Origin of the sequence: Paenibacillus antri (assembly GCF_005765165.1) — a bacterium.
In the GTDB taxonomy this organism is placed as follows: Bacteria; Bacillota; Bacilli; order Paenibacillales; family YIM-B00363; genus Paenibacillus_AE; species Paenibacillus_AE antri.
This window is the reverse complement of the sequence record NZ_VCIW01000011.1, coordinates 1-115,343: the sequence shown is the minus strand read 5'-3', so window position 1 is coordinate 115,343 and position 115,343 is coordinate 1. Positions and strand designations below refer to the sequence as shown.

Sequence of the window (115,343 nt, the reverse complement as noted above, 5' to 3'; positions counted from 1 at the left end):
GTTTTTCCCGTTCCGGCGGAAGCGGGCGAAGTACCCTTTGCCAGGGGCGTACGTAATTCGGTATATTCCCTTGCCGAGACTGCCTCCGGTCGGCTTCAAATAGATAAATTTATGGCGTTGAAGCATCTCCTTCAGCCGTTCGGGCGTCGGGTTGATCGTCGACTCCGGCACGTGCTTGTAAGCGTCGGGTTCGTCTTCGAGCATGCGGTAGACGTCCCACTTGTTATAGAAGCTCCAGTTGAACACGGGAATGTTGCGGCGCAGAAATCGCTGCTTCAGCTGCTCCATGCTGTAGGAGACGTCCGCGGCCCGGCTCGCGAGCCGGTTATAGACGACGTCCGGCAGCGGTACGGTCTTGCGCGACCAGGTTCCGTTCGCATTCAAGAAATAACCGAGCACGGTATTCTGGTCCCAGTTGACGTCCCGCGGCGTGAACGCGAAGAAATACGCCTTTTCGCCGCCCGCCCGCAGGAATTCCTTGATCATATAGGTTCGAGTGCCGAACGGCCGATCGATCGATCCGCCGCCGCTCGTTAGTATGCCGATTAGCGGACCGAGCCGGACCGTCGTGCCGCCCTCGCTCGTCGCCAGGTAGATGCTGCCCGTCTTGGGCGCCCGCAGCGACTCGCGGAGGAGGTAGGGCAAATACATATGTTTGCCCTTGCGCCGCAGCGGACGGACCTCGGCCGACACGGTCTTGCCCCCCAGGCGGACGTCCACCGTGCGCCCGCCGCGCAGCCGAAGCTGCTTCGCGAGCGCCGAGGTGACGTAAACCGCTCTATCCGTTTTTTTCGTGAAATGGATCTTGCTTAACGTCAAACTCATTTGTTCTGTCCTCCCAGTTGCCGGTCCAGGACGTACCGCGCATAGCGAATCGGACTTGTCACGGCCGCGATTCCGACGTGGTCGTCGTCAAGACGCGTGAATGACGTTCTTCCAGGTTTCGAGTTGACTTCAAGCACCCAAACCCGCCCCCCGGCGTCGACGCCGAAGTCGATGCCGAGCTCGAGCAGCGGTCCGTGACTGCGCTCCAGTACGGGCGGGATGGCCGACGCGGCGCGTTCGATGCGGCGCAGGGCGCGTTCCGCCTTCGCGGCGCCGAAGCGCTCCCGCAGCACGTCGGCCGCCGGGCGGGACGTTCCGCCCCCGTGCAGATTCGACGTCAATCCGCCGATCGCGCCGATGCGCGCGGCGGCGCCGGTGAACGTCCACCGCCCTTCGCCGTTCTTCTGCACGAGCGCCCGGACGTCGAACGGCGCGCCTTCGCGCGTGGTCAGCTCGAGATACGGCTGGAGGAGGAACGGTCGACCGTCGATGAGCCGCGCGTCCGCCCACCGGAGCAGCGAGTCGAGGCTCGCGAACCGGAGCGCGAGACTCCCGTTCGAGGCGGTGCGCCCGCGCGCCTCGTATGCGCCTAAGGTCGTCTTCCGCAGCCGGAACACGCCTTTGCCGTGCGTCCCGCCTTGCGGCTTGACGACGACGTCCCCGCGCTCCCGCAGCCATCGGGCGAGCGAGGCGGGGCCGGCGTACGGCTCCGTCGACGGCAGCAAGCCCTCGAGCTTCGGCTCCGCCCTGAGCAGCCGATACACGTCGAGCTTGCCGCCGAGGCCGCGGCCGAGCACCGAGACGCCCGGCTGCGCCGCGAGACGCGCGACGCCGGCGCGAAGGCGCATCAGCTGCTCCTTCGTGCGCGGGAACGCGCGGTCGTAGACGAGCCGCGGCAGCGGGAACGCGCCGGGCGTCCAACGGGCGCCGGCGTCGTCGAAGGCGTACCCGCGGACGAGGCGGCGGCGCCAATCGACCCACTCGAGCGCGAAGACGTACACCGCGAGACCGAGCGACCGACCGGCCGTCGCGAGCCGCCGGTAGAACGCGCGGGACCCGAACGGGAGGGGGCCCGCCTTCGGGCAAACCAAGATACCGAGGTACGCCGGTTCCGGCGCGATCGCATCGCGATCGTTCATGTCGGTGTCGCCTCCTTCGCGCGCGGCGGTTACAGCTTCGCCAAATATCTTGCGTATTGCACGAGCGTCTTCACGGAAGGCCGGATCTTGCCTTCGGTCAGCTGCGTATTGTCGTTCTTCGACGGCTTCGAATTGACCTCGAGCAGCCAGACGCGGCCGCTCTTGTCGACGGCGAGATCGACCCCGAGCTCGCCGAAATGCGCGTCGATCGTCTTGTCGACGGCCTTCGCGATGTCCACCGCCGCTTTGCGAAGCGAGGCCATCGCCGCCCCCCGGCGGCCGACGGGGAGGTCGGAGCTCTGAAGCGCGTCCTTCATGCTCGCGATCGTGCCGCCCTTCGCCAGGTTCGAGACGAAATGGTTCGGCCCCGCGATCCGTCCGACGATCGACGTGACGCCCCATTGGCCGGTGGCCCCCTTCTGCGCCAAGGCGCGGAAGTCGATCGGCCGGCCGCCGACCGACGCCAGCTGCAGCCCTTGCTGGATTTGGAACCTCTGCCGCTTCAGCCGGGGCGACACCGCCGCGTACACCTTGGCCAGCGACGGATAATTGACCCGCCGGGTGCCGTTCGTCTCGCTGTACTGGCAGGCGTAGACGCCGGTCTCGGTCCGCGCGACGCGGATGATGCCCTTGCCCAACGAGCCGCGGATCGGCTTCAAAAACAGGATGCGGTGCTTCGCCGCCATCGCCTTAAGCACGTCGTAGCCGGTGAAGGCGTGCGACTCCGGAAGATGCTTCTGCACGGACGCTTCCTGCTTCAAGGCGGAGAATACTTCGGTTTTATCCAAATATTTTTCATTGAACACTTGCGTGCCGTGGCGCGTCTTGGCTTCATGGAACAGCTGCTGGACGCTCTCCAGGTTTTCATACTTCCGGGAGGTCAAGCGATTGTGCAGCACGTCCGGCATCGGGAACGTCCCTCGCTTCCATCCCTTGTCGTACGTCCAACCGGAGATCGTGCCGTGGCTGCTGCCGATGTCCGAGGGCGTGAAGAAGTAGACGAAGCAGCCTTCCTTCTTCGCCGCGGCGACCAGCTCCCGGCAAAACGTCGTCGTATCCCCGAACGGACGATTCGTGTCCTGCGGAGACGCGCGCGACATGATGACGCCGATGACCGGCCCGACCGAGATCGTCTGCGACGACGTCCGGAACGACGCCCGAAGCAAGGCGCCGCGGCCGAGACCCATACCCGACGCGAGGCTGCCGCTGACGCGGACGAGGCCGGGGGTTTTCAACGGCATAATCTTGACGTAGCTGCGGAATGCGCCGAACCGAAGGTTGACGGATTGCCGCGGAGCGATGCCCCACTTGCGCAGCAGCTTCGAGCTCACCCATAGCGTGTGGGCGGCCTCAGGCGCTTCCGTCTGGATCGACAGCACCTTGACTTTGGTTTTTGACATACGGGCTCTCCTTCCGACTGCGAGGAGTGTGGCGACATAGACTAAGAACATCATATGAGGGCGTCTGTACGATGGTGAATCGCGGAGAAATTTGGGCTCGCCCGGGCGGAAGCGGACCCGTGGTCTATTCGGGCGGCCTGTCTCATACACTTAGGGTAAGGTTTTGGAAAAGGAAGGGGAGCGACCGTGATGAACAAGACGACGAAGCACATCTTGTATATGAGCGCCGCGCTCGGCATGTTGATTTACGCCGTGCCGCGGCTGTCGATCGGGGAAGGCTGGACGCTGCCGACGATATTCAGCGCCCTGTGGCTGCTGTTCGCGCTCGCGATCGTGGCGTCGCATCTGCACGCGATATTGCGCGTAGACGAAGAGATGGACGCGCAGCTGGACCGCGTGAAGAAGCATCGCCGCCGCCAGCTGGCGCAGCTGATCGAGCGCCGGCTCGTCCGCCGCGGCCAGTAAGGCGCGCCGGCCGCGACGGGAACGCCCTTCGGGGCGTTTTTTTGCGTCTGGATAGCCAATAACTGCAGAAATACAGCGATTTCGCTCGCAGCATCCCTTCCATGAAGGAATAGCTGCGAAACTGCAGTTATGTGGCTCAGGTGCGCCGGTTCGTGGCGGTAAGCGGCTACACCTGACACGCCTTCCGGTACGCCGAGGGCGAGGTCGAGACGACTTGCTTGAAGACGCGGCTAAGATAGAAGGCGTTCTCGTATCCGCAGCGGGGGGCGATCTCTTCGAGCGTCAAGTTCGTGTCCGCCAGCAGCTCCTTGGCAAGCTTGATGCGGCATTCCGTCAAGTAGCGGACGGGCGTCGTGCGGAAGGCGGCTTGGAATTTGCGGGAAAATTGGACGGGCGTAAGGCCCGCGGCCTCCGCGGCTTGGCGGATGCCGAACGCCTTCTCGCCGGCCCGGTCGCGAATGAGCGCGGCCGCGCTCGTCATCCGCGCATCCTCCGAGGATTTATCGGCTTCCCGGCCGCGGTCCTGGAAGCAGAAGGAGATTATATCCTCCAGCAGATGGCGCTTCAACCGTTCCGCTTCCGGCGACGGATCCTCCGCGAAGCGCCGCAGCAAAACCAGATCGGAAGCGAGTCTCGAACGGTTCGCGACGCGGACTTTGCCCTCCGAGAGGTAAGCGGGAGACGGGTCGTCCAGCTCGAGACGAAGGAAGTGGAAGGTGACGGGGGACAGCGCATGGCGATGGAACAGCGTCCCCGGCGGACAGGCGACGACGTCGCCCGCCTCGGCGACGCCCGCGGCGCTCCCGACGCGGAAGCGGAAGGCGCCGTCCTCGACGGCGAACAGCACCCAAGCCGCGTTCGTGTCCGCCTCCAGCAGAAATTGCCGCTTGCCCCGCCAAAACACGTATTGGAAAGACGCCAGCACGACGATCCCCTCCGAGCGAATGTAGTGTAAGGTTTGATTTACCGGCGATTATATCATGGAATGCCTCCTGCGAAAGCAAAAATTGATAAACGTTGTACAACCGAGGCTAAATTCATTCCGCGGCATCGGCGGTATAATCGAAGGGAAATCAGAACCCGATCGGAGGTTGCGTTCAGTATGCCGGGACCATTGGCGAATATCATGCAATTGCAAAATAAGGTGAAGACGAAGCGAATATCGAGTTACGATCGGACGGGCGGCAACAAGGACTTTATCCGCTTGGCGCCGGGCGAGACGGTCGAGCTGGCGTCGATCGAGGGAGCCGGCATCGTCAAGCATATATGGATGACGCTGAACACGCAGGACAAGTTCATCCGCCGAAACGCGGTTCTCCGCATGTATTGGGACGGCGAAGAAGAGCCGAGCGTCCTGTCGCCGTTAGGCGACTTTTTCGGACAAGGCTGGGGGGAAGAATACAACTTCGCTTCGCTGCCGCTCGCCGCGGCGCCGCATCAGGGCAGGGCGTTGAACTGTTACTTCCCGATGCCGTTCGGCGCCGGCGCGCGCATTACGTTGGAGAACGATTCGGAATCGGAGCTTGCGAGCTTGTATTATTACATCGATTACGAGCGGCACGAGAGCATTCCCGATTCGCTCGGCCGATTCCACGCATGGTGGAACCGGGAGCTGACCGAGGTGCGCCCGGAGGAAGGCGAGACGGAGTGGGGCGTAGTGGCGCCGCAAGGGAATAACGCAACGGACAGGCATAATTACGTCTTCGCGGACATCGAAGGGAAGGGGCATTTCGTCGGCTTGAACTATTACGTCGACAGCCCGGGCCCGATGTGGTACGGGGAAGGAGACGACATGTGGCTGATCGACGGCGAGGACTGGCCGGGCTCGTTGCACGGCACCGGGACGGAGGATTTCTTCAACAGCTCGTGGTGCCCGAACGAGGTGTATTCGCACCCGTATTTCGGCTACGCGCGCGTCCCCGACAAGCTCGGGTGGATGGGGCGGACGCATTGTTACCGGTTCCTGCTCGAAGACCCCGTTTACTTCGACAAGTCGCTGCGCGCGAGCATCGAGCACGGACACGACAACAGCCTGACGTTGGACCTCGCGACGGTCGCGTATTGGTACCAAGCGGAGCCGCACAAGCCGTTCCCGGCGATCGCGAACCGCGAAGGGCGGGCGAACATGAAGCCGATCGGCTTCATGGACGTTCACCGGTGGCGCCACGCTTGGAGGCAGTCGATGGGCGGCGGCGCGACGTTATGGGGCGACGAAACGAAGACGGAGAAGAAGGAATAGGCGAAGCCGAATCGGAAAAAAAGGACGGAGGCTTTCCCGCATGGCGCGGGAAGGCCTCTTTGCCGTTCCGCTGACGGAGAGAATCGATTAATGATATGTAAATTTGGGCCCAAAGTTTAACAATTTACGCAAAATTCAATTGACGGTGTCGTGAACGCGCTGATATTATTTGCTTGGCAACTTTGGCCCAAAATTTGGGTAATTGCGCAAAAAGGGGGTCGGTCGCTTGCCGACTTTGAAAGACATCGCCCTCCAAGTGGGGGTGTCCATCTCTACCGTATCCCGTGTATTGAATAACGACTCTAGCAGACATATCAGCCAAGAGACGAAGGTGAGGGTCATCAAGACCGCTAAGGCGCTGGGCTACCTCGCCGGCGAGGCGCCTGCGGCCGCGCCGGTCGAGCCTTATAAGCGAACGCCGCGCGCCGCCGCGTTCCGGCAGGTCGGCTGCATCGTGTCCGTCCCGCAAAACAAATACAACCATCCGTATTTCTCGCCGATCTTGGCGGGCGTCGAGAAGAAGCTGACGGAGCTGAATTGCGTACTCTCATACGTCATCCCGATCGAAGAGCTTCGGGGGGAGACGGTGCTGCGGAAGCTTGTGCAAGACGCGAAGCTGGACGGCATCATCTTGATCGAGCGGATTCCCGAGGAGGCGTACGAAGCGGTCAAAAGCATCGTCCCCGTCGTCGTCGGCATCGACGTCTCCGATCCGACGATTCCGGTCGTCATGTACGATCGGGTCGGCGCGGCGGGCGCGGCCGTGCAGCACTTGATCGACCGGGGCCACCGTCGGATCGCGTTCATCGGAGGCGCGGGGCTGACCGGCGACATGGAGCGGGAGAAGCGGTACCGCGGCTACCGGTTCGCCATGCAGGAGGCGGGTCTCGACATCGATCCCCGTTGGATCGCGAATACGGAATGGGACGTCAACGTCAGCTTCGAGCGAATGTCGGACATGATGCGCCTTCCGCCCGACGAGAGGCCGACGGCCGTATTCGCCGCGAGCGACATGATGGGCATCTCCGCCATGCGGGCCGCGGCCGAGATGGGCCTTCGGATTCCCGAGGACGTCGCCTTCGTCGGGCTCGACAACATCGAGATTTCCCAGTACACATCTCCTCCGCTCTCGACGGTTCACATCCCGAAGACCGAGATGGGCGAGATGGCGGCCAAGGTGCTGGTCGATCAGATGAACGGGGATCACCCGCTGCCGTTCAAGCTGCTGATGCCGCACCGGCTGATCGTCAGACAATCGTCCGACGCGACCCGGATACGCTAGAGGAGGAGAGACCAACATGGAACAGCTTCGCATCGGGGTGATCGGTCTCGGCTGGAGATCGGGGTTCGCCAAGTATTGGCATCGACCGGACGGAAGATCGGCGGTCGTGGCGGGCGCGGACATCGACCCGAGCCGGTTGGAGAAATTCCGCGACCGGATCAACCCGGAAGCCTTCGTGACAAGCGATTATCGCGAGCTGCTCGCAAGGCCGGATATCGACGCGATCGTCGTCGCCTCTCCGGACGATCTTCACGAGGAGCATGCCGCGGCCGCGCTCATGGCTGGGAAGCACGTCTATTGCGAGAAGCCGCTCGGGATTACGGTCGAGGGCTGCGACCGCATCCTGGAGGCCTGGCGCCGCTCCGGCAAGCACTTCATGATCGGCTTCAACATGCGGTATATGAACATGTACCGGACGATGAAGGAGATCATCGCGGCCGGGGAAATCGGGGACGTGAAGGCGGTATGGGTAAGGCATTTCGTAGGCCTCGGCAGCGATTATTACTATCATAGCTGGCACGGCAGCTCGAAGCGCACGACATCGCTGCTGCTGCAGAAAGCTTCTCACGACATCGACATCATCCATTGGCTGACCGGACGGTACGCCGTTAAGGTGAGCGCCTTCGGGGGATTGGACTACTTCGGCGGAGACAAGCCCAACGGGCTCACCTGCCCCGACTGCGCCGAGAAGCACCGCTGCCCCGAAGCCCGGACCGGCGCCTTGGTGCAATGCGCGTTCCGGGAAGAGGTGGACGTCGAAGACAACAGTATGGTGCTGATGGAGCTGGAGGGCGGCATTAAAGCGTCTTACTCGCAATGTTTGTTCACCCCGGATTATCAGCGGAACTACACCGTCATCGGCACGCACGGACGGATCGAAAACAACGAAGAAGAGCAGAAGGTCTACTTGCGGACGCGCAAGTCGAACACGTGGAAGGACTTGTCGGACCGAGTGTACGACATCAAGAAGGCCGAAGGCTCGCACAACGGGGCGGATCCGAAAATTTGCGAGGATTTCGTCGACATGATCCTGGAGGGCAAGCCGCCCGTCGCCCCGCCGATCGCGGGACGCATGAGCATCGCGGTCGGCTGCGCCGCCACCGAATCGATTCGGCAGGGGGGCGGCGTCGTCCGGGTGAAGCCTCCCGAAGCATGGATGCTCGACGCATAGCGGGCGGCTTCCGCATCGCCTGCGAACAAGGGGGGATGGTCATTGAAACTAGCGGTGCTCCGCAGGTCGCTGCGGAAAAATTGGGATTTATACGTCATGATCGCTCCGGTGATCGCGTACTTCGTCATTTTCGACTACGTCCCGATGTACGGGGTTCAGATCGCGTTCAAGCATTTCGTCGCGGCTAAGGGCATATGGGGGAGCGTATGGACGGGCTTCGACCACTTCGAACGGTTCTTCAACAGTTACTATTTTTGGAGATTGATCAAGAACACGATCGGCATCAACTTATACGAGCTGGCCGTCGGGTTTCCGGTTCCGCTCCTTCTTGCGCTGCTGATCAACGAAGTCCGAAGCACGTTCTTCAAGCGGCTCGTCCAAACCGTCACCTACGCGCCGCACTTTTTGTCGACCGTCGTGATGGTGGGCCTGGTCTTCATTTTCTTGAATCCGCAATACGGCGTCGTCAACCACGTCATTCGCGCGTTCGGCGGCGAGACGATCTCCTTCTTGACCGAGCCCGAGTGGTTCAAGACGATCTTCGTCTTCTCCGGCGTCTGGCAAGGGATGGGATGGAGCTCGATCATCTACCTCGCGGCGCTCGCGGGCATCGACCCGACGCTGCACGAGGCGGCGAGGGTCGACGGCGCCAGCCGGCTGCGCCGCATCTGGCACATCAATCTGCCGGGCATTCTGCCCACCGTCGTCATCCTGCTCATCTTGAACGTGGGCAGCATCATGGGGATCGGCTTCGAGAAAATCTACTTGATGCAGAATTCTCTGAACTTGGAAAGCTCCGACGTCATCTCCACCTACGTGTACCAGCGGGGCATCATCGGAGCGGAGTACAGTTTCTCCGCGGCCGTCGGCCTGTTCAACTCCGTCATTAATTGCATCCTGCTCGTCCTCGTGAATCAGGCGGCGCGCAAAGTGAACGAAACGAGTCTTTGGTAAGGGGGGGACGCCGATGCGCGACACGTTATCCGATAGAATCGTAGGAATCATCATTTATGCCGTCTTGTCCGTCATTCTCCTCGTCGTCTTGTATCCGCTCGTCTTCGTCGCCAGCGCCTCGATCAGCAACCCGCTTACGGTGCTGCGCGGGGAGATGTGGCTGTTCCCGAAGGAGCTGTCGTTCGTCGGGTATGAACGCATCTTCGCCAATCGGGAAATTTTGACCGGGTACGGCAATACGATCCTTTACACGGCGCTGGGCACCTCGCTCAACTTGATCATGACCGTCTTGGCGTCCTATCCGCTGTCGCGCAAGGATTTCGCGGGGCGCCACGCGATTACCGCCTTCATCGTCTTTACGATGTTTTTCAGCGGAGGCTTGATCCCTACATACTTGCTCGTTAAGAATCTCGGCCTCGTCAACACGATGTGGGCGCTGATCGTCCCGGGAGCCGTCTCGGTCTGGAACATCATCATCATGCGAACCTTCTTCCAGACCAGCATTCCGAACGAAATTCAAGAGTCCGCGGCGATCGACGGCTGCTCCAACTTCCAGACGCTCTGGCGGATCGTGCTTCCGCTGTCGATGCCGATTATTGCGGTGATGATATTGTTTTACGGCGTCGGCCACTGGAATTCTTACTTCAACGCGTTGATTTATCTGAACGACCGCGAGCTGTACCCGTTGCAGCTGTTCCTGAGAGAAATCTTGATCAAGTCCGAGGTCGACCAGATGGCCGGCAGCATGAACGCGTCGACCCAGACGTACCTGATGGAGGCGGAAGCGATCAAATACGCGATCGTGCTCGTGGCGAACGTACCGGTGCTTCTGCTGTACCCGTTCCTGCAGAAATATTTCGTGAAAGGCATGATGATCGGCGCACTCAAGGGCTAATCCTAGGCAAGCCTTTGTTCGCACATAGCATGTTCAATCTAGATTAGGGAGGGTTAGGAATGTTGAAAACGAAACGTTGGACTCGCGCCATGTTCGCGAGCGTCATGACGGCAAGCATGCTGGCCGCATGCTCGAACGACGCGGGCACGCCGCCGCCGGGAGAAGCCGCGCCGTCCGGCGAGCAAGCGACCGAAGGGCAAGCGACCGAAGGGCAAGGCGGCTCCGCCGTCAGCGAAAGCGGGTTCCCGATCGTGCAGGAGCCGATCAAGCTGACGTTCTTCGCCGGGAAGGCGGCGTCCGCGCCGGCGGATTGGAACGCGCTGCCCGTCTGGCAGCAGTACGCGAAGATGACGAACGTCGAGGTGGATTTCCAGTTGACGCCGGCGGAGAGCTTGGCGGAGAAGCGGAACCTGGTGCTGGCGGGCGGCGATTATCCGGACGCCTTCCACACGGCCCGATTGTCGACGGCGGACCTGATGAATTACGGGCAGCAAGGCATCTTTATCCCGCTGAACGATCTCATCGACAAGTACGCCCCGAACTTCAAGAAGATGCTGGAGCAGTATCCGGAGGTGAAGCGCGGGCTGACGATGCCGGACGGCAACATCTACGGCTTCCCGACGTTCTATGCTCCCGACTTCACCTCCGTGCTGATCGGTTCGAAGCTATGGTACAACCAAGCGTTCCTCGACGCGCTCGGTCTGAAGGAACCGGAGACGACCGAAGAGTACTACCAATACTTGAAGGCCGTCAAGTCGACGGACATCAACGGCAACGGTCAAGCCGACGAAATTCCGTACGCGGCGAGCGGCTACGGCTCCTTGCTCGACGAATTGAAAGGAGCCTGGGGGCTCGGCAACCGCGGGAACGTTCACAACCGGGTCGATATCGACCCGCAGACGAACGCGCTGCGGTACATTCCGACGGATCCGCGGTACAAGGAGCTGTTGGAATACATGCACAATCTGTACGCGGAAGGGCTGCTTGTCGAAAATTTGCTGACGATCAAAGGTCCGGAGGTCAACGCCCTGATGGACGAGGGGCTCGTCGGCTCGTCCGTTACCAACAGCCCGCACGCGATCGGCGGCGTGACGATCGAGCACTTCGTCGGCGCTCCCGCCTTGAGCGGCCCGCACGGCGACCGCATCTTCTCGCGGGCGCGCTCCCCGCTCATCGACCCGGGCGCCTTCGTCATTACGGATAAGAACGAACATCCCGAAGCGACGGTGCGGTGGATCGATTATTTCTACAGCGAGGAGGGCAGCAAGCTGTTCTTCATGGGCATCAAGGATTTGAGCTACACCGAACAGCCGGACGGGACGCTCGAGTATACCGAGGAATACTTGAAGGACTCCTCCAAGTTCGTGTCGTGGGCCGGCGGATGGTATCCGGCGATGCTGACCGCCAAGACGTTCAAGGGCGGAGAAGCTTCGCCGGAGAGCATGGCCGCGGCCGAGAAAGTGAAGCCGTACTGGCCGGAAGAGGTGTGGCCGCAATTCCTGTATACGGCGGAAGAGCTGACGCGCTTCACCCCGCTGCACACGGACATCGACAAGTACGTCAGCGAGAGCACGGACAAGTTCATTACCGGCGATCTTCCGTTCAGCGAATGGGACAACTACGTCGCTACGATCGAGCGGATGGGCTTGAAGGATTACTTAGAGCTCTATACGGCGGCCTACGAGCGCTACAAGCAATAATTCATACGCTTCTTCATCATCTAAGAACGACTCCCCGGATCCCGACCTGCGGTTCGGGGAGTTCGTTCATAATCCCAAGTTTATACGATGCGAGGAGGATGACATAATGAAACGTTTCGCCATGCGAGCCGCCGCGCCTGCGCTCCTGCTGATGCTCGCGCTATTGACGCTGACCGGCTTCTCCGAAGCGGAAGCCCCCGATCTCCAGGTTTGGGCGCCCACGAATACGGAGAAGGTGATGCGAGATCAGCCGTTCCCCGGAGGCGAGGCTGCCGCGGCCCTGAAGCTCGAGGCCGCCCGCAACGAATACGAGAGCGGACAAGTGATCGTCAAGGCGGGGACGGACGGTCTGCGCAAGCTGCAGGTGTCCATCGGCGATTTGAAGCGGACGGACGGCCCGGAGAAAATCGGCGCGGAGCATATCGAGCTGTTCCGGCAGCACTATATCGAGGTAAAGACGTCGACGACCGCGGCGTACCCGAAGGGGTGGTATCCGGACGCGCTCATCCCGCTGAACGGGATGCTGACCGTGGAGGCGGGACAAAACCAAGGCATATGGGTGAAGGTGTTCGTGCCCAAGGGTCAGCCGGCGGGAGTCTATACGGGGGAGCTGTTCCTGCATGAAACAGGGACGCCCGTCCGCGTTCCCGTGGAGCTGACGGTGTGGGATTTCGAGCTGACCGACGAGAGCCATGCCAAGACGAACTTCGGCGTCTGGGGCGGACCGATTCAAGAAGCGCACGGGAACGTCGTGGGCGAAGAGGCGTGGGCATATATCGAAAAGTATTATTGGGCATCCGTGGAGCATCGGCTGACGCCGGGCTACCTGCCGATCCCCGATGCGGACATCGAATATTACGTTACCCATGGGCCTAAGTATATTAACGATCCTCGGGTTTCCGCGTATCGGCTGCCGTATTACCGCACGGCGGACGGCGAACCGGATACGGCCAAGATCAAGGCGCTCGTCGATCGATTGCGGGCGGAAGGCTTGCTCGAGAAGGCGTACTTTTACGTCAGCGAAATCGACGAGCCGACCGCCGCGAAGTACGGCCGCGTACGTCACATTACCGCCGCGCTTGCGCAAGCCGCGCCGGACGTGCCGCATCTCGTGACGATCCAGCCGGTCGACGAGCTGGTCGGCGACCTTGACATCTGGGTGCCGTCCATCGACAAGTTCGACCCCGACTTCGCTAAGGAACGGCAGGCGGCCGGGGATCATGTGTGGTGGTACACGTATGTGAAGCCGACGCATCCGTTCCCGTCGTACCATCTGGACGACGACTTGGTCGGCACGCGTCTGCTGGCTTGGATGCAGCACGATTACGGCGTGGAGGGTACCCTGTATTGGGCGACGACGCAGTTCCAGAAGTACGCGTCCGTGAACGGAACGTATCAGTACGTAAGCCGGGACGTGTGGACGGATCCGCTTGCGTTCCCGGGGGCGAACGGCGACGGGTACTTGTTCTATCCGGGCACCGAGGTCGGCGTCGACGGGCCGATCGGCACGATTCGGCTCGAGGCGCTGCGCGAGAGCATGGAGGATTACGAATACCTCTGGTTGTACGAGCGGCGCCTGCGCGAGACGGGCGAACGGCTCGGCCTCGGCGAGGCGTTCCCGTACCGGGACGCGATTCGTCCGTTCTACGACCGGCTGTACGACGATATTAAGGCGTACGACGAGGGCGATCCGGCGCTCGTGGGCGAGGTGCGCGCGGCGCTGGCGCGAGAGATCGTCGCCGAGCCGCTCGAGCTGCCGGCGATCGTCGCGATTCGAGCCCCGGCCGACGGCACCCGGGAGGTGACCGTCTACGCCGAGCCGGGCGCGAGCGCGACGTTGAACGGCTCGCCGCTCGCCCTTGCGGCGCAGGCGGCCGGGCACGACAAGTTAACGGCGACGCTCGCGCTGTCTCCCGGGGAGCACGACGTCCGCATCGTCGTGACGAAGGACGGGCGCGTTCGCGAGATCGAGCGCACGCTGGCCGTGTACGAGACCGCCGCGCCGCATGCGATCGCGTTGAACGAAGCGGAGACGGCGGAGGACGTGAGCCGGTTCGCGACGTCGACGGTGAACGTCAGCGCGTCGAACGACTACGCGACGCAAGGCGAAGCTTCGATGAAAGCGGAGTTCCGGGCGAACGCGAATTTCCCGAACCTTCGCTTGTGGCATGCGGGCACGGGGTTCCGGAGCGCGGATTGGTCGGGTTTCGAGACGGTGGAATTCGACGTATATAATCCCGGCGAGACGGTTCAATTTTATGTAAAATTCAGTCAAACCGACGGGAAATCCGACGACTCGTTCATGCAGTACGTGCGCGCCGGAAGCGCCGAGACGATCCGAATCCCGCTGCGTCAGGTCGGTTTGGATTTGACGCGGATGCGCGGCATCGAGCTGTGGATGTGGCGGCAGGGCGCGCCGGTAACGCTGTATTTCGATCATTTCCGCTTTACCTCCGCCGAGCCCGGGGAGCCGATGACCCCATAACGCACCTCCGACACGAAGGAAAGGATGATCAAGGATGAAGCTGACCTTCCTTGGAACCGGGGCCGCCGAAGGCGTCCCCTCCCCGTTCTGCGATTGCGAGACGTGCGCCTACGCCCGCTCGCGCGGAGGCAAGAACGTACGAAGACGGCAAAGCGCGCTGGTCAACGACGATCTATTGATCGATATGGGGCCGGACCTGTTCGCCTCGTGCGCGGCGCTCGGACTGTCCCTTACGAAGGTCCCTTACGCGCTCGTCACGCACAGCCATATGGACCATTTCGATCCCGGGAACCTCTCTTTGCGAGGCAAGGCGTTCCGTCTCGCGACCGAACTGCCCGAGCTGACGATGGTCGCCGGGCCGTCGGTCTGGACGAAGTGGGACGCCGGCGGCAGCGACCGCGCCGCGGAAATCCGTCGCGTGCCGGTCTTGCCCGGCCGCACCGTCGAACTGGGGCCGTACACGGTACGCGCGATCGAGGCGGCGCATCACCTGAAGGTCGGCGACGCGATGAACTATATCGTCAGCGACGGCGCTTCCTCGCTTCTGTACGCGTCCGACAGCGGCTACTACGCCGATGCGGCATGGGAAGAGCTCGAGGGCCGCGCGTTGGACGCCGTCGTCCTGGAAGGCACGATCTGGCGGCATCCGGCGGGCAAGGAGCATCTGAACGAAGGCGATTTCCGCAGGATGCTGGAGAAGCTGCGGAGCGTCGGCGCCGTCACCGAGCGGACGCGCATCGTCGCGACCCACTTCTCGCATCAAGGCGCCTATCCGCATGACGAGCTCGAAGGCAAGGTCGCGGCGCTCGGCGCGTTGTGCGCTTACGACGGTCTCGTCGTCGAATGGTAATGGAGCGGCCGAATCGGGGAAACCGGTTCGGCCGCTTTTCGCAGTAGCGTCGCGAGAAGCGTCGTGCTACACTCACGGCAAGAGGCTCGGGCCGAGGTCGGGAGGCCGGGCGAATCGGAAACGGGAGGGCGTGGGACGATGCGCCTTAAGATCACTTACGAGCATCCGGAAGTGCCGGTGAACGCCTTCCTGTGGACGCCGAAGGCGAGACTCGAGCCGCTGCACGTGCATACGAGTCTGGAGATCGGGCTTTGCGTGTCCGGGGGAGGCTGGTTTTATTTCGGCGAGAAGCGGTATCGCGCCGAACCCGGCGACATCTTCGTCGTGAACAATCAGGAGCTGCATATCGCCCAATCGGACGAAGCCGAGCCGAGCACGTACATTTTCCTGAATTTCGACCCGAACTATTTGCTGGCGGAGGACGTGAGGCTGCTGCTTCCGTTCGCGTACTCCCCCGGCCGGTTTCGAAATCATATCCCGGGCGACGATCCTTTGGCGGGAAGGCTCGCTCCGCTCATCCGCACCGTATGGGAGGAGCTTCGGGATCGGCGGGAGGGCTGCGGGAGCATGGTCAAGAGCGCGCTGCTGCAGCTGTCCGTGCTGCTGCTGCGCCGCGAATCGGAGCCCGTCGCCCAGGAGCACTGGCGGCGGCTCGTCCGAGACTTCGCCAAGATTCGGCCGGTGCTCGCGTTCCTGGAGGAACGGTTCCGGGATCCGCTCGACTTAAGGAGCGTCGCCGAACGGCTCGAGCTCGGCGTGAGCGCCTCGAGGCTGAGCCATGCGTTCAAGGACGCGACGGGGAAGACGTTCAAGGACTACTTGCAGCGGCTGCGATTGAACGAAGCGAAGCGGCTGCTGATGACGACGGACCAGGATGTTCTCGACGTCTGCTTCGCGAGCGGCTTCCAGAGCGCGGCGACGTTCTATCGCGCGTTCCAAGCCGAAGCCGGCATGTCGCCGTCCGCCTTCCGGGAGCGGCATCGGGTTTCCGCAATTTTTGAGAATTCGGGGCCGTGATTTGGGAAGATTCCGCCCGTTCGTCCCTCTATACTGATGATATATCCGAATGGGACGAAGGAGTGTGGAGCATGGCGCGAGTTCCGATGTTGGCGGCGCTCTTGAAGGACGAGTTGATCCAGCGGAGGCAGGAAGGCTGCGACGTAGAAGGCTTCTCGGCGCGCATCGAAGCGGCCGGGGAAGACGACCGGGAATTAATGGACGTCTACGAAGCGCTGACGGCGCTGCCGATCCAGGAAGGGTTCGAGTTCCGCGAGCCGAACGATCTGGAGGCGATCCGCGCCGAGCGGCCGGACGGCCCCCGCCTGCTGCCCCGGTCGATGACCGAGGCGCAATGGCGCGACAAATTTCTCGGCGCGTGGCTCGGGCGCTGCGCGGGCTGCGCCCTCGGCAAGCCGCTCGAGCGGGGACCGTTCATGGGCGGCGGCGGCGGCCGGCCGGGGTGGGAAAACGTCCGCTTATGGTTCGAGGGCGCGGACGCTTGGCCGATCCGGGGGTACACGCCGAGCGACTCCGACGCGAGGGTGCGGTACGGCCTAGAGGTGAATCCGGACAGCAAGAGCTTACGGGAAGTCATCCGGTTCATGGAGTCGGACGACGATATACGGTACACGGTGCTGGGATTATTGCTGTTGGAGCGCAAGGGATCGTCGTTCGGCTCGCGGGACGTCGGCGAGCTGTGGCTGGAGATGCTTCCGCTCGGGCAAGTGTATACGGCGGAGACGCAGGCGTATGTTAACTTCGCTTCGATCTGGTATCGCGAATCGCGGGAGCCGGCCTATTGGGAGGAGAAGCGGGAGTGGGTGCGTACGCACTTGAACCCGTACCGGGAGTGGATCGGCGCGCAAATCCGCGCCGACGGGTTCGCGTACGGCGCCGCCGGCCATCCGGAACTGGCCGCCGAGTTCGCGTGGCGCGACGCGTCGTTCTCCCACGTGAAGAACGGCATCTACGGCGAGATGTTCGCCGCCGCCATGATCGCGGCCGCCTTCGTCGAGTCGGATATGGAGAGAGTCGTCGAGATCGGCCTCAGCGAAATTCCGCGCGACAGCCGGCTGGCGCGCGACGTCCTGCAGGCGGTCGACATCGCCCGCTCGTCCGCCACGCAGCTCGAGCTCGTCGAACGGGTATGGGCCGCGTTCGAACATTACCATCCCGTGCATACGAATAATAACGCGGCGCTGGTCGCGGCGTCGCTCGTGTTCGCCAAGGGGGACTACGAGACGGCGATCGCGACCGCGGTGTTGGGCGGCTGGGATACGGATTGCAACGGCGCCACGGTCGGCTCGATCATGGGCGCTTCGCTCGGCGCCGGCCGGCTGCCGAGCGCATGGATCGAGCCGCTGAACGATACGTTGTACTCCGAGGTGAAAGACTTCCACCCGATCGCGATTTCGGCGTGCGCCGATCGCAGCTTCTCGGTGTTCCGCGCGCTGAATCCGAGCGCTGCCATTCTGTAAACGAGGCCCGGGGCCGCGTCTTGCGACGCGTTCCCGGGTTTCTTCTTGTCCGGCGGCTTCCGCAAGCGTTATAATACAGAGTAATACAGTTCGCGGAAGTCGAGGTGCAACAGTCCATGGAATTGACGCCGCAAGAAACGATTACGAAGCACGAACAGATTTTACGATATATCGGGGCGCTCGCGGTGGGCAGCAAAATCTCGGTTCGGAAAATCGCGAAGGACGTCGGCGTCAGCGAAGGCACCGCGTACCGGGCGATCAAGGACGCCGAGGCGTCGGGCCTCGTCGCGACGAAGGAGCGGATCGGCACCGTCCGGATCGAACCGAAGGCGCGCAACAACATCGACAAGCTGACGTTCGCGGAGGTCGTGAACATCGTGGACGGCGCGGTGCTCGGCGGAGCGGAGGGGCTCGACAAGACGCTCGGCAAGTTCGTCATCGGCGCGATGCAGCTCGAAGCGATGGTGAAATACATCGACGCGGGCAGCCTGCTCATCGTCGGCAACCGGGAGCGGGCGCATGCGACGGCGCTGGAGCTCGGCGCGGGCGTGCTCATCACCGGCGGCTTCGGCGCGAGCCCCGCGGTGCGCAAGCAAGCGGACGAGCTGGCGCTGCCGATCATCTCGAGCTCGTACGACACATTCACGGTCGCGTCGCTCATCAACCGGGCGATTTACGATCGCCTCATTAAGAAGAAAATTTTGCTCGTCGAGGACATCATGACGCCGAGCGGCGAGACCGATATGCTGAAAGGCAACATGACCGTGTCGGATTGGAACGCCACCGTGGAGCGGACCGGACATAGCCGGTTTCCCGTCGTGGACGAGTACCATCGCTTGATCGGCATGGTTACGTCGAAGGACGTCGTCGGAGCGGCTCCCGAGGAGCGGATCGACAAGGTCATGACCAAAAATCCGATCACGGTCGGCGCGCGCACGTCGGTGGCGTCGGCCGCGCACATGATGGTGTGGGAAGGCATCGAGCAGCTGCCGGTGACGGACAGCGCCCGGAAGCTGCTGGGCATCATCTCGAGGCAGGACGTGCTGAAGGGAATGCAGTTCATTCAGAAGCAGCCGCAAATCGGCGAGACGATCGAGGATTTGATTCTGGCGTCGTTCGAGGAGGAGCGGGAAGCGGACGGCAGGATCGCCTTCCGGGGGACGATTACGCCGCAGATGACGTCGTCGTTCGGCACGGTGTCCGAAGGGGTGTTGACGACGCTCATGTCGCAGGCGTCGTTCCGCGCGATCAAGCTGGTGAAGAAGGGCGACCTCGTGCTCGACAGCATGTCGACGTTCTTCCTGAAGCCGCTTCAGATCGACAACGAGATCGTCATTCGTCCGCAGCTGATCGAGCTGAGCCGGAAGTTCGGCAAGGTCGACGTCGAGGTGCACCACGGCGCGTCGCTCGTCGCGAAGGCGATTCTGACGGCGCAATTGATCGACCAGATGTAGTCCTGAATCTACTGCATCCGGGAGAATCGGCCGTAATTGCGGAAGCCCGCGAACAGATTGAACAGGCCGACGAGCAGGAACATCGCGCCGACGATAATGCGGACCGTATCCGGCTCGAACAGGACGACTTGAACGAGCGAAGCGAGGATGAGCAGCGCGCCCATCGATAGGTTCATAAGCGCCGCGTTCAAGCCGCGGGACTTCGGATCGGTCGATCGGCGGGAGCGGAAGCTGAACACGACGGACAGCACGCAAGCGGCCGCGATCGCCGCGTAGAATACGTATAACATTATCCAAAAACACCTGACTTTCCGGGAAAATAGGGTTGCGAGACCAATGTACCCTTTTTCCCCGGCAAAATCAATTGCTCCGGTCCGGCACGAACGACTCCGCCCGCACGTACACGACGAATTCGGAGCCGACGACGGACAGCACCGTGATGCGGATACGATAGTCCGCCCCGTTGACGTTGTAGTACACCTTGCCGTCGATAAGACCTCGATAGAGATCGTACATGTCCGGCTGCACCTGCTTGCCGACGATCCTCAGCAGATCGGCGGCGATCAGACTTTCGAGTTCGCCGAGCGTCGCCTTGCCGAGATCTTTCTGCTCGGCGTCCCAGCGGACGGCGGTGCGGTCGACGACGTTGCGGCGGTTTTTCCCTTTTTCGAACGCGGCGACTTGGTCGGAGAGCACCCGATTCGACGCTTCTAAATCTTGAATCTCGTAATGCAGCTCCTGCACGGTGCGCTGGGATACGGCCGTCATGATCGCGCTGCCGATGACGACGCCGCCGAGGCAGAGGCCGAGCCCTTGCATGAACGAAGGGATGCGCTGCAAATCCGGTACGCGCATGCCCGGCTACCTCGGCGCGACGATCCAGCGAATGAGCTCGGTGCCGGAATGGGCGCCGAGGAACGCGCACAGGATCAATAAAATTTGTTTCGCCGCCGGGGAGAAGTACCCCGCGGACACCGAATGTTCGATGAATCGGATCGGATCGATCGAGCCGCCGATGGCGACGACGACCGCCCAGATCTTTAAATTTTCGGATAGCTGGCGCATCGTCTCCGCCGGGCCGGGGGGCTGCATCGTGACGATGGAGCTCATGCCGGCGAGCAGCGACGCGCCGAACACGACCCCGAACGCCACGAAGAAATCTTGAATCGCCTTCGACAAAAATTCGGATACCGCCATCGGGTCCGGCCTCCCTTTTTTCGCATCTCTCTTATATGTATGGGACAAGACGCGCGCGATATGATACAATATTTTTGACGATCAGAACGTATATTCCCATTGAATGTAACGCCTGAGTCGTCTTCGGCGAACGGAGAAACGTCCGGAGCGGGCGACGAAGCCGTTTAACCTGAGGTGATGCGAACATGAATTCCGCGAATTCCTTCGTGCATTTGCACGTTCATAGCGAATACAGCTTGCTCGACGGCGCCGCCCGGATTTCCGATCTGGCGAAGCGGGCCGCCGACTTCGGCATGCCCGCGTTGGCGCTTACGGATCACGGCGTCATGTACGGGGCGGTGCCGTTCTATAAGGCGTGCCGGGAAGCGGGCGTCAAGCCGATTCTCGGCTGCGAGTTTTACGTAGCGGCGGTGTCCATGCGCGACAAGAGCGCGCGGGAGGACAATCCGACGTACCATCTGACCGTGCTGGCGAAGGACCTGGAAGGGTACCGCAATTTGCTCCGGCTTTGTTCGGCCGCGCATCTGGAAGGCTTCCACTATCGCCCGCGGATCGACTTCGCGCTGCTATCGAAGCATGCGAAGGGCTTGATCGTGCTGAGCGGCTGTCTGAAGGGCGAGGTGGCGCAGAAGCTGTTGGCCGGCAAGGTCGACGAAGCGAAGGCGACGGCTGAGCGTTACAAGTCGGTTTTCGGCGAGGATTACTTCATTGAGTTGCAGGATCACGGGCTGTTGGAGCAGCGGAAATTGCTGTCGCAGCTTGTCGATATTTCCCGGGAAAAGCAAATCCCGCTCGTCGCGACGAACGACGTCCACTATGCCGTTCGCGAAGACGCGGCCGTGCAGGACGTGCTCATGTGCATCGGCATGGGCAAGACGGTGGACGACCCGCAGCGGTTTAAGTATACGACGGATCAGCTGTATTTGAAGAGCGCGGACGAGATGTCGGCGCTGTTCGCGTACGCGCCGGAGGCGGTCGCCAACGCGGCCGCGATCGCGGAGCGCTGCAACGTGGAGCTCGAGCTCGGGCGCACCGCCCTGCCGGCGTTCGCCCCGCTGCCCGACGGCATGGACGGCCCGGAATATTTGAAGTCGCTGTGCGTGGAAGGGCTTCGCCGCCGGTACGCGGACCGATGGGAGGACGAGGCGTTCAAGGACGTGTTGCGCAAGCGGCTGCGATTCGAGCTCGATACGATTCAGCGGATGGGGTATTCGGATTATTTCCTCATCACATGGGATTTCATCCGATACGCGCATGAGCGCGGCATTATGACGGGACCGGGGCGGGGGTCGTCGGCGGGCAGCCTCGTCGCGTATGCGCTCGGCATTACGGACGTCGATCCGATCAAGTACGGCTTGCTGTTCGAGCGGTTCCTCAACCCCGCGCGCGTGACGATGCCCGATATCGATATCGACTTCAACGACGAGCGGCGGGACGAGGTCATCGATTACGTCGTTCGGAAGTACGGCCCCGACCGCGTGGCGCAGATCATCACCTTCGGAACGATGGCGGCGCGGGCCGCGGTGCGGGACGTCGGTCGGGCGATGAACGTGCCGTTCGGCGACGTCGATCGGGTGGCGAAGCTCATTCCGAATCAACTCGGCATGACGATCGCGGAAGCGCTGCGCCTCGTGCCGGAGCTGAAGGAGTGGAGCGAGCGGGACGCACGCGTCGGCGCGTTGGTCGGCATGGCGCTCAAGGTGGAGGGTTTCCCCCGGCACGCGTCGACGCATGCCGCCGGCGTCGTCATTTCGCGGGAGCCGCTCACCGACGTGGTCGCGCTGCAGGAGGGCACGTCGCAAGCGGCGCTGACGCAGTATTCGATGGAGCATCTCGAAGCGCTCGGCTTGCTTAAGATGGATTTCCTCGGGCTCCGCACGTTGTCCATCATCGAGCGGACGCTCGGGTGGCTGCGCGAGTCACGCGGCGTCGTCGTCGATTGGCGCGAAGTGTCGGACGAAGACGCTTTGACGTATGAGACGCTCGGACGCGGCGAGACGACCGGCATGTTCCAGCTCGAGTCGACGGGCATGCGTCGCGTGCTTCGCGAGCTGAAGCCGACGCGCTTCGAAGACGTGATCTCGGTCTTGGCGCTGTACCGCCCGGGTCCGATGGAGTTTATTCCGAAATATATCGCCGGCAAGCACGGCAAGGTGCAGATCGAGTACCCGCATCCTTCGCTGGAGCCGATGCTGCGCGACACGTACGGCATTATCGTCTATCAGGAGCAGATCATGCAGATCGCTTCGACGATGGCGGGTTTTACGCTCGGCGAAGCGGATTTGCTGCGGCGCGCGGTATCGAAGAAGAAGCGCGAGGTGCTCGACGAGCAGCGCGCGGCGTTCGTAGCGGGCAGCCTGCGACTCGGCTATACCGAGGCGGACGCGAACGCGGTGTACGACATGATCGTGCGCTTCGCCGATTACGGCTTCCCGCGCGCGCACGCTACGGCGTATGCGGTGCTGGCGTTTCAGACCGCCTATTTGAAGGCGCACTACCCGGTGGAGTTTATGGCGTCGATGCTGACGGCGAACATGGGCAACCACCGGAAGGTGGCCGAATACGTGGACGAGTGCCGGCGCATGGGCATTCCGGTGCTGGCGACGGACGTGAACGAGAGCGGCGTGCTGTTTACGCCGACGTCGGGGGGCGCGATCCGGTTCGGGCTCGCCGCGGTCAAGAACGTCGGCACGCAGGCGATCGAGTCGATTCTGGCCGCTCGCGCTTCGGGCGGCCCGTTCCGCGACTTCGTCGACCTGTGCCGACGCGTCGACCTGAGGGTATGCAACAAGCGGGTGCTCGAGTCGCTCGTATCGGCAGGCGCCTGCGACGAGCTGCCCGGCCATCGGGCGCAGCTGCTCGCGGTGCTGGACGAAGCGGTCGAAGCAGCGTCGAAGTGGAAGAAGGAACGCGAAGACTTGCAAATTCAGCTGTTCGGCCTGTCGGAGAGCACGAACTGGACGATCGAGATGCCGGACATCCGGCCGATGCCTCGGATGGAGATGCTCGAGCAGGAGCGGGAGCTGCTGGGGCTGTACGTCACGGGGCACCCGCTCGATCAGTACGCCGATTGGTACGACGCGTACGACATGGTGCCGATCCACCGGCTGCAGGAGCTGGAGGAGGGGACGGAGGTCGTCGTCTTCGGGATGGTGCTGTCCGTGAAGCAGATCGTGACGCGCAAAGGTCAGCAGATGGCGTTCCTCGAGGTGGAGGACCGCGTCCATAAGGTCGAGGTCGTGTTGTTCCCCGAGACGTGGAAAGCGAACCATTCGCTCGCGGGGAAGGGGATCGTCTGCGCGCTGCTCGCGAAGGTGCAGCACGGCGACGAAGACGTGAAGCTGATCGCGTCGCAGCTGTTCGCGATGGACGACGAGGCGCTGCTGGCTCGGCTCCGAAGCGGCGGCGCGGTGCGGCGGCTGCCGGCCAGCGGCGGTCGGCCGCGGTACGAAAGCCGCGGTGGATCCACGCGCGGCGGTGCGGCGGGCCCGGCCGCGAGTGCGGGTGCTGGGGCCAGGGCTGCCCCCCCGCGCTCCGCCGGAGGGGGCGCCTCGAAGCCGGCGCCGCCGCCGACGCGTACGGTGGATGAGGGCACGTTGTTTCTGAAGATCGCGCCCGACAAGGAGACGCCGAGCATCCTGCATCGACTGCAGTCGACGCTGAAGAAGCATCCGGGGCGCTCGAGCGTGGCGCTGTTCTACGAACGGGGCGCTCGATTGCTGGAGCTGAACGTCGACTACCGCGTCGAGGTGACGACCGTGCTGACGAAGCAGCTGGAGCGGCTTCTCGGCGAAGGCGCGGTGAAGCGGAAGTAAGCGCACATTCTTTTCATATTTTCCTTCGTTGGCGCATATATTGGTATTCCCACCGGAATCGAGCTTGTCCGCGTACGCGAGTCGCGCGTTTCAGGTCGGGGCTCGAACGGCGGAATTGCCGCGTGCGACGAAGGAGGAGATCGGATGCCGCCGGAATGGATCTTGAACGCGCTTGCCTCCCGTGGAATCGCCTTGGAGCGAGTCGCCGACATCGTGCTTCAGATGCAAAGACCGTACAACCCCAAACTCGTGCTGCAAGATTGCTTAGAGAGCGTGTTGGCGGTGTTGGAGAAGCGCGAGGTGCAATACGTGTTCATCACGGGCATCGCGCTCGATATGCTGGCGGAGCAGGGACAACTGCCCGAACCGCTTCAAAGCTTGATGGAAAACGACGAATCGCTGTACGGCGTCGACGAGACGCTCGCGATGGGCATTACGAACGTGTACGGCATGATCGGACTCACGAGCTTCGGTTATCTGGATAAAGTAAAACCCGGCATTATCGGCGAACTGAACGATCGATCGCAAGGCATCCATGTGTTTTTAGACGACCTCGTATCCGGGCTCGCGGCCGCGGCTTCGGCGCGCATCGCGCACCAGGATCCGAACGCGAAGGAGTATGGGACGGGGTAACGATTCGAACAATCGCATAGTTAGGAGAGACACGCTGACGGCGGAAGCCGGGGCGTGTCTTTTTTTTAGAACAAAATACAGGATCCTAGGGTAAAGTCCTCGGAGAGTGGGTTCCCTATTCCATCTCCTTCTCCTCGACTTCCTTTCGCTCAGCTTGCGACTCCCCCTCTACTATTCGCGAGATCAAATCGCGATCGCGGTGCAGGCGAATCGTTCCCATGAGACAAATAAGACGCGACGGAAGAACCTTAACAGTAAAAAACTGTAATTCCATATTTTTAAACGCGCGAAATGATAGTGAAGAACCGATGAATCAAATATAAAATACTTGTCGAAATAGGTCGAAATATCGAGCGTGATGGGGGAATGGATGACAACGATAGGAATGTTCAGTATTTGTTCAGTCTGAATTACTACAATAAATGATAAACCACGTTAGTAGTTATAGGTCTTAAGTAATGATTCTGAGTTGGATAGGCTGAAAGCAGTATACCGTTACGGCGATCAGCGGTACAGCGTTACTTTGCGGATAACGGGCGCTCCGGTACAATCGCTAGCGGTAAAAAGGGCCATGTTAGGACGTTATACCGAATTTTCTACCTAAGGGATTCCGTTCAGGATATAGCGTTCGAAGTTTTGCACGAGATTCATCTCGTATACATATAGCTATGCCAAGAAACTGTCGGATTGTGTCAGATTCTGTTTAAGGGCGCTTGCGTTGTAAGCGTCCAGTCATCTACCAGAAAGAGAAGGTGTTGTTATGCTAGGCAGCCGATTGATGAAAAGGGTTTGGATTTCGCTTCTTGCCGTGTGCTTACTCGTCGCGATGGCGCCGGTCGGCGGAATTCCCCAAGCCGAAGCTTCGGGCGGTGATGTAGAGATTCGCTTGGGGGGCGCTCTCATCGGAAACTTGTCGCATCAGGCCGAGAATGCGTTGATCAACTTCCAAATCGGAACGCAAGGTTTCGAATATGGGAAGAACGGCAACTTCACCGTCGACTTCGCCGGCGGAGAGACGATCATGTGGCGGGGCGACGAGGTGTCCATGACGATCCGCGTTCAGGACAACCCGCTGTTGTCGGAGTTGGCCGGCAGTGGCCATGCCGAGGTGGACGTCGGTTGGAGCGGTTTGAAGTGGGCCGAGGAATGCGAGACGGAGATTCTAGGAATTTGCGTCGATAAGGATTACCAGGGAACTAACGCACAGATCAGGGTGTATGACACCGTAAACAACTCCACGGATCTCACAGTCGCGGATGAAGCCTGGCACGGCGGAGTCGGCGCCAGCAGAGGCTCGGTTCGATTGAAGAAAACGAGCGCCATTCACATCGTGATTAAGGGGGTTCGCGATCGTACGGGAGATCCGACAGGCGTCCGCGGTCTCTATGTGAAGTTTAAGGACACCCAGCGACCTACGATGACCGGGTACCAGTTCGACGGAGACGGCGCCGAACGCCAGAACGAGAAGATTAATCAGCGCGAGCTGTATGCGAAACGAAATGAAGACATCACGTTAACGTATAAATTCGACGAGCCGATCTATCCGTATGAGCTGTCTTTGGCGCCGGCGATCAGCGATCCGTTCCTGAAGCATCCGCTGTTCACGAATACGGCGGGAACGGGGCTGCCTGCGGCCGGACAAGCGCAATATCTAGAAAACACAACGTATAAAGATAAGAATTTCAAAAAAATGACCGATCACCTCACGTACAACTACACCGGCGTGAAGTATCACAACAGCGGGAATCTCCCGCTGAAGCCTTACATCACTGGCACTACGCCTTCCGGGGCGCCGGTGGAAGAGAAGACGCTTCAAGACAAGTTCAAAGACGCGGTGCTCATCGACGCCGCGGGGAACGTCGCCGAGCTTCCGTTCCCGGGCAAAGCGTTGCCCGGCAGCGAAATTTACCTCTTAGGAAAGACGGTGAATCCGTTCGACTTCGAGAACGGCGGCTTCCGCGTCATCGTGGACGCGGTGGCGCCGAAATATTCGAAGGTCGGCAACGGCATACAGCCGGAGATTTTAACCGGCGTTACCTTGAATAAAGACGACACGATCGACTTCTCCGTTCAGTTCACGGAAGAGATGATCGTCAACCGGGAGCCGGGCTGGGAGACCAAAGACACCTACCTATTGTTCAATAATGGCATGAAGGCCTATTACAAGTCCGGCAGCGGATCGGACAAGTGGACGTTCACGATGACGATCCCGGACGGGAAGAGCGTCGAGGTTCCGCTGCTGAAGGCGATCGCGCTTACGCACAACAACAAGTTGACCGACAAGGCCGTCATTCACGACTATGCCGGCAACATGCTCGTGCAGCCGGCGAATTTCGAAGGCGAGAATCGCGACGACGAAGGCAACGATCCGTCGCTCGTCAATTCGAAGATCGATTGGGCGAGATTGCAGGTCGACAATACGAAGCCGGACATCCGCTACATTTTCGAGAACGGCGGCGCCAGCGATACCCAGTTCCAGAAAAACGGCAAGGTGACGATCGATGCGAACGATCCGGATCTTATCGTCCCGTCGCTCGAGCCGATCGGAGACGACCGCGGCAAGCCGCGCCCGAGTCGAGGCGTATATCGTCCGTCGAACATGAGCGGAGCGTCCTCTGTCGGTCTAGTCTACTATTACTGGAGCCAAAGTCCGACCGATCCGTTCGCCGGTAAGGAAGCGGACAACTTCGCGGCGGTCAAGCGATTCTCGATAAGCGCGAAGCAGCCTCGGGAAGACTTGTACTCGGGCGACGAGGCGCTTGCGAAGGTGAACCTCACGGTCGCCAACAACAAGACGAACATGATCCCGCCGCCGGCGGAAGCGCTGCTTGAAGAGAAGAGCGGCGATTGGTACCTCCATACGTGGACGGCGGACATGACGTGGGACACGGCGCGCGAGCTCATGCAATACGAGAAGGCGAAGACGTATCTCGACGCGCACCCGGCCGAGCGCGACGCATGGCTGGCGGAAGCCCCCGGCGCGTCCGATGCGGATAAATTGGTATACGCGCGCAACAAGGCGATCGAGAAGGTCGGTCAATACGGCGACGTCTCGATCTGGACGCTCGAGGATTTCAAGCACGCGGATTCCAACTGGACATACAACAAGACGGTGTTCAAGCTCGACAACAAGGCGCCGACGATCGTCTCGCATAATATGGACAATAACAAGCCGATCGTCACGGCCGATGTGCATCTCAGCGACGCGAATCTCAGCGGCATCGCTTCTGTGTTTTACCAATGGGTCGCCGATGGAAGCGAACCGGCGGATGTCGACTGGAAGTCGAAGGCGTTAAGCGGGGAAGCCTTGAGCGTGACGACGCAAGGCGAAATATACGAGGACGGAAAGTACTGGCTCTATGTGAAAATGAAAGACAATGCCGGCAACGAGCGCGTCGTCCGCGTCGAGGAGGCTGCGATCGTCGATTCGACGTCCCGAGTATCCGCTTCGTTCGAGCCGACACCGTCGATCGGCTATGTTCAGAGTCATGACGTCGTGTTCACGGTAAGCGGCTTCGACGTCCCGGATGTAACCGGAGCGGTATATGGCAACGCAGGGATGACCGTTACGGAAGCGACGTACGCAAGCGTCGGATTCGCGGTCGCGGCGAGTCCCGCGCCTCCGTCGGACGACGGGGCGTACGCGTCGATCGCGCCGTTCGCATCCGATGCCGCGGGGAAGAGCGCAAGCTATCGGATCCCGGCGAATACGGCATGGTCGGGAGCGCAAACCGTTCATGTGAAAGTGACGGAACCGGACGGAAGAAAGCACTATTTTTCGAAAACGTACCTGTTCGACAACGCTGCGCCGACAGTTCTCTTCAGTAAAGACGGAGTTTCGTATCCGCTGAAGGAGCAGTCGGTCGCGGTCGGGATTTCGAAGCGGGAGCAAGAAACGATTGTTTCGAAATACAAGTGGGTTCGAGCCGAAGCGCCCGCCCCGACGGCAGAGGACGCGGGTTGGATCGATTTGCCGGAGGGCGGCACGGTCGTTATCGATGCCAGGACGTTAGCAGCCGGCGAAATCGCCGACTTCCGGTTGTACGTCTTCGTGGAAGACGAATCCGGCAACCGCGGCATCGTCACCCCGAAGGGGCCGTTCAAAGTGTCGAACGCGGGAGCGAGTACGACGCCGCCGGCGCAGGCGAAGACGGACCTCGTTTACTTGTACGGCGACGAGGAAGACGGGTATACCGCCATCGTGAAGCTGGATTTGGCGACGGAGGACAAGACCGGGTACGACGTATCCGTATCCCCGGACGGCGGCACGAGCTGGATCAAGTGGCGCCCGTATACGAACTTCGTCTCGGTGAAGGTGCCGACGAACGTGCCGGGGCAGCTCCGCATTCAAGTGAAATTCCGTACGCCGGGCGGCGCGGTGAGCGAGCCGTATTCGCTCGACATCTCGGCGTTCTCCGCGGAGCAGCCGGTGTATGCGCTCGCGACGTTGAACACGACGCGTCCGGTCAGCCCGGCGACCGGCGTCGATATCCAGATTACGCCGCCTCTAGGCATTCGAGTGAACGCGTCCGACGTCAATCCGGCGACGCCGAGCCGCAAGGGCAATACGTTCCACGTCAACCAGAACGGTTACTATTCGTTCGATCTTACGGATCTCGCCGATCCGACGCGCACGGACACGCTCTACGTCGTCGTGTATAACGTCGACGGCACGGCGCCGATCGGCAGCGTCGAATACGTCGCGGAAGGCGGCGCGACTCCGGCGAAGACGAACGGCAACGTCTCCGTTCGACTGTCGACGTCGGAGCCGGTGAAGGTCATCAATAACGGCGGCAGAAGCGTCTACACGTTCACCGAAAACGGCACGTTTACGTTCATGTTCCAAGACGAAGCGGGCAACGAAGGCACGGCGACGGCGACCGTCGACGTGATCGACAAGGAAGCGCCGCAGGTCAGATTCGTTCGTTCTTATATGTACGGAACGAACTTTTCGCAGCAGTTCGGCACGGTGCGGGACGAGCAGAACAACGTCCTCTTCTCTTCCGGGGTCACGCTGACGCTCGAGAAGGCCGACCCGAACGGGAAAAACTTCGACTTTCTGGAGACATCCAATTTCGTTACGCTGACGGAGAACGGTACGGCGTCCTTCCGGATCGGGGACGAGTACGGCAATGTCACGATCGTGAAGGAAACGGTGGACAACATCGTCTCCGCGCCGCCTCAGCCGGCATCCGTCGCGTACAAATACGTCGACGACGCGGGCAACCCGCTCGCGGCGGACAAGATCGTAACGATCGACGGCAAGACGTACGCCAAAGGTAAGGTGCAGGTGACGGTGAGCGGACAGACCGATCCGAGAAATCCGGTATTCGCGGGCGCGTCGGCCATTCCGGGAGAAGGCGGCGTCGGCTACGCCAACAAAATCAGCGGCGAAGACGGAACATTCGCTTACAGCAAAGTATTTTCCGCCGAAGGCAAGACGACGATCGGTCTTGCGGATCTCGTCGGCAACGTCAACCGGATCCCGATCCAGGTCGCCGGACTCGACAACAAGGCGCCGGAGCTGACGCTGAACCGGCCGGTCGTCGCGATCGCCCAAAACAAAGCCGGCTTCGACTTCAAGAAAGACCTCGGCGGCTACGCGGCGTCGGACAACGTCTCCAAGCCGGAGAATATCGAGGTGACGATCGGCGGACTCGATCTCGCCCAGCTTGGCCGTCAGCGGGTGACATACACGGCTAAGGACCAAGTCGGCAACGTGACGACCGCGACGCAGGACGTCGTCGTCGTGGCGACGGACGGGATGCTCATTCTGGCGAATGACGTCTTGATCTCCGGCGCCAGCGCCGAAACCGCGTTGTTCGACACGAACAAGCTGTCTTTCGAGATTTCCCGTTACAACCTTGTGGATGTCAAAGGACAGGAACGCGTCAACGAATGGGGCACGTACGACATCTATTATCAACCGGGCTTGTATCGCGAAGGGCAGATGAAGCTGCTGGCGAAGCAAGTGAGCCTGAAAGAGCTCCAGAGCCTGAAGTTCCAATATACGTTCCCGGACGTCGGTTGGTACACGATCATCGTGCGCAACCAGGAGCGCGAACGCGACTTCGCGATGTTCTTCGTCTCGGGCAAGGAATAAGCGGTGTTGATCATGCTAGGAGGAACCCCATTGAAGCTGTTTCGGAAAACGATGCTCTTATGGCTCGTCGCCGCGGTGCTGCTGAGCACGGTGACCGGCGCGACGTCCGCCCTCGCGGCGGTCGCGTCGACCCCGGACGCGACGACTTTACAAAACGACTTCATTAAAATCACGGTCGACAACCATACCGGACGCTTCGGCGTTCGGACCGTGGAAGGCCAACCGATCCGGAAGAACGACCAGTCGGTCGATCTCATGTTCCGAGGGGACGACCCGGAGTCGTCGTTCACGACGTTCAAGATTAACGGGACGGATTATATTTTCGGCAATCCGTACAAGTTCGCGCCGGACTTCTTCTCGGAAATTACGAAGCCGCGCATCGTGAACAACCCGAACGGGACGTCGCAGATCGAGACGGTATGGACGATCGAGGGGGTCAGCATCAAGCAAATCTTGATGCTGTACCGCGACCCGTCGGACAAGCTGAACGCGGGCAACGTCAATGTCCGGTACGAAGTGTACAACCCGACGAACAAGCCGGTCGAAGTCGGCTCGCGGATATTGCTCGACACGATGGTGGGCGGCAACGACGGGCCGGAGTTCCAGATCGGCACGATTACGGAGCAGCCGCTGCTCGTCGAACGCAAGCTCGTGCACGAGCCGGATAAAGTATACAATCTGGACCCGAATGGCGACGATTATGCCTTTTATAAGCTTCCAGCTTACTGGGTCATGAAGGACGCGCTGGACCCGACGAACCCGCTGGCGACGAATGTTATCGCTTACGGCTTCAACAACTTCGCGGAAGCGAACATCTACCTCGTCGACGAGATGATCGTCGGCCACTGGAACGGCCTCGCGAACACGAAGTGGGATTACGTCCCGAACGGCAATCTCGACTTCACGCGCGATACGAACGACTACGGCACGGCCGACTCCGCCGTCGCCTTCTATTGGCAGCCGGAAACCGTGCCGAGCCGACAGGTACAGACGTACGAAACCGTATACGGCCTCGGCGAAATCGTCGAGAAGGACAAAGTATTTTCCATTCGTTATCTCGACACCCCGCAGCAGCTGGCCACGCTCGCGGACGGCAGCGATTATGCGAACGAAGGCGTCTTCGACATTATCGCCGAAGTCGAAAACCTGCCGATGTACAATATGGAGCATGAGAAAATCGATGTGAAGCTCACGCTCGAGAGCGGATTGTCGTTCGTGCAGGTGGATGAGTTAGGGAACATTGTCCGGAAGGACGGCAAGGTTCAAACCGAGCCGGTCCGCTCTAAGACGGTGGAAAGAAAGAAGCCGGCGACGCCGGAAGAGGCGGAAAACGGCATCGAGCCGAAATACAAGCCTGGCGACACGGTCACCGTCTCGTTCAAGGTGAAGGCGACCGGCCGACCTTGGCCGACGAACAAGGAATATTTGCTCACGGCGAGCAGCCCGCAGACGCGGGAGAAGCTCGAGGGCGTGCAGGACGAGAGCGTCCTTGCGCAGTATGAATCGACGAAGGCGAACTTCATCCTGCTGCCGGCCGTCGGCGAAGCGGTGCCGACGTACGCGTACGGTTTGTCGCCGAACGAGCTGTTCAGCGCCGACCAGAAGCTGATCACGGTCAATCTGACGAATCTCGACGCGTACAACACGGGAAACGAGCTGGTCGAGCCGAACTTCGATCTGTTTTTGAAGGAAAAGGCGACCGGCCGACGCTACAAGGTGCCGGTCAAGGAAGCCGTCATGCTGCAGCCGACGGACGACGGCTTCTCCGGCGACATGCGCATCTCGTACCGAGGCGGCGCCGAAGTCGATAAGAACGGCACGGTCATCCGGCCGAATCTCGGGCCGGAGCTGCCGCTCGGCGAATATCAAGTGGAAATCGACTTCAAGGGCGACACCGGCGGAGACGAAGAGATCGCCGCCATGTACGACATCGCGACGTCGCAGACGTTCAAAGTGACGGACGACGAGAAAAACCGGATCCGCCAAGCGAATATTATTGCCATTTATAAAAATTATGTGGATGTATTCGACATCGCGAACGGATCCGGCGTTTCGGCCGACGACTTGAAGGAACTGAATGAAGAGTATACCTGGAAGCCGTTCCCGAATACGTCCGCGGTCAACCGCGGCGTACAAGCGTTCATGGAAGCGCGGAACAAGATCGGACGGATGAATCGGACGATCGATCCGTCCTTCGACTTGACCAAATACCTTGCCGTCGACGCGACGAAGAAGGTTCCGGTTTACCAATACAAGCTGTTCGATTCGGAGAAGAAGCTCGAAGACTTTTTCAATATTAATTTGAACGGGGACCTGAATCCCGATAACGAGCGGCTGGTCGTCATTCGCGGGATGATCAAGCAAGTCGGTTCCGGGGCGGACGAGCAGGTTATCGTCGAGGCGACGACCGAACCGGCGATCATTAACGACGCCGTTGCCTACAAGGGCAAAGATATAGTACTCGTGCGCGGCCAGCTGGACGTGTTCGATTTGGATCAGATCAACGGCTACGAAGCGATGCCGTTCCTGGATACGTTGGCGGTGAAGGGCGAAGGCTCGCTCAGCGTCGCGAACAGCGGCTTCACGTTCTATAAGGGCGAGTGGACGTTAGATTTCTTCGGCGGCTTCGAGAAGAAGCTTGGGATGAGCTATGTGATCCCGAACGAAGTGTTCCCGGACAGCGAGGACAACCCGGAGGATACGTCGCTCAACGGATCGCTTGGCTGGGCGGTCGGCTCGTTGTTCGACCGGGTGAACCCGCTTCGTCAAATTATGATCGAGAACGTGTACTTCAACCGGCATAGCTTGTTTCAGGTGCCGACCTTTTCGGTTCAAGGGTTCCAATTCGAGTTCAATGACTACATCCTCCGCCCGGGGGGCGTCAGCTTCGGCGGTTCGGTCTCGATGAAGATTCTCGAGGCGGAGATGCGGAACATCATCTTTAATAAGAAGGGATTCGTCGGCGTGGACGCCGCGCTCAAGTTCAATCTGGCGTCCGACATCGGCTTGATCGGCAAGCCCGGAGGCGACGACAAGAAGAGCGCCAAGGGCGAAATCTTCGTGACGCACATGGTGCAGCCGGTGGAGAACGTGTCGAACCGGTACGGCATCAAGTTCGAAGCCGAGCTGAAGAAGCTGTCGGGCATCAAGGCGGAGCTCGCTTTCAAGCAAGTGGCCGACGGCCGCGTTCTTCCGGACGTTATCGCGTTCGGCATGGACTTGCCGAAGCCGGTGCCGATCTCGGCGGCGACGTACCTGAAGAGCGTGCGCGGCGCGCTGCGCGAGCTGGCGGACACGATCGCCGGCGGCACGCCGAAGGATCCGTTCCCGCTCGTCATTCAAGCCGGCGTCACGCTGCGGTTCGGGATGACGCCCGCGAATTTGTTCGGGGACATCGACTTGACGCTGAAGCGTACGGGCTTCGCGCTGCACGGGGAGCTCGGCTTCTCGCCGGAGACGGACCCGGACGCCGACGACATTCTTCCGATGGTCACGGAGGCGCTGCTTCAGGCGCAGTGGGTGACCCCTTGGTTCATCCGCGCGGAGGCGGAAGTGGACGTGCTCGGCTGGGGCATCGTCGTCGGGAAGGCGGGCATCTTCGTCGGGCAAAACCTGGAGAAAAACCGGATCGACTTCGAGGGGTATATCGGGTCTAAAATCCAAATCCCGCCGGCCGTACCGGTCGTAGGCGGCATGCCGCTCTCGAGCGTGTTCCTGGGCCTCAATAACGACAAGGTATGGGGCAGCATCGGCATTCTGCTCATTACGCTCGGCATTACGTATTATTGGGGCGGAGGCGTCGAATTCGGTACGGACGGGGAACAGCTGCCGGAAGGCATGCTGCACCTGGTCGTTAACGATCCGGAGCGGGGTCCGCGCTTGCTCGTCGTCGGCCAAGGCGTCGAGACGCTGGCGACCTCGTGGGTCGACGCGGAGCGGGAGACGCACGATATTGTGTACCGCTCGGTGGCGGACGGCATCGACGTGATGGATAACGGCACGATGAGCGTCGGCGTCGGCGGCATTCAGGTAAGCAACCTCGGCCGCGAGCATCTCATTCCGATGGACGGCGTCAGCGGCAACGCGCTGATCGAGATGGAGTACACGGATGCGGAGATGCCGAGCTTTACGCTGAAGGATCCGCAAGGCAAGCTGTACCCGGTCGTGTTCGATAACACGAATACGAACCCGAACGCGAACGCGTTCACGCAAGAAATCTTAGTGAAGGACCTCCCTCCGGAAGCGCGGCAGGACGCGGTCGACGTTCGACGGGCGTACATTATCGTGCCGGCGGAGAAGGCGAAGACGACGGGGCCGAACGGAAGCAAGGCGTGGACGCTGACGGCGGTGTCTCCGGTCGAGTCGAAGCTGATGAACGTGCCGGTCGCGGCGCAGCTGAAGGAAGCGAAGCTGACGAAGGACGCTTCGAACCCGAATGCGTTCACCGCTTCGTGGGCCGTCGATCACGCGAAGCCGGGCGATACGGTGAGCCTGTATTTGGCGAAGGACGCGGTCGCGACCGAGAAGACGGTACTGTCCGACGGCACGGAAGTGTTGGAGCCGGGCGACGCGGGGCTGCTGCTCGCAGGGGACTTGCCGGTATCCCGGAACGGCGGCGTAACGGGCGTTACGACGAGCGGATCGGAGGCGATCGACGTCACGCAGGTACCGTTGCTCGGCGATGTGGAGGATATCCGCGGTTTGCTGCAGCAAGGCGAGTACTACCTGCGCGTCGAGCTGAAGTCGGATTCGACGTACGGCACGAAGACGTCGGCCGAGAAATTCGAGATCGTCGATCCGCTCGCTCCGGTCAAGGTAAGCGACGTGTCGATAACGCCGGCCGGCAACGGCTTGTTCAAGCTCGGCTTTACCCCGAGCGCGAAGAAGGCCGGCCACGAGGCGTACGAGCATAGCTACGCGATCTCCGCGATGCGGGAGAAGAACGGTAAGCTGGAGCCGTACGAGAATTTCGGCGAGATTTTGTATACCGAAGCCGAATTGGAGAAGTACTGGAAGCCGGCTACCGGGAGGTACGAAGGCATACTGATCGGCGGTTGGGACGCGGTGTCGACGTCGAAGGCGATCGACACCGGCAGTCTCGAGGGCGGCGACGATTCGGTCCCTACCGAGTACTTGGGTCTTGAGGTCGGTCACGAGTACGTCGTCGGCGTGACGGCGGCGACGCTGCCGTCCGCGGCCGCGGACGAGAACGGGAATTATCACTTCGCGGAGCGGGTCGACAGCGCGAAGAAGCTGCTGCCGATTCCCGCGAAACCGAACCTGTCGGCGGTCATCGACGGACAGAAGCTCGGCGATCCGTTCATCGAGTGGATGACGAATCAGACGTCGCAGACGGTAACGCTCGAGGCGAATCAGAAGAACGTCGTCGTCGAAGCGTTCTACGCGAACGAGTCGATCGGCAAGGCGACCTTGGCCAATACGGCGACGGGAAGCCGGGGAGCGATGAGCTTCGACGCGTTTACGACGGACGGCACGTACGCGATCGAATTGGTATCGACGAATACGGCTACCGGCGACATCGCCGTGCGGATGCTGTATCTGACGGTCGATACGATCGCGCCGATGATTTACATCGATGCGCCGGTCAACGGGGAACGCACCAAGAACGGTTCGATCGCGGTGAAGGGAACGACGAACGCGGACGCGACGGTGAAGGTGAACGGTACGGCCTTGACGGTGGCGGAGGACGGCACGTTTTCGGGTTCCGTACCGGCGGCGGGCAATGCGCCGACGCTCGATTTGAACTTCGTCGCGCGCGACGGCGCGGGCAACGAGAACGCGGCAACGGTGAACGTCGTCAACGACGCCTTCAAGGCGCCGGTCGGTCTCGTCCTGCGGAACATCGCTTCGATGCAGAAGGGCGAAACACGCGAACTCCAGCCGGTGCTGCGCGTCGTGGCGGGCAAGACGACCGCCGGGAAGCCGGTGTTCGAGGACGTCGTCGTTCCGGCGAACGATCTGGAGAAGATGACGTTCGACATCGACGCGGGCGACGCCGTACAAGTGAAGCTCGTGAAGGAAAACGGGGTCCCTAAGGTCAAGGTGACCGGCGTCTCCGTCGGCGCCAGCCTGGTGAAGGCGGAGTACCCGGTGACGGACGGCGTCACCCTCTCCACGACGGCGATCGCTTCGGTCGACGTGCCGAAGCCGACGTCGCTCGGAGAAGTAAAGGCATATACGGTTTCGGTCGGCGGCCAAGCCGGTAAGACGAAGATCGTCGTGTCGGACGCGGGCGACATGACGGGGTATCAGCTGGTATACAAGACGTTCGCAGGCGACGCAGCGTACAAGGCCCCGGTATTCAACGAGGTCCTTACCGGCTGGACGCACTTGCCGTCGAACGGCGAGGTCGCGGTCGCGGCAGGCGGCAGCGTCGTCGTTGCGAAGCAGACGTCGTCGGATAAGAAAGCAGTAGCGTTGTCAAGCAAGATGATCGCGAACGTATGGACCGCAGCGGCAGGCGGCGGCGGCGGTGGCGGTGGCGGCGGAGGCGGCGGATTGCTGGAAGTCGACGGTCAGCCGGCCGGAGGCAGCCGTTCCGGCGACACGATCAACGTCCGGTTGACGGCAAGCTCGGCGAAGTCCGAGCCGGGCAAAGAAATCAAGGTCGTCGCTTCCGATCCGACCGTGAAAATCTACGCCATCTCCATCGAACCGGCGCTCGCGAAGCAGTCCGCGAACAACAAGCAGCCGATTCGCCTCGAGCTGCCGTCCGCGAAGCTGACGATCGCGCCGTCGATGCTCGCGAACGCTGCGGGCGACGTGAACGTCACGGTCCGTCCGAACAACGAGTCGGAGCAGCGCAGCCTCCGCGCGACGGCGAGCGGCCTCGGCGCCTCCGCGCTTGGCGACGGCCAAGGCGTGACGATCGAGACGAACCTGCCGGCGTCGAGCTGGACAGGGTATGTCCCGGCGACGATTCGCGTGCCGGACGACGTCTCGATCTCGGATATGACCGCCGTCGTGCTGCAAGCCGCGGACGGCTCGTGGACGCCGGTGCCGTGGAAGCTCGCGATGAATAACGGCGAAGCGTTCGTGGACGCGAGACTCGCCGGAGAAGGGCATCTCGTGTTTCTGAACAGCGCGCCGACATTCGTCGACGTGGGCGACGAACACTGGGCGTCGTCCAGCATTCAAGAGGCGGCTTCGCAGCTGCTCGTGCTCGGCAAGGGCGAGGGCAAATTCGATCCGGAAGGCAACATTACGCGGGCCGAATACCCGACCATGCTGCTGCGCAGCTCGGGTCTGATGAACAAGACGGGCGAAGCGAGCTTCACGGACGTCGGTTCCGACGCATGGTACCGCCGCAGCGTATCGGCCGCGGCATCGCTCGGCATCGCGACCGGCCGCGAGGACGGCAGCTTCGCGCCGCAGGCGACGATCACGCGCATCGAGGCGATGACGATGGCCGGACGACTGCTGGAGAAGATGGGGCTCGGCGAAGCGATGAGCGACGCGCAAATCAATGAAATTCTTGACGGGTTCGTCGACAAGGCATCGATTCCGGAATGGGCGAGAAAGCCGGCGGCGCTCAGCATCAAGAACGGTATTATCCGAGGCGTCGATCAAGCCGTCAAGCCGAACGACGAATTGACGCGCGCGCAAGCGGCGGCGATCGCGGCGCGGCTCGATCGCTGGATTTCCGAGCAGCAATGAAGGATTGGCGAAAGAATCGGTACCCGCGCCGGGCTTTGAGCTCGCGCGGGTACGGCTTCTTGCAGCGTTTTCTAAACAAATCGAGGCGGTGCGATATAACAATGGCAAGGAAGCAATCCACCTTCTATAAGCTCGGATTCGCGTTGGCGCTGGCGGTCGCGGCGATTTGCTCCGGCATGTACCTGACGTACGCCGGCGCGGACGACTGGACGGATTACGCGGATACGGACTGGTATCTAGGCGATCCGTCGTACGCGGAATATCCGAGTTATACGATTACGACCGCGGCGGAGCTGGCCGGCGTCGCGAAGCTGGTCAACGAGGGTTATGCGAACGGCTTCGCCGGCAAGACGCTGGGGATCGCCGGGGACATCGATCTGTCCGCGCATGACTGGATACCGATCGGGACGCCGGGCACCCCGTTCAAGGGGGCGATCATCCCCAAGACAGTAGGGGGCTCCGTGAACATCAGCGGCATGAACGTTTCGAACGAAGCGACGTTCGCCGGCTTCATCGGCTTCATGGAAGGCGGAACGGCAGGGGGCATCCACTTCACGAGCACCGGCAGCATTCAAGCCGCCAGCGTCGCGCAAGCGGTGTACGCCGGCGCGGCCGTCGCTTATATGAACGGCATTAGCACGGTTTACGACATCACGAGCTCGATCCCGACGACCGTTACGACCGGCGGTCATCCCGCTTACGTCGGCGGCATCGTAGGGAAGGGCGAAGGGTCGATCTCCAACTCGAACAACTTCGGCGCGATTTCGGCGTCGGCGACCTCGGGCGGGGTCGTCCATGTCGGCGGCATCGCGGGGTATAGCGAGTCGCCGCGGGGGCTTCAGATCAAGAAAGTCGCGAACAACGGCGCCGTATCGGCGTCCGGCGACGCGGCGAGCCTCGCGTACGCCGGCGGCATAGCGGGCTACGTCTTCGGTTCGATCGCAATGGACGGCGACGCGACGCCGATCTCGAACTCCGGCGCCGTTACGGTGTCGGCCGCCCGGATTAATTATGCCGGCGGAGCGATCGGTTATGTGAACGGAGATCTTACGCTTTCGACCAATACGACGAACGCGGGTCCGGTTGCGATCGAAGCGCCGATGGCCGAAGGCTCCTACGCCGGGGGCTTGATCGGCGCGATCGCTAAGGAACACCGGCTCGCCGCCGGCTTCGCCAACGCGGCGGCGGTGACGAACAACGGCGGCGTCAACGTATATACCGGCGGCCTGGTGGGGTATATCGAAACCCCATTCGTTTGGGATGGATCGTATACGAACGGCACGGCCATTACGGCGACGGGCAGCCGCGAGGTTCATACCGGCGGGTTGATCGGCGGGGCGGCGGCCTCGGTTACCTTCGCGGGAGAAGCGAAAAACACAGGGCCGATCGCGGTATCCGGCGGCATGCATGCCGGGAAGCCGGAAGAAGCGTATACCGGCGGCTTGATCGGTTCTTCCTCGGATCGGGTGTTCTTGGACAACGAGTCGCCGTCGGCTTACGGCAACGAGGGAACCGTGACGGTGACCGGCGGGGTGGGCCTCTACACCGGCGGCGTGGCGGGCAACGTCGCGTATGCGCGCACGAACGGCACGCCGAGCAATAACGTCTACAGCGCGGGCGCGTTGAACGTGACGGGCATCGGCAAGGCGTACACGGGCGGCTTCATCGGCGCGTTGGCGCCGGATGCGATCGATAAGACGATCGACGGCGCGTCGTTCGCGTCCGCGATTACGGTCGCCGCGACGGGCGCGACGGCGGAGACGCCGGCGAGCGTCGGCGGGATCGTCGGCTACGCGGCGAACGCGGCCGTGAACGACGCCTCCTTCTCGGGAACGCTGACGTCGACGGGCGGCGGCGCGCACAGCTATGCCGGCGGCATCGCGGGTACGTCGGTCGGCGGCACGATCGCCAGGTCCGCCGTAGGGAATACGGCCGATACGTTCGCGTCGTTGTCCGCCGACGGCACTGTCGGCGGCGTCGTCGGGCGACTGATGGGCGACGGCGTCGTCGATACGGCGAATGTGGCGTATGCGTCGCTGACGTCGCGGACGGTCGACGGCTTCGCCGGCGGCGTCGCGGGCAAGGCGCAAGGCGCGATCCGCGGCGCGGCGGTCGGCGTCGCCGGCGTCGTCGGCTCGGAAGAGGACGAATCCGTGACGCTGGCGGCGGGCGGCGTCGACCGCTTCACGGCGGGCGGCATCGTCGGCGCGAACGAGGGCGTCTTCGCCTTGACGGCGAGCGCCGTGACGAACATCCAGCTCGCCAACGCGGCCGATCGGACCGGGTACGCGCTCGGGGGTCTCGCCGGCGCGTTGACGGCGGACGCGAGCATCGGCGAGGTCGGCGTTCCGATTACCGTCCGCGACATCGTTCTTCGCGCGCGGGCCGCGCAAGCGGTCGCCGGCGGCGCGATCGGGACCAACGCGTCTTCCGGCGTCTACGTCGCCGTGACGAACGGCGCGTTCTACGCGGAGTCGGCCGGCGCGAAGGTCGGCGGTCTCGCCGGCGCGCAGACGGCCGCCGTCGGCACGGTCGCCGGCGCGACGCCGGACGTGACGGTGAGCGACAGCGCGTTCCAAGCGACCGCCGAAGGCGTCATGGTCGGCGGCTTGTACGGCGAGGTGTCCGGATCGACGCAGCGAGGTCTCGCGTCGGATTCGACGATCGCCGCGACGGGCGCGAACGCGAAGATCGGCGGCGTCGCGGGACGCAACGTCGGCGCCTTGCGCGACAGCGAAGCGCGGAACGTCGTCTTGAGCGCATCCGGCGCGGGAAGCGAGCTCGGCGGCGCCGTAGGCCGTTCCGAGGCGAACGGAGGCGCGCGCGCCTCGATTACGGACGTCGCGTCGAACGCTTCGTTCGACCCGATCTTGACGGCCCTGGCCGGGGCGGCGAACGCGAAGGTCGGCGGCATCGTCGGCTTCGCGTCGGCGACGGACATCGTCCGTCCGGTCGTGACGACGGTGACGTCCAGCGACTACGCGATGATCGGGGTACAGTCGCCGCAAACCGCCGCGGGCGGCATCGCCGGCCGCGCCGAGAACAGCGCGATCGAAGGCGGCGGCGAGACGAACGTCTTGCATTTGTTCTTGTCGTCGACGCCGGCGGCGAACGCCGTCGAAGCGGGCGGCGTCGTCGGACATAACCGGGAGACGAAAATCGCTCGAATCACGTCGAGCAAGTCGAACGTCATCTTGAACGGGACGAACGCGATCGCGGGGGGCATCGCCGGGTACAACCTGAGCTCCGGCGAAGCGTTCCTCGTCAACAACTATGCGGCCGACTTGTATGTGAAAGCGAACGCGTCGGCGACGCCGGCGACGATCGGCGGCATGATCGGCCTGAACGATAAACAGGCGAGCGATCCGATTCTCGCGCCGGCGACGGCGGTCAGCACGCTGCAAAACAACCGGATCGTCGGCAGGGTAGAAGCGCTGTCGCCTGCCGCCGTCACCGGCGGTATGGTCGGGGAAAACCGGAGTCTTATCGCGAACAACAGCATTCCGGATAAAATTTCGGTCATCTCCAAAGGCGGCAACGGCACCGTCGGCGGGCTTGCCGGCGTCAACGCGGCAAGCGGCACGTTATACTATACGTACTCTAACGCAAACCTGACGATCGAGGGGACGGGCACCCTGGGCGGCGGTCTGGTCGGCGCCAACCAAGGCAAGGTCTTGGCTTCCTACGTCGATATCGACGTCGTCGGGCGCGCCGTCGGCGCGAACGGCAATGCCGTATTCTTGGGCGGTCTGGTCGGCCGAAATACCGGCGCGATCGACAAGTCGTATTCGAATTCGAAGGTGACGGCGCAAGGCGCGTTCACGAACGTCGGCGGTCTGGTCGGCGATCAAGCGTCCGGAACGATCTCGAATTCGTACGCCGGGGGCGCCGTCGCCGCCGCGGGAGAACGTTCTTACGTCGGCGGGTTCCTCGGGCGCATCGCGAACGGATTCGTCTCCACCGCGTATTCCGCGGGTCAAGCGACGGCTTCGCATGCGACGTCGTTCGCGGGCGGTTTCGCGGGACGGTACGACAATGCGAGCAAGGAGCTTCTGTCGAAAGCTTTTTATCTGAAGGACGAAGCGAAGTTCATCAATAAGGATCTGCCCGACTTCGCGGAGGGCGACCACCGCTGGCTGAACGTGCACGCGCGCCTCGCCACGATCCTTGACGAGGCGTTGCAGGATCGAACCTTCTTCCCGGGCCTCTCCGGGTGGGATTTCGAAAACACGTGGCGATACGGCTCGCTGAACGCCGTCTACAAATACCCCGAGTTGATTCGGACGGCCAATTCCGGCGGCGGCGTCGGCAACGACGTCAACGCGAACATCAACTGGTACATGCGCGATCCGGGCTCGATCTTCTTCGAGATCAAAACCGAAGCGGAGCTGGCGGGACTCGCCGCGATCGTCAACGGCACGTTCCCGGGCGTCGAGAAGTTCGACTTCGAAGGTCGCACGATTCGCGTAGCGAACCCGATCCATATTCAATCGAATCAATGGATCGCGATCGGCAACGCCGAGGCGAACGCCTTCGAAGGCACGTTCGAAGGGAACGGGCATTTGATCGACGGATTGACGGTCGTTCCGGGGCAGGCGTTTTCCGGCTTGTTCGGGGTGATCGGCGAGGAAGGGCTCGTGAAGGATATCGTCCTCGAGCCGCTCTCCGTCGTCGGGGAGCAAGCGACGGGCGCCGTCGCAGCTCTTAATAAGGGCGAAGTCGCGAACGTCGAAGTGAAGCTATTGAACGAAGCGAAGGTCGCGGGCGGCACCGTCGGGGGACTCATCGGCGTCAATGCGAAGACGATGAAGAACTTGACGCTGCGGATGGCCGAAGGCACGCGGATCGAAGCGTCCCGCGACGGGGCGATCGTCGGCGGCGCGATCGGCGACAATTCGGGCGCGCTGGAGCCGGGTCAGTTCGCGTTGATCTCGTCCGGCGGCAGCGTCGGCAGCTCGTACGCAGACGCGACGGTCGGGGGCGTCATCGGTAAGCAAAGCGGCGACCTCCGGGACTTCGCGATCGAGATCGTTCCGACCTACGCGATCTCCGCGACGGGCGCGAACAACGTCGTCGGCGGCTACGTCGGACGATACGTATCCGGCGTCGTCGAACGGGGAACGGTCGTCTTCGAAGGCGGCACGCTGCAAACGACGGGCGCGGGCTCGACGCTCGGCGCGTTCGCCGGCGAGTCGCTTGCGGGCAACGTCCTGCGCGACGTTACGGTGTCCTCCTCCGTCGCAGGACCGCACTTGATCGGCAACGGCACGATCGGCGGCCTTATCGGCGCGAAGACCGGTCAAGGCGTCGACGCGTACGATCTCGAGCGCGTCGGCGTCGCGGGCGTTCGCTTCGCGGCGCAGCCGAACGGCGCGCAGGCGACGGTCGGCGGCATCGCCGGCACGATGACGAGCGTCGCGCTTCAAGACGCGACGTTCCGCGCGACGATCGACGTCGCGGCGGAACGCGTCGTCGCCGGCGGCATCGTCGGCGAAGCGTTGGATTCGATCCTATTCCGGACGGATGCGTCGACCGACATCGCCGCGACGACGAAGACCGGCGTCAGCTCGGTCGGCGGCATCGCCGGCATCGTTCGCGCGACCAATCGGGACGCGCGGTTCGACTTCGGTCGAATCCTACCGTTTTATCCCGGTCTCTACGAGGCGAAGGCGCATACGACGGGCATCCGGGCGACCGGCGTCGATCACGGCGGCGACTTGTACGTCGGCGGCGCGATCGGACGACTCGAGAACGCATCGATGTATCACGTCGAAGCTTCGTCCGCACTGACCGTCGAAGGCGCGAAGATCGCCGCGGTCGGCGGCCTCGCAGGGTATGCGGACGGCATCGTCGTCCGTTCGACGGCGACGACGCCGGTCGATGCGAGCGACAGCCGCGTGTATCGCGTCGGCGGCGTCGCCGGGCAAGCGGCCGGGGGCGAGATGCACTATGCGCATACGATCGGCTCGCCGATCGTCGTAGGAGCGGCCGTTACGAAGCCAGGCTTGACGCCGGCCGCGCATGTCGGCGGCTTCGTCGGCAGGGCGGATCATACGGCGTTCATGGACTCGTACGCGAAGCGCGACATCGCGCTCGCCGACAATAATCAGGACAATACGATCTACGTCGGCGGCTTCGCCGGCATGATGGGCGACGCCACGGGCGCTTCCGGCGCCGTGCGCCGGGCATACGCGACCGGGGAATTGAACGTCAGCGGCATTACGGGCTCCATCGTCGGCGGCTTCGCCGGCTCCGTAGATCGCTATGATATCGAAGATGCGTATGCGACGGGGTCCGTGTCGAACACGGGGTACGACACGAGAAGCGGCGGCTTCGCCGGAGAGATCGAACGCGGGGCGACGATCCGACGCGCGTTCGCGGCGCCGGCGCAAGTCGTCACGAAGGGCGTCAACCATGCGACGCGTTCCTACGCGGGCGGTTTCGTCGGCTTCAACGACGGCGCGATTATCGAATCGTTCGCGAACGTGCAGGCGTTGACGACGACGGTATCGGGCGCGAACGCGTATCGCGGCGGCTTCGTCGGATACAACTTCCGAGACGGGAACGTTACGCTCTCGTCGTATCTCGTCGCCGATGCTGGCGCGGCGGGCCATAATCTCGGGACCGCGCAGGCGACGGCCGGGGACGCGTCCGGCGCGTACGCGGCGTTCGCAGGTTGGAACTTGGAGCCGGACTCTTCGATCTTCAGCTTGTACGACGAAAGCGAGCTCGTCGTTAGGACCGGGCAGCAGATGGCCGCGGCCGTTAAGCTGCACAACGCGGACACGGGCTTGGCGTATTACCGCTTGTTCGATCGTACCGCGGCCGCGCGGCCGGGGATCGCCGCCGTTACGCTCGGCGCGGACATCGACATGACGGGTATCGCTTGGATTCCGTTCGACGCGTGGACGGGAACGTTCGACGGCCAGGGTTATAAAGTAACGGGCATCCGGAGCGTCGCGGCCCCGGCGGCGGCGAACGGCTTCATTGCGGAAAACCGCGGCACGATATCGAACGTCGAGCTGCAGGGAAGCTTCGCGGGCGGCGCGAACGTCGGCGCGGCGGTCGGCGTCAACCGATACGGCGCGGTCGTCAGCGGCGTCTCGGCGAACGCTTCGATCGGCGGCGCGGGCAACGTCGGCGGCATCGCCGGCGCGAACGAGGGCCGCATCGAGAAGTCGTTCGCCCGCGGCGGCGTCGGCGGGAACGACGCCGCCGCGGCGATCGCCGCGGGCGGCATCGCGGGCGCGAACGAGAGCGGCGGGGAGATCGCCGAATCGTTCTCGTTCGCGGACGTCGCCGTCGTCGCGAACGAGGCGTCCGCAGGGGGCGTCGCAGGCGTGAACCGCGGCGACATTCGGTACGCGTACGCGACGGGCGCCGTGCAGGCGTCCGGTACGGCCAAGGCATGGGCCGGCGGCATCGCCGGACGCGCGTCGGACGGCGGGATTCGCCAGGCGTACGGCGCAGGGACGGTCGTCGCCGGCGCGAACGGCAAGCTGGCGACGGGCGTCACGTCGTTCGGCGGCATCGCCGGGGAGAAGAACGCAGGCGCCGTCATCGCGGACGCCGCGTTCAACCGGCAAATGCTGAAGAACGATACGGCGTACTTCCTGACGGACGGCTCCCGCGTCCGCGGCGGCGGAGCAGCCGGCGCGAGAGGTCTGCTCGCGCGCGAGCTCGCCTCGGCGACGCTGCCGCAAGGCTTCGACGGCGCCTTCTGGCAGGCTGCGCAAGGCTCTTATCCGCAGCTGAAGACGTTCGGCGGGACCGCGGCCTCGAAGGTAAGCGCCGCAGCGATCGTCTTCGCGGACAAGGACGCGGCGCATGCGGTCCGCGGCGAATTCGAGCTCGGGGGCGGCGCCTCCGTCGCTTGGACGGCCGACGCCGGAACAGCGAACATTCGGAACGCGTCCGGCAAGCGCATCGGCACGCTATTAACGACGGGCATCGCGCGGTTGACCGCGGCGATGAACGGGGAAACCCGCGTCGCAGCATTGAACGCTCCGGTCCTGAAGTACGACGCGGTCGCGGCGGCGCCGACGGTCGAGAGCGGCGAGAAGACGTTCGCGACCCAGGCGACGGTGACGCTGCGTACGACGGAACCGACGGGAATCATCTATTATACGTTGGACGGCAGTACCCCGGACGAGCATTCGACGCCGTACGCGGCGCCGATCGTCCTGACCGAAACGAAGACGCTGAAGGCGATCGCGGTCGCGGACGGCAAGGAAGACAGCGCCGTCTTGTCCCAGACGTTCGCGAAGCAAGTCGCCGGGGGAGGCGGCTTCGGCGGAGGCGGCTTTATTCCGCCGACTCCGAAGGAACCGACGGTCGGAGCGAGCATCGGCTCGACGACGGTGCCGGCGGGCGAGCCGGCCGCCGTGCCGAAGAACAGCAAGCTGACGCTGACGGCGCCTCCGGGACAAATCATCTATTACACGACCGACGGCAGCACGCCGACGATGAACAGCCCGCGCTACGCGGGCGAGCTGATCATTACCGGCAAGATGACGATCAAGGTCATCACGGACAAGAGCGACGAGGTCGTCACGTATCATTACGATCCGGTGCCGGCGAAGTACGAGCTGAAGGCCGATGTCGAAAATGTGAAATACATCGGCGGCTACGCCACCGGCGAATTCAAGCCGGATCAAGCGATCAGCCGGTACGAGCTCGTGAACGTGCTCGCGCCGCTGCTCGACATGGAAGACGTGAGCGTCGGCAGCCTGTTCGACGACGTGCACCAAGGCGACGAAGCGCTGGTCGCGTTCTTCGCCTCGGCCGGCATCATCGAAGGATATCCGAACGGGACGTTCGGAGGCGAACGCGGCATGACGCGGGCGGAGTTCATCGTCGTCCTGTCGAGACTGCTGAAGCTTACGATCGATGAGGCCGGCGAGACGAAGTTGAGCGACATTCGGGGACATTGGTCCGAAAAGTACGTGAACGCCTTTACGAAGGCGGGCTACGTGAAAGGCTTCCCGGACGGCACGTTCAAGCCGGAGGCCAGCATCTCCCGGGCGGAAGCGGTCGTGCTCATTAACCGAATCGCGGGCATCCGCGCGAAGGGAGAGGGCGCGACGACCTCCTACGGAGATCTGCCGCCGAACCACTGGGCTTACGCCGACATCATGGCGGCTTCGAAGTAACATTCGTATAGGTCGACAACTCAAGGAGGGGACTCCGTGAAGAAGCAACTGCTGACGATATGCGCGTTCCTGGCGTTGATTACCGGGATCGCGCTCCATTGGACCGCCGGCGCGGAGGCGGACGCCCCTCTGACGTACGATGCGGAGAGCGTCTACCGCCGTTCCGGGGCCGCCGTGTTTTACTTGCGGGCGCTGAACGCGGACGGAGGCGTCCGCACGACCGGGACGGGGGTGGTCCTATCCGCCGGAGGCGCGGCGGCCACCGCCTATCACGTCGTGAAGGGGGCGGACCGGCTTGAGGCGGTATTTCCGGACGGGACGAGCGTCTCTCCGGTGACCGTCGTCGCATACGACGAGAGCAAGGACGCCGCAGTGCTGGCGCTTCCGAAGCGCAAAAGCGCGTATCCGGCGATGGAGCTTCGCGCGGACCCGATGGCGTTCGGGGCGAAGGCGTTCGCGATCGGCTACCCGCTGAAGGAAACGCCGATCATCACGGAAGGGATCGTCAACAATCCCGCCGCGGAAATCAACGGCCGCGATCGGCTGCTCGTCTCCGCCGCGATCGCGAGCGGCATGTCCGGCGGTCCGATCGTGGATGAAGAGGGGCGTATCGCGGGCATCGTCTCGGGCTCGCTCCGGACGATGAACAACATTCATCTCGGCGTCGAGATCGAGGAGATTCGCAAGCTCCTTGCTGCCGACGAGTAAGGAAAATGCGCGTAGAGGGTTCCCGGCCGCCGTTCGCGGCCGGGCGACCCTCTGTTCGCGTTTTCTGGAAGGATTGACGCTGCTGACGAGATGCGAAAAATGCAGGTATTCGGTCGGCAGAAGGCGCCTTTTCGCGGTAGAAAGGGAAGTGTGCAGGCAATCTAAGGGTTTCGGGCGGGAAGCGCGCTAAATAACTGCAGTTCCGCAGGCGACGGAATTCGCTGCATTCGCGCAGAGACATATCGGCGTTCGAACGGCATACAATGGTTAACGGACATGCCTGACGCGGACATGCCGAGCCTGAGCTCGCAGCGGCCGAAGCCGCCTTCTTTGCATCGGCCGTACGATGGCCTTCCCGCGACGGAAGGTCGCTTCCTTGCCCGAAATTCAACGGTTATGCTATGATGTTCTCATTGCTTATGCTATCATTTACCTTCATACGGGCGGAACGCGCCCGATTTTGGTACAGGCTTTAATACGCGTCAGGAGGTTGCCACCATGTGGACGGTCATCTATATCGCTCCCACGGCAAAAATCGCGGAACGGATCCGACAGAAGCTGACGGACGAAGGGTTTCTGGTACAAGTCCGACCGATCAACTTGACGAAGCAGCAGTTCGAGATTTTGGTCCCCGAAGGCGAAGTGGGCGACGTTCAGGAAGTGCTGACGACCATTCTTCATATGTAATTGCGGGCTTGCCGCATGCAACGAATTTCGCTTCTGTGAGGTGTGCTTGTGAACGTAAGAGACTGGTTTTCGCATAAACGGAAATACGCCACGATTCCCTCTCCGAATGCCAAACATGAGATCCCTGAAGGATTAATGAATAAATGTCCGAAATGCGGCCACATTCAATTCAGCAAAGAGGTCGAAAAGAACCTTAAGGTATGCGCCTCCTGCGGGCATCACCAGAAGCTGAACGCCTACGAGCGCGTCGAGCTGACGATGGATGAGGGCCGTCTTTTTGAGTACGACTCCGACATGATTTCGGAAGATCCGCTAGAGTTCCCGGGTTATGCGAAGAAGCTGCAGCAGCAGCAGGAGAAGAGCGGACTGTTGGACGCCGTCGTGACCGGGGAAGGGACGATCGGCGGATTTCCCGTCGTGCTTGCGGTCATGAGCTTCGATTTCTTCAGCGGCAGCATGGGATCGGTCGTAGGCGAGAAGATCACGAGAGCGATCGAGAAGGCTACCCAGAAAAACTACCCGCTGATCATCTTCTCCACGTCGGGCGGAGCTAGAATGCAAGAGAGCATCTTAAGTCTCATGCAGATGGCGAAGACGTCCGCGGCGCTCGAGAAGCACAGCGAGCAAGGCGGCTTGTTCGTGTCGGTGTTCACCGACCCGACGCTCGGCGGCGTCTCGGCGAGCTTCGCGATGCTCGGCGACGTCATTCTCGCGGAGCCGGGCGCGATCGTCGGCTTTACCGGCCGCATCGTCATCGAACAGACGATCCGCCAGAAGCTGCCGGAAAACTTCCAGACGGCGGAGTTCGACTTGGCTCACGGCCAGATCGACAAGGTCGTGCACCGGAAGGACATGCGCCAAACATTAATCCAACTGCTCGACTTGCACGCGGTGAGGGGAGGTACGTCCGATGCCGGGTGAGATGAATTTCGAGAAACCTTTGGTGGAGCTTCGCCAGAAGATCGACGAGCTGAAGGCGTTCAGCGCCGAACGCGGGATCGACTTCGCCGACGAAATCGCCAGACTCGAGGAGCGTTACGCAAGGCTCGAGCAAGAGCTGTACGCGGACATGAAGCCGGCGCAGCGGATGCAGCTGGCGCGGCACGCGCTGCGACCGACGACGGTCGATTACGTCCAGCATATGTTCACGGATTTCATCGAGTTTCATGGCGATCGGATGTATGCCGACGATCTGGCGATCATCGGCGGCATCGCGAAGCTGAACGGCGTGCCGGTGACGGTCGTCGGGCATCAGAAGGGCAAGGACACGAAGGACAATATCGCGCGCCACTTCGGCATGCCGCACCCGGAAGGGTTCCGCAAGGCGCTGCGGCTCATGCGGCAGGCGGACAAGTTCGGCCGGCCGATCGTTACGTTCATCGACACGCCGGGGGCGTACCCGGGCGGCGCCGCCGAGGAACGCAATCAGTCGGAAGCGATCGCGCGCAACTTGATGGAGATGGCGAGGTTCGGCGTGCCGATCGTCTGCGTCGTCATCGGGGAAGGCGGCAGCGGCGGCGCGCTCGCGCTCGGCGTGGGCAACCGCGTGCTCATGCTCGAGAACGCCATCTATTCCGTCAGTTCTCCGAACGCCGCGGCCTCGATTCTGTGGAAGGACGCCTCCAAGGCGGACCAAGCCGCGGAAGCGATGCGCATCACGGCGAAGGATATGCTCGAGCTCGAGATCGTCGAGACGGTCGTGCCCGAGCCGAAGGGCGGCGCGCACCGCGACGTGGCCGAACAGGCGGCTAGCATCAAGGAAGCCGTATGGACGCATCTTCAGGAGCTGATGAAGATGACGCCGGAGCAGCTGCGCGAGGATCGATATCATAAATTCCGGAAAATTGGAAAGTTTACTTATATCCCGCGTTGACCTGCAGCAAAGGATCGCCGGCGTGACGAAGCTCACATCCCGGCGTTCTTTGTGCGTTTAGAATTCTTATGAGTATACGAACGTTCGATTCGCCGGAGGGGACAACCCTTCCGACGTTGTAGATAAAAGCAGTAATGTGTTGGTAAATAGGGAGGAGCAAAAACCATGCGCAAGACAAAAATCGTATGTACGATCGGCCCCGCATCGGAATCGCCGGAAAACCTGAAGAAGCTGGTGCTCGCCGGCATGAACGTCGCTCGGCTGAACTTTTCGCACGGAGATTTCGAAGAGCACGGCGGACGCATCACGAACATTAAGAAGGTTCGCGAGGAGCTCGGCAAGACGGTTTCCATCCTTCTCGATACGAAGGGGCCGGAAATCCGCCTCGGCAAGCTGAAGGAAGAGCCGATCGAGCTCGTGCAAGGCGAGACGATTACGCTGACGACCGAAGAGATTTTAGGCGATCGCAACCGCGTGCCGGTCAGCTACAACCAGCTGCCGCAAGACGTGCACGTCGGCTCGACGATCCTGATCGACGACGGCCTCATCGGGCTGCGCGTCGAGGAGATCAAGGGCACGGATATCGTCTGCCGCATCGTGAACAACGGTCCGATCAAGAGCCGCAAGGGCGTCAACGTGCCGGGCGTGCGCATCAACCTGCCGGGCATTACGGAGAAGGACGCGGCGGACATCCGCTTCGGCATTCAGCAAGGCATCGACTTCATCGCGGCTTCGTTCGTCCGCAAGGCGAGCGACGTCATGGAAATTCGCGCCATTCTCGAAGAGCATAACGCGCAGCATATCCAGATCATCTCCAAGATCGAAAATCAAGAAGGCGTGGACAATCTCGCCGAAATTCTCGAGGTGTCCGACGGCTTGATGGTCGCTCGCGGCGACCTCGGCGTAGAAATTCCGGCGGAAGAAGTGCCGCTCGTGCAGAAGCGGATGATCGAGATGTGCAACCGCGCCGGCAAGCCGGTCATTACGGCGACGCAGATGCTCGATTCGATGCAGCGCATGCCGCGCCCGACGCGCGCGGAAGCCAGCGACGTGGCGAACGCGATCTTCGACGGCACGGACGCGACGATGCTGTCCGGCGAGACGGCGGCGGGCAAGTACCCGGTCGAGTCGGTCCAGACGATGGCGCGCATCGCCGAGCGGGCGGAATCCGCGCTCGAATACCGCGAAATTTTCCTTCGCCAAGCGAACGCGCAGCAGACGAGCGTGACGGAAGCGATCTCGCAGGCGGTCGCCAACTCGGCGCTCGACCTCGACGCGAAGGCGATCATTACGCCGACGGAGTCGGGCTACACGGCGCGCATGGTATCGAAGTACCGTCCGAAGGCGCCGATCATCGCGGTCACGCCGGACGAGTCCGTCATGCGCCGTCTCAACCTCGTGTTCGGCGTGTTCCCGGTGAAGGGCGAGGAAGCCGCGAATACGGACGAGCTGTTCGATATGTCCGTCTCGGCGGCGCAGCGCAGCGGTCTGGTCCACCACGGCGATCTCGTCGTCATTACGGCGGGCGTGCCGGTCGGCCGATCGGGCGCGACGAACCTGATCAAGATCCATCAGATCGGCCAGATGATCGCCAAGGGCCAAGGCATCGGCACGCAGAGCGCTAGCGGCAAGGTCGTCGTCGCGCGGAGCGCGAAGGAAGCGCTCGAGAAGACGCAAGCGGGCGACATTCTCGTGACGATCTCGACCGATAAGGACTATGTGCCGGCGTTCGAACGCGCGTCCGCGATCATTACGGAATCCGGCGGCATTACGTCGCATGCGGCCGTCGTGGCGCTCAGCCTCGGCATGCCGGTCATCGTCGGCGTGAAAGACGCGACGAACCTCTTGCAGGAAGGCGCGGAAGTGTCCGTATACGCGGAACTCGGAGTCATTTATTCCGGCAAGTCGAACGTATTATAAGAATAACCCCTATCGAAGCAATGGCGAGGAAGCGGGTACGTCGTTAAGCGGAAGGTTTTCTTCCGAGATCAGGGAGTAGGGGCGAACGAAGCAAGTTCAGTCTGATCTCTAAATATATACCGACTTACAAGCACGCTGCTCGGGCGGCGCCGTCCGGCGCCGCCCTTGTCGTCGTCGGCGAAGGAGAGGGGAGCGGAGCATGTCCTGGCATGAGGTAACGGTCCGGGTGCGATATCAGGAGACGGACGCGATGGGCGTCGTCTATCACGGCAATTACTTAACATGGTTCGAGATCGCGCGCACCGACTGGACGCGGGCGCACGGCTTCGCATACCGCGCGATCGAAGAGCGGGGGCTGCTGCTGCCGGTCGTCGACATTACGATTCAGTATAAGCACCCGGCCCGCTACGACGACGAGGTCGTCGTCCGGTGCAGAATCAAGGAGCTGGGGCCGGTGCGCCTGTCGTTCGAATACGAAATCGCGCGCGCGGACGAACCGGATCGACTCCTTGTCGCCGGCACGTCCACGCATGTGTGGGTCGACCGCGAGTGGAAGCCGGTGCGCTTGTCCAAGGCGGCCCCCGACATCTACGAGGCGTTGTCCCAAGCCGCCGAGAGGAGGGAATAATCGATGTTCCGATGGTTGGTGCTCCTGATGGTGCTCGTTCCCGCGCTCGAGATTTGGATTTTGCTCGAGACGGGGCGGCTGATCGGCGGCTGGCAGACGTTCGCTTTGATCGTGGTCATGGGCTTCGCCGGGGCGTATCTCGCGAAGCGCGAAGGCCGCCGCGTGCTCGAATACGCGAGAATGGAAATGTCGCGCGGCATCGTTCCGACGTCGTCGATTCTGGACGGCATTTGCATTTTCGCCGGCGGTTTGTTGATGCTGACCCCCGGGTTCCTGAGCGATGCGCTCGGGATCGTACTGGTGTTTCCGGGGACGAGGTTCTTTTTCAAAGGAGCGCTCTTGAAGTTCATCAAACGGAAGATCGACCGGGGCGAGCTGCGATTCTTCCGATAAATTCGCGTCTTTACAAAACCTTAACATGATTGGAGTCGGGAGAAGCGGTACGATGAAGGTGAACAGGATTCGGCGCGGAGGGTGGTACGGCGTGACCAAGAAAGACCATGCGGCTAGGGATGTAAGCAATCGCTACGTCAATCGCGACTTGAGCTGGCTGCAATTCAATCGGAGGGTGCTGGAGGAAGCGCAGGACCCGGATACGCCGCTGCTGGAGCGGGTGAAATTTCTGTCGATCGTCTCGTCGAATTTCGACGAATTCATGAGCGTGCGGGTCGCGGGCATGATCGATCAGATCAAGGCGGGTTATCAGAAGAAGGATTTCTCCGGCTATACGCCTTCCGGCCTCGTCAAGCGTATCATGAAGCGCACGGGCGAGCTTGTGCACGATCAATACAAAACGTATCGGGAGCTTATGCGGCTGCTCGCGAAGGAAGGCATCTGCTGCGTCTCGGAGTACGACGACCTGAACGCGACGCAGCGCGCGGCGATGGACCGATTCTACCACGACATCGTGTTCCCGGTATTGACGCCGATGGCGGTCGATCAGAGCCGTCCGTTCCCGTTGGTGCATACGCTCGGCGTGTACCTCGCGGTCGTGCTGCGACGCGACGGCGACATCGACGAGGAACCGTATTTCGCGATCGTGCAAGTGCCTTCGATTTTGCAGCGGACGGTGCAGCTGCCCCGTCGGCAAAACAGCAAGAAGCTCGAATTCATCCTCATGGAGACGATCATCAAGCGGCATATTCATTCGTTGTTTACGGGATACGTGCCGATCGCCGTCCACTCGTTCCGTCTGACGCGCAACGCGGATATGACGCTCAACGAGGAAGGCGCGGAGGACTTGCTCGAAGAAATCGAAAAGGAGCTCCGCAAACGTCGTTGGGGTTCGCCCGTCCGTCTCGAAATCGAGAAAGGCATGCACCCGTACGCGCTCGAGATGCTGCAGGAGGAATTCGAAGTCGACGATCACGTCTTCGTGTACGACGGTCCGCTCGACCTGACGTTCCTGATGAAGTTCGCGGCGACGCTGCCGGGGTACGACGCGCTCCGGTATCCGCCGGTGAAGCCCGTCTATCCGAAGGAGCTCGTCGACGAGGAGGGCAAGGCGGGCGGCGATCTGTTCGCGGCGTTCACCAAGCAGGACGTGCTCGTGCATCACCCGTACGAGTCGTTCGACGCGGTCACCGACTTCGTCACGCAGGCGGCGCACGATCCGAAGGTGCTGGCGATCAAGATGACGTTGTACCGGGTGAGCGGCAACTCGCTGCTCGTGCAGTCGCTGCAGCAGGCGGCCGAGGCGGGGAAGCAGGTGACGGTCGTCGTCGAGCTGAAGGCGCGGTTCGACGAGGAACGCAACATCGCGTGGGCGCGCCGGCTGGAGCAGTCGGGCTGTCACGTCGTCTACGGCCTCGTCGGGCTGAAGACGCACGCGAAGCTGCTGCTCGTCGTCCGGCAAGAGTCGAGCGGCTTGCGCCGGTACGTCCATGTCGGCACCGGCAACTATAACGACGCGACCGCGAAGCTGTACACGGACGTCGGTTTGTTTACGTCGCATCCCGTGATCGGCGAGGACGCGTCGGCGTTGTTCAACGAGATGACCGGCTACTCGGCGCCGCGGGATTGGAAGGCGCTCAGCGTGGCGCCGAACGGGCTGCGCGATCAGCTGTTCCGGCTCATTCGCCGCGAAGCGGACAACGCGCGGGCGGGGAAGCCGGCGCGCATCGTGGCGAAGATCAATTCGCTTTCGCATCAGGAGATCATCGACGTCTTATACGAGGCGAGCCAAGCGGGCGTGAAGATCGAGCTGATCGTGCGCGGCGTCTGCAGCTTGCGTCCCGGCGTGCCGGGGCTGTCGCAGAACGTGCGCGTCATCTCGATCGTGGACCGGTTCCTCGAGCATTCGCGGGTGTTTTATTTCGAAAACGGGGGCGACCCCGAGGTGTACATCGCCAGCGCGGATTGGATGACTCGCAACTTGACGCGCCGGATCGAGCTGATGTGCCCGGTGTTCGACCGGAAAATCCGGCAGAGCTTGATTCATCTGCTGGAGCTGGCGCTCCGGGACAACGTCAAGGCGCGGGAGCTGCTCTCGAGCGGCGCGTACGCGAGGGTGAAGGGCGGCGGTGCGCCGCTGCGAAGCCAATTCGAGGCGCTGAAGATCGAGAAGTGGAAGGTGCGGTAGGTTGTTTCGAGGGGGAACCCGCTCGGCAGTGTCGTGGCCGAGCGGGTTTTCTGCGTTATGGAAGTGCCGTGCTTAGTGTCAAATATGCGCTTATTCGCGGCAATAAGCTCAGGCTTGAGCTTATTTTCGTGCTGGTGGCGGCGCGGGCGGCGGTATGGCGGGAGGAACGAAGTCCGTGTGCGGGCGATAGTGTCAAATATGCGCTTATTCGTCGGAATAAGCTCAGAATTGAGCTTATGTTCGAGGATGGTGGCGGGCGGGCGGCGGTGTGGCGGGAGGAACGGAGTCCGTGTGCGGGCGATAGTGTCAAATTTTGAGTTATTGGTCGAAATAAGCTCAAAATTTGAGCTTATATTTTTCTCGTCTGCGGCGGATGGCAGAGCAACATAGGACGGAGACGGACGATCGTGTCAAAATTTGAGCAGTTGGGCGAAATGAGCTCAAATTTTGAGCAGTTTGTCTCTGCGGAGGTGCCGGGGGCGGCGTTGTGGCGGGGAAACGCGAAGTGCGGGCGGACGATCGTGTCAAAATTTGAGCAGTTAAGCGAAATGGGATCAAATTTTGAGCAGTTTGTCTCTGCGGAGGTGCCGGGTGCGGCGTTGTGGCGGGGAAACACGAAGTGCGGGCGGTCGATCGTGTCATAATTTGAGCAGTTGGGCGAAATGAGCTCAAATTTTGAGCAGTTTGTCTCTGCGGAGGTGCCGGGGGCGGCGTTGTGGCGGGGAAACGCGAAGTGCGGGCGGTCGATCGTGTCAAAATTTGAGCAGTTAAGCGAAATGGGATCAAATGTTGAGCAGTTCGTTTCTGCGGAGGTGCCGGGGGCGGCGGTTTGTCGGGGGAACGCGGGATGCGGGCGCGCGATCGTGTCAAAATTTGAGCAGTTAAGCGAAATGGGATCAAATGTTGAGCAGTTCGTTTCTGCGGAGGTGCCGGGGGCGGCGGTTTGTCGGGGGAACGCGGGATGCGGGCAGGCGATTGTGCCGCCAGTGATGTTGCATCGGGAAAAATTGTGGTATACTTTATGAAACACAGTTTCACCAAATGAAACGAAGGGGTGACCCGACATGACATTCGTTTTCGAGGGCATCGACCATATTCAATTGGCCGCGCCGGCGGGATGCGAGGAAGCGGCGCGTACGTTCTTCTCCGGCACCCTGGGCTGGAACGAGCTGCCGAAGCCCGAAGCGCTCGCAGGGCGCGGAGGCGTCTGGTTCCAATGCGGAAGGCATCAGGTGCATGTCGGGGTGCAGGCGGACTTCGTGCCGGCCGCGAAGGCGCACCCGGCGTTCGCGGTCGCCGGGATCGACGCGCTGCGCGAGCGTCTCGCGAAGAGCGGCGTCTCGGTGATCGACGACGACGCCAGAGCGGACGAAGGGGTCGTCCGCTTCTATGCGAACGACCCCTTCGGGAACCGGTTGGAGTTTATGGAGACGGCGACTCGACGATCTGCAGAGTAAGGCCCCACGACTTGCCGAAATCCTTCGTCAGCGACTGCAGCTCGCGCCGTTCGATGTCCCACGCGCGCCGCGGCTTCACGGCGAGGCGCAGCTCCCGCCCGATCGCCCGGGCGGACAGCGTCGCGATCGGCTGCGTCCCGCTGCGGTCGAGCGCGACGGCGACCTGCAGCAGCGCGCCGAGCCGGACGATCAAGCCGAAGTCGGTTTCGGCGAGCAGATCGCGATGCGCCGCGAACAGCGGCTTCAGCCGCTTCTCGCTCTTGAACGACGCGATCAAGGCGCATAACAGAATCTCGCGATGCGTCAAGCCGTTCACGCGCGAGTGCGCCATCAAGTAGTAGGTATGCTTGTAGTAGTTATAGTAATTGATTGAGATGCCGATCCGGTACAAGAGAGCGGCGACGTGCAAGTACGTGCCGACCCGTCCGCCGTAGCCGTGTTCCTCGGTCAAGTCCGCGAACAGCTTCATCGCGAGCCGCTCCACATGCAGCACATGCTTCAGCGAGACGGATGGGTGCAGGGCGAGCAGATTGTGCACGCTGTGCTCCAGAACGTCGGTGAACTGCGGCGCGTCCGGACGGAACGTCTCGAAGAAGACGCCGTCGCGAAGCCCCGAGCCGCTGATCACGTAATGCGATGCGCCGCTTACGCGGAACAGGGTATGGAGAATCAGCAGGCCGGGTACAATAATGTCCGCGCGGTCTTTGGAAAGTCCTTCTATTCGCTTGCGCTGCTCGAGCTTCGCGCCGGCGAGCCGCGCCAGCCAGTCGTCCACGGACTGCTCCGTCATCTGGTAATGATGGGTGATCGGAAGCGAGTACTTGCGATCGCGCTGATCGACCTTACATAACGTACGAATCGTGCCGCCGAGACCGACGAGCGGCAAGCCCGGCGCCGAGGCGATCCACGGTTCGTCCCGCGCGGCGTCTTCGACCATTCGCACGATGGCCTGAGCGCCGGCTTCGTCGATGTCGCCGTTCTTCCCGAACCGCTTCATCGTATTGACGGCGCCGAACGGGAACGAGACGCTCTTCAAGACGGCGCGGTCCCGGAACAACAGCACTTCCGTGCTCCCGCCGCCGATGTCGATGACGAAGCCGTCCTTGATGTCGATGGCGTTGATCATGCCGAGGAAGCCGAGCCGCGCTTCCTCGGCGCCCGAGAGCACTTCGACGGCGAGGCCCGTCCGTTCCGTCAGCTCGCGGGCGATTCCCGCGCTGTCGGGGGAGTTGCGCACGGCGGCGGTCGCGACGGCGCGAATGCGCGAAGCGCCATGGTGCTCGCACAGCAGCTGGAACCGTCGAAGCGTGTCGGTAATGTATTGCATATCGCTCTCCGCGATGCGGCCGTCCTTATCCAGCCGTTCGCTGAGGCGAGCGGATTCTTTCGTTTCGTCGATGACGCGGTACGCGCCAGACGCCGTGCATTCGTAGACGACTAGACGGATCGAGTTGGAGCCGATGTCGATGATGCCGATGCGTTCCATGAGCGCCATCCTCCTCGAAATTCGTGTGCGGCGGAGCAAACATTAGCAATATTGTAACCGAGTTTGCGCGGGAAGGAAATGTTCGCGAAAAATGCTTTATGATCGTGATAATGAAGTTTTATGCCGTATTTTGTTTCCTTCTGGCATCAAGTCCGGTATCATGGAAATAAGATGCTGCAATAGAAATCATGATCTTTACGGAAAAAGGAGCGTGTAACCCATGACGGTCACCAAAGGGCTCGAAGGCATCGTCGCTACGACATCCTCGGTCAGTTCCATCATAGACGGCGTCCTCACGTACCGCGGTTACGATATCGACGACCTGGCGGAGAACGCCAGCTACGAAGAAGTCGTATACTTGCTCTGGAACGGCAAACTGCCGAACCGCGAGGAATTAAACGGCTTACTGAAAGACCTTAGCGACAACGCTTCGATCCCGCAACAAGTCGTCGACTTGCTGCGCAGCTTCCCGAAAGAAGCGAACTCGATGGCGGCGCTCCGCTCGGCGGTATCGGCGCTCGCCTTGTTCGACGCCGAAGCGCACGACTTCGACATCGACACGAACAAGCGCATCGCGATTCGCCTTCAGGCGAAGCTGCCGACGATCGTCGCGGCGTTCGCCCGCATTCGCCAAGGCCTCGAGCCGGTAGCGCCGAAGGCGGGAGCGAAGGTAGCGGAGAACTTCTTGTATATGCTGACCGGCAAAGAGCCGGACGCGGTCGCGATCGAAGCGCTCGACAAGGCGCTCGTCCTTCATGCGGACCACGAGCTGAACGCGTCGACGTTCGCGGCGCGCGTCACGGTCGCGACGTTATCCGACATGTACTCCGGCGTGACGTCGGCGATCGGCGCGCTTCGCGGACCGCTGCACGGCGGCGCGAACGAAGCCGTCATGGCGATGCTCGAAGACATCGGCAGCATGGAGAACGTAGAAGCGTACGTTCAGGACAAGCTGGACAAGAAAGAGAAAATCATGGGCTTCGGTCACCGCGTCTATAAGAACGGCGATCCGCGCGCGAAGCATCTGCAGAAGATGTCCCGCGAGCTCGGCAAGCTGACGGGCGATATGAAGTGGTACGAGATGTCGATTCAAATCGAAGACATCGTCACGGGGCAGAAGGGTCTGAAGCCGAACGTCGACTTCTACTCCGCATCCGTGTACACCGCGCTCGAAATTCCGCGCGACTTGTTCACGCCGATCTTCGCCATCTCCCGCGTATCGGGCTGGACGGCGCACATTCTCGAGCAATACGAGAACAACCGTCTCATCCGTCCGCGCGCCGAGTACGTCGGCCCGACGAATCAGAAGGTCGGGCCGATCGAACAGCGGAAGTAAGACGCGAACGGACACGCAGCGACGGCGGCGCGGGCGGGACGTTCGACGGCGAGGCCGTCGAATATCCCGCTCCGCTTATGAAAGAACATTATCGTAAATCAGGAGGAGAACAATCAAGATGGTACAATTCGAACAATACGCCCTTCCGACGGAAGGCGAACGCATTACGATCGACGCGAACGGCAAGCTGAACGTCCCGAATCACCCGATTATCCCGTTCATCGAGGGCGACGGCACGGGCCCGGACATCTGGAACGCGTCCAAGCGCATCCTCGACGCGGCAGTAGAGAAGGCGTACAAGGGCGAGAAGAAAATCGCATGGTACGAAGTGTTCGCCGGCGAGAAGGCGTTCAATACATATAACTCCTGGCTTCCGGCCGATACGCTGACCGCGATTCGCGAGTACATCGTCGCGATCAAAGGTCCGCTGACGACGCCGGTAGGCGGCGGCATCCGTTCCTTGAACGTCGCGCTGCGCCAAGAGCTCGACTTGTACACTTGCTTGCGTCCGGTTCGCTACTTCGCGGGCGTACCTTCGCCGGTGAAGCGTCCGGAGCTCGTCGACATGGTCATCTTCCGCGAAAACACGGAGGATATCTACGCGGGCATCGAGTACCAAGCGGAAAGCGCGGACGTGCAGAAGGTCATCTCGTTCTTGCAGAACGAGATGGGCGTGAAGAAAATCCGTTTCCCGGAGACGTCCGGCATCGGGATCAAGCCGGTATCGAAGGAAGGCTCGACGCGCCTCGTGCGCGCGGCGATCGAATACGCGATCAAGCACGGCCGCAAGAGCGTAACGCTCGTGCACAAGGGCAACATCATGAAGTACACGGAAGGCGCGTTCAAGAACTGGGGTTACGAGCTGGCGGAAGCCGAGTTCGGCGACAAGACGTTCACGTGGGCGCAATACGACCGCATTAAGGAAGAGCAAGGCGCGGACGCGGCGAACGCGGCGCAGAAGGCTGCGGAAGCGGCAGGCAAGATCATCGTGAAGGACGCGATCGCGGATATCGCGCTGCAGCAAGTGCTGACGCGCCCGACCGATTTCGACGTCATCGCGACGCTGAACCTGAACGGCGACTACTTGTCCGACGCGCTCGCGGCGCAAGTCGGCGGCATCGGCATCGCGCCGGGCGCCAACATCAACTACGTCACCGGTCACGCGATCTTCGAAGCGACCCACGGCACGGCTCCGAAGTACGCCGGTCTCGACGTCGTGAACCCGGGCTCCGTAACGCTCTCCGGCGTTATGATGCTCGAGCACCTCGGCTGGCTGGAAGCGGCCGACCTGATCTACAAGGGCATGGAGAAGACGATCGCCGATAAGACGGTAACGTATGACTTCGCACGCCTGATGGAAGGCGCGACGGAAGTGAAGACGTCCGAGTTCGCGAACCTTCTCATCAAAAACATGGGCTAATATCGGTTTCATCGATCGGGCAAATATCGAACAGCGATGTTCTTTATTTGCCCGATTTTCCATATGTACTATTTTAGGAGGGAATTAACTTATGACGATTCGTCGCAACAAAATCACGGTCGTAGGCGCGGGCTTCACCGGCGCGACGACGGCATTGATGCTCGCGCAGAAGGAACTCGGAGACGTCGTCCTCGTCGACATCCCGCAGCTCGAGAACCCGACGAAAGGCAAGGCGCTCGACATGCTCGAGGCGTCCCCCGTGCAAGGGTTCGACAGCAACATCGTCGGCACGTCCAGCTACGAAGACGCCGCGGGCTCCGACATCGTCATCATAACGGCCGGCATCGCGCGCAAGCCGGGCATGAGCCGAGACGATCTCGTGAGCACGAACGCGGGCATCGTGAAGTCGGTCTGCGAGCAAGTGAAGGAAAAGTGCCCGAACGCGTACGTCATCATCCTGTCCAACCCGGTCGACGCGATGACGTACGTCGCGAACGAGACGCTCGGCTTTCCGAAAAACCGCGTCATCGGCCAGTCCGGCGTGCTGGACTCGGCGCGCTACCGCACGTTCATCGCGCAGGAGCTGAACGTCTCCGTAGAAGACGTCGTCGGCGTCGTGCTCGGCGGTCACGGCGACGACATGGTACCGCTCGTGCGGTACACGTCCGTAGGCGGCGTGCCGATCGAGAAGCTCATCCCGAAGGAGCGGATCGACGCGATCGTGCAGCGCACGCGCACGGGCGGCGGCGAGATCGTGGGCCTGCTCGGGAACGGCAGCGCGTACTACGCGCCGGCGGCTTCGCTCGTGCAGATGACGGAGGCGATTCTCAAGGACAAGAAGCGCATTCTGCCGACGATCGCGCTGCTCCAAGGCGAGTACGGGTACGAGAATTTGTTCATGGGCGTCCTGACCGTGCTCGGCGGGGACGGCATCGAGAAAATTATCGAGATCGAGCTGACGCCGGAAGAGAAAGCGGCGCTCGACAAGTCCGCGGAATCGGTCCGCAATGTCATTAAGATCGTGCAAGGCTAACCGTTCGCCGGGCGCGGACGGACGGGAAGAGGCCGCCTTCGAAGCAGTTCGCTGCTCCGGGGGCGGCCTTTTTCCATTGGAGATTTATGTATAACATTCCGAGAACTACCCATGATAATAGCTAGCCAAGGCGACCGCGTGCGCGAAGGACTCGGTTTCAATTTAAGGAGGCAATGAATCGACATGTCTATACACCTTGAGACGGAGCTCCGGACGGAACCGCCGATCGAAAACAGCGCGAGGCTGACGTCGGCCGAGGTCGCGAATCTCTGGACTCAATATACGAATGACACTTTAGCGATTTGTTTCATTACCCATGCCCTTACGAACGCTAGGGATCAAGAGGTCCGTTCCATTTTGGAGTTGGCGCTCGAGTTGTCGAAGACGCATGTCGGCAAGTCGAAGGAGTTCTTAAGTCAGGAAGGCTATGCGATTCCGAAAGGGTTTACCGAAGAGGATATCGTTAACCCGAGCGCTCCGGCGCTATTTTCCGACGACTTTCTGTTGAATTATTTCTTCGTCATGGCCCTGCTCGGTTTGACGAGTTACGCCGGCGCGTTATCCACTTCGGCGCGGCGAGACCAACGCGAATATTTCAAACAATGCAATGCGGAAACGGCGGAGCTGTTCGATCGAGTCGTGGACGCGATGGTGAGGAAGGGACTCTATGTCCGTCCGGCGATTCTTCACGCGCCGCAAACCGTCGATTTCGTCGAGAAGCAAAACTACTTGGCCGGCTGGTTCGGCAGGGAAAGACCGCTGAACGCCATCGAAATCGGCAGCGTGTTTTACAATATGATAAAGGTCGATTTGAAGACCGTCTTGGAGATGGCGTTCAGCCAAGTCGTCCAGTCCGACGAGGTTCGCAAATATATGCAACGAGCCGTGCAGCTCTGTCAAGAACAGTTCATGGTTCTGGAGCAGCGGCTGGCCGAAGACGATCTTCCCCCGCCGAGAAAATGGGAGTCCGAAGTGACGAATTCGACGACGCCCGCTTTCTCGGACAAGCTGATGCTCTTTCATGTGGTTACGCTCCTCTCCGCATCAGCGGCGTTCTACGGGGCAGGCTTGTCGGTCTCGCAGCGGCGGGATTTGGCGGTGCAATACTCGAGGCTGATCGGCGAGATGGGACTGCTCGCCGAAGACGGGGTCAACCTCATGATCAAGAACGGCTGGATGGAACAGCCGCCCGGCGCCATCGACCGCGACGCGCTGCTGGAAAAAAAGTGATCCCTCCCCAAGAAGCTCTAAGCCTCCGAATCGTCTCTTCCCGTTGGTAAACGAGTATAGGATAAGCTATACTTGAGGTTGGAACATTCTAGCAACGGATGGAGGAAATACGAATATGGTCGAGTTTGTATTGTTTTTGCACGTTCTCGGTTCTTTGGCGGTCGGCTTCTACTTGCTGCTGCCGTTCGTCGCGATGAGGCTGTCGGGACTGGATCCGCATGCGCAGGTCGGCTTCGCCAAAGGCATCTTCGGCCTGAATCGGATCGGACAGTGGCTCTTGATCGTGCAATTTTTGACGGGGGGATACCTCATCAGCAAGGCGGGCGTCAGCGTTCCGTGGATGATCGTCGTCATCGTCTTGTTCGTCGCGCTCGGCGCGATGTCCGGCATGATCGCGGGTCCGCTGAAGCGCATCATCGCGAACGGCGGCGAAGGGAAGGCGGCCGCGGCGAAGGACGCATCCAAGCTGTCGACGTTCAGCGGGGTCGCTTCCCTTCTCGTCCTCGTCCTCTTGATCCTGATGTATTATTCGGACATCATCTAACCTGCATGGAGAGCCATTTTTTCTCGTATTTGTACCGCCTTCGCTATATCGACCGCTGGAGCTTGATGCGGAACACGCATAAGGAGTCGGTCGCCGTCCATTCGTATTACGTGGCGGCGCTGGCTCATCTGCTGTGCACGATCGCGAACGAGGCGTTCGGCAAGGCGGTGCCGACGGATCGCGTCGTGTCGATGGCGCTGTTTCACGACGCGACCGAGGTGTTCGTCGGCGACGTGGCCGCCCCCGTCAAGGCGAGCAACCCGGACGTGCGGCGCAGCTTCCGCGAGATCGAGAAGGCGGCCGCCGATTCCATCGTCCGCATGATTCCGGAGCCGCTCCGGGACGTGTACGAGCCGCTCGTGCACGGGCACGACGACGCGCTGTACGTCTGGGTCAAGGCCGCCGACCTGCTCGACGCGTACTTGAAGGCGCTGTCCGAGCTGACGGCGGGCAACCGCGAATTCGCGGTCGCCAAGGCGCAACTCGAGGCGTCGCTGAAGAAGCTGAACATGCCGGAGGTCGACTATTTCCTGACGACGATGGCGCCGTCGTTCGAGAAGACGCTCGACGAGATCGTCGGGACCGAACCGTAAGGAAGAGAACCGCAGCTTGCGTCGGGGAAGACGCGCGCTGCGGTTCTTTTCATGCCGCGCGATATGATATGATAGAGATATATTTTCGATCAAGCATTCGAGGGGAGAACCGTACGATCTATGAAACATTTCGAGCAAAGCGTATACGATCTCATCGTTGAGACTTCGACGAACCTGCCCGCGGACGTGCGCCGCGCCATCAAGGCCGGGGCGAAGCGCGAGAGCGCCGGCACCCGCGCCGCGCTGTCGATGGCGACGATCGCGAACAATATTACGATGGCGGAGACGAACGTGTCCCCGATCTGCCAGGACACCGGCATGCCGACGTTCATCGTGCACACCCCGGTCGGCGCCAATCAGATCGAGATGAAGAAGGCGATCCGCTCGGCGATCGCGCGCACGACGAAGGACGGCAAGCTGCGGACGAATTCCGTCGATTCGCTGACGGGCGACAATACGGGCGACAACCTCGGCCCCGGTACGCCGGTCATTCACTTCGAGCAGTGGGAGCGCGACGACATCGAGGTAAAGCTGATCCTGAAGGGCGGCGGCTGCGAAAACAAAAACATCCAGTACAGCCTGCCTACGGAGCTGCCGGGTCTCGGCAAGGCGGGCCGGGATCTCGACGGCATCCGCAAGTGCATCATGCACGCGGTATACCAGGCGCAGGGCCAAGGCTGCAGCGCCGGCTTCATCGGCGTCGGCATCGGCGGCGACCGCACGACGGGGTACGAGCTGGCGAAGATGCAGCTGTTCCGCAAAGTCGACGACGCGAACGAACACGAAGACCTCCGCAAGCTGGAGGAATACGTGCTCGAGAACGCCAACAAGCTCGGCATCGGCACGATGGGCTTCGGCGGCGAGGTGACGCTGCTCGGCTGCAAGATCGGCGTCATGAACCGGTTGCCGGCGAGCTACTTCGTCTCCGTGGCGTATAACTGCTGGGCGTTCCGACGCCAAGGCGTCTTGATCGACGCCGCGACCGGCGAGATCAACGAATGGGTGTACGAGCGCGGAACGGCGCTCGCCATGAGCGAGGAGCAGGCGGAAGCGGCGGCCGCGGAAGCCGCCGAAGCGCAGCCGGAACGCCGCGAAGTCGTCCTGACGACGCCGATTACGGAAGAGCAAGTGCGTCAGCTCCGCGTCGGGGACGTCGTCATCTTGAACGGCCGCATGTACACGGGCCGCGACGCGATCCACAAGCACTTGATGGATCACGACGCGCCGGTCGATCTGAACGGGGCGGCGCTGTACCACTGCGGACCGGTCATGCTGAAGGACGAAGCGGGCTGGCATGTGAAGGCGGCCGGACCGACGACGTCGATTCGCGAGGAGCCGTACCAAGGCGACATTATCAAGAAGTTCGGCATTCGCGCGGTCATCGGCAAGGGCGGCATGGGGCCGAAGACGCTGAAGGCGCTGCAGGAGCACGGCGGCGTATACCTGAACGCGATCGGCGGCGCGGCGCAATATTACGCGGAGACGATTAAGGGCGTAGAGGGCGTCGACTTCATGGAGTTCGGCATACCGGAAGCGATGTGGCACCTGAACGTGGAAGGCTTCGCGGCGATCGTCACGATGGATTCGCACGGCAACAGCCTGCACGCGGACGTCGATAAGAGCTCCTTCGAGAAGCTCGAGTCGTTCAAGGAGCCGGTATTCCGCTAATGCTGAAGTTTCGGCATCGGCTCACGCTGATTTTCATATTTTTCATCGGCCTGTCGAATATCGCGGCAGGCATCTTTACGATCTCGGTGATGCGCGATTCGCAAATCCATGCGCTCGAGGAAGGGCTCGGGGAGCAGCTAGAGATGTATCTCGCGACGGTGGACTGGGATTATGTGTCCGAGAACTCCGTCGGCGGCGAGATGTTCCGCAGGGAAGCGATCCGCATGGCGCGCAAGACGGGCGCGCGAGTGACGTTCTTCGACGAGGACGGCGTCGCGCTCGGCGATTCCGGCGGCGCCGAGGCGCCGGCGGGCGAAGGCCTGCCGCCGGAGATCGCCCGCGCGAAGGGCGGCGCCCCCGGCGTGCACATCCGTCGGGAGCCGTCCGCCGAAGCGCAGACGATGTACGTGGCGATGCCGGCGTCGTTCGGCAAGGCGGGCGTCGGGTACGTCCGCTTCGGGGAGAGCATGCAGCCGCTCGACGCCGAGACGCGCCGTATCGCGTCGTATCTCGGCCTCGGCTTGATCGTCATCTTGATGGTCACCGCCTTGATCGCGTACCGGATGTCGCTGAGCCTCACGGGGCCGATCGAGAAGATGACGCGAGTCGCCTACCAGATTACGAATATGAATTATCGCGCGCGGATCGCGATCCCGAACAAAGACGAAATCGGGCAGCTCGGGCACGCGATCAACAAGATGTCCGAGAGCCTGCAGTACCAGATGAACCAAATCCAAGAAGACGAGAGCCGGCTGAAGAGCGTGCTCGACAACATGACGAGCGGCGTCGTCATGGTGGACCGGGAAGGGAAGATCGTGCTGCTCAACCGGTCGGCGGAGGAGTTCCTCGGCTTCTCGTCCGGAGAGCTGCTCGGCCAGCGCTATACGCTGACGAAGACGCAGCAAGAGCTGACCCGGATGATCGCCGAATGCTTCCAACGTCGAGAGCCGCTCCGGGGCGAGGTCGTGTTCCACTATCCCGAAGAGCGGATGCTCGATATTCACGCCGTGCCGATGACGATCGCGGAGGACGCCTACGCCGGCATACTGGTCGTCATGCACGACATTACCGCCATCCGGCGGCTCGAGCGGATGCGCAGCGAATTCGTGGCGAACGTGTCGCACGAGCTGAAGACGCCGATCGCGGCGGTGAAGGGGTTCGCCGAGACGCTGCTCGGCGGGGCGGCGAGCGATCCGGCGACGACGAAGTCGTTCCTGCAAATCATCTACGACGAGAGCGAACGGCTCAACCGGCTGATCGGAGACATTTTGGATTTGTCGAAGATCGAGTCGAAGCGGGTGCCGCTGCAGTTTTCCCCGGTGGAGATGAAGACGTTCGTCGAGCGCATCTTCCACATGATGGCGACGGAAGCGAAGAAGAAAGGGATTACGCTCGAAGCCGCCGTCGATCAGGACGTGTATATCGAAGCGGACGAAGACCGGCTGCAGCAAATTCTCGTCAACCTGCTGTCGAACGGCATTACGTATTCGCATGACGGGGGCCGGCTGCGCGTGATGGTGGATCCGATTCTCGAGGACGCGGCGCGGCCCGACGAATACGAGCGCGTACGGATCACGGTGCAGGATTACGGGGTCGGCATTCCGAAGAAGGATCTGCCTCGCATCTTCGAGCGGTTCTATCGCGTGGACAAGGCGCGTTCGCGCGTCTCCGGCGGCACGGGGCTGGGCCTCAGCATCGTGAAGCATCTCGTGGAGCTGCACAAGGGGACGATCCGGGTGGAGAGCGAGCTCGGGATGGGGACGCGCTTCATCATCGAGCTGCCGGTGCTGCAATGAGGCGCGGGCGCGGTTTCATTTTCCGAGAGATATGCTACTATGAAGGAAAGATCATTCGATGGACGGGGGGGGTCCCATGCCGCACAACATTCTGGTCATCGAGGACGAGCCGACGTTATCCCGCCTGTTGACCTATAACCTGTCGCAAGAAGGCTATACGGTCGATACGGCGGACAACGGGAGCGACGGATTGGCGGCGGCGACGGGTCGGCGGTACGATCTGATCGTGCTCGATATTATGCTGCCCGGGCTGAGCGGGTTCGAGGTGCTGACGAAGCTCCGGCAGCAGGGCGATCGCACCCCGATCATCATCCTTACGGCGCGCAACGCGGAGAACGACGTCGTGCAAGGGCTGAAGCTCGGCGCGGACGACTACATGACGAAGCCGTTCGGCGTCGCGGAGCTGCTCGCGCGGGTGAGCGCCGTGCTGCGGCGGACGCAGCCGAAGGACGGCGAACCGGCGGCTGTCGAGACCGTGCAGGAGAAGGTGATCTCCGTCGGCGACTTGCGGATTTATCCGGAGAAATACGAAGTCGCCCTTGGCGGGGAATCGATCGTGCTAAGGCCCAAGGAGTTCGAAGTGCTGTTATATTTGGTGCAGCGGCCGGGCATGGTCGTCACGCGCGACGATCTGATGAACGTCGTATGGGGTTTCGATTACGTCGGGGGCCAGCGGACCGTGGACGTGCATGTGTCCTCGCTGCGCAAGAAGTTGGAGATGAATCAGCAGAGCGTCCAGATCGATTCGATTCGCGGCGTCGGGTATAAGCTGGTCGTCTCTAAGAAACCATGATAAGGAAGACGGCGTTCGCGGGCTCTTCGGAGCGGCGGACGCCTTTTTTTTTTCGTAAGCATACAGGCCCTGTTCGGAAAATGACGCGCGTCAACTTTCATGGTACGCTCGACCAATTTACGATAAAGTAAGGGTGTAAACCTTCCAAGGAGGGTGAAAGATGATACGACAGATGACTGACGAATTACTGCTTCAGGCCTATCGGGATTCGGTCAAGCACTCTTTGGATCAAGCTTTTATCGAGATGCTCGAGCGCGAGATAAGGCGCAGGGGGAAGGCCGCGGCGATCGTCGGAGCCGGGCTTGTCTCCGAGCGCGCGGACGAGGCGTTGGACGGATAAATAGAGGGGTTACGATTCATGTTTATGCGGAAAGGGCGTACCACTGGTAGGATCAGCTTGACGATCTTATTCGGTGGTCTTGTTGTTTTTGCGGTCGTGATGACGACCGTCGTTCAATTGGTCGTCGGGTATCGGGCGGAGCAGCGGCTCTTATACGAGACGACGTTGGAATTGAACCAATCCACCGCGAATAAGATGGCGACGACGATGGATGCGCTGCTTCGATCGATGCGGTCGACGTTGAAGTACGGGGCGCGGCAAGCGGCTCATCACTGGGACGACGACGACGAGCTTCGGGAGCCGCTGGACATGCTGCTCCACGGGGGCGGCGGGATGTTCAATTCGATCTTGGCGGTGAGCGAGGAGGGGATCGTAAGAAGCATCTCCCCGCCATCCGTAGGGATCGGGGGGAAGAGAATTTACTCGGAGACGCTCGCGGAAGCGCATCTGCTGCGGGCGCCCTACTTCTCGCAGCCTTACGTCGGCGCGACCGGGCGCCTGATCGTCGTCATGTCGGAGCCGATCTTCGCCGACGACGGCGCCTATCTCGGACTCTTAGCGGGGACGTTATATCTCCATCAGGCGAATGTGTTCAACGACGTGTTCGGTTCGGACTTGCTCGACGTCTCCGGCACGTACGCGTATATCGTGGACAGCGGCGGGAAGTTGGTGTTCCATCCTTCCCCCGCGCGGCTCGGGGAAGACGTCAGAGCGAATCCAGTCGTTCGGGATTTGATGGAGGGGCGGAACGGTCGGAAGCGCGTCGTCAATACGTTGGGCATCGAGTATTTGGCCGGATACGCGCACGTGGAGGAGAACGGCTGGGGCATCGTGGCGCAGACGCCGCTGCAATCGGTGGAGAAGGAGCTGCGGCACCATACGTGGAACCGGCTGATGTACATTGCGCCGGCCTGCCTGCTCATGCTCCTCGTCGCGGTGTACTTGGCGCGCCGGCTCGCGGCGCCGATCGTCTTCCTCTCCGAGGTCGCCGGCAGGCTGTCGCGCGGCGAACGCGTGCCGGAGGCGATGCTGCCCGGCCATTGGAACCGGGAGGCCGACCTGCTCAGCGACTCCATGCGTATGGCGATTCGCGCGATGCAGCAGCAGAACGACCAATTGACGAGCGAAGCGATGACGGATCCGCTCACGGGGCTGCCGAACCGGCGGGCGATGAACGATGCTTTGGAGCGTAAGCTGCTCGCCGAGGAGCCGTTCGCTTTGCTCGTAATGGATATCGACCGGTTCAAGACGATCAACGACACGTACGGGCATGCGGTCGGGGACGATGTGCTTCGCTTCCTGGCGAAGACCGTGCAGTCGACGCTGCGGCCTACCGACTTCTGCTTCCGGTTCGGCGGCGAGGAGTTCGTCGTCCTGTTGGAGCGCTCGGACGCGGCGACGGCATTCCCCGCGGCGGAGCGGATTCGCCGGACGTTCGAGTCGACGGACAGTCCGATCGGTCGGCCGATCACGCTGTCGATCGGCATCGCGGACTACCCCCGGTCCGGCATGTCGGCGGAAGCGCTGTTCGAATCGGCGGACGAGGCGATGTACCGCGCGAAAAACGAGGGCCGCAACCGAACGGTGGTCGGGAAGCGGCGGACATAGCGACGGCGGAGCGGGACAGGGTCCCGGCTCCGCCGTTGTTTCGTTAAGGCTGCTTTCGGAAGCCTTCTTCGCGCATGTACGCTTCGGCTTCGTCGTACGTCTCGAAGGCGGACTCCAGGTTTTGTCCGGCGAAGACGTACCAGAGGTCGTCTTCGAACGTCAGCCGCAGCGTCTGGCCCTCGTCGTTGGTCCAACGGCTCTCAGTGGCCGCGGGGGCTGCGGTCTGCGGCTCGGGGGTCGGCGCCGCCGCGGCCTGCGCCTCGCCGTCCGGCCGCGACGAGAGCGACCGAATCGACGCGGCGATCCACTCGCGCAGCTCGTCTTCGGACGCGTCGCGCACGTTGACGAAGCCTTTGGGGTCGGTTTCCGCGCCCGGGATCAGGGCGGCATACACGTAGCCGTTGCCGTTCGGATGCAGGTGGAAGCCGACGGTTTTCTTTTCGTAGACGCTTTGTTCGTAATGGAAGTTGACCCGGCCGAGCGATACGTCCTTGCGGACGAGCTCCGGGAAGGAAGAGAAGACGGCGAGCTTGCGTTCGAAGTCGAGCATGGGTGAGACGCCTCCGTGTACCGAATTTGATCTGATTGCGATTATAGCATACCCTTGAGTTTATACAGAAACTTACTGTTCGGAGGAACGAACCGATGAAAGGAAGAATCGCGGGGGCCATCGCCATCTTTCTATTGATCTACTCCTTGCTGCAATGGGGAATCGGCTGGCACGGCGCCGCATGGCTGCGGCAGCTGCTCCCCGGCGCCGGCGCCGGCGGCGCGGCGTTCTGGCTCCCGTTCGCGCTGCTCGCTTACGCCTACCTGATCGGGCGTGCGCTGTCCGTCCGATTCGACGCGGCGCCGCTACGCGCCTTGATGCGCGTCGGCGCCTACTGGATGGCGGCGATGGTGTACTTGATCCTGATGCTGCCCGTCGCGGACGTCGCCGTCTGGCTGCTCGGCCTCGCGGGAGTGAAGTCGCCCGCGCTCTTCGTCGGCTGGTGCGTCGTCGTCGCGCTCGTCGGCTTGATCGGCTACGGCTCGTGGAACGCCTGGCGGCCGGTCGCGCGCGAGTTCCGGCTTCGCGTCCGCAAGCCGGCCGCGGGTCGGACGACGCTGCGCATCGCCGTCGCGTCCGATCTGCACCTCGGCGCCTTGGTCGGGCGGCGGCATCTGGAACGGCTCGTCCGCGACGTCAATACGTTCGAGCCCGACCTCGTGCTGCTGCCCGGCGATGTGATCGACGACGACCTCGCCCCGTTCGTCAAGGACAAGCTGGCGGACGTCTTCCGCGGTTTCCGGGCGAGGCTCGGCGTCTACGCGGTGACGGGCAACCATGACCCGTTCGGGGGGCGCGCGGGCGACGCGTTCGCCGAGGCGATGGCGTCGTCCGGCATCCGCATGCTGATGGACGAGACGATCGACGTCGGCGGCGAGCTGACGCTCGTCGGGCGGCTCGATCGGTCCGCCGGCCGGTACGGCCTTCGCCGGGCGGACCTCGAGCCGCTGCTGGCGGGGGCGGACCTCCGCCGGCCGGTCGTGCTGATGGACCATCAGCCGCTCGGCTTCGCCGAGGCGGAGGCGGCCGGCGTCGACCTGATGCTGTCCGGCCATACGCATCGCGGGCAGCTGGCGCCGGGCCATCTGATCACGCGAAGATTGTTCGATCTGGATTGGGGGTACGTCTCGCGGGGCGCGTTCCATGCGATCGTCTCCTCCGGCTACGGCTTCTGGGGCCCCCCGATCCGGATCGGGAGCCGCAGCGAATGGATCCGAATTACGCTGGAGCTGGAGCCGCGGAAAACCGAATAAATGTTTGATCTTAAGACACCTGCCGATCGGCGGGTGTCTTTCTTTTCCTTTTCATAGATCTTAACGACATCTTTACTTCGGTTTAATCTCTCGATGACAACGATGCCGTACGTTGAACTACGTCGGAAGAAACGAAAGGAAGGGTGCATCTTCAACGTGAGACATCGCTTCGCGGGAACGATCGGTTGGGCCGCGGCGGTCGTCGCGGCGCTCGGATCGACGTTCATAAGCGGGACGGCCTCGGCTCACGCCGGGTCGACGGGATATTCGGAGATCGTCGTCGAGGACCGGGGATTAGCCTACGGCTTATTCGTATCGGAGCAAGACCTGGCGGAGACGCTGCCGGACCTCGATCTCGACCGAGACGAACGGATTTCGCCGGAGGAGCTTCGGACGGGCATCGACGCGATCGAAGCGTTCGTGAATGACGGGATCGCCGTCACGGGCGACGGGGAGCTCGGGACGGGGGAAGTCGAAGGGGCGGCGTTCGACGAGAAGGCGAAATCGCCGATGGTTCGGATCGATATCCGTTACGGCTACGAGGCGCCCGTAAGCCGATTCATGATCCAATACGGCCTGCTCTTCGACACGCATCCGGATTATCGCAATTTCGCTTCGATTCGCATCGGGGAGCACACGGTCGATCAGGTGCTGAACGCCTCGAATACGATCTTGCAAATCGCGGGGGCGAACGGGGCGGCGGCCGAAGGAGCGCGCGGCGCGGACGTGTCGTGGACAAGCACGCTAGGCACGTTCGTATGGATGGGCATGGAGCATATTTGGGGCGGACTCGACCATATGCTTTTCGTCTTGGCGTTGCTTCTGAACGTTCGAGGGTGGAAGAGCTTAGCCGCGACGATCACGGCGTTTACGCTAGGGCACAGCGCGACGCTCGCGTTGTCCGCCTTGGAGCTGGCGTCGCTGTCGCCGCTCGTCGTGGAACCGGTCATCGCCTTAAGCATCTTGTACGTCGCAGCGGAGAACGTCCTCCGGCGCGAAGAGGCGGATCGCAGCCGCCTGCAGGTTACCGCCTTGTTCGGATTGGTGCACGGCTTCGGGTTCGCGGAAATCCTGCACGGCACGTTATCGGGCAACGTCGCGCTGCCGCTCTTCTCCTTCAATCTCGGCGTGGAGATCGGCCAGCTGGTCGTCGTCGCCGCGGCGCTGCCGCTGCTCTGGTCGGTACGGCGTTACGCCGGGCGCATCCCGTGGGCGAGGTACGCGTCGGGAGCGGTGGGCGCGTTCGGTCTGTACTGGTTTTGCGAAAGAGTCCTAGAAAACATGAAGTAGACGGGAGTGAGAGGATTGTACAAAGCTATACGATTGCGAAAATGGATCTCGGCGACGCTCGCGGCCGCCGTCCTATGCGGAACGGTTGCGCCGATTCGGGACGAGGTCGCCGTGGCGGCGCCCGTGCCGGAACTGTTCGTGTCGGAAATTCATCCGGATGTCAGCGGGACGGACAACTTCGAATTTTTCGAGGTGTACAACAACTCGGACGCGCCGATCGCATTGAACGATTACGACTTCATTTATCGTTATCCGAATCCGTCTTCGAACAAGACGCTCGTCTTCGAAAACAAGACGTTGGGCGCACGCGACACAATAGTATTCTGGTATAACAACGGCGGCAATACGTTGGATGCCTTCAACGCCGCGTACGGGACAAGCTTGACCGCGGACGACGTCGTCGAAGTGACCGGCTTCGACGGGTTCTCCAATTCGGCGGAACGGGGCGTTATTATCCGGAAGGGCGGGGAGGAACTGTCGTCTTCCTCATATTCGGCGGCGGACATCGGCTCGGGACTCGGCGTCCACTTCCGGCTGCCCGCAACGGGTGCGCCGACGCTGAAGCAAGCCGTGCGAGCGGCGCCGACGCCGGGCTCCGTCGATCCGAAGCAGTCCGTGGCCGGTCTGCCCGTCATCGCGCATACGCCGGCGACCGAAACCCGGGCGACCGAAGGGTTGGCGCTCGCCGCGACGATCGCCGCGAGCGTGACGGCGTCGGTGTACGACGACGCGGTGACGGCGGTCGTCTACCACAAGCCGGCGTCGGCCGCGGCGTACAGCCCGCTTCCGATGACGCCGATCGGCGGCAACGCGTATACCGCGTTCATTCCGAGCGGAGCGCTTGTCGAAGCGCAGCATAGCTACTACATCGAAGCCCGGAACGGCGCGTTGGTCGAGACGACGCCGGTCGTACCCGTCGCCGTCCAAACCGAAACGTTCGACTTCGGCCGGCTTCCGGAGCTGCTCATTACGGAATTGGTGCCGGATACGGACAACATCAACGGTTCGGACGGGTACGAATTCATTGAAATCTACAACAACACCGACGAGACGATCGATTTACGCAATTATAAAATCCTCTACCGCTTCACGTCGTCGACCTCGGAGACGGAATGGACGTGGGAGACGCCGCTGGCCGAAATTCCGCTGCCTTCGAAGCAGGCGATGGTGCTCTGGGTTTTGAACGAACAAAACCAGGCGGCGACGGTCGATCAGTTCAACGCGAACTTCGGCGCAGCGCTGCAGGAGAACGCGAACCTCGTCAGAATCCAAGGCGGAGGAGGCATGGCGAACGGGGGACAACGGAAAATCGTCATCGCCGCCAAGGACGGAACCGAATGGGCGGAGGCTTCTTACGACAACGATCTCGAGACGCAGCCGAACAAAGGGATTTTCTACGGCTACCCGATCGACGGGACGAACCGGATGGTCAAGACGAGCGCCGGGACCGAAGCGGCGACGCCGGGTGCGGTGTCGGCATCGCAAGTGCCGGCGCGGACGTCCGGTGCGCCGACGCCGGTGAACCGTCCTCCGGTCATCGCGCATACGCCGGTGACGGACGGGAAGTCGGACCAAGCCATCGCGATCGCCGCCGACATCGAGAACGCCGAACAGGCGACTGGGAACGACGACGTAACGGCAAAGCTGTATTTCAAGAAAGCTTCGGCGGCCGAGTTCCAATCCGCGGTCATGACCCGGGGGGCGGGCGACGCCTATGCGGCATCGATCCCGGTGTCGGCGCTGTCCGAGGCGTCGGTCCAGTATTATATCGAGGCGGCCGACAGCAAGACGACGGTCCAGACGCCGATCTATACCGCGTTCATCGAGCCGGGGGATTTCGACTATGCCCGCGTCTCGCCGCTGCTCGTGACCGAAATCGTGCCGGATTCCGCGAACGTCGGCGGAGCGGACGGATATGAGTTCATCGAAATTTACAACAACACCGACAGCCCGATCAACCTGAAGGACTATAAAATCTTATACCGCTACACCGACTCGGGTCCCGAAGCGGACGTCGTCTGGCCGACGGACCGGGAAGACATGATCATCGGGGCGCGCGACACGCTGGTGTTCTGGATCATCAACGGCTCGAACGACAATCAGACCGTCGCCGACTTCAACGCGCTGTATCGAGTGAACTTGGTGGAAAACGAAAATATTTTCCGCATGTACTCCGGCGGGATGGCGAACGGCGGCAAGCGCGGCGTCGTCGTCGCGACGAACACGAGATTCGAGTTGTCCGCGGCGTATTACGACACGGACGAAGAGACGAAGCCGAACATGGGCATTTTCTATAAATACCCGCTGGACGGCGGCACGACGATGATCAAGCATAGCGCGGGCCTTCTGCCGGCGACGCCGGGCAGCGTATCGGAGGAGCAGGTGCCCGCCATCCCGACGTCGCTGCCGTCCGATCCGGTACCGCCGACGTTCGCGAACGAAACGGGAGTTACGGAAGTGCATCAATCGGAAAACCTGGACTTGGCCGCGGACATTCGCGACGACCGACTCGTTCGGACTGTAGCGCTGTACTATAAGTCGGACCGCCAGGCGGACTATACGAAGCGGTATTTGCAGGAAAACTTCAACGATTCGCTGTACCACTATCTCATTTATTCGCCGGAATTGATCGGCCGCCATTACATCGATTATTATTTCGAATACTCCGACGGCGCGAACGTACGAACGACGGACCCGTTCCGGGTGCGGATTTTGAGCGGACGCGATACGTCGAACGTACGACTGAACGTGAAAGACGGCGACGTCTTGTCGGGCACCCGCATCATAAGGGGAACGGCCGAGCAGGCGCCGGCGAGCGAGCTCTCGCTGACGATCGACGGTACGGATGTCTCGGCAGGCGCGTATGAAGCGTTGGAGAGCGACGCGTACTTCGCGTTCGAGACGACGGGCGTCAACTTCTACTTCAAAAACGGCGTCGTCATGGGTCAAGACATATTGCGCATCTTCGACGACACGGTCAATTCCTGGACGACGCTGACCGTTCCGATCGATGCGGACCGACTGCAAGGCGGCATCAATACCGTATCGATCCGAGCGGGCTCCAAGGCGTCTCCGTTCGACGATCGCGTCGAGGAAAACAAAGACGACTTCGACGTTCGCAACGTGCGACTCGTTCTTGCGGACGGTACGGAGTTGTTCGACGCGCGTCCGGAATTTTCCACGCGCGACTTGGCGATCAAGATGGGTGACAGCGCCGGCAAGCATCCGGTCGTCGACTTCCGCTTCGACGTCCCGGCGCGGAAGCTGGCGTCCAAGGCGTACGCGTGGGACACGACGGCCGTGCCGGACGGTACGCATACGGTAGCGGTCGCCCACGCGACGTACGGCGTCGAGACGTCCGACGTCGTCGTGGACAATACCGCTCCCGTCATCGAACCTTCGGTGATCGAAGGGGAGACGTATCGCGGGCCGTTCACGATCGCGGCCGCCGTAACCGATGCGCTCGCGGGGGTACAATCGATCGCCGCGACGCTGGACGGGAAGTCGATCGCGCTGCCTTACGCTACGGCTTCTTGGGAGCTGGCCGAAGGGAAGCATACGCTTCGCGTTACGGCTCTCGATAAGGTCGGGAACGAAGCGCTCGTCGAGACGGCTTTCTTCGTCCCGGACGAAACGCCGGCGCCGCCGACGCTCGTCGCTCCGACCCACGGAGGAACCGTGTCGTCGACGACCGCGTCGTTGACGGTGAAGGTCGTCGACCCGACGGAAGACACGATGGACGTCTCGTTTTCGAGAGGCTTCAAGTATTTCGCCGGCGCGAGGGAATGGTTCGCGGGCTTCTTGAACGCGGTCGATCGGGAGCCTCCGCGGGATTCGGCGCCGGCCGGGGAGCAGGCGTTCGGCGACGAGGACTACGCGAAGATCGCTGCCGTAGACGGCGACTACCTGATCAACGACGCCGTCGACAAGTTCCCGTACCAGCGTTTCGAAGTGACGTTGGACGCGTCCGTGAAGGAGTCGGATCCGGTTCGCGTCGAATGGAAGGGCCATTCGCTCGAAGGCCGTAAGGTGACGTTGTACGCTTGGGACCCGATCGGGGAGATATGGAACGCGCTGGATTCGCAAGTCGCCGGAACGGAAGACTTCGCGTTGACCGCCGAGGTGGAGGCAGGCGATTACGCGGTCGACCGGCGGATCAAGCTGATGGTGCAGGACGAAATTCCGCCGACCGAGGACGACTACGACTATTCGTTCGTGTGGATGTCCGACACGCAATATTACTCGGAGAGCTATCCGCATATTTACCAAGATATCGTGGAGTGGATCGCCGAGAAGAAAGACGAGATGAAGATCGAATACGTGACGCATACCGGCGATCTGGTCGACGAAGCCGACAAGCCGTATCAATGGGCCGTCGCTTCGGAGAACATGAAAGTGTTGGAAGACGCGAACATTCCGTACGGCGTCTTGGCGGGCAACCATGACGTGTCCGGCAAGCAAGGCGCATACGACAATTACTGGACCTACTTCGGCGAAGACCGATTTAAGGGTCAGGATACGTTCGGCGGCTCTTACAACAATAACCGCGGGCATTACGATTTGGTTTCCTCGCACGGGAACGATTATATTTTCCTGTACATGGGCTGGGGCATCGGCGACGAGGAAATCGCGTGGATGGACCGGGTATTGAAGCAATATCCGGATCGAATGGCCGTTCTGAACTTCCATGAGTATTTGCTCGTGTCGGGCAACCGCGCGCCGATCGCGGACAAAATTCACGAGCAGGTCGTCGTGCCGAACGCTAATGTGATCGCGGTGTTATCGGGTCATTACCACGACGCCGAGCTGCTCGTCGACGAGATCGACGACGACGGAGACGGCGCGCCGGACCGCAGCGTGTACCAGATGCTCGCGGACTATCAAGGCGGTCCGGAAGGCGGGCAAGGCTATATCCGCTTGATGCAATTCGACATCGATAACAATAAGTTGCATATCAAGACGTATTCGCCGTATTTGGACGATTACAACTTTTACGATCCTGAACAGTATCCGAACAAGGACGAGTTTTCGCTCGATTTGGATTTGACGCCGAAGACGAAGCGGGTCGCGACCGATTATTTCGCCGTGAACGTGTATTCGGATCAGCCGATCGGGACCGTCGAGAACGTGCAAAGCGGAGCGAACGCATCGTTCGATTGGGTCGGGTTGACCGCCGGGAATTACGAATGGTATGCGATCGCGGAAGACGAGCATGGGGCGAAGGCGTTTTCGGATATTTGGAAGTTTACGGCGAACCCCGGATCGTCCGACCCGGATCCGGGCACGAATCCCGATCCGGATCCGAATCCGGGTACGAACCCGGCTCCGAGCCCGGGAACGGGAACGACGCCGGGCGCCGGGGAATCGACGCAGCAAGTGGCGAACGGCGGGCTAATCATACCGGCGCAGGTGAAGGAAGGCGTGGCGAGCGCGTCGGTCGGCAAGGAAGCGTTCGGGGAAGCCGTCGAAGGGGCGGATACCGGTACGGTTCTCCTTCGGGTCGCCGAAAGCGAGGAGACGGTCCATACCGTGCGCGTCTCGCTTCCGGCGGGAACCGTCGTCGAAGCGCTGCGGGCCGGCAGGAAGACGTCCTTGGCGATCGACGCCGGCTTCGCCGTCGTCACGGCGACGCTCGACGAGTTGGAGCGATTCGCGGGAGCGACGGAGGCAGAATTCAGAGTAGCCGTCGTCGCGGCCGAAGGGCTGTCTCCGCAAGCGGCGGCGCGGATCGGCGACAACCCGGTGTACGATTTCGAAATCGTCGTCGACGGGGAACCGGTGTCCGCGTTCGAGACGGCCAAGGGCGTCACCGTTCGAATGAATTATGCGCTGAAGTCCGGCCAAGCCCCCAACCGGGTCGTCGTGTATTACCTTACCGATGCCGGCGAGTTGGAGGCGGTGCCCGCTTCGCTGTACGACGAAGCGACGGGTGCGGTAACGTTCGAGCCGAAGCACTTTAGCCGGTATGCCGCGGCGCATCGAGCGGTATCGTTCGACGATATCGGCGCGGTGCCGTGGGCGAGGGCGGACATCGAAGCGCTCGCCGCGAGAGACGTCTTGAACGGCGTACGTCCGAACGTATTCGAGCCGCAGCGCCCGATTACGAGAGTCGAATACTTGAAGCTGTTGATGGGCGCGTTCGACTTCGGGTCGATCGAGACGAATCGGGCGGCGGCCGCGTTCTCGGACGTAGCGAGGGACGATTGGCATTACGACGTCGTAACGGAAGCGTATCGTCTCGGCATCGCGAACGGCCGAGCCGACGGCAGCTTCGGCGCCGACGAACCGATCGCGCGCCAAGATATCGCGGCGATGACGTTCCGTGCGGCATCGCTTGCAGGCGCCGCGCTCGAACGCGGGGCGGCGGAGCGCTTCGCGGACCAAGCGGACATCGCCGCTTACGCGCTCGAGGCAGCCGCTTCGCTTCGGAGCGCCGGCATCGTCACCGGTCTTGAAGATGGGCGATTCGCGCCAGCGGAGCCGGCGACGCGGGCGCAAGCCGCCGCGATCGTGCATCGATTGCTTATGTATTACATGAATCAGTAAGATGCGGCGCTCGAGTCGGACTCCTCCGGCTCGGGCGCTTTTTATTTAGACGGAAAAGCTCCATCTAATTCAAGGAGGAACGGCCTGTTTTGCTTGTTTAGACGGAAAACCTCCATCTAATTTCGGCGGATGGCCCGATTTTCGTGTCGCGGAGCTGATTTAGAGGGAGGTTTTCCGTTTCGGTGTGTCAAGGAAAGCCCCGCTGTTCGAATTAGAGGGAGGATTTCCGTTTCAAGTCGGAGGCGGCATCCCATCCATCACCTAAAAAAATGTCCGGTCCCCCCAAAAAAACGCCATTCTTCCGCCTTCCCCCGCCCGGTAACATGAGAAGCAAGGAAGCGGTTACCATTCGATTCTAGGGGGAAACAGGAAATGAACGACAAACGAAAGTTCGGCCTTACGGCGCTGCTGATCGCCGGGGCGATGACCGTCACGGCGTGCTCCGGAGGCGGCGGAGGCGGTACGGGCGGAGGCGGCGATGCCGGAGGCGGCACGTCGACATCCGGCGGCAATAGCGGCGGCGGGGGCGGCGGCACGACGGAGGTGCTGTTCTGGTCGCCGTTCTCCGGCGCGGACGGCCCGTTCATGCAGGAGATGGTGGATAAGTACAACGCGTCGCAGGACGGCGTGAAGGTGAACTTCGTCATCCAGCCGAACGGCGAATATTATAAGCAGCTCGACGTGGCGCTCAGCACGGAGAGCGAACGCCCCGACCTGATGATCATGCACGTGGACCAAATCCCGACCTACGTCAGCAAGGGCCAGCTCGCGCCGATGGAGCCGCTGGCCGACGCCGCAGGCATCAACAAAGCGGACTACGTCGAAGCGCCGGTCGAATATTCGACGATCGACGGCAAGTGGTATGGTATCCCGCTCGACATTCACCCGCTGGTCATGTACTACAACAAGGACCTGTTCCAAAAGGCCGGCATCGCCGCCCCTCCGACGAATATGGAAGAGTTCGAGGCGGCGGTGACGAAGCTGACGGACGCGAACGCCGGCGTATACGGGTACGTGCTGCCGACGCTCTGGCCGCAGCAGTTCATCTTCCCGACGCTCGTCTGGCAGAACGGCGGCGAGCTGTGGAACGGCAGCGACGTCGCGTACAACTCGCCGGAAGCGGTCGAGATGATCCAATGGATGCGCAGCCTCGTCGACCGCGGCATCTCTCCAGGCAACGTACAGCAGGACGGCGAGAACACGTTGTTCCTCCAAGGCAAGAACGCGATTCAGTTCAACGGCCCGTGGATGAAGGGGCAGTTCGACGAAGCCGGCATCAACTACGGCCTCGCGCCGATGCCGCAGCTCGGCAAGGCGAAGCAAGCCGTCTTCGGCGGCTCGCATAACTTCGTCATCCCGGCCAGCTTGAAGGACGAAGCGACGATCGACGCGGTCGGCGACTTCCTCAAGTACGTGGCGTCGAATTCGATCGAGTGGGCGAAGTCGGGCCAGGCGCTCGCGTCGAAGCCGATGCTCGAGAGCGAGGAGTTCAAGGCGCTGCCGAACAGCGCGATCGCAGGCAGCTTCCCGCACGTGCAGTTCGCGCCGAACGTGCTCAACTGGCCGACGATCTCCGAGCCGATCTGGGGCGAGCTCAGCAGCGCGCTGCTCGGCGAGAAGGACCCGCAGCAGGCGATGGACGACGCCGTCGCGAAGTCGCGGCAGGCGATCGGCAAGTAACCGAAACGACGCATGCGAAGAAGACGGGAGAGCGAACGAGTCTCCCGTCTTTTTCCCCATCAATCTCAAACAAAGGAGGCGGCGGTATTGCTGAGGGCGTCCTGGCGGTCCCGGTTTACTTCGTCGTTGTTCGTGCTTCCGTATTTGGCGTGCTTCGCGCTGTTCTTGCTCATCCCGATCCTGTATGGCATCTACATCAGTCTTCATGAATTCGAACTGCTCTCGAAGGAGCATCCGTTCGTCGGCTTCCAACACTACGCAAGCATCTTCACTCCCGGAACATACCTGAACAGCCTGTTCTTCAACGGCTTGTGGGCGACGCTGCAATTCGTGATCTATTCCGTACCGCTCCTAATCGCTCTCGGGCTCGCCTTGTCGCTGCTCGTGAACGCGCTGCCCCGCCGCATCCGGGGGTTGTTCCGCACCTTCTACTTCCTGCCGTACGCGCTGTCCGCGTCGGTGATGGCCGTTATTTGGCTCATGATGTTCGATACGAACGCCGGCTTCATCAACAGCTTCTTAGCCAAGCTCAGCCTCGACCCGGCGCCGTGGCTGACCGGCCGGCCGTGGGCGTGGATCGCCCTCGTGCTGGCGACGCTCTGGTGGACGATCGGCTTTAATATGGTCATCTTCATTAACGCGCTCAACGAGGTGCCGGAGGACCATTACGAAGCGGCCTCCATCGACGGCGCGAACGCATGGCGCAAATTCGTCGCCATTACGCTGCCGTCGATCCGTCCGGTCATGCTCTTCGTCTTGATCACGTCGACGATCGCGTCGTTCAATATCTACGCCCAACCGTTCCTGCTGACGCGCGGCGGCCCCGGCGACAGCACGAAGGTGCTGCTCATCAACATTCTCGATCAGGCGTTCATCCGCAAGGAGCTCGGCTCCGCGTCCGCCATGGCCGTCCTGATGGCGCTGCTCATCATGGCGGTGTCGGTCGTTCAATACCGCCTGACTTACGGAAGGAAGGAGTAGCGCCATGAACATGAACATGAACAGGAACATGAACCTGAAGAAAATAAGAACCGCCCTCCTCGTCCTGATCGCTGCCGCGACGGCCGCCGTCTTCTTGCTGCCGCTCGTCTGGATGCTGTCCACCGGGTTCAAAAACGACTTCGAGGCGTTAGCCGGCCAAATGAACTTCATCCCCAAGAAGCCGACGTTCGACAACTTCGTGGACGGCCTGACGGGCGAGCTCATGAACGTGCCGATCACCCGGTGGATCTTCAACTCGCTGTTCGCCGGCGCCGCGGGCACCGCGCTCGTGCTGTGGATCGACTCGATGGCCGCGTACGCGCTCGCAAGGCTCCCGGACGTGCCGCTGCGCCGCGTGCTGTTCCCGATGTTCGTGGCGTCGCTTATGATTCCGGGCGTGCTCACGTTCCTGCCGATGTACCTGGAGTTCAACCAGTTCGGGCTCATTAATACGTATTACGCGTTGGTGCTTCCGTACACGGCGGGCGCGTTCGGCGTCTTCCTGCTGTACCAATTTTTCGTTTCGTTCCCGCGAGAGATCGAGGAGGCCGCCCGCATCGACGGCGCGAACAAGTGGCAGGTATACGCGAGCGTCCTGCTGCCGTCTTCGGTCCCGATCATGGTGACGCTCGGCATATTTACGTTCATGGGCGTGTACAACGACTTCGTCTGGCCGCTGTACGCCACGACGTCGCCGGAGATGCGCACGATTACGGCGGGGATCGCCATGATGGCCCACGGCAGTTATACTCAAGCGTATGGCAAGCTGATGGCGATGACGACGATCGCGGCGCTGCCGGTGCTGCTGGTGTTCATTTTCGGACAACGGTCGTTCGTGCGAGCCATTACGCAGTCCGGCATCAAATAAGGGGTTTCAGCGAGCGGGGAGGAACGGAATGGACCGATGGAGAAATAAGAAAACGGTTACCGTCATCGTCGCGTCCGTCGCGGCGTTGGCGATTCTAGGAGGATGGATGATCATGCAGCGCGCGAACGAGAAGGCGCCGGAGGTCGCGGTGGATTACGCGGGGCACGGAGGCACGTTCAAGAACACGCTGGCGGAGATCGATACGCCGGATCCCAGCGTCGTATACAAAGACGGGTTTTACTATATGACGTTCACGCACAACGGCGCGGACGTCATGGTCATGAAATCGCGCACGCTCGACTTCCGCGGGGCGGAGCGCAAGGTCGTCTGGTATCCGCCGGTCGACACGATGTATTCGGCCAATCTATGGGCCCCGGAAATCCAATTTTTACGCGGAAAATGGTACATCTACTTCGCCGCCGACAACGGCCTCAACGACAATCACCGCATGTACGCGCTCGAAGCGGATACGGACGACCCGATGGGGTCGTGGACGTTCCGCGGACAAATCGCGGACGAAACGAACAAGTGGGCGATCGACGGCCTCGCGCTCGAGCTGGACGACAAGCTGTACTTCGTCTGGTCGGGCTGGGAGGGCGACGTCAACATCGCGCAGAACACGTATATCGCGCCGATGAGCGATCCGCTGACGATCAGCGGGCCGCGGGTGCTGCTGTCGAAGCCCGACCTCGATTGGGAGCGCGCGGGCGGACCGCCGTACATTAACGAAGGGCAAGCGATTTTGAAAAAGAACGGCCGCACGTTCCTGTTTTATTCCGGCGCGGGCAGTTGGACGCCGTTCTACAGCATCGGGATGCTGACGCTTGAAGCCGGCGCCGATCCGCTCGTCCCGGAAAACTGGAAGAAGTCGCAAGCGCCGCTGCTGACGATGAACGACGAAGCCGGCGTCTACGGCCCGGGGCATAACTCGTTCACGACGTCGCCGGACGGAACGGAAGACTGGATCGTGTACCACGCGACGAGCGGCATCTCCGACGGCTGGAACAACCGGAAGGCGCGCGCGCAGAAGGTCGTATGGTCTGCGGACGGGATGCCTTCGTTCGGGCCGGCTTTGTCGCTCGATACGGCGATCGAAGCGCCGTCGGGCGCCGGCGTCTTCCGCGCCGAGCATGCCGTCCTCGAAGGCGATGCGCTGTCGTTCGCAGGGATCGCCTCGAGCGTCGAGACGACGGCCGCGCTGCTCGTGCATTATACGAACGAGAGCGGAGACGTCGTTCCCGCAGCGTTATCGGCGAACGGCGTCTACGCCGGCGAGGCGGCGCTGCCACCGACCGGCGCGGGCGAGACGGGGTACGCGTACGCGCGCGTGCCGCTTACGGAAGGCGCGAACGCGATCGCGATTCGCGCCGGCGGCGACGACTGGAGCGTGACGGCGATCGAGCTGCCGCGGTACGAGGCGGAGAACGCGCAGGCGGAGGGCGGCGCGCTAGCTGAGACGAACCCGTTCGCGACGGGCTGGGGCGTCGCGAAGCTGCCCGCGGGCGAGGAAGCGGCGGCGATCCGGTTCGCGAACGTGCGGGTGCCCGTGTCCGGCACGTACGTCGTGACGGCGTACGTCTCCAACGCCTCCGATTCGCCGGCGCGGTTTCGCATCCGCGCGAACGGCGGCGACGCCGCTGAGGTCGAAGTCGCGCCGGGCGAGCGCAATCGCTTCGCGCCCGTCGAGGTCAGGGTGAAGCTGGCGGCCGGCGCGAACGACGTCGTCCTCGACGGGGCTACGGGGCCGCTTACGTTCGACGCGATCGAAACGACATCACGACAATAGGGGGAGTGCCCGGTGAACCGTACCGGATGGATCCATCGACGGCTCGCTTCCTGGCTGCCCGCCGCCGCGCTCGTCCTGCTGGCGGGCTGCTTCGGCGGCGAGGAGCCGCTCTCGCCCGAGGCGGCCGCCGTCCCCGCGCCGAAGCACCAATTGGAATATTGGACGCCGTTCAGCGGGGGCGATAACCGATTCATGACCGAGATGGTCGACCGGTTCAACGCGGAGCATCCCGACATTCAGGTGAAGCAGACGAATTCCCGGCTGGACGATTATTACCAGCGGCTGCGCACGGCGATTCTCGCGGGCAACGCCCCCGACGTCGCGATCATCCATACGACGAGCCTGCCGCAATTCGTTCAGAACGGGTACATCGAGGATCTGTCCGAACCCGCGAAGCGCGCCGGACTCGACCCGAGCGGATTCAATCCGAATATCGCGGAAGCCGCGACGTACGACGGACGATTGTACTCCGTGCCGCTCGACACGCATGCGCTCGTCATGTACTACAACAAGGCGCATCTGGCGGCGGCCGGCGCGCTGGACGGGGAAGACAGGCCGATGATCGGAAGCGGACCGGAAGGCTTCGAGGCGTTCCTGTCCCGGATCCGGGACGCGGTTCCGCCGGACGTCGCGCCGATGGCGCAGCCGAGCACGCGCATCGACTCCGTCTGGCTCTGGTGGAGTCTGTACAATCAGATGGAGGGCGGCGGCGTCTTCTACAACGCGGCCGCGACGGCCGCGGCGCTGAACAACCCGAAGGCGCTCGAGGCGCTGGAGTTCGTGAACGGGTTGTACGAGAAGCGGCTCATCCCGCCGGATATTAACGACGCGTTCAAGCTGTTTTACGACGGGAAGGCGGCCGTGCTCATTACGGGGATGTGGGGAACCGGCGCGTTCGAAAATGCGCCGTCGCTCGACTTCGGCGTCGTGCCGGTGCCGGTATTGTACGACCGTCCGGCGGTGTGGGGCGACACGCATACGCTCGCGATCCCGACGCGGCACGATATGGAGGACGGGAAACGGGACGCCATCCTGACGTTCGCCCGCTGGATGGTCGAGCACGGCGAAATGTGGGCGGCGGCCGGCCATGTGCCGAGCCTCACGAAGGTCGTCGAAGGAGAGGCGCTCGGCGCGATGAAATATCGCAGCGATTACGCGGCGACGGCCGATTACGTCGCTTATTGGCCGAGACACGTAAAGCAATGGGCGATGATCGAGGTGCTCATCCGCGAGTTCGAGCGGATGATCTACAAGCGCCAGACGCCGGCCGAGGCGCTTCGCCGAGCCGAGGAGACGATCGACGCCGAGCTGCGGCAATGATGGGGAGATACGTCATGTCCTGGATACGCACCTTGCTCCGGCGGTTTACCGATCAGGAGCTCGCCAAAAAACTGATCGTCGTCAACTGCGTCCTCATCGTCGTGCCGCTCGGCGCCATGGCTTGGTTCGCGTACGGCGGCTTCGAGCGGACGATGGAGCGGAACGTCGGCGCCTATCAGCTTCAGACGTTGAAGCAGGTGACGCTCAACATCGACACGTACATGAACGAGCTGAACCGGCTGTCCCTCATGCCCTATCAATACGAAGAGATTCTGGACTTTCTCGGGTCGAAGCGGGAAGAGGGTCAACCGCTCACGCTCGACGAAATCGAGCAGCTGAACGGCTTCGTCTCGAAGGTGTTCATCAACGGGCGCGTCGACATTATGGGCGTGTCACTGTACGGGGAACGCGGCGCCTCGTACGTCGTGCTGCCGGAGAGTCAGTACATCACTTCGTATAAGCTGGACGACGACGCCGAATGGCTGAAGCGGGCCAAGGGACAGTTCGGGCAGCCGACGTTCATCACGACGCACGAGATCGCTTCGACGAGCGGGACGGTCTATCAGGTGTTCTCGATCGCAAGAGAGCTGCGCAGCTTCGACACCGGACGGACGCTCGGTTATATCGTCATCGACATCGATCCGGCGGCGGTCCGCAACATCTTGTCCCAGGTGAAGCTCGGCGAGCACGAGACGCTGTACATCGCGGATCGGAGCGGGAGCCTCGTCATCGGCTCGACGCTCGGCGTCGGCGATCCGGCGTCGATCGGGCGCTTGGAGGGGGAAGGCGTGCGACATCTCGACGTGCCGAACGTCGGCAGCCTGCTCGTCTCCCACGTCACCTCGTCGGTGACGGGATGGACGACGGTCAGCGCGGTGCCGGTACGGGAGCTGATGGAGGACAGCGTCATCGTGCGCAATTCCATCGTGCTCATCGGCGTCGTGTTCGTCGGCCTGGCGATGGCGCTGTCCGCCTTGTTCGCGTTCGGCGTCACGAAGCCGCTGCGCAAGCTGAGCCGTCTCATGCGGAAGGTGGAGCAAGGCGACCTGCAGGTCGCCTTCCCGGTGTCGAGCGGCGACGAGGTCGGCCGGCTCGGGCACGCCTTCAACACGATGGTCTCGAAGCTCAGCGAGCTCGGGTACTTGCTGTACGAGACGGAGCTGCGCGAGAAGGACGCGCAGATCGCGGCGTTGCAGAGCAAGATCAATCCGCATTTTCTATACAATACGCTCGGCTCGATCAGCATGTACGCGGAGCTGGAAGGGAATCGGGAGATCGTGCTTATGTCCAACAGCTTGAGCCGGCTGCTGCGTTATTCGTTGAGCAGCCGCAAGGAGATGGTCACGCTGCGCGACGAGCTCGAGCACGTGAACGGGTATATGGCGATCCAGAAGCTGCGCTACGACGACCGGATCGACTACGCCTGCGACATCGATCCGGACGCCTTGGACTGCCGGATGATTCCGCTGCTGCTGCAGCCGATCGTCGAGAACGCCTTGAATCACGGGCTCGACAAGGGCATCGGCGTCGGCCGCGTCCGCCTCGGCGGCGGCGCGGCCGACGGCGTGCTGCGGCTGACGCTGGAGGACGACGGGATCGGCCTCTCGAGCGAGCGGCTCGAGGAGCTGCAGGAGCGGCTTCGCTCGGCGAGAGACGTCGGCGGGACGACCGGCAACGGGCTGCTCAACGTCCATCGGCGAATTCGGCTGCATTTCGGCGAGCCGTACGGCATTACGCTCGAGAGCATGCCGTACCAAGGAGTGAAGGTCATTCTAACGCTGCCGGCGATCCGGGCTTCGGACGCGCCGGCGTCGAAGGGGGAAGACGATGCCTAATATCGTAATCGTGGACGACGAAGCGATCTTCCGGAGAGGCCTCAGCTCGATGATCGCTTCGATCGACGCCGAGTGGCGCGTGGTCGGAGACGCCAGGGACGGCTACGAAGCGCTCGATCTCCTGCAGGATCGGCGTCCCGACGTCATGCTGACGGACATTCGGATGCCGCGCATGGACGGCCTGCAGCTGCAGAAGATCGCCCGCGAGCGGTTCCCGGATTTGGTCAGCGCGGTCGTCAGCGGGTACGAGGACTTCGCTTACGTGAAGCAATCGATGCAGCACGGCGCCAAGGATTACCTGATGAAGCCGATCGAACGGGAGGAGCTCGCGAAGCTGCTCGACCGCTTGAAGGCGGAAGTTCGGGAGCGCGCCGAGCGCCGAAGCGCGGCGCCGGAGTGGGCGAAGGGCGACCAGCGCCGCGCGCGGGAGCGCGCTTCCGAGCATCTTGCGGCGGCATTGGCGCGAGGCGCCGTCGGCGAGGACGAGATCCGGCAGCTGGAGGAAGAGCTCGGCCTCCGGTTCGACGCGCCTTGTTACGCGTGCATGATCGTGAAGCTCGATAAGCAGTCGGTCGGCTCGGAGCGGTACGGGCGGGCGGATCCGTCGCTCTTCCAGCTGTATATTCAACAGTTCGTGCAGGAGGTCATCGACCGGCGGACGACGGGGTTCAGCTTCGTGCTGAACGACTCGGAGGTCGTGGCGATGCTGAACGGGGAGGGCGGCGCAGACGCGATGCGGAAGCATCTCGAGATGGCCGAATCGATCCGGCTGCAAATCAAGTCGCTCTCCGACCTGACCGTCACGATCGGCGTCGGACGGCTGTCGCCGGGCGCGGAGTCGCTCGCGGCGTCGTACCGGGAAGCGGAGATCGCGCTGTTGCGCCGGCTTATCGTCGGCGGCGACAAAGTGCTCGCATACGAGCGTATGGAGGCGGACGGCACGACGCTGGCGCATGCGGAGCCGCGGGAATGGTCGTGGGAGGCGCTCGAGCGGGCGATCGCCGACGGTCGCCCCGCGGAGGCGGAGGAGCGGGCGCGCGAGGCCGCCGCGGAGCTGTGCCGGAAGGCGCCGACGCCGCAGACGGTGCATCGCCATATTTGCAAGCTTGTCATACGCTGCTACGAACTTGCCTCCGAATGGGGCGTCGCGAAAGCGTGGCTCGGCGAGAAGGACGTGCGCGAGCTGCTGTTCGACGTCTGCTCGGTTTCCGCCAGCGACGAGCTGACCGAGCTGTGCGGCTCGCTGTTCGGCCGGCTGGCCGGCTGCGTCGCCGCCGCCGGCGCGGATCGGCCGGCGGACGCCGTCGCGAAGGCGATCCGGTACATGGAGGCGAATTATGCTGAGTCGATCACGCTCGGCCGGATGGCGGAGATGTTGTATCTGAATCCCGCGTACTTCAGCGCGTTGTTCAAGCAGAAGACCGGCGTCACGTTCGTCGAACGGCTTACCGCGATCCGCGTCGAGGCGGCGAAGCATCTGCTCGCCGCGACGAACGCCCTCGTTGCGGAAGTCGCCGAACGGACCGGCTTCCGCAACGTGCGCCACTTCAACCGCGTGTTCAAGGGCGAGACGGGCGTGTCCCCTACGGAATACCGGGAGCGCATGAGGGAGGACGTCGGCGGCAGTTGAACGAAGGGATGACGCATCAACGGAATCGGACCGACGGGGCGACGCTCCGTCGGTTTTTTTGTCCTTCGATTCGCCTTTCAACGAGGAGGGGGATTCTCTTTTTTTGTCCTTCTCCTCGGTTTCCTTTCGCTCAGCCATTCGGGGCTATACTCAACAACACGATCGCCCGCCGCCATACCGCGTTTTCACGTTTACCCCGCTACCGGTGAGTTCGCCGAGCCCAACTGCTCAAGATTTGAGCTCATTTCGCCAAACTGCTCAAAATTTGACACGATCTCCTGCCGCCTTACCGCGTTTACCCGTCAAACTGATACCACGTACCTCCTCCCAAACGTTATAGCCCGCGCAACCTGTCTCGGACGGGCATATGGTGAAGGAGAGGGAGGTGAGGAAGCTATGGAATTCCAGGCGTATGACGTCGCATTGATTCCGTTGATCGTGGCGCTCGTCGGCTTGGTCGGGAGAATGGGCGTCACCGCGAGATTCCTGCCCGCCGTAGCGATCGCGCTCGGATTGGTCGCCGGCTTCGTCTATGTCGCCCCGGGAGACTGGCGGCAGGCGGCGCTCGCGGGCGTCGTCATGGGGCTGTCGGCGATCGGCGCGTACTCCGGCGTAAAGAACACGGTGCAGAAGCGGGAGTGACGGCCGTAGCCTAGACGCTCAAAAAAAAGACCATACCCTCGGCATCTTCGCGAGCCGAGCGTATGGTCTTCCCTTTTCCTTATTAATGCGCGACCGTGTTGTACGTCATGATCCAGATCGAGCCGCCGACGACGGTTACCAGGATGACGACGCCGAGCAGCAGCGACATCAGGTTCCATCGAGCGTTCTCGCCTTCGCGTAGATGCATGAAGAACAGCAGCTGAATCGCGAACTGCAGGACGGCCGCCGCGAGGATGACGACCATCGTCGTCGTCCGCCCCAGATCGGCGCCGAGCACGGCGACGAGCGGTATGATCGTCAGTACGATCGATAAGACGAAGCCGATGACGTAGGACTTCAACGACCCGTGATTGCCGTGGGTCCCGGCGCCGTGCGCTTCATGCCCGTGTCCGTTAGCGGCAGGCTTGTTATGCGTCGCCATCTTACATCACCCCCATCAAGTAGACGACGGTGAAGAGGAAGATCCACACCGCGTCGAGGAAGTGCCAGTACAAGCTGAGCACGTTGACCTTGCGCTCGGTGACCGGCGTAATGCCGCGGCGGCGAAGCTGCAGCATGAGGCCGATCATCCAGACGAGGCCGATCGTCACGTGCAGACCGTGCGCCCCGACGAGCGTGAAGAACGCCGACAGGAACGCGCTCGTCTGCAGCGTGGCGCCTTCGTGGACCATGTGTACGAACTCGTACAGCTCGAGTCCGATGAACGCGGCGCCGAGAACCGCCGTTACCGCGAGCCAGCCGATAAGACCCTTCAGACGGCCTTGCTGCATCGACAGCACCGCGAGACCGCTCGTGAAGCTGCTCGTCAGAAGGATGAACGTGCTGGCGATGACGATCGGAATATTGAACAGCTCTTCGCCCGTAGGGCCGCCGGCCGTGTTGTTCCGCAGCACGACGTACGTGGCGAACAAGGTCGCGAACATAATGACGTCGGTAATCAGGAACAACCAGAAGCCGAACATCTTGAGCCCTTCTTGGTCGTGATGCCCATGATCGGCATGCTCGTGATGAGCGCCGTGCGTATGCGTTGCCGCCATTACGCCTTCCCCCCTCTCAACGCCGCCTCCGTGCGGCGAACCTCATCTACAGGAATATAGTAGTCGGTGTCGTACTGGAACGAACGAACGAGCATGCAGATCGCAACGCCGGCAAGCCCCGGAATGACGAAGTGCAGCCAGTCGAAGACGAAGCCGAAGCCCGCGACGAACCAGAAGAACGACATGACGAACGGAATGCCGGAATGCTTCGGCATATGAATCGGCTCGAGCGCGGGCGCCGGAGCGTCCGGTACGCCTGCTGCGCGGCGCTGCTTCGTCGCCCACCAGTCGTCCGTCTCGGAGACGGTCGGCACCGTCGCGAAGTTGTACAATGGCGCAGGCGACGGGATGGACCACTCCAACGTCCGGCCGTCCCACGGGTCGCCCGTCGTATCCTTCTGCATGAACTTGATGGAATGCGCGATCTGCCATACCTGGAACAGGAAGCCGATGCCCATCAGGAAGCCCCCGACCGTCGAGACGAGGTTGAGCGGACCCCAGCCCATGTCGAAGTCGTACGTGTACATCCGGCGCGTCATGCCGTCTAAGCCAAGGAAGTACTGCGGCATGAAGCAGACGTAGAAGCCGATGTTCCAAAGCCAGAACGCCCACTTGCCGAGCCCCTCGTGGAGCTTGAAGCCGAACATCTTCGGCCACCAGTACGTCAGGCCGGCGAAGAAGCCGAACGCGACGCCGCCGATGAGCACCTGATGGAAGTGCGCGATCAAGAAATAGCTGTTATGGAACTGGAAGTCGGCCGGCGCGACGGACAGCATGACGCCGGTCATGCCGCCGACGACGAAGCAAGGAATGAACGAAATCGTCCACATCATCGGCGTCGTAAACTTAATGCGGCCGCGATACATAGTAAACAGCCAGTTAAAAATCTTCACGCCCGTCGGGATGGCGATGATCATCGTCGTGACGGCGAAGAACGCATTGACGTTGGCGCCGGAGCCCATCGTAAAGAAATGATGCGCCCAGGTGAAGAAGGAAGCGATACTGATGGACATCAAGGCGAACACCATCGATTTATAGCCGAACAACGTCTTCTTCGCGAACGTCGAGACGATCTCCGAGAAGATGCCGAACGCCGGAAGGATAACGATATATACTTCTGGATGACCCCACATCCAGATGAGGTTGATATACATCATCGGGTTGCCGCCCGCGTCCAGCGTGAAGAAGTGAGCGCCGAAGTAGCGGTCCATGAACAAGAGGAACAACGTGATCGTCAGAATCGGGAAGGCGAGAATGATCGTCAAGCAGCTCGCCAGCGTCGACCAGGTAAACATCGGCATTTTCATGAGGCCCATGCCCGGCGCGCGCATTTTCAAAATCGTAACGATAAAGTTAATCCCGGTCATGAGCGACCCGATCCCGGAAATCTGAATGCCCCAAATATAGAAGTTCTGACCGACGCCCGGGCTGCCCTCCAGCCCCGACAGCGGCGGATAAGCGAGCCAACCCGCATCCGGGGAGCCGCCGATGACGAACGACATGTTGAACAGCATCGCGCCCCAGAAGAAGAGCCAGAAGCTTAAGCTGTTCAGGAACGGGAACGCGACGTCGCGCGCGCCGATCTGCAGCGGAATGACGATGTTGAACAAGCCGAACATGAGCGGCATCGCCATGAACAGGATCATGATGACGCCGTGCGTCGTGAAAATCTGATTATAGTGGTCCGCATGCAGGAATTCCATACCCGGCAGCGCGAGCTGCGTCCGCATGAGCAGGGCGTCTACCCCGCCGCGGAATAACATGAGGATCGAACAGATAACATACATAATACCGATTCGTTTATGATCGACGGTCGTCAGCCATTCGCGCCAGAGCCAGCCCCATTTTCGAAAATAGGACAGGACGAACACGATGGCGACCATCGTGAGGCCGATGCTGACCTGGGCGCCGAGGATGAGCGGATCGCCGGTCACGAAAAACTCGGATGCGAATTGCTTGATGGTATCCATAGCGGATCTCCTTTCTATGCTTCGTTAATGGGCGGCGTGCGATTCGTCGTGGCCGTGCTCGGCCGCGTCCGCCGAATCGGACGCTTCCTCCGCCTCGGGCGCCGACGCGCCGTGTCCGGCGTGCGGGTTTTGCCCGTCGACGACGTATCTCGTGACGATATCGTAAAACAGCCCTTCCGGGATGCCCGCGAACTGCTGCACATGCGACGTGCCCGGCTGGCGAAGCTCGTCGTAGCCTTCTACCGTGAGCGGCTCCGAGGTCGACTTCACTTGCTCGACCCATGCGTCGAATTCGTCCTGCGGCACCGCCGTCGCGAAGAACGTCATATCGGCGAAGTGCTCGCCGCTGAAGTTCGCGCCGGAGCCGTAGTAGACGCCCGGCTCGTCGGCTTGCAGGTAGAGCGTCATCGCCATGCCGCTCATCGTGTAGATTTGTCCGCCGAGCTGCGGAATCCAGAACGAGTTCATCGGCGCGTCCGACGTCAGCTCGAACCGGACCGGCACGTCCTCGGGAATGTACAAGTAATTCACCGTAGCGATGTCTTGTTCCGGATATTGGAACAGCCACTTCCAGTCGAGCGAGGTCACTTGGATGACGAGCTCTTCCTTTTCCGAAACGATCGGCTTGGAAGGCTCCAACGCATGCGTGTATCGGACGGTTACGACCGCCAGAATCGCGATAATGATGATCGGAATCGCCCACCAGACGATCTCGAGCTTCGTATTATGCGACCAGGTCGGCTCGTACGGCGCGTCGCTGTCCTTGCGGTCGCGATACCGCACGACGATATATGCGGTCAAGGCGAGAACCGGCACGAGGATGACGACGCATAGCAGCATGCTAATGTAGATCAAATCTTTCTGTTGCGCGGCGATCGGCCCTTTGGGATCGAACACCATCGCGTCGCCGCAGCCGGTCAGAAGCGCCGCGGTCAAGAGCAGCATCGCCGGGAGCGCCAAGCCGAGTTTGAAGATACGAGGTTTCATATGACGGTCCTCCTGTGCATGTGATTCATAATGAAGATTTTAAATGTATGTCGAAAATGAAGTTGTGACGAATTTCACTGCCTCCCTAATAAAATATCACGTTCCTCGTTCGTTCGAACCCCACTTTGCAAATCCGTCAAATAGTCGCCCCAATTCGGTAAAATTGTAGTCACGCTTTGGACGAAAAGACGCGCACGAACGCAAAAAAGCCCCCAAGATTTCTCTCTTGGAGGCTTCGAAACGTTGATTTTATCGGATTTCGTCGCGATCGCCGAACAAGTGCGGCGCCCGAGCATGCACGAGATGAATCGCCGTGCGGATGACATAAATGTGAACGCTGCCGACCATAAAGCCGATGCCGACCATAAGGGAGGCGTTCTGTTCGCTGAAGTGGCCCAAGTTCGCGAGGGAAAGCGCGAGGCCGATGAGAAGCGTCGTCCACGAGGCCGCGGTCATCCACTTCACAAGCTTCTGCACGCTGCGTTCCGACCCGCCGGAACGGTTGTTAATATAATTGTTGGAGAGCATTCGTCCCACATCCTTGTAAGAGCTTTCGTGTCATTATTGTATCACAAATAGATCGAAAGTGTTCAAAAAATTTTCACCTTTTCGCCAAAGTTCCGTCACCGGTATCGATTTTTTCGGGAGGGATGGATTACAATGGGGAAATATCGATATCGCTGGGAAGCCGAGGGGACCGCCGATGCTTTTCGTTCGCCGCTTGAGTTGGTTTTTTCGCAAACGTTGGCCGTTTTACGTAGCGACGATGCTGCTGATTTCCGCCAACAGTTATATGAATACCGTCGCGCCGCGCATGGTCGGGCAGACGATCGACAGCATGCTGAACGGCACGTTGACGCGCGCCGGCCTGTCGTCGACGCTGTGGCTGCTGCTCGGCATCGCCGTCGCGATGTACGTCACCACCTACATCTGGATCAACGCCTTGTTCGGCAGCTCCGCGCTGCTGAACAAGCAGCTGCGGGATCGGCTGCTGGCGCATTGGACGCGCATGCGTCCGTCGTTTTTCCAGCGGAACCGCTCCGGGGAGCTGATGGCGCTCGCGACGAACGACATCGAGGCGGTCAGCAACACGGCGGGCTTCGGCGTCGTAACGATCACGAACACGATCATGGGCGTCATCGTCGTCGTCGCTTCGATGATCTACTTCATCGACGTACGGCTCATGATCGCCGCGCTGCTGCCGATGCCGCTGCTTACGGTGGCCATTAACGTGCTCGGCCGGCGGATGCGAACGCATTTCACCGAGGCGCAGCAGCGGTTCGGCGTCATGAACGACCATGTGCTGGAGTCGATCTCGGGGCAGCGCGTGCTGCGTTCCTACGTACAGGAGAAGAACGATCTGGCGGCGTTCGATCGCGTGACGAAGGACGTCATGGAGAAAAACATTCGCGTCGCGCAGACGAACTCGCTGTTCATGCCGGCCATCTCGGCGATCACGGGCATCAGCTTCGCGATCGCCATCGGGTACGGTTCTTACCTGGTCGTCCATAACGAGATCACGCTCGGCGAGATGGTCACCTTCAATATTTATCTCGGGCTGCTCGTCTGGCCGATGATCGCCTTCGGCGACTTCATTAATATATTGCAGCGCGGCAACGCGTCCGTGAACCGGATCGAGGAGAGCCTCGCGCAGCAGCCGGACGTGACGGATCCGATCGATCCGATCCGCCCGGAGGCGGCGGGGGACGTCGCGTTCCGAGGGCTGACGTTCCGTTATCCGGGGGCCGACGTCGATCGGCTGAAGGACATTCGGCTCGAGGCCCGGCGCGGCGAGACGATCGGCGTCGTCGGCAAGACGGGAAGCGGCAAGAGCACGCTGCTGAAGCAGCTGCTGCGGCAGTACCCGATTCCCGCGGGCGGAGTGACGGTGTCCGGCGTCCCGATCGATCGGATTCCGCTCGATCGGCTGCTCGGATGGATCGGTTACGTGTCGCAGGAGCATCTGCTGCTCTCCCGGTCGATCCGGGACAATATCGCGCTCGGCAGGCCGGAGGCGACCGAAGCCGAAGTATTGGAGGCGGCGCGGATGGCGTTCCTAAGCGAGGATCTCGAGCGAATGCCGGAAGGGCTGGACACGATCGTAGGGGAGAACGGCGTCATGCTATCCGGCGGGCAGAAGCAGCGGATCGGCATCGCGCGGGCGCTCTTGGTGCGGCCGGAAATTTTGATCTTGGACGACGCGCTGTCGGCCGTCGACGCGCGTACGGAAGCCGCGATTTTGGATGCGGTGCGGCGGAGCCGGGCGGGGAAGACGACGTTCATCGCCACCCATCGGCTGTCCGCGGTGAAGCATGCGCAGCGCATCGTCGTGCTGGACGACGGACGGATCGTCGAGGAAGGCACGCACGAAGAACTGATGCAGCGGGACGGCTGGTATAAGCGGCAATACGAACGGCAGCAGCTGGAGGAGAGTCTCCTGGAGGACGGAACGAACGGGGCGGGGACGAGCGGAACGAACGGAACGAGCGGAACGAACGGGGCGGTGAACCCATCATGATCGAACAAGATAACGTACGCGAAGGGACCGTCGCGAAGCGGCTGCTCGGCTACTTGCTGCTGTTCCGGCGGCAGGTCGCCGTCGCGCTGCTCATTCTGGTGCTGGCGCTCGGCGCGCAGCTCGCGGGACCGATCGTCACGAAGACGATCATCGACGACCATCTGCTCGCCATTCAATTCGATTGGTACGAGCTCGAGTCGGAGGACGTCCCGGAAGGCGCTTTGTCGGTGCCGTTCCGGGAGCGGGCGTACGTGCGCAGCGACTGGCTGCCGGAGGGCGCTCCGCCGCCGGCTCCGGAATCCGTCGCGCGGTTCCGCGCCGGCGCCGGCGACGGCGACGGGAGCGGCTTCGCGCTGGACAGCCCGGCGTACGGCGTCGCGGCGTTGACGGGGGCGGAGGTGACGGCGTTCTATCGGCATGATATCGCGCCGATCTTCCGCCTCGTCGCCCTGATCGTCGCGCTGACCGTCGTCGGCAGCGCGCTGACGTACGTGCAGAGCTTTCTGCTGCAGTCGTCCGCGCAGCGCATCGTGCAGCGGATGCGGATGGACTTGTTCCGGCATCTCCAACGGCTGCCCGTCGCGTTCTTCGACAAGACGCCGATCGGGCAGATCGTCTCGCGCGTCGCCAACGACACGGAAAATATCAAGGAGCTGTATATCAGCTTCACCGCGACGTTCGTCGTCAGCGGGTTGAACATTATAGGCGTCTTCGCGGCGCTGCTGTTTCTCGAATGGCGGCTCGCGCTATTGTGCGCGATCATCCTGCCGTTGTTCGCGGCGCTGCTCTATTTGCACCTGAAAATTTCCAAGAAGTACGTGCAGATCATTCGAGCGAAGCTGGCCGAGATGAACGCGATGCTGAACGAGATGATTCACGTCATGCCGATCGTGCAGGCGTTCCGCCGGGAAGAGACGATGAAGCGGGAATTCGGCCGGCTGAACGAAGAGCGGTATCGGAGCCAAGTGGCGCAGTTCCGGATTACGGCGTTCTCCGGACGGAACGTCGTCTACTTCGTCAGCCGCCTGCTGACCGCGTTCATCCTTTGGTATTTCGGAGCTCGGTCGCTCGGGGCCGGAGGCGTCGTCTCGTTCGGGGCGCTGTATGCGTTCGTCGATTATTTGGGTCGCATCTACGAGCCGATCGTCGGCATCTTCGATCAGATGACGAACGCGCAGCGGGCGTTCGTCTCGGCGGAGCGGGTATTCGCGCTGATGGATCGGGAAGGGGAGGCCGTGGAAGAAGAGGAGGGGCCTGCGACGCCCCGCCCGGAAGGCCGCGTCGAGTTCGACGACGTCACGTTCGCGTACGTGCCGGGCGAGAACGTGCTGAAGGGGATCTCGTTCGAGGCGAAGCGGGGCGAGACGATCGCGCTCGTCGGCCATACCGGCTCCGGCAAAAGCTCGATCATGAATCTGCTGCTTGGCTTCTATGAGCCGACCGGCGGCGCCATCCGCATCGACGGCGTCGATATTCGGACGATGTCGAAGCAGGCGCTGCGGCGCCATATGGGCATCGTGCTGCAGGACCCGTTCCTGTTTACGGGCGACGTGAAGTTCAACGTATCGCTCTATAACGAGGCGATCGACGAAGAGACGGCCCGCCGCGCGCTGACCGAGGTCGGGGCCGGCCCGTTCGTCGACCGGCTGGCGAACGGGCTCGCGGAGCCCGTCGTCGAGCGGGGCAGCACGATGTCCGCCGGGGAGAGGCAGCTCGTCTCCTTCGCGCGGGCGCTCGCTTACGATCCGGCCATCCTCATCTTGGACGAAGCGACGGCCAGCATCGACAGCGAGACGGAGCAGGTCATCCAGCACGCGTTGAACGTGCTCCGTCACGGGCGGACGACGTTCGTCATCGCGCACCGGCTGTCCACGATTCGCGACGCGGACCGCATCCTCGTACTGAACCGCGGCGTCATCGAAGAGCGCGGCACGCACGACGAGCTGATGGCGCTGCGCGGGCGCTATTACCGGATGTATTTGCTCCAGAACGCGGAGCGTCCCGTCGGGGCGGGGTAGGCCTCGTAAGAGGAGGAGGAGGTAGGCGGGGGGTTCTCTCCGCCCGCTCCTTCTCCTCGATTTCCCTTCGCTCAGCCGAACCTTTTTACGCAGCCCGCGCGACTTGCAGACATTGCTCGCGCCTCGCGGCGAGGCATTGGAATCGACCTACACCCTTGATCTCGCCTCTACCGCAATCCGACCTCATCCGCGCCGACACGATTTCATCGCCGAAGTGCGTGCTTCGCGCGTATATTGCATCCACCCGCCGCTGCGACTTATGGCTGAGCCAAGGGAAATGGAGGAGAAGGAGCGGAAAAAGAAGGCCGGGCAGCCGGCGGGGAGAGGGCGCAATGACGAAATGAGAGGACGCGATCGAGAACAAAGAAGCCTCGCCTCCGCTGCCGGGATCCGGCGGGAGGCGAGGCTTCTTCGCGCTTTCCCTTACGTCAGCAGGATCCGCTTGCCGTACTCGAGATGCTCCTCCATCCGCGACGCGGCTTCGGGACCGCGGCCCTCCCGGATCAGCTCGAAGATGCGCAGATGGTCTTCGTAGGAGGAGCGGATGCGGTTCACGTCCTTCCGCAGCACGCGCAGCGCGATGCGGTACAGCATGTCCTGCAGGCGCTCCATCGTTCGCGCGATTTCCGAATTATCGTACACGTCGGCCAGCTTGGTGTGGAACGCGGTGTCCGCTTCCGTAAACCGCGCGTGGTCGTTGACCTCGATGCATTCCCGCTGCACGCGCAGATTGTCCTCGAACCAAGAGACGTCATCACTGCTCCAAGCCCGCGTCGCCAGCCGCTTCGCGATGTACGACTCGATCGCGATGCGGAAGTCGAAAATTTCGACGACCTGCGTCAGCGAAATTTCGGTGACGATCAGCCCTTTGTTCGGCGTATATTTCGCGAGCCCCTCGACGTCCAGCCGCTCCAGGGCGGAACGGATCGGCGTGCGGCTCATGCCGAGCAGCTCGACGAGCATGCGCTCCGTTAAGAAGTCGCCGGGCTTCAGCTCCCCGTTCAGGATCGACTTGCGGAGCTCGATATAAGCTTTCTCTTTCAACGTAACGGCCGTCATGAACGGCAGCCCCCTTATGTCGTCTGGAATTCCGGCAAGCCTTGAAGATAGACGACGCTTTGCCGGAACCACTCCCATTCCAGCGCGACCGTGTCCTCGACCGAGCCTTGGTACGGCGGCCACAGCTCGAGGATCGCGTTCGGCCGTTTGCCCTGCTCGCGAATCGTCGTCAGCAGGCGCGGTATATCCAATTTACCATATCCGGCCGGCGTGCCCAAGACGACGAACCCCATCTGATGGTCGATTCTCGTAATATCGAAATCTTTAATATGAAGATTGATAAGATAAGGCGTCAAATCGGCGATGACGCGATCCGGGGCGTCAAGCGCGCTGAACGAGTTGACGGTATCGAGACAGCACCCGAGATATGGGCTGCCGACGTCGTCGAACAGCCGGACGAGCTGCTTGGTCGTATGGAGGCCGTGGTTTTCCAACGCGATGGCGATGCCGGCCGCTTCGTACGCGGGCAGCGCCGCCGACAGCTGCTCCCGGACGAGCGCAAGGTCGGTCGTCGCGGCGAGCGTGCGCACGAACGGGGAGCCGAGTTCGCGGGCGATCGCGAGGTAGTCGAGCAGCAGCGCCGGGTCGGTGCCCCGGGTGCCGACTTCAAGAGCGACGCCGGCCGCGTCGGCTTCGCGCTTCAGCCGCCGCCGCTCGATCTCCGGCCAGCGGTGCAGCGGGATGTTGTCGGCGATCTGAACGAGCGAGAGGCCGCGCTCCGCCGCGATGCGGATCAGGTCGAAGGCGGTGACGGGAGCGGAAGGCATGCCGTACGCGGGCACGCCGATCGACCAGGCGAACGTGTAGCTGCCGATGCCGAGCTTCATAAGATTCCTCCCATGGGAAAAGGATTGGTATCAAAATTATCGTTGCGGCCGATTGAAAAGTCAATACATATTGTATACAATCCGTATATAATGATGAATTCATAACCTTTTCCTAGGAGGAATTTCGCATGACGACCATCGCGTTAATCGGCGCAGGCGGGAAGATGGGCTGCCGCATTACGGACAATTTGAGGAAGGGGACGGACCCCGTTTATTATGTAGAAATCAGCGAACGGGGCCTCGCCAACTTGGCGGACCGCGGGCTGGCCGCGACGCCGCAGGCCGAGGCGGTGCCGAACGCCGACGTCGTCGTTCTCGCGATCCCGGACGTCGCGATCGGCAACGTGTCGGAAAGCGTGGTGCCGGCGATGAAGTCCGGCGCGATGCTGATCGTGCTCGACCCGGCCGCGGCGTACCTCGGCAAGCTGCCGAAGCGCGAGGACGTCGCGTATTTCGTGACGCATCCATGCCATCCGCCGGTGTTCAACGACGAGACGACGCCGGAGGCGAAGCGCGATTTCTTCGGCGGCGTGGCGGCGAAGCAGGCGATCGTCTGCGCGCTCATGCAAGGCCCGGAAGAACAGTACGCCGTCGGCGAGTCGGTCGCGCAGGCGATGTACGCGCCGATCTTGCGCACGCACCGCATTACGGTGGAGCAGATGGCGATGCTCGAGCCGACGATGGCGGAGACGATCTCGTCGATGATGGTGACGGTGCTCGGCGAAGCGATGGACGAAGCGGTGAAGCGCGGCGTACCGTACGAGGCGGCGAAGGATTTCATGCTCGGACATATTAACGTGCAGTTGGCGATCGTTTTCGAAAAGACGAACCCGTTCTCGGACGCCTGCCTCGTCGCGATCGAATACGGCAAGAAAGCGATGCTGAAGGACAACTGGAAGGACCTCTACGACCCGGATCGGGTGTACGATCAGATCGACGTCATGCTGCATCCGGAGAAGCTTCCGGCGAAGCTCGAGTCGTTATAAGAAGGAGGTTAACCCCATGACGAAAAGGTGGAAGGTCGGTCTCGTCGGCACCGGCTACTGGTCCGATAAGCATCTGAAGGCGTGGAGCCGCATCGAAGGCGTCGAGATCGCCGCGCTGTGCAATCGCAGCCGCGCGAAGCTGGAGGCGCGGGCGGCGGAATTCGGCGTGCCGGAAAACCGATTGTATGGTACGATCGATGAGATGCTGGAAGACGCCGACATCGATATCGTCGATATCGTGACGGGGCCGGAGACGCATGTCGAATTCGTGACGAAGGCGGCCGCGGCCGGCAAGCACATCATGTGCCAGAAGCCTTTCGCGCCGACGCTCGAGGACGCGGAGCGGATGGTCGCGGCGGCGCGGGACGCCGGGGCGCGGCTGATGGTGACCGAGAACTGGCGTTGGCTTATGCCGTTCCAGCTGATCAAGCGGACGTTGGACGAGGGAACGATCGGGAAGGTCAAGGCCGTCCGGTATATTCATACGGACTATTACACGCCCCGATTCGCGCCGAGCGTCGCGATTCCGCAGCCGTTCTTCCGCGACATGCCGAAGCTGCTGTTCTACGAGATGGGCGTGCATTGGTTCGACACATGGCGGTTCCTCTTCGGTACGCCGAAACGTCTGTACGCCGAGACGGCGACGATCAGCCCGCATATCGCCGGCGAAGACTCCGGCGTCGTCGTGCTCGGGTACGAAGACTTCTACGGCTTCCTCGATATGAGCTGGGCGACCCGACAGAAGCTCGACCGCCCGCTCGGCGACGCCGTTCAGCCGGTCCATCTGGAGCAGATGGCGATCGATGGGGAGAACGGGACGATCAAGATGTATACGGACGGCCGCATTACGATCGTCAACCGCGACGGGACGGATGAACGGGCGTTAGCGGAGTCGACGTACCTCGACCACGAGGAGAGCCACTTCCGACTGCAGTCCCATTTCGTGGAATGCCTCGAGACGGGCGCCGAGTTCCAGACGAGCGGCGAGGACAATCTCGTCACGCTGCGGATGACGTTCGGCACGTACGAGAGCGCCGCGGAGCATCGGGCGATCTTCTTCGAAGGAGCGGGAGGCGAACGGGATGAGGCATGAGCTTCGCGCGGGACCGTTGTCGGTCGCGCTGGAGGATGGGACGCTGCGTTACGTGCGGGCCGGCGGCCGGGAGGTCGTGCGCCAAGTGTACGTCGCGGTGAGAGACCGGAACTGGGGCACCGTGCCTCCCCGGTTTACGATGTACGACGTCCGTCAAGCGGCGGACGGGTTCGAGGCGCGCCTCGCGGCGGAGACGGCGCAAGGCGACATCGACTTCATCTGGGAGGGCGTCGTGACCGGGACGGCCGACGGCGCATTGGAGTTTCGGATGCGGGGCGAGGCCCGGTCCGACTTCCTTCGGAACCGGATCGGCTTCTGCGTGCTGCATCCGGATACGCTCGCGGGCGAACGCGTCGTCGTCGCGTCGGAGGACGGCGAGACGGAGGGAGCGTTCCCGGAGCGCATCTCCCCGCATCAGCCGTTCTTCGGCATGATCGCCCTGCGCCACGGGGTGCCCGGCGCGTCGGGCCTTGAGGTAGAGATCGCCTTCGAGGGCGATCTGTTCGAGATGGAGGACCAGCGCAATTGGACCGACGCCTCGTTCAAGACGTATTGCACGCCGCTCTCGCGCCCGTTCCCGGCGCAGGTGCGGCGCGGCGACGTCGTCGAGCAGGTCGTCCGGATTCGGGTGACCGGGGCGGACGAAGCAGGCGCCGGCGGAGATGCTTCGAAGGAGGCGCCGGTCCGTCTGCGAGCGGAGCGCCGGACCGTCGGGGCGCTGCCGCCGCTCGGCCTCCTGTACGACGCGGTCGCGGACGGCCCGATCGGCCCTGACGCCGCAGCGTTATTGAAAGCGCTGCCGATCGACTTCCTGTACGCGGCGGTGTCGTTGGACGACGCCGCGTGGGAAGCGGCGCTCGACGGCGCGGCGGCGGGGGCTGCCGCGCTCGGGCTGCCGCTCGCGATCGCGGCGACGGCCGCGGCGGACGATCGCGCCGCGGAGCGGCTCGCGGCGTGCTGCGCGCGGCTCGCCCGCTCGGGGACGCGGCTGCGCGCGTTCGCCGCTTTCGGGGCCGGCGCCGTCACGACGGCGGCGCGGGCCGAGGCGGCGCGGGCGGCGCTCGACGCCGCCGGCTGCGGCGCGGTGCCGCTGCTCGGCGGCTCGCGGGCGAACTACGCGGAGCTGAACCGCGCCGCGGAAGCGGGGACGATGCCGTACGACCGGCTCGACGGGGTGTGCCTCGCGATGAATCCGCAGGTGCACGCGTTCGACCGGGCGTCGATCGTCGAGACGCTGCCGATGCAGGCGCTCGTCGTCGCGAACGCCCGCGAGGCCGCCGGCGGCGCGCCGATCCACGCCGGGCCGGTGACGTTCACCCAGCGGGTGAACGCGGCGGCGACCGGCGAGGCGGGCGCGCGGACGCACGACCCGCGGGAGCGGGAGCCGTTCGCGGCGGCCTGGACGCTGGGCAGCCTGCGGCGGCTCGCGGAGGCGGGGGCGGCGTCGATCGCGGTCTGCGACGCCGTCGGCGAGAGCGGACTCGTCGCGACCGACGCGTCCGGCGCGGCCGCGCCGACGCCCGCGTACCGCCGGCTGTTCGCGGCGCTCGGGCCGTACCGAGGCGCGCTGCTCGGCGCCGTCCAATGCGGCGACGCTAGCGTCGAAGCGATCGCGCCGCTGAGCGCCGCCGGCATGCGCCTGCTCGTCGCGAACGTTAGCGACGCGCCCCGCGCGGTCCGGCTGGAGGCGCCCGGCGCCGTCGGCTTCGCCGCGAACCGGGAGGGCGCCGAAGCGCCTGTCTTGTCCGAAGCGGACGGAACGATCTCGTTCGAACTACAACCGTACGAGATCGCGAGATTCGATTTGAATTATTGATTCTACGAATTCATCATTACGCGAGGTGTTGGAAGCATGCTGCGATATACGCCGCCGGCGAACGGATTTCCGGAGTGGAACAACAATCCTGACATTTTCGAAGTGAACCGCATGAAAGCGCACGCGACCCTGATGCCGTACGATACGGTGGAAGCGGCGCTGGCCGGAGACCGGTACGCGTCGCCGTATTTTCTATCGTTGAACGGGCTCTGGAAATTTCGGTACGCGGAGCGTCCGGAAGAGAGGGAGCGGGAGTTTTACCGCGAGGATTACGATTGCTCGGCGTGGGACGACATTCCGGTTCCGTCGCACTGGCAGCTGCATGGGTACGACGCCCCGCAATATACGAATATCAAATACCCGTGGGAAGGGAAGGAGACGCTCGATCCGCCGTTCGCTCCCTCGGAGTTTAATCCGGTCGGGTCGTATGTCCGTTCCTTCACGGTACCTGATGCTTGGGCCGGAAAGCCGGTACATATCAGCTTTCAAGGCGTGGAGTCGGCGTTCTACGTATGGGTGAACGGCCGTCTCGTCGGATATAGCGAGGATACGTTCACGCCGGCGGAGTTCGACCTGACGCCCTACCTCGTCGCCGGCGAAAACAAGCTCGCGGTCGAAGTATACCGCTGGTGCGACGCGAGCTGGCTCGAGGACCAGGACTTCTGGCGGCTGTCCGGCATTTTCCGCGAGGTGTATTTGTATGCGACGCCGGCGCTGCACGTGTACGATTTCTTCGCGGCCGCGACGCTCGACGCGAATTACGAGCACGGCAGCCTGCAGGTGAAGGCGCTCGTGACGAGAACGGGCGGCGCGCCGGAGGCGGCGACGCTCGAGGCGGCGCTGTACGACAAGGACGGGCGCGTCGTGCCGGGCTCCGAGGCGCTGCTCGACGTCGCGTTCGACGCCGGCGCGGCGGAACGCGAGCTGTCGTTCGCGCGCGCGATCGACCGGCCGCTGCAGTGGAGCGCCGAACATCCGCATCTGTACACGCTGGCGCTCGCCCTGCGCGACGCGGACGGCGCCTTGCTCGAGACGGTGAGCTGCCGCGTCGGCTTCCGCACGTTCGAAATCGACGGCGGGCTGATGAAGATCAACGGACAGCGAATCGTCTTCAAAGGCGTCAACCGCCACGAGTTCCATTGCGACCGGGGCCGCGCGGTGACGTACGAGGACATGCTCGCCGACATCAAGCTGATGAAGGCGTACAACATGAACGCGGTCCGCACGTCGCACTATCCGAACCATCCGCTCTGGTACGATCTGTGCGACGAATACGGATTATACGTGATCGACGAGACGAATCTCGAAACGCACGGCTCTTGGTTTTACGGCCAAGAGGGCGAAGGCGGCGCGCTGCCGGGCAGCAAGCCGGAATGGAAGGCGGCCGTGCTCGACCGCGCCAATTCGATGCTGCAGCGGGATAAGAACCATCCGTCCATCGTCATGTGGTCGCTCGGGAACGAGTCGTTCGGCGGGGACAACTTCCTCGCGATGCGGGATCTGCTGAAGGCCGCGGATCCGACGCGACCCGTCCATTACGAGGGCGTGACGATGTACCGCGTCTCCGAGGCGGCGTCCGACGTCGAAAGCCGAATGTATTCGAAGCTGCCGGATCTGTACGAATACGCGGAGTCCGCCGAGCCGAACAAGAAGCCGTTCGTGCTGTGCGAATACGCGCACGCGATGGGCAATTCGCTCGGCAATCTCCATAAATACGTCGACTTGTTCTACCGATACCCGATCCTTCAGGGCGGTTTCATATGGGATTGGATGGATCAGGCGCTGCGCAAGCCGACGCCGGACGGAACGTCGACGTACCTCGCGTACGGCGGCGACTTCGGCGACTTCCCGAACGACGGCAACTTCTGCGGCAACGGCCTCGTCTTCGCCGATCGGACCGTCTCTCCGAAGCTGCCCGAGGCGAAGGCGTGCTACCAGAACGTCGCGTTCGAAACGAACGACGCGAAGACGGGCGCGTTCCGCTTGACGAACCGGTTCTTGTTCACGAACCTCGACGCGTTCGACCTCGTCTGGACGCTGTCGAACAACGGCGTGCCGGTCGAGCGCGCGACCGCGTCGGTCGCGGCGGGGCCGGGCGAGCGCGCGGACGTCCGCCCGCCGTTCGCGCTGCCGGAGAGCGTTCGGCCGGGCGAAGAGTACGTGCTGACGGCGAGCTTCGCGCTGCGCCGCGACGAGCGGTGGGCGAACGCGGGGCACGAGGTCGCCTTCGGCCAGCTCGCGCTCGAGCTGCCGACCGCCGCGGCCGCGGCCTCTGCCGTAAGCGACGCCGCGCCGCTGACGGTCGCGGAAAATCTCGTCACGCTGCAGGTGACCGGCTCGGATTTCAGCGTCTCCTTCGAAAAGCGCACGGGACATCTGACGAGATATCGGTACCGGGGCCAAGATCTCGTGACCGTTCCGCCGGCGCCGAACTTCTGGAGAGCGTATACCGACAACGACCGCGGCAGCTTCCATCACGTCCGCTGCGCCCCGTGGCGGCTGGCCGGCGCCGCGCGGCAGATGAAGTCGTTCCGCAGCGAAACGTCCGAAGGCGCCGCGTTCGTCGAAGCGGTCTATGAATTGCTCATGCCGGTCGCGGCCGCTTCGTCGAAGACGACCGTTACGATCGCCTACACCGTGCATCCGAACGGCGAGGTCGAGGTGAGGGAGACGTTGTCGCCCGGCGAAGGACTGCCGGAAATCCCGGAGATCGGCATGCTGTTCGTGTTGAACGGCCGGTTCGACCGCGTGCGCTGGTACGGCAACGGTCCGCACGAGACGTACTGGGATCGGATGAACGGCGCGAAGCTGGGCGTCTACCAAGGGCTTGTCGGCGAGCAGCTGGCGCCGTATTTGCGGCCGCAGGAGAGCGGCAACAAGACCGAAGTCCGCTGGGCGTCCGTGACGGACGAGAACGGCTTCGGCCTGCGGTTCGACGGCGATAAGGCGATGGAGTGGAGCGCTCTGCCGTATACGCCGACCGAGCTCGAGAGCTGCAGCTATCCGTATCAGCTCCCGGCGTTCGCCGGCAAGACGGTCGTGCGCGCGAACTATCGCCAGATGGGCGTGGGCGGCGACGACAGCTGGGGCGCGAAGGCGCATCCGGAATATACGCTGAAGGCGGACCGTACGTACGCGCATGCATTTCGGTTCCGCGGAATTTCCGCCACATAAAACCAACGCCCATGGGTTACCATAGCCGTAAAACATTCCGATAGGAGTGAACGGCTGTGAGAAATCGTACTTCGTATTCCCCGCTGGCTTCGTCGGAGATCGGGATCTTGTGGATGACGTATCTGGAGAAGACGATGACGGATCGGATGCTGCGATATTTCATCCGCCACGCCGATGGCGACGAGCCGAAGGCGCTGCTGACCCGTCTGCAAGCCGAGGCGAGCGGCTTTATCGACCGCGTGCGCGAACTGTTCGAACAGGAACGCGCCGCCGTCCCCGTCGGCTTCGGAGACGAAGACGTCAACGAGCGGGCTCCGGCGATGTTCACCGGCCGATTCGACGTATCGTTCGTTCGCGTTATGGCGAAGATTACGTCCGGGTTAAGCGCGCTGCATTTGACGATGTCGTATCGCGAGGATATCCGAAGACTGATCCAAGACATGTCGACGTGCTCGCAGCGGGCGTACGGCGACGCGACGGAGCTGCTGCTCGCCCTAGGGCTGCTCTCCCGACCTCCGATCGTATCGCCGCCCCGCGAGACCGAGTTCGTTGAGGACCTCGTATACATGAAGGGGCAAGGGGTTTTGCGCAAGGCGCGCCCGATCAACCTTGTCGAGTCGGCGCATCTGTATCAACAGATGGAGACGAACGTCGTCGGCTTCGAGCTGATGACGGGCTTCGCGCAAACCGCCCTCGAGCCGGAGGTGAAGCGGTACTTCGAAACCGGCCGGGAGCTGGCGCGGGATACGGTCGACATGATCCGAGCCGTCTTCATGGAGAGCGACATGAGTCCGTCGCCGTCTACGTCCGGACGCGCTTCGGAATCGACGACGCCGGCGTTTTCGGACAAGCTGATGATGTACTGCACGAACATTCTGACGAGCTTCGGGCTCGGCGGCAACGCGCTCGGCACGTCGTTCAGCCTGCGCAGCGACCTGCCGCTCAAGCTGGGCGCGCTCATGACCAAGGTGTTCAACTTCGCCCAAGAGGGCGGCAAGCTGATGATCAAGCATGGATGGATGGAAGAACCGCCCCAAGCGGAAAATCGCCCCGAGCTGATCCGCTCGTAGGTGCCTCGAATATGGAAAAAGGAACCGCAGCCGAGACATTCGGCAGGGTTCCTTTTTTTCGTTGCGAAGGACGGTCCTATCCCTTCGGCTTGATGACGTCGTGATCGACGTACCGATCGCCGTTCAGCTCGCTGATCAAGTTGATCGCGACCTTCGCGCCGTCGCCGGCGGTGATGATCCCGTGCACGCTTACGCCCGCGGCCGTGCCGGCCGCCCATACGCCGGGCACGCTCGTCCGGCCGTCGGCGTCGACGTCGAAGATCGTCTTCACGCGCGGCTCCGTGCCGGGCTTCGTCGCGGCGCCGAGCTTCTCGCCGAACTCGACGGAGAAGCCGGTCGCGAGCACGACGTGCTTCGCTTGGAAGCTCGCGCCGCCGGCGGTCGTTATCGCGAAGCCGCCTTCGATGGCGGAGACGTCCGTCGCCTCGTCAAGGACGTATTCCGCGCCGAGCTTCTTCAGCTGCGCGACGCCGATGTCGACGAGCGAAGGTCCGTCGATTTCCGGAATGCCGTAGAAGTTCTCGAACCAAGCGCGTCGCGTGACGCCCTTGTCGCTGTCGATCACGACAGTGCTCTTGCCTGCTTTCGCCGTGAATATCGCGGCGCTGGCGCCTGCCGGACCGGCGCCGATAATAGCGATGTCGTACATAGGTTTCTACCCCTTCCAAGGATGAATAGGTCGTTCTTTTCCCTATTATGCTGCACTAGACTAACTTTATCAACTTAGATGTTAAATAATTAACGGGATAAGCGCGCGAGTTCCTGCTCCACCTGCCGGACGACCGCGCCGATCGCGGGCGTCTCCGCGGTGCGCAGATGCGCCAGCAAGCCTTGGACGACGGCGTCGGCCGGGTCCGGCTTTCGCAGCTCGTGTTCGAGCACGACGGCGTAGCTGTGCAGCTCCTCCCGTTTCGCCTCGTCGAGGGCCGATTCCCGGATCGTCTCCCGGAGCATGCGCATCCAATGCGCCCGCAGATCGACGCGGGCGTCGCGCTCGCCTTCGCCGGCCGCCGCGGCGGCCGCGGGACCTAACAGCATTCGTTCCGTCAACATCGGAGGTCGGCCCTTCCTCAGCATCCCGTCCACGACGTCCTCCAGCCGATCCGCGAGGAACGGGGCCAACACGGCGATGTCGAATTCGACTTGGTGGAGGATCAAGTACCCGGTGTATTGCCCCACCAGCGCCTGCAACGCGGCGACGGCATCCATCGCGTACGGGCCGACGGTTTCGCCATAGACGTCCATGACGTCCGCAAGCGACCATTGCACCGAGCGGATACGCAGATCCATCATGAATTTTTTCAGTTCCTCGTTGACGTGGATCGAACGTTCGTTCAGCAGCATCGTGAAGAACGCTTTATGCTCGTAACCGAACCGGAGCTGGCTTTCCAGCTTGCGGACGAGCCGCTCCCTTGGGGACAAGCCGGGGGAGGAAGACGCCAAGGCGACTTCCTCGAACATTCGGTGTACGGTATGCTTCAAGGCGGAGACGAGAAGATCGTCCTTCGACTTGAAGTGAAGGTACACGGACCCCTTGGCGATGCCGACCGATTCCGCGATATCTTGGATCGACGTCTCGTGGAACCCCTTGTTGGCGAACAGCTGGAGCGCAGCTTCGATGATTTGTTTTTTCTTATCGTGAATCGCGGACACGTTTTCACCTCGTTCTATTAAACAACTTCCTCGATGCGGGACTTGCGAGGCGTAATGGCTGCAACGTTTTACGCGATCATACCATAGTACTGACTAGACGGTCAAAATCAGAACTGACCGTTCATTCCATCATTGCCGCTGGCGGTATTCCGTGGGCGACATGCCGAACCTCTTCCGAAATTGCTTGGAAAAGTATAACGCATCCGCGAACCCCACCGACGACGCGACCTGCTCTACCGACCAATGGCTCCGCAGCAGCGACTTCGCCCGTTCCAGACGAATTTGCATCAAAAACTGCATCGGTGAAAGGCCGATCGCGTCCTTGAACATCTTGGACAAATGCGTACGGTGGTAGCCGAGCGACTTCGACAGCTGCTCGATCGAGATCGGCTGGGCGTATTGCAGCTCGAGCCAGCGCATCGCCTGCTCGACTTGGCGCCGCGCGGCCGTGCCCGCGGTCGGGGGCGCCGGCAGACGATCGGGCTCGGCGAGCGCAAGCTCGCGCAGCAGTAGGCGCAGGCAGCCCGCCGCCTCCAGGTCGGCGAGCGCCGGATGCTCCGCGTCGCGCAGCGAGCTCCTGAGCCGGCGATATAGAGCTAGCGCATTGCGCGTCCCGCTCCCCCGGACGACGGGGCGTTCAGGCGTAAGGCCGAGCTGCTGCAGCAGCGGCTCGCATCGATGTCCTTGGAAGGCGACCCATACGTATTCCCATGGCTGTCGCGCGGCGGCGACATATTGGTGCAGCGAACCCGGGAAGATCATGAAGGTGTCTCCCGCACCACAAATGTAACGCTTCCCATCCAACATAAAATCTCCGTTTCCTGCGGTGACGGTATGAAATAAATAGTAATCGTGAACGCCGGGTCCGGTGTTATGCAGCTCCATCGGACGCGCTTCTCCGCTGAATAACACCGTAATTTCGCCCCGGCTCTTCTCCGGATTGACGTAACTCGCGAAGCTGTAATGCTCGGGAAACATCCGCCGCCCCCCTAGCCGTTTTCTTTCATCGTACTCCATCGCACTACAAATATCCATATGTCTCTTCGTTTCCTCCATACCCAGTCCTATGGAATTCGCCTATATTTGAAGAGGAGAAACGCACATTGATCTGGAGGGGTAACGTTGACGAAGATTACGTTTCTAGGCGCGGGAAGTACGGTATTTGCGAAGAACGTCTTGGGCGACACGATGATGACGCCTGCGCTTCAGGGCTTCGAATTGGCCCTGTTCGATATCGACAAACAACGATTGAAAGATTCCGAGATGATGCTCAACAACCTGAAGCGGACGACCGGCAGCGCTTGCGTCATTAAGGCGTACGACGACCGGAAGGAAGCGCTCCGCGGCGCCAAGTACGTCGTCAACGCGATTCAAGTCGGCGGCTACGATCCTTGCACGATCACGGACTTCGAAATTCCGAAGAAGTACGGCTTGCGCCAGACGATCGCGGACACGGTCGGCATCGGCGGCATCTTCCGGAACTTGCGAACGATCCCGGTCATGCTCGACTTCGCGAAGGATATTCGGGAAGTATGCCCGGACGCATGGTTCCTCAACTACACGAACCCGATGGCCGTGCTCACGAACGTCATGAACACGTACGGCGGCGTAAAGACGGTCGGTCTGTGCCACAGCGTGCAGGCGTGTATCCCGCATCTGTTCGATAACCTCGGGATCGACAAGGAAGGCGTACAAGCGAAGATCGCCGGCATCAATCATATGGCGTGGCTGCTCGAGGTCACGAAGGACGGCGTCGACCTGTACCCGGAAATCAAGCGCCGAGCGGTCGAAAAGCAGAAGGAAAAACACGGCGACATGGTGCGCCTCGAGATGATGCTGAAGTTCGGCTACTACATTACGGAGTCGTCCGAGCATAACGCGGAATATCACCCTTACTTCATTAAGCGGAACTATCCGGAGCTGATCGAGCGCTTCAACATTCCGCTGGACGAATATCCGCGCCGCTGCGTAAACCAAATCGAGAGATGGGGGAAAATGCGCGACGAACTCGTCAACGACGCCAACCTCACCCACCAACGGTCGCATGAATACGCGTCGTATATGTTCGAGGCGATGGAGACGAACGTGCCGTTCAAGATCGGCGGCAACGTCATGAACACCGGCCTCATCACGAACCTGCCGCGAGAGGCGTGCGTCGAAGTGCCGTGCCTCGTCGATCGGAGCGGCGTGACGCCGACGTACGTAGGCGATTTGCCGCCGCAATGCGCCGCGCTGAACCGCACGAACATCAACACGCAGCTGCTCACGATCGAAGCCGCGATCACCGGCAAGAAGGAGCATATCTACCACGCGGCCATGCTCGACCCGCATACGTCCGCGGAGCTGTCCATGGACGACATCATCGCGATGTGCGACGACTTGATCGAAGCGCACGGCGACTGGCTCCCGCAATATAAATAAGAAACATCGAAAACCCAGGGCGAGGTAGCTCTGGGTTTCTTATATGGGGCGGGTGCTCTCTCTTCGGGCTTCTTTCTAAGCTGATGTCGTCTGCTCAGGCGGGAAGAAGCTCGGCCGCGTCCGGCGCAGGCGAACCAACGGCTTACACGCATGATGCGATGCGACGCTTCCGGGGAGGGAGGATTCTGTGCGCGCCTTCTTTCCAAGCTGATGTCTTCTGCTCAGGGAACGGGCGCTGTGTCTCGCCTCCTCGAACGGTGTCAGACCTTTCTATGGGCTCAGGCGGAGAAGAACGCCTAACCGGCGCGTCTCTCGGCGCCGAAGCAAAGCTTGTCCCATTCGTCGCGCAAGGAAATTCCCTTGGCGGCGGCGTTCCAACGATAGCAGAATTCGTTGAGATAGCTCCGCAGGTATTTCGTGCCGACGCCGTTGAACAGCCGGTTCATCCAGCCGCGAGCCTCTAGGATGCAGTCTCGAAGCGGGCTATGGTGCATCCGATCGGAATTCAGCCATAACGCGTCCGCACTTGGATCAACGTGTTCTTCAAGGATGCGCGCCTTCCCGTGCGCGGTCGGTTCTTTGAACCCGCGGACGAGACGATCTCGAGGCACGAACCCGAGCTTCAACGCGGTCGGCTTGCCGTCTCTCCCGACGGAAGCCGAGACGGACACGACGCGTTCGCACCGGTAGTGCCGGTG

75 protein-coding genes and 1 pseudogene (1 of these 76 running past the window's edge) are annotated in these 115,343 nt (G+C 62.0%); 56 read left to right on the top strand and 20 right to left on the bottom strand.

The genetic code is table 11. The features are described 5' to 3' along the window. The 3 genes in view from FE782_RS16895 to FE782_RS16885 are tightly spaced (at most 29 nt apart) and all read right to left on the bottom strand, a layout consistent with a single transcriptional unit that may run on beyond the window. Nucleotides 1–825 carry the 5' portion of a YheC/YheD family endospore coat-associated protein gene (locus tag FE782_RS16895; RefSeq protein ID WP_138195417.1) on the bottom strand. The gene continues 549 nt to the left of window position 1, outside the view, so only the first 825 of its 1,374 coding nucleotides appear in the window; its start codon is at nt 823–825; its stop codon lies beyond the left edge, outside the window. Then, nucleotides 822–1,964 (bottom strand): YheC/YheD family endospore coat-associated protein, encoded by a 1,143-nt coding sequence (locus FE782_RS16890; protein ID WP_138195416.1) that lies wholly within the window; start codon nt 1,962–1,964, stop codon nt 822–824. Before FE782_RS16890 ends, FE782_RS16895 begins: the two co-directional genes overlap by 4 nt. Nucleotides 1,965–1,993: 29 nt before the next feature. After that, nucleotides 1,994–3,364 carry a YheC/YheD family endospore coat-associated protein gene (locus FE782_RS16885; protein ID WP_138195415.1) on the bottom strand — a complete coding sequence of 457 codons (1,371 nt, stop codon included), beginning with the start codon at nt 3,362–3,364 and terminating at the stop codon, nt 1,994–1,996. 189 nt (nt 3,365–3,553) lie between these two features. On the opposite strand from FE782_RS16885, the gene FE782_RS16880 reads away from it, so the two are divergent. After that, a complete protein-coding gene (locus FE782_RS16880; protein WP_138195414.1) occupies nt 3,554–3,829 on the top strand; it encodes a hypothetical protein in 276 nt (91 codons plus the stop codon). A gap of 166 nt (nt 3,830–3,995) precedes the next feature. On the opposite strand, the gene FE782_RS16875 is transcribed toward FE782_RS16880, so the two are convergent. Continuing rightward, nucleotides 3,996–4,754 carry an AraC family transcriptional regulator gene (locus FE782_RS16875; protein WP_138195413.1) on the bottom strand — a complete coding sequence of 253 codons (759 nt, stop codon included), beginning with the start codon at nt 4,752–4,754 and terminating at the stop codon, nt 3,996–3,998. 177 nt (nt 4,755–4,931) lie between these two features. Between FE782_RS16875 and FE782_RS16870 the strand changes: the two genes are divergently transcribed. From FE782_RS16870 to FE782_RS16825, 11 genes are all read left to right on the top strand, one after another. Continuing rightward, nucleotides 4,932–6,068, top strand: a complete 1,137-nt coding sequence (locus FE782_RS16870) for a glycoside hydrolase family 172 protein (RefSeq protein WP_138195412.1) — start codon at nt 4,932–4,934, stop codon at nt 6,066–6,068. Nucleotides 6,069–6,294: 226 nt separating this feature from the next. Continuing rightward, nucleotides 6,295–7,350 (top strand): LacI family DNA-binding transcriptional regulator, encoded by a 1,056-nt coding sequence (locus FE782_RS16865; RefSeq protein WP_138195411.1) that lies wholly within the window; start codon nt 6,295–6,297, stop codon nt 7,348–7,350. 16 nt (nt 7,351–7,366) lie between these two features. Next, nucleotides 7,367–8,521, top strand: coding sequence for a Gfo/Idh/MocA family protein (locus FE782_RS32635; RefSeq protein ID WP_202914547.1), 1,155 nt, complete (start codon nt 7,367–7,369; stop codon nt 8,519–8,521). 96 nt (nt 8,522–8,617) lie between these two features. Further along, nucleotides 8,618–9,475 (top strand): ABC transporter permease, encoded by an 858-nt coding sequence (locus FE782_RS32630; protein ID WP_202914548.1) that lies wholly within the window; start codon nt 8,618–8,620, stop codon nt 9,473–9,475. Nucleotides 9,476–9,488: 13 nt separating this feature from the next. Beyond that, nucleotides 9,489–10,370 (top strand): carbohydrate ABC transporter permease, encoded by an 882-nt coding sequence (locus tag FE782_RS16855; protein ID WP_138195410.1) that lies wholly within the window; start codon nt 9,489–9,491, stop codon nt 10,368–10,370. 59 nt (nt 10,371–10,429) lie between these two features. Continuing rightward, nucleotides 10,430–12,070, top strand: coding sequence for an extracellular solute-binding protein (locus FE782_RS16850; protein ID WP_138195409.1), 1,641 nt, complete (start codon nt 10,430–10,432; stop codon nt 12,068–12,070). Between the two features lie 106 nt (nt 12,071–12,176). Next, on the top strand, nt 12,177–14,555 hold the full coding sequence (locus FE782_RS16845) for a DUF4091 domain-containing protein (protein WP_238392526.1): 2,379 nt from the start codon (nt 12,177–12,179) through the stop codon (nt 14,553–14,555). A 34-nt stretch (nt 14,556–14,589) separates the two neighbouring features. Next, nucleotides 14,590–15,405: an MBL fold metallo-hydrolase gene (locus tag FE782_RS16840; RefSeq protein WP_138195408.1), complete on the top strand. Its 816-nt coding sequence runs from the start codon at nt 14,590–14,592 to the stop codon at nt 15,403–15,405. Between the two features lie 138 nt (nt 15,406–15,543). Next, nucleotides 15,544–16,422, top strand: coding sequence for an AraC family transcriptional regulator (locus FE782_RS16835; protein WP_138195407.1), 879 nt, complete (start codon nt 15,544–15,546; stop codon nt 16,420–16,422). Nucleotides 16,423–16,493: 71 nt separating this feature from the next. Beyond that, nucleotides 16,494–17,882 (top strand): ADP-ribosylglycohydrolase family protein, encoded by a 1,389-nt coding sequence (locus FE782_RS16830; protein WP_138195406.1) that lies wholly within the window; start codon nt 16,494–16,496, stop codon nt 17,880–17,882. 116 nt (nt 17,883–17,998) lie between these two features. Next, on the top strand, nt 17,999–19,336 hold the full coding sequence (locus FE782_RS16825) for a DRTGG domain-containing protein (RefSeq protein ID WP_138195405.1): 1,338 nt from the start codon (nt 17,999–18,001) through the stop codon (nt 19,334–19,336). Between the two features lie 8 nt (nt 19,337–19,344). Here the strand turns inward: FE782_RS16825 and FE782_RS16820 are convergent, their stop codons facing one another. From FE782_RS16820 to FE782_RS16810, 3 genes are all read right to left on the bottom strand, one after another. Next, nucleotides 19,345–19,626 carry a YtpI family protein gene (locus FE782_RS16820; RefSeq protein WP_138195404.1) on the bottom strand — a complete coding sequence of 94 codons (282 nt, stop codon included), beginning with the start codon at nt 19,624–19,626 and terminating at the stop codon, nt 19,345–19,347. 70 nt (nt 19,627–19,696) lie between these two features. Beyond that, a complete protein-coding gene (locus FE782_RS16815; protein ID WP_138195403.1) occupies nt 19,697–20,191 on the bottom strand; it encodes a sporulation membrane protein YtrI in 495 nt (164 codons plus the stop codon). A gap of 6 nt (nt 20,192–20,197) precedes the next feature. Then, a complete protein-coding gene (locus FE782_RS16810; protein ID WP_138195402.1) occupies nt 20,198–20,533 on the bottom strand; it encodes a YtrH family sporulation protein in 336 nt (111 codons plus the stop codon). 185 nt (nt 20,534–20,718) lie between these two features. On the opposite strand from FE782_RS16810, the gene FE782_RS16805 reads away from it, so the two are divergent. The 14 genes from FE782_RS16805 (at nt 20,719) to FE782_RS16740 (ending at nt 57,767) form a co-directional block, all read left to right on the top strand. Next, on the top strand, nt 20,719–24,348 hold the full coding sequence (locus FE782_RS16805) for a DNA polymerase III subunit alpha (RefSeq protein ID WP_138195401.1): 3,630 nt from the start codon (nt 20,719–20,721) through the stop codon (nt 24,346–24,348). Between the two features lie 144 nt (nt 24,349–24,492). Then, entirely contained in the window at nt 24,493–24,981 is a 489-nt protein-coding gene (locus tag FE782_RS16800) for a phosphatidylglycerophosphatase A family protein (RefSeq protein ID WP_138195400.1), read from the top strand. Nucleotides 24,982–25,759: 778 nt separating this feature from the next. Continuing rightward, nucleotides 25,760–31,084: a DUF5011 domain-containing protein gene (locus tag FE782_RS16795; protein ID WP_138195399.1), complete on the top strand. Its 5,325-nt coding sequence runs from the start codon at nt 25,760–25,762 to the stop codon at nt 31,082–31,084. A gap of 30 nt (nt 31,085–31,114) precedes the next feature. Then, entirely contained in the window at nt 31,115–38,761 is a 7,647-nt protein-coding gene (locus tag FE782_RS16790) for an S-layer homology domain-containing protein (RefSeq protein ID WP_138195398.1), read from the top strand. A gap of 101 nt (nt 38,762–38,862) precedes the next feature. Continuing rightward, the gene (locus FE782_RS16785; protein ID WP_138195397.1) at nt 38,863–47,913 is read left to right on the top strand and encodes a chitobiase/beta-hexosaminidase C-terminal domain-containing protein; all 9,051 of its coding nucleotides are present in this window, start codon (nt 38,863–38,865) and stop codon (nt 47,911–47,913) included. A 36-nt stretch (nt 47,914–47,949) separates the two neighbouring features. After that, nucleotides 47,950–48,621 carry a S1 family peptidase gene (locus tag FE782_RS16780; RefSeq protein ID WP_138195396.1) on the top strand — a complete coding sequence of 224 codons (672 nt, stop codon included), beginning with the start codon at nt 47,950–47,952 and terminating at the stop codon, nt 48,619–48,621. A 498-nt stretch (nt 48,622–49,119) separates the two neighbouring features. Next, nucleotides 49,120–49,308, top strand: a complete 189-nt coding sequence (locus tag FE782_RS16775; protein WP_138195395.1) for a glutamate decarboxylase — start codon at nt 49,120–49,122, stop codon at nt 49,306–49,308. Nucleotides 49,309–49,356: 48 nt separating this feature from the next. Continuing rightward, a complete protein-coding gene (accD, locus tag FE782_RS16770) occupies nt 49,357–50,229 on the top strand; it encodes an acetyl-CoA carboxylase, carboxyltransferase subunit beta (RefSeq protein WP_138195394.1) in 873 nt (290 codons plus the stop codon). Further along, nucleotides 50,219–51,181: an acetyl-CoA carboxylase carboxyltransferase subunit alpha gene (locus FE782_RS16765; RefSeq protein WP_138195393.1), complete on the top strand. Its 963-nt coding sequence runs from the start codon at nt 50,219–50,221 to the stop codon at nt 51,179–51,181. The genes accD and FE782_RS16765 overlap by 11 nt, the downstream gene beginning before the upstream one ends. 165 nt (nt 51,182–51,346) lie before the next feature. After that, nucleotides 51,347–53,101: a pyruvate kinase gene (gene pyk / locus FE782_RS16760; protein WP_138195392.1), complete on the top strand. Its 1,755-nt coding sequence runs from the start codon at nt 51,347–51,349 to the stop codon at nt 53,099–53,101. Nucleotides 53,102–53,300: 199 nt separating this feature from the next. Beyond that, nucleotides 53,301–53,729 (top strand): acyl-CoA thioesterase, encoded by a 429-nt coding sequence (locus FE782_RS16755; RefSeq protein WP_138195391.1) that lies wholly within the window; start codon nt 53,301–53,303, stop codon nt 53,727–53,729. A gap of 3 nt (nt 53,730–53,732) precedes the next feature. After that, nucleotides 53,733–54,122 carry an FxsA family protein gene (locus FE782_RS16750; RefSeq protein ID WP_138195390.1) on the top strand — a complete coding sequence of 130 codons (390 nt, stop codon included), beginning with the start codon at nt 53,733–53,735 and terminating at the stop codon, nt 54,120–54,122. Nucleotides 54,123–54,174: 52 nt separating this feature from the next. Beyond that, nucleotides 54,175–56,310 carry a polyphosphate kinase 1 gene (gene ppk1 / locus FE782_RS16745; RefSeq protein ID WP_138195389.1) on the top strand — a complete coding sequence of 712 codons (2,136 nt, stop codon included), beginning with the start codon at nt 54,175–54,177 and terminating at the stop codon, nt 56,308–56,310. Nucleotides 56,311–57,374: 1,064 nt separating this feature from the next. Beyond that, complete coding sequence (locus FE782_RS16740; protein WP_138195388.1) at nt 57,375–57,767, top strand: VOC family protein; 393 nt, start codon at nt 57,375–57,377, stop codon at nt 57,765–57,767. Here FE782_RS16740 and FE782_RS16735 read toward each other — a convergent pair. Beyond that, nucleotides 57,733–59,253: a Ppx/GppA family phosphatase gene (locus tag FE782_RS16735; protein WP_238392525.1), complete on the bottom strand. Its 1,521-nt coding sequence runs from the start codon at nt 59,251–59,253 to the stop codon at nt 57,733–57,735. The two genes, FE782_RS16740 and FE782_RS16735, sit on opposite strands and share 35 nt — an antisense overlap. A 220-nt stretch (nt 59,254–59,473) precedes the next feature. Between FE782_RS16735 and citZ the strand changes: the two genes are divergently transcribed. The 11 genes from citZ to FE782_RS16680 all read left to right on the top strand — a co-directional run bounded on the left by citZ (nt 59,474) and on the right by FE782_RS16680 (nt 71,614). Then, a complete protein-coding gene (gene citZ, locus FE782_RS16730; protein ID WP_138195386.1) occupies nt 59,474–60,589 on the top strand; it encodes a citrate synthase in 1,116 nt (371 codons plus the stop codon). A 118-nt stretch (nt 60,590–60,707) separates the two neighbouring features. Next, complete coding sequence (icd, locus tag FE782_RS16725; RefSeq protein WP_138195385.1) at nt 60,708–62,009, top strand: NADP-dependent isocitrate dehydrogenase; 1,302 nt, start codon at nt 60,708–60,710, stop codon at nt 62,007–62,009. Between the two features lie 91 nt (nt 62,010–62,100). Beyond that, nucleotides 62,101–63,042: a malate dehydrogenase gene (mdh, locus tag FE782_RS16720; protein WP_138195384.1), complete on the top strand. Its 942-nt coding sequence runs from the start codon at nt 62,101–62,103 to the stop codon at nt 63,040–63,042. A 183-nt stretch (nt 63,043–63,225) separates the two neighbouring features. Further along, nucleotides 63,226–64,272: a DUF3231 family protein gene (locus FE782_RS16715; protein WP_238392524.1), complete on the top strand. Its 1,047-nt coding sequence runs from the start codon at nt 63,226–63,228 to the stop codon at nt 64,270–64,272. Between the two features lie 115 nt (nt 64,273–64,387). Further along, entirely contained in the window at nt 64,388–64,816 is a 429-nt protein-coding gene (locus tag FE782_RS16710; protein WP_138195383.1) for a hypothetical protein, read from the top strand. Between the two features lie 5 nt (nt 64,817–64,821). Then, nucleotides 64,822–65,409, top strand: coding sequence for a 5'-deoxynucleotidase (yfbR, locus tag FE782_RS16705; protein ID WP_138195382.1), 588 nt, complete (start codon nt 64,822–64,824; stop codon nt 65,407–65,409). 120 nt (nt 65,410–65,529) lie between these two features. Further along, a complete protein-coding gene (locus FE782_RS16700; RefSeq protein ID WP_138195381.1) occupies nt 65,530–67,077 on the top strand; it encodes a fumarate hydratase in 1,548 nt (515 codons plus the stop codon). Beyond that, complete coding sequence (gene pnpS, locus FE782_RS16695; RefSeq protein WP_138195380.1) at nt 67,077–68,873, top strand: two-component system histidine kinase PnpS; 1,797 nt, start codon at nt 67,077–67,079, stop codon at nt 68,871–68,873. Before FE782_RS16700 ends, pnpS begins: the two co-directional genes overlap by 1 nt. Before the next feature lie 76 nt (nt 68,874–68,949). Continuing rightward, nucleotides 68,950–69,666, top strand: a complete 717-nt coding sequence (locus tag FE782_RS16690) for a response regulator transcription factor (RefSeq protein ID WP_138195379.1) — start codon at nt 68,950–68,952, stop codon at nt 69,664–69,666. Between the two features lie 160 nt (nt 69,667–69,826). Beyond that, on the top strand, nt 69,827–70,006 hold the full coding sequence (gene sda / locus FE782_RS16685; RefSeq protein WP_238392523.1) for a sporulation histidine kinase inhibitor Sda: 180 nt from the start codon (nt 69,827–69,829) through the stop codon (nt 70,004–70,006). A gap of 18 nt (nt 70,007–70,024) precedes the next feature. Continuing rightward, on the top strand, nt 70,025–71,614 hold the full coding sequence (locus tag FE782_RS16680; RefSeq protein ID WP_138195378.1) for a sensor domain-containing diguanylate cyclase: 1,590 nt from the start codon (nt 70,025–70,027) through the stop codon (nt 71,612–71,614). A 43-nt stretch (nt 71,615–71,657) separates the two neighbouring features. On the opposite strand, the gene FE782_RS16675 is transcribed toward FE782_RS16680, so the two are convergent. Continuing rightward, complete coding sequence (locus FE782_RS16675; protein WP_138195377.1) at nt 71,658–72,164, bottom strand: hypothetical protein; 507 nt, start codon at nt 72,162–72,164, stop codon at nt 71,658–71,660. A 95-nt stretch (nt 72,165–72,259) separates the two neighbouring features. Between FE782_RS16675 and FE782_RS16670 the strand changes: the two genes are divergently transcribed. The 11 genes from FE782_RS16670 to FE782_RS16620 all read left to right on the top strand — a co-directional run bounded on the left by FE782_RS16670 (nt 72,260) and on the right by FE782_RS16620 (nt 91,995). Next, a complete protein-coding gene (locus FE782_RS16670) occupies nt 72,260–73,417 on the top strand; it encodes a metallophosphoesterase (RefSeq protein WP_138195376.1) in 1,158 nt (385 codons plus the stop codon). Nucleotides 73,418–73,573: 156 nt separating this feature from the next. Continuing rightward, entirely contained in the window at nt 73,574–74,707 is a 1,134-nt protein-coding gene (locus FE782_RS16665) for a HupE/UreJ family protein (protein WP_158299425.1), read from the top strand. A gap of 15 nt (nt 74,708–74,722) precedes the next feature. Continuing rightward, nucleotides 74,723–81,253: a lamin tail domain-containing protein gene (locus FE782_RS16660; RefSeq protein ID WP_158299424.1), complete on the top strand. Its 6,531-nt coding sequence runs from the start codon at nt 74,723–74,725 to the stop codon at nt 81,251–81,253. A gap of 372 nt (nt 81,254–81,625) precedes the next feature. Continuing rightward, nucleotides 81,626–82,933 (top strand): ABC transporter substrate-binding protein, encoded by a 1,308-nt coding sequence (locus FE782_RS16655; protein WP_238392522.1) that lies wholly within the window; start codon nt 81,626–81,628, stop codon nt 82,931–82,933. A gap of 87 nt (nt 82,934–83,020) precedes the next feature. Continuing rightward, nucleotides 83,021–83,914, top strand: coding sequence for a carbohydrate ABC transporter permease (locus tag FE782_RS16650; RefSeq protein ID WP_238392521.1), 894 nt, complete (start codon nt 83,021–83,023; stop codon nt 83,912–83,914). A 10-nt stretch (nt 83,915–83,924) separates the two neighbouring features. Then, nucleotides 83,925–84,782, top strand: a complete 858-nt coding sequence (locus FE782_RS16645) for a carbohydrate ABC transporter permease (protein ID WP_238392520.1) — start codon at nt 83,925–83,927, stop codon at nt 84,780–84,782. Between the two features lie 28 nt (nt 84,783–84,810). Beyond that, nucleotides 84,811–86,568: a family 43 glycosylhydrolase gene (locus FE782_RS16640; protein ID WP_138195372.1), complete on the top strand. Its 1,758-nt coding sequence runs from the start codon at nt 84,811–84,813 to the stop codon at nt 86,566–86,568. Nucleotides 86,569–86,580: 12 nt separating this feature from the next. Then, on the top strand, nt 86,581–87,888 hold the full coding sequence (locus tag FE782_RS16635) for an ABC transporter substrate-binding protein (protein WP_138195371.1): 1,308 nt from the start codon (nt 86,581–86,583) through the stop codon (nt 87,886–87,888). 14 nt (nt 87,889–87,902) lie between these two features. Beyond that, entirely contained in the window at nt 87,903–89,723 is a 1,821-nt protein-coding gene (locus tag FE782_RS16630) for a cache domain-containing sensor histidine kinase (protein WP_138195370.1), read from the top strand. Further along, entirely contained in the window at nt 89,716–91,353 is a 1,638-nt protein-coding gene (locus tag FE782_RS16625) for a response regulator (protein WP_138195369.1), read from the top strand. The genes FE782_RS16630 and FE782_RS16625 overlap by 8 nt, the downstream gene beginning before the upstream one ends. 396 nt (nt 91,354–91,749) lie before the next feature. Further along, nucleotides 91,750–91,995, top strand: a complete 246-nt coding sequence (locus FE782_RS16620) for a hypothetical protein (protein ID WP_138195368.1) — start codon at nt 91,750–91,752, stop codon at nt 91,993–91,995. Nucleotides 91,996–92,077: 82 nt separating this feature from the next. Here the strand turns inward: FE782_RS16620 and cyoD are convergent, their stop codons facing one another. The 5 genes from cyoD to FE782_RS16595 all read right to left on the bottom strand — a co-directional run bounded on the left by cyoD (nt 92,078) and on the right by FE782_RS16595 (nt 96,538). Further along, entirely contained in the window at nt 92,078–92,437 is a 360-nt protein-coding gene (cyoD, locus tag FE782_RS16615) for a cytochrome o ubiquinol oxidase subunit IV (RefSeq protein WP_138195367.1), read from the bottom strand. 1 nt (nt 92,438) lies between these two features. After that, nucleotides 92,439–93,053, bottom strand: a complete 615-nt coding sequence (gene cyoC, locus FE782_RS16610; RefSeq protein WP_138195366.1) for a cytochrome o ubiquinol oxidase subunit III — start codon at nt 93,051–93,053, stop codon at nt 92,439–92,441. Then, entirely contained in the window at nt 93,053–95,023 is a 1,971-nt protein-coding gene (locus FE782_RS16605; RefSeq protein ID WP_138195365.1) for a cbb3-type cytochrome c oxidase subunit I, read from the bottom strand. Before FE782_RS16605 ends, cyoC begins: the two co-directional genes overlap by 1 nt. A 24-nt stretch (nt 95,024–95,047) precedes the next feature. After that, nucleotides 95,048–95,968 carry a ubiquinol oxidase subunit II gene (cyoA, locus tag FE782_RS16600; protein ID WP_238392533.1) on the bottom strand — a complete coding sequence of 307 codons (921 nt, stop codon included), beginning with the start codon at nt 95,966–95,968 and terminating at the stop codon, nt 95,048–95,050. Between the two features lie 291 nt (nt 95,969–96,259). Continuing rightward, on the bottom strand, nt 96,260–96,538 hold the full coding sequence (locus FE782_RS16595) for a hypothetical protein (RefSeq protein WP_138195363.1): 279 nt from the start codon (nt 96,536–96,538) through the stop codon (nt 96,260–96,262). 175 nt (nt 96,539–96,713) lie between these two features. On the opposite strand from FE782_RS16595, the gene FE782_RS16590 reads away from it, so the two are divergent. Continuing rightward, nucleotides 96,714–98,528, top strand: a complete 1,815-nt coding sequence (locus FE782_RS16590; protein WP_138195362.1) for an ABC transporter ATP-binding protein — start codon at nt 96,714–96,716, stop codon at nt 98,526–98,528. Then, on the top strand, nt 98,525–100,546 hold the full coding sequence (locus FE782_RS16585; RefSeq protein ID WP_138195361.1) for an ABC transporter ATP-binding protein: 2,022 nt from the start codon (nt 98,525–98,527) through the stop codon (nt 100,544–100,546). Before FE782_RS16590 ends, FE782_RS16585 begins: the two co-directional genes overlap by 4 nt. Before the next feature lie 423 nt (nt 100,547–100,969). Here the strand turns inward: FE782_RS16585 and FE782_RS16580 are convergent, their stop codons facing one another. Both FE782_RS16580 and FE782_RS16575 read right to left on the bottom strand, forming a co-directional pair. After that, nucleotides 100,970–101,605: a GntR family transcriptional regulator gene (locus FE782_RS16580; protein WP_138195360.1), complete on the bottom strand. Its 636-nt coding sequence runs from the start codon at nt 101,603–101,605 to the stop codon at nt 100,970–100,972. 14 nt (nt 101,606–101,619) lie between these two features. Further along, a complete protein-coding gene (locus FE782_RS16575; RefSeq protein ID WP_138195359.1) occupies nt 101,620–102,432 on the bottom strand; it encodes a sugar phosphate isomerase/epimerase family protein in 813 nt (270 codons plus the stop codon). Nucleotides 102,433–102,560: 128 nt separating this feature from the next. Between FE782_RS16575 and FE782_RS16570 the strand changes: the two genes are divergently transcribed. From FE782_RS16570 to FE782_RS16550, 5 genes are read left to right on the top strand one after another with little or no spacing between them, the layout of a single operon-like run. After that, nucleotides 102,561–103,418: a phosphogluconate dehydrogenase C-terminal domain-containing protein gene (locus FE782_RS16570; RefSeq protein WP_138195358.1), complete on the top strand. Its 858-nt coding sequence runs from the start codon at nt 102,561–102,563 to the stop codon at nt 103,416–103,418. 16 nt (nt 103,419–103,434) lie between these two features. Further along, nucleotides 103,435–104,511, top strand: a complete 1,077-nt coding sequence (locus FE782_RS16565; RefSeq protein ID WP_138195357.1) for a Gfo/Idh/MocA family protein — start codon at nt 103,435–103,437, stop codon at nt 104,509–104,511. After that, nucleotides 104,501–106,327 (top strand): D-apionate lactonase family protein, encoded by a 1,827-nt coding sequence (locus FE782_RS16560; RefSeq protein ID WP_138195356.1) that lies wholly within the window; start codon nt 104,501–104,503, stop codon nt 106,325–106,327. Before FE782_RS16565 ends, FE782_RS16560 begins: the two co-directional genes overlap by 11 nt. 36 nt (nt 106,328–106,363) lie before the next feature. Continuing rightward, entirely contained in the window at nt 106,364–109,501 is a 3,138-nt protein-coding gene (lacZ, locus tag FE782_RS16555) for a beta-galactosidase, LacZ type (protein WP_138195355.1), read from the top strand. A 56-nt stretch (nt 109,502–109,557) separates the two neighbouring features. Continuing rightward, entirely contained in the window at nt 109,558–110,571 is a 1,014-nt protein-coding gene (locus FE782_RS16550) for a DUF3231 family protein (protein WP_138195354.1), read from the top strand. A 76-nt stretch (nt 110,572–110,647) separates the two neighbouring features. Here FE782_RS16550 and FE782_RS16545 read toward each other — a convergent pair whose 3' ends face one another. The 3 genes from FE782_RS16545 to FE782_RS16535 all read right to left on the bottom strand — a co-directional run bounded on the left by FE782_RS16545 (nt 110,648) and on the right by FE782_RS16535 (nt 113,202). Continuing rightward, a complete protein-coding gene (locus FE782_RS16545; protein ID WP_138195353.1) occupies nt 110,648–111,220 on the bottom strand; it encodes an FAD-dependent oxidoreductase in 573 nt (190 codons plus the stop codon). Nucleotides 111,221–111,309: 89 nt separating this feature from the next. Continuing rightward, a complete protein-coding gene (locus FE782_RS16540) occupies nt 111,310–112,224 on the bottom strand; it encodes a TetR/AcrR family transcriptional regulator (RefSeq protein WP_158299423.1) in 915 nt (304 codons plus the stop codon). A gap of 129 nt (nt 112,225–112,353) precedes the next feature. Further along, complete coding sequence (locus FE782_RS16535; protein ID WP_138195351.1) at nt 112,354–113,202, bottom strand: AraC family transcriptional regulator; 849 nt, start codon at nt 113,200–113,202, stop codon at nt 112,354–112,356. Between the two features lie 144 nt (nt 113,203–113,346). Here FE782_RS16535 and FE782_RS16530 point away from each other — a divergent pair, with 144 nt between their 5' ends. Next, nucleotides 113,347–114,645, top strand: a complete 1,299-nt coding sequence (locus FE782_RS16530; RefSeq protein WP_138195350.1) for an alpha-glucosidase/alpha-galactosidase — start codon at nt 113,347–113,349, stop codon at nt 114,643–114,645. Between the two features lie 296 nt (nt 114,646–114,941). Here the strand turns inward: FE782_RS16530 and FE782_RS32320 are convergent. Then, nucleotides 114,942–115,343 (bottom strand): annotated as a pseudogene (locus FE782_RS32320) (hypothetical protein); the annotation flags it as partial.

Excerpts from the sequence above, each read along its gene's own strand:
- FE782_RS16890 (WP_138195416.1), bottom strand. The coding sequence starts at position 1,964 with ATGAACGATCGCGATGCGATCGCGCCGGAACCGGCGTACCTCGGTATC.
- FE782_RS16885 (WP_138195415.1), bottom strand. The coding sequence starts at position 3,364 with ATGTCAAAAACCAAAGTCAAGGTGCTGTCGATCCAGACGGAAGCGCCT.
- FE782_RS16880 (WP_138195414.1), top strand. The coding sequence starts at position 3,554 with ATGAACAAGACGACGAAGCACATCTTGTATATGAGCGCCGCGCTCGGC.
- FE782_RS16870 (WP_138195412.1), top strand. The coding sequence starts at position 4,932 with ATGCCGGGACCATTGGCGAATATCATGCAATTGCAAAATAAGGTGAAG.
- FE782_RS32635 (WP_202914547.1), top strand. The coding sequence starts at position 7,367 with ATGGAACAGCTTCGCATCGGGGTGATCGGTCTCGGCTGGAGATCGGGG.
- FE782_RS32630 (WP_202914548.1), top strand. The coding sequence starts at position 8,618 with ATGATCGCTCCGGTGATCGCGTACTTCGTCATTTTCGACTACGTCCCG.
- FE782_RS16855 (WP_138195410.1), top strand. The coding sequence starts at position 9,489 with ATGCGCGACACGTTATCCGATAGAATCGTAGGAATCATCATTTATGCC.
- FE782_RS16850 (WP_138195409.1), top strand. The coding sequence starts at position 10,430 with ATGTTGAAAACGAAACGTTGGACTCGCGCCATGTTCGCGAGCGTCATG.
- FE782_RS16845 (WP_238392526.1), top strand. The coding sequence starts at position 12,177 with ATGAAACGTTTCGCCATGCGAGCCGCCGCGCCTGCGCTCCTGCTGATG.
- FE782_RS16840 (WP_138195408.1), top strand. The coding sequence starts at position 14,590 with ATGAAGCTGACCTTCCTTGGAACCGGGGCCGCCGAAGGCGTCCCCTCC.
- FE782_RS16835 (WP_138195407.1), top strand. The coding sequence starts at position 15,544 with ATGCGCCTTAAGATCACTTACGAGCATCCGGAAGTGCCGGTGAACGCC.
- FE782_RS16830 (WP_138195406.1), top strand. The coding sequence starts at position 16,494 with ATGGCGCGAGTTCCGATGTTGGCGGCGCTCTTGAAGGACGAGTTGATC.
- FE782_RS16825 (WP_138195405.1), top strand. The coding sequence starts at position 17,999 with ATGGAATTGACGCCGCAAGAAACGATTACGAAGCACGAACAGATTTTA.
- FE782_RS16820 (WP_138195404.1), bottom strand. The coding sequence starts at position 19,626 with ATGTTATACGTATTCTACGCGGCGATCGCGGCCGCTTGCGTGCTGTCC.
- FE782_RS16815 (WP_138195403.1), bottom strand. The coding sequence starts at position 20,191 with ATGCGCGTACCGGATTTGCAGCGCATCCCTTCGTTCATGCAAGGGCTC.
- FE782_RS16810 (WP_138195402.1), bottom strand. The coding sequence starts at position 20,533 with ATGGCGGTATCCGAATTTTTGTCGAAGGCGATTCAAGATTTCTTCGTG.
- FE782_RS16805 (WP_138195401.1), top strand. The coding sequence starts at position 20,719 with ATGAATTCCGCGAATTCCTTCGTGCATTTGCACGTTCATAGCGAATAC.
- FE782_RS16800 (WP_138195400.1), top strand. The coding sequence starts at position 24,493 with ATGCCGCCGGAATGGATCTTGAACGCGCTTGCCTCCCGTGGAATCGCC.
- FE782_RS16795 (WP_138195399.1), top strand. The coding sequence starts at position 25,760 with ATGAAAAGGGTTTGGATTTCGCTTCTTGCCGTGTGCTTACTCGTCGCG.
- FE782_RS16785 (WP_138195397.1), top strand. The coding sequence starts at position 38,863 with ATGGCAAGGAAGCAATCCACCTTCTATAAGCTCGGATTCGCGTTGGCG.
- FE782_RS16775 (WP_138195395.1), top strand. The coding sequence starts at position 49,120 with ATGTGGACGGTCATCTATATCGCTCCCACGGCAAAAATCGCGGAACGG.
- FE782_RS16765 (WP_138195393.1), top strand. The coding sequence starts at position 50,219 with ATGCCGGGTGAGATGAATTTCGAGAAACCTTTGGTGGAGCTTCGCCAG.
- pyk (WP_138195392.1), top strand. The coding sequence starts at position 51,347 with ATGCGCAAGACAAAAATCGTATGTACGATCGGCCCCGCATCGGAATCG.
- FE782_RS16755 (WP_138195391.1), top strand. The coding sequence starts at position 53,301 with ATGTCCTGGCATGAGGTAACGGTCCGGGTGCGATATCAGGAGACGGAC.
- FE782_RS16750 (WP_138195390.1), top strand. The coding sequence starts at position 53,733 with ATGTTCCGATGGTTGGTGCTCCTGATGGTGCTCGTTCCCGCGCTCGAG.
- ppk1 (WP_138195389.1), top strand. The coding sequence starts at position 54,175 with ATGAAGGTGAACAGGATTCGGCGCGGAGGGTGGTACGGCGTGACCAAG.
- FE782_RS16740 (WP_138195388.1), top strand. The coding sequence starts at position 57,375 with ATGACATTCGTTTTCGAGGGCATCGACCATATTCAATTGGCCGCGCCG.
- FE782_RS16735 (WP_238392525.1), bottom strand. The coding sequence starts at position 59,253 with ATGGAACGCATCGGCATCATCGACATCGGCTCCAACTCGATCCGTCTA.
- citZ (WP_138195386.1), top strand. The coding sequence starts at position 59,474 with ATGACGGTCACCAAAGGGCTCGAAGGCATCGTCGCTACGACATCCTCG.
- icd (WP_138195385.1), top strand. The coding sequence starts at position 60,708 with ATGGTACAATTCGAACAATACGCCCTTCCGACGGAAGGCGAACGCATT.
- mdh (WP_138195384.1), top strand. The coding sequence starts at position 62,101 with ATGACGATTCGTCGCAACAAAATCACGGTCGTAGGCGCGGGCTTCACC.
- FE782_RS16715 (WP_238392524.1), top strand. The coding sequence starts at position 63,226 with ATGTCTATACACCTTGAGACGGAGCTCCGGACGGAACCGCCGATCGAA.
- FE782_RS16710 (WP_138195383.1), top strand. The coding sequence starts at position 64,388 with ATGGTCGAGTTTGTATTGTTTTTGCACGTTCTCGGTTCTTTGGCGGTC.
- yfbR (WP_138195382.1), top strand. The coding sequence starts at position 64,822 with ATGGAGAGCCATTTTTTCTCGTATTTGTACCGCCTTCGCTATATCGAC.
- FE782_RS16700 (WP_138195381.1), top strand. The coding sequence starts at position 65,530 with ATGAAACATTTCGAGCAAAGCGTATACGATCTCATCGTTGAGACTTCG.
- pnpS (WP_138195380.1), top strand. The coding sequence starts at position 67,077 with ATGCTGAAGTTTCGGCATCGGCTCACGCTGATTTTCATATTTTTCATC.
- FE782_RS16690 (WP_138195379.1), top strand. The coding sequence starts at position 68,950 with ATGCCGCACAACATTCTGGTCATCGAGGACGAGCCGACGTTATCCCGC.
- sda (WP_238392523.1), top strand. The coding sequence starts at position 69,827 with ATGATACGACAGATGACTGACGAATTACTGCTTCAGGCCTATCGGGAT.
- FE782_RS16680 (WP_138195378.1), top strand. The coding sequence starts at position 70,025 with ATGTTTATGCGGAAAGGGCGTACCACTGGTAGGATCAGCTTGACGATC.
- FE782_RS16675 (WP_138195377.1), bottom strand. The coding sequence starts at position 72,164 with ATGCTCGACTTCGAACGCAAGCTCGCCGTCTTCTCTTCCTTCCCGGAG.
- FE782_RS16670 (WP_138195376.1), top strand. The coding sequence starts at position 72,260 with ATGAAAGGAAGAATCGCGGGGGCCATCGCCATCTTTCTATTGATCTAC.
- FE782_RS16655 (WP_238392522.1), top strand. The coding sequence starts at position 81,626 with ATGAACGACAAACGAAAGTTCGGCCTTACGGCGCTGCTGATCGCCGGG.
- FE782_RS16645 (WP_238392520.1), top strand. The coding sequence starts at position 83,925 with ATGAACATGAACAGGAACATGAACCTGAAGAAAATAAGAACCGCCCTC.
- FE782_RS16640 (WP_138195372.1), top strand. The coding sequence starts at position 84,811 with ATGGACCGATGGAGAAATAAGAAAACGGTTACCGTCATCGTCGCGTCC.
- FE782_RS16630 (WP_138195370.1), top strand. The coding sequence starts at position 87,903 with ATGTCCTGGATACGCACCTTGCTCCGGCGGTTTACCGATCAGGAGCTC.
- FE782_RS16625 (WP_138195369.1), top strand. The coding sequence starts at position 89,716 with ATGCCTAATATCGTAATCGTGGACGACGAAGCGATCTTCCGGAGAGGC.
- FE782_RS16620 (WP_138195368.1), top strand. The coding sequence starts at position 91,750 with ATGGAATTCCAGGCGTATGACGTCGCATTGATTCCGTTGATCGTGGCG.
- cyoD (WP_138195367.1), bottom strand. The coding sequence starts at position 92,437 with ATGGCGACGCATAACAAGCCTGCCGCTAACGGACACGGGCATGAAGCG.
- cyoC (WP_138195366.1), bottom strand. The coding sequence starts at position 93,053 with ATGGCGGCAACGCATACGCACGGCGCTCATCACGAGCATGCCGATCAT.
- FE782_RS16605 (WP_138195365.1), bottom strand. The coding sequence starts at position 95,023 with ATGGATACCATCAAGCAATTCGCATCCGAGTTTTTCGTGACCGGCGAT.
- cyoA (WP_238392533.1), bottom strand. The coding sequence starts at position 95,968 with ATGCTGCTCTTGACCGCGGCGCTTCTGACCGGCTGCGGCGACGCGATG.
- FE782_RS16595 (WP_138195363.1), bottom strand. The coding sequence starts at position 96,538 with ATGCTCTCCAACAATTATATTAACAACCGTTCCGGCGGGTCGGAACGC.
- FE782_RS16590 (WP_138195362.1), top strand. The coding sequence starts at position 96,714 with ATGCTTTTCGTTCGCCGCTTGAGTTGGTTTTTTCGCAAACGTTGGCCG.
- FE782_RS16585 (WP_138195361.1), top strand. The coding sequence starts at position 98,525 with ATGATCGAACAAGATAACGTACGCGAAGGGACCGTCGCGAAGCGGCTG.
- FE782_RS16580 (WP_138195360.1), bottom strand. The coding sequence starts at position 101,605 with ATGACGGCCGTTACGTTGAAAGAGAAAGCTTATATCGAGCTCCGCAAG.
- FE782_RS16575 (WP_138195359.1), bottom strand. The coding sequence starts at position 102,432 with ATGAAGCTCGGCATCGGCAGCTACACGTTCGCCTGGTCGATCGGCGTG.
- FE782_RS16570 (WP_138195358.1), top strand. The coding sequence starts at position 102,561 with ATGACGACCATCGCGTTAATCGGCGCAGGCGGGAAGATGGGCTGCCGC.
- FE782_RS16565 (WP_138195357.1), top strand. The coding sequence starts at position 103,435 with ATGACGAAAAGGTGGAAGGTCGGTCTCGTCGGCACCGGCTACTGGTCC.
- FE782_RS16560 (WP_138195356.1), top strand. The coding sequence starts at position 104,501 with ATGAGGCATGAGCTTCGCGCGGGACCGTTGTCGGTCGCGCTGGAGGAT.
- lacZ (WP_138195355.1), top strand. The coding sequence starts at position 106,364 with ATGCTGCGATATACGCCGCCGGCGAACGGATTTCCGGAGTGGAACAAC.
- FE782_RS16545 (WP_138195353.1), bottom strand. The coding sequence starts at position 111,220 with ATGTACGACATCGCTATTATCGGCGCCGGTCCGGCAGGCGCCAGCGCC.
- FE782_RS16535 (WP_138195351.1), bottom strand. The coding sequence starts at position 113,202 with ATGTTTCCCGAGCATTACAGCTTCGCGAGTTACGTCAATCCGGAGAAG.